93 protein-coding genes and 3 tRNA genes are annotated in these 115,343 nt (G+C 54.9%); 25 read left to right on the top strand and 71 right to left on the bottom strand.

What is annotated here, in order from left to right; all coding sequences use genetic code 11:
• The first annotated feature begins 260 nt into the window (after positions 1-260).
• A complete protein-coding gene (gene ettA, locus FGI04_RS00480) occupies positions 261-1,925 on the top strand; it encodes an energy-dependent translational throttle protein EttA (RefSeq protein WP_168366512.1) in 1,665 nt (554 codons plus the stop codon).
• Between the two features lie 128 nt (positions 1,926-2,053).
• On the opposite strand, the gene FGI04_RS00475 is transcribed toward ettA, so the two are convergent.
• Complete coding sequence (locus FGI04_RS00475; RefSeq protein WP_407337242.1) at positions 2,054-3,760, bottom strand: methyl-accepting chemotaxis protein; 1,707 nt, start codon at positions 3,758-3,760, stop codon at positions 2,054-2,056.
• A gap of 457 nt (positions 3,761-4,217) precedes the next feature.
• Positions 4,218-5,114 (bottom strand): LysR family transcriptional regulator, encoded by an 897-nt coding sequence (locus tag FGI04_RS00470; protein ID WP_407321856.1) that lies wholly within the window; start codon positions 5,112-5,114, stop codon positions 4,218-4,220.
• A gap of 110 nt (positions 5,115-5,224) precedes the next feature.
• Between FGI04_RS00470 and FGI04_RS00465 the strand changes: the two genes are divergently transcribed.
• The gene (locus FGI04_RS00465; RefSeq protein ID WP_407321857.1) at positions 5,225-6,226 is read left to right on the top strand and encodes a zinc-binding alcohol dehydrogenase family protein; all 1,002 of its coding nucleotides are present in this window, start codon (positions 5,225-5,227) and stop codon (positions 6,224-6,226) included.
• Between the two features lie 106 nt (positions 6,227-6,332).
• Here the strand turns inward: FGI04_RS00465 and serA are convergent, their stop codons facing one another.
• Together serA and rpiA are read right to left on the bottom strand one after the other, a co-directional pair.
• Positions 6,333-7,565, bottom strand: a complete 1,233-nt coding sequence (gene serA / locus FGI04_RS00460) for a phosphoglycerate dehydrogenase (RefSeq protein WP_019843328.1) — start codon at positions 7,563-7,565, stop codon at positions 6,333-6,335.
• Between the two features lie 380 nt (positions 7,566-7,945).
• Positions 7,946-8,608, bottom strand: a complete 663-nt coding sequence (rpiA, locus tag FGI04_RS00455) for a ribose-5-phosphate isomerase RpiA (RefSeq protein WP_407337240.1) — start codon at positions 8,606-8,608, stop codon at positions 7,946-7,948.
• Between the two features lie 196 nt (positions 8,609-8,804).
• Between rpiA and FGI04_RS00450 the strand changes: the two genes are divergently transcribed.
• On the top strand, positions 8,805-9,698 hold the full coding sequence (locus FGI04_RS00450; protein ID WP_016940682.1) for a LysR family transcriptional regulator ArgP: 894 nt from the start codon (positions 8,805-8,807) through the stop codon (positions 9,696-9,698).
• A 31-nt stretch (positions 9,699-9,729) separates the two neighbouring features.
• Here FGI04_RS00450 and FGI04_RS00445 read toward each other — a convergent pair whose 3' ends face one another.
• The 9 genes from FGI04_RS00445 to speA form a co-directional block, all read right to left on the bottom strand.
• The gene (locus tag FGI04_RS00445) at positions 9,730-10,452 is read right to left on the bottom strand and encodes an oxidative stress defense protein (protein ID WP_407274090.1); all 723 of its coding nucleotides are present in this window, start codon (positions 10,450-10,452) and stop codon (positions 9,730-9,732) included.
• 148 nt (positions 10,453-10,600) lie between these two features.
• Positions 10,601-11,440 (bottom strand): IclR family transcriptional regulator, encoded by an 840-nt coding sequence (locus FGI04_RS00440; RefSeq protein ID WP_342698554.1) that lies wholly within the window; start codon positions 11,438-11,440, stop codon positions 10,601-10,603.
• Positions 11,441-11,571: 131 nt separating this feature from the next.
• Positions 11,572-12,453 (bottom strand): small-conductance mechanosensitive channel MscS, encoded by an 882-nt coding sequence (mscS, locus tag FGI04_RS00435; RefSeq protein WP_407274091.1) that lies wholly within the window; start codon positions 12,451-12,453, stop codon positions 11,572-11,574.
• Between the two features lie 128 nt (positions 12,454-12,581).
• On the bottom strand, positions 12,582-13,658 hold the full coding sequence (gene fbaA, locus FGI04_RS00430; RefSeq protein WP_168366518.1) for a class II fructose-bisphosphate aldolase: 1,077 nt from the start codon (positions 13,656-13,658) through the stop codon (positions 12,582-12,584).
• Between the two features lie 189 nt (positions 13,659-13,847).
• Positions 13,848-15,011 carry a phosphoglycerate kinase gene (pgk, locus tag FGI04_RS00425; protein WP_342698552.1) on the bottom strand — a complete coding sequence of 388 codons (1,164 nt, stop codon included), beginning with the start codon at positions 15,009-15,011 and terminating at the stop codon, positions 13,848-13,850.
• A gap of 67 nt (positions 15,012-15,078) precedes the next feature.
• The gene (gene epd, locus FGI04_RS00420; protein WP_342698551.1) at positions 15,079-16,095 is read right to left on the bottom strand and encodes an erythrose-4-phosphate dehydrogenase; all 1,017 of its coding nucleotides are present in this window, start codon (positions 16,093-16,095) and stop codon (positions 15,079-15,081) included.
• Between the two features lie 399 nt (positions 16,096-16,494).
• Complete coding sequence (gene tkt / locus FGI04_RS00415) at positions 16,495-18,489, bottom strand: transketolase (protein ID WP_038905730.1); 1,995 nt, start codon at positions 18,487-18,489, stop codon at positions 16,495-16,497.
• Between the two features lie 397 nt (positions 18,490-18,886).
• On the bottom strand, positions 18,887-20,080 hold the full coding sequence (gene tsgA, locus FGI04_RS00410) for an MFS transporter TsgA (protein ID WP_342698549.1): 1,194 nt from the start codon (positions 20,078-20,080) through the stop codon (positions 18,887-18,889).
• A 303-nt stretch (positions 20,081-20,383) separates the two neighbouring features.
• On the bottom strand, positions 20,384-22,360 hold the full coding sequence (speA, locus tag FGI04_RS00405; RefSeq protein WP_016940691.1) for a biosynthetic arginine decarboxylase: 1,977 nt from the start codon (positions 22,358-22,360) through the stop codon (positions 20,384-20,386).
• A 904-nt stretch (positions 22,361-23,264) separates the two neighbouring features.
• On the opposite strand from speA, the gene metK reads away from it, so the two are divergent.
• From metK to ruvX, 7 genes are all read left to right on the top strand, one after another.
• Positions 23,265-24,419 (top strand): methionine adenosyltransferase, encoded by a 1,155-nt coding sequence (metK, locus tag FGI04_RS00400; protein ID WP_342698548.1) that lies wholly within the window; start codon positions 23,265-23,267, stop codon positions 24,417-24,419.
• A gap of 124 nt (positions 24,420-24,543) precedes the next feature.
• The gene (locus FGI04_RS00395) at positions 24,544-25,056 is read left to right on the top strand and encodes a SprT family zinc-dependent metalloprotease (protein ID WP_407321859.1); all 513 of its coding nucleotides are present in this window, start codon (positions 24,544-24,546) and stop codon (positions 25,054-25,056) included.
• 100 nt (positions 25,057-25,156) lie between these two features.
• On the top strand, positions 25,157-25,855 hold the full coding sequence (gene endA / locus FGI04_RS00390; RefSeq protein ID WP_342698546.1) for a deoxyribonuclease I: 699 nt from the start codon (positions 25,157-25,159) through the stop codon (positions 25,853-25,855).
• A 128-nt stretch (positions 25,856-25,983) separates the two neighbouring features.
• Positions 25,984-26,718, top strand: a complete 735-nt coding sequence (gene rsmE / locus FGI04_RS00385) for a 16S rRNA (uracil(1498)-N(3))-methyltransferase (RefSeq protein ID WP_342698545.1) — start codon at positions 25,984-25,986, stop codon at positions 26,716-26,718.
• 12 nt (positions 26,719-26,730) lie between these two features.
• Positions 26,731-27,684, top strand: a complete 954-nt coding sequence (gene gshB, locus FGI04_RS00380) for a glutathione synthase (RefSeq protein WP_342698544.1) — start codon at positions 26,731-26,733, stop codon at positions 27,682-27,684.
• A gap of 106 nt (positions 27,685-27,790) precedes the next feature.
• Positions 27,791-28,354 carry a YqgE/AlgH family protein gene (locus tag FGI04_RS00375; RefSeq protein ID WP_407337238.1) on the top strand — a complete coding sequence of 188 codons (564 nt, stop codon included), beginning with the start codon at positions 27,791-27,793 and terminating at the stop codon, positions 28,352-28,354.
• Positions 28,354-28,785, top strand: coding sequence for a Holliday junction resolvase RuvX (gene ruvX / locus FGI04_RS00370; protein WP_019843314.1), 432 nt, complete (start codon positions 28,354-28,356; stop codon positions 28,783-28,785). The genes FGI04_RS00375 and ruvX overlap by 1 nt, the downstream gene beginning before the upstream one ends.
• 387 nt (positions 28,786-29,172) lie before the next feature.
• On the opposite strand, the gene fbp is transcribed toward ruvX, so the two are convergent.
• A complete protein-coding gene (gene fbp / locus FGI04_RS00365) occupies positions 29,173-30,177 on the bottom strand; it encodes a class 1 fructose-bisphosphatase (protein WP_342698543.1) in 1,005 nt (334 codons plus the stop codon).
• Positions 30,178-30,347: 170 nt separating this feature from the next.
• Here fbp and mpl point away from each other — a divergent pair, with 170 nt between their 5' ends.
• Entirely contained in the window at positions 30,348-31,730 is a 1,383-nt protein-coding gene (gene mpl / locus FGI04_RS00360; protein ID WP_038909079.1) for a UDP-N-acetylmuramate:L-alanyl-gamma-D-glutamyl-meso-diaminopimelate ligase, read from the top strand.
• Between the two features lie 146 nt (positions 31,731-31,876).
• On the opposite strand, the gene FGI04_RS00355 is transcribed toward mpl, so the two are convergent.
• The 12 genes from FGI04_RS00355 to FGI04_RS00300 form a co-directional block, all read right to left on the bottom strand.
• The gene (locus FGI04_RS00355; protein WP_342698542.1) at positions 31,877-33,175 is read right to left on the bottom strand and encodes an adenylosuccinate synthase; all 1,299 of its coding nucleotides are present in this window, start codon (positions 33,173-33,175) and stop codon (positions 31,877-31,879) included.
• 99 nt (positions 33,176-33,274) lie between these two features.
• The gene (locus FGI04_RS00350; protein ID WP_012886267.1) at positions 33,275-33,475 is read right to left on the bottom strand and encodes a DUF2065 domain-containing protein; all 201 of its coding nucleotides are present in this window, start codon (positions 33,473-33,475) and stop codon (positions 33,275-33,277) included.
• Positions 33,476-33,537: 62 nt separating this feature from the next.
• Positions 33,538-34,533, bottom strand: coding sequence for a protease modulator HflC (gene hflC, locus FGI04_RS00345; RefSeq protein WP_012886268.1), 996 nt, complete (start codon positions 34,531-34,533; stop codon positions 33,538-33,540).
• A 2-nt stretch (positions 34,534-34,535) separates the two neighbouring features.
• Entirely contained in the window at positions 34,536-35,795 is a 1,260-nt protein-coding gene (gene hflK / locus FGI04_RS00340; protein ID WP_407337237.1) for an FtsH protease activity modulator HflK, read from the bottom strand.
• Between the two features lie 51 nt (positions 35,796-35,846).
• On the bottom strand, positions 35,847-37,148 hold the full coding sequence (hflX, locus tag FGI04_RS00335; protein ID WP_038909082.1) for a ribosome rescue GTPase HflX: 1,302 nt from the start codon (positions 37,146-37,148) through the stop codon (positions 35,847-35,849).
• 89 nt (positions 37,149-37,237) lie between these two features.
• Complete coding sequence (hfq, locus tag FGI04_RS00330) at positions 37,238-37,537, bottom strand: RNA chaperone Hfq (RefSeq protein WP_012886271.1); 300 nt, start codon at positions 37,535-37,537, stop codon at positions 37,238-37,240.
• A 143-nt stretch (positions 37,538-37,680) separates the two neighbouring features.
• The gene (gene miaA, locus FGI04_RS00325; protein WP_407337236.1) at positions 37,681-38,622 is read right to left on the bottom strand and encodes a tRNA (adenosine(37)-N6)-dimethylallyltransferase MiaA; all 942 of its coding nucleotides are present in this window, start codon (positions 38,620-38,622) and stop codon (positions 37,681-37,683) included.
• Positions 38,615-40,552: a DNA mismatch repair endonuclease MutL gene (gene mutL / locus FGI04_RS00320; protein WP_407337234.1), complete on the bottom strand. Its 1,938-nt coding sequence runs from the start codon at positions 40,550-40,552 to the stop codon at positions 38,615-38,617. Before mutL ends, miaA begins: the two co-directional genes overlap by 8 nt.
• A 23-nt stretch (positions 40,553-40,575) precedes the next feature.
• The gene (amiB, locus tag FGI04_RS00315; RefSeq protein WP_407321863.1) at positions 40,576-42,255 is read right to left on the bottom strand and encodes an N-acetylmuramoyl-L-alanine amidase AmiB; all 1,680 of its coding nucleotides are present in this window, start codon (positions 42,253-42,255) and stop codon (positions 40,576-40,578) included.
• Positions 42,252-42,734 carry a tRNA (adenosine(37)-N6)-threonylcarbamoyltransferase complex ATPase subunit type 1 TsaE gene (gene tsaE, locus FGI04_RS00310; protein WP_342698538.1) on the bottom strand — a complete coding sequence of 161 codons (483 nt, stop codon included), beginning with the start codon at positions 42,732-42,734 and terminating at the stop codon, positions 42,252-42,254. The genes amiB and tsaE overlap by 4 nt, the downstream gene beginning before the upstream one ends.
• Complete coding sequence (gene nnr / locus FGI04_RS00305; protein ID WP_407321864.1) at positions 42,731-44,272, bottom strand: bifunctional ADP-dependent NAD(P)H-hydrate dehydratase/NAD(P)H-hydrate epimerase; 1,542 nt, start codon at positions 44,270-44,272, stop codon at positions 42,731-42,733. The genes tsaE and nnr overlap by 4 nt, the downstream gene beginning before the upstream one ends.
• A gap of 108 nt (positions 44,273-44,380) precedes the next feature.
• Complete coding sequence (locus tag FGI04_RS00300) at positions 44,381-45,253, bottom strand: hypothetical protein (RefSeq protein ID WP_342698536.1); 873 nt, start codon at positions 45,251-45,253, stop codon at positions 44,381-44,383.
• 173 nt (positions 45,254-45,426) lie between these two features.
• Between FGI04_RS00300 and queG the strand changes: the two genes are divergently transcribed.
• On the top strand, positions 45,427-46,566 hold the full coding sequence (queG, locus tag FGI04_RS00295; RefSeq protein WP_342698535.1) for a tRNA epoxyqueuosine(34) reductase QueG: 1,140 nt from the start codon (positions 45,427-45,429) through the stop codon (positions 46,564-46,566).
• 279 nt (positions 46,567-46,845) lie between these two features.
• On the opposite strand, the gene FGI04_RS00290 is transcribed toward queG, so the two are convergent.
• From FGI04_RS00290 to FGI04_RS00280, 3 genes are all read right to left on the bottom strand, one after another.
• Positions 46,846-46,921, bottom strand: a tRNA-Gly gene (locus tag FGI04_RS00290).
• 215 nt (positions 46,922-47,136) lie between these two features.
• A complete protein-coding gene (locus FGI04_RS00285) occupies positions 47,137-48,063 on the bottom strand; it encodes a D-2-hydroxyacid dehydrogenase (protein ID WP_407337233.1) in 927 nt (308 codons plus the stop codon).
• 138 nt (positions 48,064-48,201) lie between these two features.
• Positions 48,202-48,277, bottom strand: a tRNA-Gly gene (locus FGI04_RS00280).
• 569 nt (positions 48,278-48,846) lie between these two features.
• Between FGI04_RS00280 and FGI04_RS00275 the strand changes: the two genes are divergently transcribed.
• Positions 48,847-49,524 carry a hypothetical protein gene (locus FGI04_RS00275; protein WP_407337232.1) on the top strand — a complete coding sequence of 226 codons (678 nt, stop codon included), beginning with the start codon at positions 48,847-48,849 and terminating at the stop codon, positions 49,522-49,524.
• Here the strand turns inward: FGI04_RS00275 and FGI04_RS00270 are convergent.
• Complete coding sequence (locus tag FGI04_RS00270; RefSeq protein ID WP_342698532.1) at positions 49,514-50,506, bottom strand: LLM class flavin-dependent oxidoreductase; 993 nt, start codon at positions 50,504-50,506, stop codon at positions 49,514-49,516. The genes FGI04_RS00275 and FGI04_RS00270 overlap by 11 nt on opposite strands.
• Before the next feature lie 447 nt (positions 50,507-50,953).
• On the opposite strand from FGI04_RS00270, the gene FGI04_RS00265 reads away from it, so the two are divergent.
• The 6 genes from FGI04_RS00265 to FGI04_RS00240 are packed head-to-tail and all read left to right on the top strand — an operon-like array spanning position 50,954 to position 56,577.
• Positions 50,954-52,330, top strand: coding sequence for an LLM class flavin-dependent oxidoreductase (locus FGI04_RS00265; protein WP_407337231.1), 1,377 nt, complete (start codon positions 50,954-50,956; stop codon positions 52,328-52,330).
• Positions 52,327-53,247 carry a transporter substrate-binding domain-containing protein gene (locus FGI04_RS00260; RefSeq protein ID WP_407337230.1) on the top strand — a complete coding sequence of 307 codons (921 nt, stop codon included), beginning with the start codon at positions 52,327-52,329 and terminating at the stop codon, positions 53,245-53,247. The genes FGI04_RS00265 and FGI04_RS00260 overlap by 4 nt, the downstream gene beginning before the upstream one ends.
• 47 nt (positions 53,248-53,294) lie before the next feature.
• The gene (locus FGI04_RS00255; protein WP_342698529.1) at positions 53,295-54,242 is read left to right on the top strand and encodes an ABC transporter substrate-binding protein; all 948 of its coding nucleotides are present in this window, start codon (positions 53,295-53,297) and stop codon (positions 54,240-54,242) included.
• Positions 54,243-54,271: 29 nt separating this feature from the next.
• Positions 54,272-54,802: a GNAT family N-acetyltransferase gene (locus FGI04_RS00250; RefSeq protein ID WP_342698528.1), complete on the top strand. Its 531-nt coding sequence runs from the start codon at positions 54,272-54,274 to the stop codon at positions 54,800-54,802.
• Positions 54,803-54,815: 13 nt separating this feature from the next.
• A complete protein-coding gene (locus FGI04_RS00245) occupies positions 54,816-55,766 on the top strand; it encodes an amino acid ABC transporter permease (RefSeq protein WP_407337229.1) in 951 nt (316 codons plus the stop codon).
• Positions 55,759-56,577, top strand: coding sequence for an amino acid ABC transporter ATP-binding protein (locus FGI04_RS00240; protein WP_407321868.1), 819 nt, complete (start codon positions 55,759-55,761; stop codon positions 56,575-56,577). Before FGI04_RS00245 ends, FGI04_RS00240 begins: the two co-directional genes overlap by 8 nt.
• A 42-nt stretch (positions 56,578-56,619) precedes the next feature.
• Here FGI04_RS00240 and FGI04_RS00235 read toward each other — a convergent pair whose 3' ends face one another.
• The 6 genes from FGI04_RS00235 to FGI04_RS00210 all read right to left on the bottom strand — a co-directional run bounded on the left by FGI04_RS00235 (position 56,620) and on the right by FGI04_RS00210 (position 63,395).
• A complete protein-coding gene (locus FGI04_RS00235) occupies positions 56,620-57,630 on the bottom strand; it encodes an alpha/beta hydrolase (protein WP_407321869.1) in 1,011 nt (336 codons plus the stop codon).
• A 72-nt stretch (positions 57,631-57,702) separates the two neighbouring features.
• On the bottom strand, positions 57,703-58,128 hold the full coding sequence (locus tag FGI04_RS00230; protein WP_026357729.1) for an organic hydroperoxide resistance protein: 426 nt from the start codon (positions 58,126-58,128) through the stop codon (positions 57,703-57,705).
• Positions 58,129-58,249: 121 nt separating this feature from the next.
• On the bottom strand, positions 58,250-58,720 hold the full coding sequence (locus FGI04_RS00225) for a MarR family winged helix-turn-helix transcriptional regulator (RefSeq protein WP_342698525.1): 471 nt from the start codon (positions 58,718-58,720) through the stop codon (positions 58,250-58,252).
• Positions 58,721-58,879: 159 nt separating this feature from the next.
• A complete protein-coding gene (abgT, locus tag FGI04_RS00220; protein WP_407337228.1) occupies positions 58,880-60,406 on the bottom strand; it encodes a p-aminobenzoyl-glutamate transporter in 1,527 nt (508 codons plus the stop codon).
• Between the two features lie 209 nt (positions 60,407-60,615).
• A complete protein-coding gene (locus FGI04_RS00215; protein WP_407337227.1) occupies positions 60,616-62,067 on the bottom strand; it encodes a M20 family metallopeptidase in 1,452 nt (483 codons plus the stop codon).
• On the bottom strand, positions 62,064-63,395 hold the full coding sequence (locus FGI04_RS00210; RefSeq protein ID WP_407337226.1) for a M20 family metallo-hydrolase: 1,332 nt from the start codon (positions 63,393-63,395) through the stop codon (positions 62,064-62,066). The genes FGI04_RS00215 and FGI04_RS00210 overlap by 4 nt, the downstream gene beginning before the upstream one ends.
• 160 nt (positions 63,396-63,555) lie before the next feature.
• Here FGI04_RS00210 and FGI04_RS00205 point away from each other — a divergent pair, with 160 nt between their 5' ends.
• The gene (locus FGI04_RS00205; protein WP_407337225.1) at positions 63,556-64,452 is read left to right on the top strand and encodes a LysR family transcriptional regulator; all 897 of its coding nucleotides are present in this window, start codon (positions 63,556-63,558) and stop codon (positions 64,450-64,452) included.
• 144 nt (positions 64,453-64,596) lie between these two features.
• Here FGI04_RS00205 and FGI04_RS00200 read toward each other — a convergent pair whose 3' ends face one another.
• From FGI04_RS00200 to nifL, 5 genes are all read right to left on the bottom strand, one after another.
• Positions 64,597-66,267, bottom strand: coding sequence for a methyl-accepting chemotaxis protein (locus FGI04_RS00200; RefSeq protein ID WP_342698520.1), 1,671 nt, complete (start codon positions 66,265-66,267; stop codon positions 64,597-64,599).
• A 445-nt stretch (positions 66,268-66,712) separates the two neighbouring features.
• A complete protein-coding gene (locus FGI04_RS00195) occupies positions 66,713-67,234 on the bottom strand; it encodes a nitrogen fixation protein NifQ (protein ID WP_407337224.1) in 522 nt (173 codons plus the stop codon).
• Positions 67,234-68,631, bottom strand: coding sequence for a nitrogenase cofactor biosynthesis protein NifB (nifB, locus tag FGI04_RS00190; protein WP_342698518.1), 1,398 nt, complete (start codon positions 68,629-68,631; stop codon positions 67,234-67,236). Before nifB ends, FGI04_RS00195 begins: the two co-directional genes overlap by 1 nt.
• A 175-nt stretch (positions 68,632-68,806) precedes the next feature.
• Positions 68,807-70,378 carry a nif-specific transcriptional activator NifA gene (nifA, locus tag FGI04_RS00185; RefSeq protein WP_342698517.1) on the bottom strand — a complete coding sequence of 524 codons (1,572 nt, stop codon included), beginning with the start codon at positions 70,376-70,378 and terminating at the stop codon, positions 68,807-68,809.
• A complete protein-coding gene (gene nifL, locus FGI04_RS00180; RefSeq protein ID WP_342698516.1) occupies positions 70,375-71,904 on the bottom strand; it encodes a nitrogen fixation negative regulator NifL in 1,530 nt (509 codons plus the stop codon). The genes nifA and nifL overlap by 4 nt, the downstream gene beginning before the upstream one ends.
• 442 nt (positions 71,905-72,346) lie before the next feature.
• On the opposite strand from nifL, the gene FGI04_RS00175 reads away from it, so the two are divergent.
• Positions 72,347-72,877 carry a flavodoxin gene (locus tag FGI04_RS00175; RefSeq protein WP_342698515.1) on the top strand — a complete coding sequence of 177 codons (531 nt, stop codon included), beginning with the start codon at positions 72,347-72,349 and terminating at the stop codon, positions 72,875-72,877.
• A gap of 212 nt (positions 72,878-73,089) precedes the next feature.
• Here FGI04_RS00175 and nifM read toward each other — a convergent pair whose 3' ends face one another.
• From nifM to FGI04_RS00100, 15 genes are all read right to left on the bottom strand, one after another.
• Positions 73,090-73,875 carry a nitrogen fixation protein NifM gene (gene nifM / locus FGI04_RS00170; protein ID WP_342698514.1) on the bottom strand — a complete coding sequence of 262 codons (786 nt, stop codon included), beginning with the start codon at positions 73,873-73,875 and terminating at the stop codon, positions 73,090-73,092.
• Positions 73,876-73,889: 14 nt separating this feature from the next.
• Positions 73,890-74,333, bottom strand: a complete 444-nt coding sequence (locus FGI04_RS00165; protein WP_342698513.1) for a nitrogen fixation protein NifZ — start codon at positions 74,331-74,333, stop codon at positions 73,890-73,892.
• On the bottom strand, positions 74,317-74,592 hold the full coding sequence (locus FGI04_RS00160; RefSeq protein WP_342698512.1) for a nitrogenase-stabilizing/protective protein NifW: 276 nt from the start codon (positions 74,590-74,592) through the stop codon (positions 74,317-74,319). The genes FGI04_RS00165 and FGI04_RS00160 overlap by 17 nt, the downstream gene beginning before the upstream one ends.
• Before the next feature lie 4 nt (positions 74,593-74,596).
• Positions 74,597-75,745 carry a homocitrate synthase gene (gene nifV, locus FGI04_RS00155; protein WP_407337223.1) on the bottom strand — a complete coding sequence of 383 codons (1,149 nt, stop codon included), beginning with the start codon at positions 75,743-75,745 and terminating at the stop codon, positions 74,597-74,599.
• Between the two features lie 11 nt (positions 75,746-75,756).
• The gene (nifS, locus tag FGI04_RS00150; protein ID WP_342698510.1) at positions 75,757-77,001 is read right to left on the bottom strand and encodes a cysteine desulfurase NifS; all 1,245 of its coding nucleotides are present in this window, start codon (positions 76,999-77,001) and stop codon (positions 75,757-75,759) included.
• A 36-nt stretch (positions 77,002-77,037) separates the two neighbouring features.
• The gene (gene nifU, locus FGI04_RS00145) at positions 77,038-77,865 is read right to left on the bottom strand and encodes a Fe-S cluster assembly protein NifU (protein ID WP_407274113.1); all 828 of its coding nucleotides are present in this window, start codon (positions 77,863-77,865) and stop codon (positions 77,038-77,040) included.
• Between the two features lie 214 nt (positions 77,866-78,079).
• On the bottom strand, positions 78,080-78,547 hold the full coding sequence (locus tag FGI04_RS00140) for a NifB/NifX family molybdenum-iron cluster-binding protein (protein ID WP_342698508.1): 468 nt from the start codon (positions 78,545-78,547) through the stop codon (positions 78,080-78,082).
• Complete coding sequence (gene nifN, locus FGI04_RS00135) at positions 78,534-79,919, bottom strand: nitrogenase iron-molybdenum cofactor biosynthesis protein NifN (RefSeq protein WP_407337222.1); 1,386 nt, start codon at positions 79,917-79,919, stop codon at positions 78,534-78,536. The genes FGI04_RS00140 and nifN overlap by 14 nt, the downstream gene beginning before the upstream one ends.
• 10 nt (positions 79,920-79,929) lie before the next feature.
• On the bottom strand, positions 79,930-81,303 hold the full coding sequence (nifE, locus tag FGI04_RS00130) for a nitrogenase iron-molybdenum cofactor biosynthesis protein NifE (protein ID WP_342698506.1): 1,374 nt from the start codon (positions 81,301-81,303) through the stop codon (positions 79,930-79,932).
• Positions 81,304-81,685: 382 nt separating this feature from the next.
• Entirely contained in the window at positions 81,686-82,348 is a 663-nt protein-coding gene (locus tag FGI04_RS00125; RefSeq protein ID WP_407321877.1) for a NifB/NifX family molybdenum-iron cluster-binding protein, read from the bottom strand.
• A gap of 12 nt (positions 82,349-82,360) precedes the next feature.
• Positions 82,361-82,579: a putative nitrogen fixation protein NifT gene (nifT, locus tag FGI04_RS00120; protein WP_342698503.1), complete on the bottom strand. Its 219-nt coding sequence runs from the start codon at positions 82,577-82,579 to the stop codon at positions 82,361-82,363.
• Positions 82,580-82,679: 100 nt separating this feature from the next.
• Complete coding sequence (gene nifK / locus FGI04_RS00115) at positions 82,680-84,248, bottom strand: nitrogenase molybdenum-iron protein subunit beta (protein WP_407337221.1); 1,569 nt, start codon at positions 84,246-84,248, stop codon at positions 82,680-82,682.
• Positions 84,249-84,332: 84 nt separating this feature from the next.
• A complete protein-coding gene (nifD, locus tag FGI04_RS00110) occupies positions 84,333-85,781 on the bottom strand; it encodes a nitrogenase molybdenum-iron protein alpha chain (protein ID WP_407274899.1) in 1,449 nt (482 codons plus the stop codon).
• Positions 85,782-85,840: 59 nt separating this feature from the next.
• Complete coding sequence (gene nifH / locus FGI04_RS00105) at positions 85,841-86,722, bottom strand: nitrogenase iron protein (protein ID WP_171851490.1); 882 nt, start codon at positions 86,720-86,722, stop codon at positions 85,841-85,843.
• A gap of 629 nt (positions 86,723-87,351) precedes the next feature.
• A complete protein-coding gene (locus tag FGI04_RS00100) occupies positions 87,352-88,098 on the bottom strand; it encodes a hypothetical protein (protein ID WP_342698500.1) in 747 nt (248 codons plus the stop codon).
• A gap of 702 nt (positions 88,099-88,800) precedes the next feature.
• Between FGI04_RS00100 and nifJ the strand changes: the two genes are divergently transcribed.
• Positions 88,801-92,310: a pyruvate:ferredoxin (flavodoxin) oxidoreductase gene (nifJ, locus tag FGI04_RS00095; RefSeq protein ID WP_342698499.1), complete on the top strand. Its 3,510-nt coding sequence runs from the start codon at positions 88,801-88,803 to the stop codon at positions 92,308-92,310.
• 42 nt (positions 92,311-92,352) lie between these two features.
• On the opposite strand, the gene FGI04_RS00090 is transcribed toward nifJ, so the two are convergent.
• Positions 92,353-92,577 carry a hypothetical protein gene (locus tag FGI04_RS00090; RefSeq protein ID WP_407337220.1) on the bottom strand — a complete coding sequence of 75 codons (225 nt, stop codon included), beginning with the start codon at positions 92,575-92,577 and terminating at the stop codon, positions 92,353-92,355.
• Between the two features lie 252 nt (positions 92,578-92,829).
• On the opposite strand from FGI04_RS00090, the gene FGI04_RS00085 reads away from it, so the two are divergent.
• Together FGI04_RS00085 and FGI04_RS00080 are read left to right on the top strand one after the other, a co-directional pair.
• Positions 92,830-94,422, top strand: coding sequence for a methyl-accepting chemotaxis protein (locus FGI04_RS00085; protein ID WP_407337219.1), 1,593 nt, complete (start codon positions 92,830-92,832; stop codon positions 94,420-94,422).
• 236 nt (positions 94,423-94,658) lie between these two features.
• On the top strand, positions 94,659-95,045 hold the full coding sequence (locus FGI04_RS00080) for a hypothetical protein (protein ID WP_407274697.1): 387 nt from the start codon (positions 94,659-94,661) through the stop codon (positions 95,043-95,045).
• Between the two features lie 141 nt (positions 95,046-95,186).
• Here the strand turns inward: FGI04_RS00080 and FGI04_RS00075 are convergent, their stop codons facing one another.
• The 7 genes from FGI04_RS00075 to FGI04_RS00045 all read right to left on the bottom strand — a co-directional run bounded on the left by FGI04_RS00075 (position 95,187) and on the right by FGI04_RS00045 (position 108,972).
• Complete coding sequence (locus tag FGI04_RS00075; protein WP_342698496.1) at positions 95,187-96,695, bottom strand: TolC family protein; 1,509 nt, start codon at positions 96,693-96,695, stop codon at positions 95,187-95,189.
• 56 nt (positions 96,696-96,751) lie between these two features.
• Complete coding sequence (locus FGI04_RS00070) at positions 96,752-102,445, bottom strand: DUF4347 domain-containing protein (RefSeq protein ID WP_434964876.1); 5,694 nt, start codon at positions 102,443-102,445, stop codon at positions 96,752-96,754.
• Between the two features lie 102 nt (positions 102,446-102,547).
• Positions 102,548-103,435 carry a phage tail protein gene (locus tag FGI04_RS00065; RefSeq protein WP_342698494.1) on the bottom strand — a complete coding sequence of 296 codons (888 nt, stop codon included), beginning with the start codon at positions 103,433-103,435 and terminating at the stop codon, positions 102,548-102,550.
• A 350-nt stretch (positions 103,436-103,785) separates the two neighbouring features.
• Positions 103,786-105,909, bottom strand: a complete 2,124-nt coding sequence (locus FGI04_RS00060) for a site-2 protease family protein (RefSeq protein ID WP_407337217.1) — start codon at positions 105,907-105,909, stop codon at positions 103,786-103,788.
• A complete protein-coding gene (locus FGI04_RS00055; protein ID WP_407340020.1) occupies positions 105,906-107,225 on the bottom strand; it encodes an efflux RND transporter periplasmic adaptor subunit in 1,320 nt (439 codons plus the stop codon). Before FGI04_RS00055 ends, FGI04_RS00060 begins: the two co-directional genes overlap by 4 nt.
• Positions 107,222-108,025, bottom strand: coding sequence for an efflux RND transporter periplasmic adaptor subunit (locus FGI04_RS00050; RefSeq protein WP_342698491.1), 804 nt, complete (start codon positions 108,023-108,025; stop codon positions 107,222-107,224). Before FGI04_RS00050 ends, FGI04_RS00055 begins: the two co-directional genes overlap by 4 nt.
• A gap of 338 nt (positions 108,026-108,363) precedes the next feature.
• Positions 108,364-108,972 carry a LysE family translocator gene (locus FGI04_RS00045; protein WP_407337216.1) on the bottom strand — a complete coding sequence of 203 codons (609 nt, stop codon included), beginning with the start codon at positions 108,970-108,972 and terminating at the stop codon, positions 108,364-108,366.
• Positions 108,973-109,126: 154 nt separating this feature from the next.
• On the opposite strand from FGI04_RS00045, the gene FGI04_RS00040 reads away from it, so the two are divergent.
• Positions 109,127-109,699 carry a helix-turn-helix domain-containing protein gene (locus FGI04_RS00040; protein WP_407274124.1) on the top strand — a complete coding sequence of 191 codons (573 nt, stop codon included), beginning with the start codon at positions 109,127-109,129 and terminating at the stop codon, positions 109,697-109,699.
• Positions 109,700-109,749: 50 nt separating this feature from the next.
• On the opposite strand, the gene FGI04_RS00035 is transcribed toward FGI04_RS00040, so the two are convergent.
• From FGI04_RS00035 to FGI04_RS00005, 7 genes are all read right to left on the bottom strand, one after another.
• Positions 109,750-110,463, bottom strand: a complete 714-nt coding sequence (locus tag FGI04_RS00035; RefSeq protein ID WP_407337215.1) for a thioesterase II family protein — start codon at positions 110,461-110,463, stop codon at positions 109,750-109,752.
• The gene (locus FGI04_RS00030; protein WP_407274126.1) at positions 110,456-111,376 is read right to left on the bottom strand and encodes a DMT family transporter; all 921 of its coding nucleotides are present in this window, start codon (positions 111,374-111,376) and stop codon (positions 110,456-110,458) included. The genes FGI04_RS00035 and FGI04_RS00030 overlap by 8 nt, the downstream gene beginning before the upstream one ends.
• The gene (locus FGI04_RS00025) at positions 111,369-112,049 is read right to left on the bottom strand and encodes an alanyl-tRNA editing protein (protein WP_342698486.1); all 681 of its coding nucleotides are present in this window, start codon (positions 112,047-112,049) and stop codon (positions 111,369-111,371) included. The genes FGI04_RS00030 and FGI04_RS00025 overlap by 8 nt, the downstream gene beginning before the upstream one ends.
• A 13-nt stretch (positions 112,050-112,062) precedes the next feature.
• Positions 112,063-113,010, bottom strand: coding sequence for a chlorinating enzyme (locus tag FGI04_RS00020; RefSeq protein WP_342698485.1), 948 nt, complete (start codon positions 113,008-113,010; stop codon positions 112,063-112,065).
• A gap of 23 nt (positions 113,011-113,033) precedes the next feature.
• Positions 113,034-113,285 carry an acyl carrier protein gene (locus FGI04_RS00015; protein WP_407337214.1) on the bottom strand — a complete coding sequence of 84 codons (252 nt, stop codon included), beginning with the start codon at positions 113,283-113,285 and terminating at the stop codon, positions 113,034-113,036.
• A 3-nt stretch (positions 113,286-113,288) separates the two neighbouring features.
• Positions 113,289-114,824, bottom strand: coding sequence for an amino acid adenylation domain-containing protein (locus tag FGI04_RS00010; protein ID WP_407337213.1), 1,536 nt, complete (start codon positions 114,822-114,824; stop codon positions 113,289-113,291).
• A gap of 338 nt (positions 114,825-115,162) precedes the next feature.
• Positions 115,163-115,238 (bottom strand) — tRNA-Gly (locus tag FGI04_RS00005).
• Between the last annotated feature and the right edge of the window lie 105 nt (positions 115,239-115,343).

The following is a 115,343-nucleotide window of genomic DNA, read 5'->3' as shown; positions in this document are numbered from 1 at the left end:
TTTTCCCCGTTGTATCAATAGCGCTCGCAGTTTTAGCGGATATCTGTGTCGATTACACCATCACGGATGGAAGCCGCCTCGCAGAGTCGGCAACACGATGACAGGATGGCTGGGATCATGAGGCGAAAACAGCTAAACTCCGTCAACAGTAAATTCCTTTTGCCGGTGGAGCACTTGTGCGCTTCCGGTATCATGCCCCTACAGGCGCCATGCTTTTAATGGCATAACGCTAAACTGGACAGAAAGAGGCTCAGAGCAACGTGGCTCAATACGTTTACACTATGCACCGCGTCGGTAAGGTTGTTCCGCCGAAGCGACATATCCTGAAAAATATCTCCCTTAGTTTCTTCCCCGGCGCCAAAATCGGCGTTCTGGGTCTAAACGGTGCGGGTAAATCCACTCTGCTGCGCATCATGGCAGGGATTGATAAAGACATCGAAGGCGAAGCACGCCCGCAACCGGGAATTAAGATCGGTTATTTGCCTCAGGAACCCCAACTGAATCTGGAACATACCGTTCGTGAAGCCATTGAAGAGGCGGTCAGCGAAGTGAAACACGCGCTGACCCGCCTGGACGAGGTTTACGCCGCCTATGCCGACCCGGAAGCTGACTTCGATAAACTGGCGAAAGAACAAGGTGAACTGGAAGCGATTATTCAGGCGCACGATGGTCATAATCTTGATAATCAGCTAGAGCGAGCCGCTGATGCGCTGCGTCTGCCGCCGTGGGATGCAAAAATCGCCAATTTGTCCGGTGGTGAACGCCGTCGTGTCGCTATCTGTCGCTTGCTGTTGGAAAAACCCGACATGCTACTGCTCGACGAACCGACTAACCATCTGGACGCCGAGTCCGTGGCCTGGCTGGAACGCTTCCTGCATGACTATGAAGGCACCGTCGTCGCCATCACCCACGACCGTTACTTCCTTGATAACGTCGCGGGCTGGATTCTGGAACTGGACCGTGGTGAAGGGATCCCATGGGAAGGCAACTATTCTTCCTGGCTGGAACAAAAAGATCAGCGTCTGGCACAAGAAGCGGCAACCGAAGCTGCACGGCGCAAATCCATTGAGAAAGAACTGGAGTGGGTACGTCAAAATCCGAAAGGTCGTCAGGCCAAAGGCAAAGCGCGTCTGGCCCGCTTCGATGAACTTAACAGCGTGGAATACCAGAAGCGTAATGAAACCAGCGAACTGTTTATTCCGCCTGGCCCTCGTCTTGGCGACAAGGTGCTGGATGTTCAGAACCTTACCAAGTCCTATGGCGACCGGGTGTTGATCGACAACTTGTCGTTCTCCATTCCTAAAGGCGCCATCGTTGGGATTATCGGCCCTAACGGTGCCGGTAAATCAACGCTGTTCCGCATGTTGTCCGCTCAGGAACAACCGGACTCCGGCACGATCTCACTGGGTGAAACCGTTCAACTGGCATCAGTCGATCAGTTCCGTGACAAAATGGACGGCAGTAAGACCGTATGGGAAGAAGTCTCCGGTGGTCAGGATATTATGCGCATCGGTAATTTCGAAATCCCAAGCCGTGCCTACGTCGGTCGCTTCAACTTTAAAGGCGTCGATCAGGGTAAACGGATCGGAGAGCTCTCCGGTGGTGAACGCGGCCGTGTACATCTGGCCAAACTGCTGCAGGTTGGCGGCAATATGCTGCTACTTGACGAACCAACCAACGACCTGGATATCGAAACGCTGCGAGCGCTGGAAAACGCCCTGCTGGAGTTCCCAGGTTGCGCCATGGTCATCTCCCATGACCGCTGGTTCCTGGACCGTATCGCCACCCACATCATCGACTATCAGGATGAAGGTAAGGTGGAATTCTTTGAAGGTAACTTCACGGAATACGAAGAATACAAAAAACGCACGCTGGGTGCAGAAGCGCTGGAACCACATCGCATCAAGTATAAGAAAATGGCGTAACATTACGCCCTTTCTATTCTGTCACAGCCAGTTCCTGTGACAATAAAGCCCGCCGACTGGCGGGCTTTTCATTTGAATACATTAGCTTAGTCATCCTGTGTGGCAAATTAAGCCACATAGGATAACCGTCAGAACATTTCCCAATTCTGATCGCTACGGCTACTTTTGCCCGCACCAATAGCGGCCACGGCGGGAACAGCCTGTAAAGTCGGGCGGGGTGGTAACGACGCACGAGCAGGCTCGCTGTCCCGACGATGACTCACCTTGAAGACCGCTACCGCCTGGGTCAACCGCTCAGCCTGCGATTCCAGTGAAGATGCAGCGGCGGAAGCCTCCTGCACCAGTGCAGCGTTTTGCTGTGTTGTGCCTTCCATTTCCAGCACAGCCTGATTCACCTGACCAATGCCACGGCTTTGCTCATCAGATGCAGAGGCAATTTCACCCATGATATCCGTCACGCTGACAACCGCTTTTACGATCTCATCCATCGTATCACCCGCTTTTGCCACCAGAACGGAGCCAGCATCCACCAGCTTGCCGGATTCACCAATCAGTGATTCAATTTCTTTCGCTGCCTGCGCGCTGCGTTGCGCCAGGTTGCGCACCTCACCAGCCACCACCGCAAATCCCCGCCCCTGTTCACCAGCACGGGCAGCTTCTACCGCCGCATTCAGCGCCAGAATATTGGTCTGGAAAGCGATGCTATTAATAACACTGGTGATCTCCGATATTTTTCTCGAACTGGAGGAAATATCGCCCATGGTTCTCACCACGTCCTGAACAATAGAGCCACCTTGTTCCGCCTTGCTGGAGGCATTACGTGCCAGTTGGCTGGCATGGTTGGCATTATCGGAGTTCTGCTTCACGGTGGAAGTCAGCTCTTCCATGCTGGCTGCCGTCTGCTCCAGCGCCGCCGCCTGCTGCTCTGTACGGGAAGAAAGGTCGACGTTACCCGCGCTGATTTCCGACGCCCCCTGATAGATAGAATCGGCACCTTCGCGAACGACCGTCACGGTATTGGTCAAAGACTCCTGCATGTGCTGCAGGTTTTGCCCCAGAATACCGATTTCGTTGCGTCCCAGATTTTCAGCCGGTTGGGTCAGATCACCCTGAGCAATTTTCTGGATACGGGCAATCAGCACGTTAACCGGTACCAAAATCGCCCGACGGATGACCAGATACGTCAGCGCGGCCAGCAAAATCGCCAAAATAAACGACGCCCCCATCAGGATATTCCCCAGACGGGCGTTAGCAGAGGCCTGCGCATTAATACTGTTTGCATGATCGGTCAGGTACTTCACTTCCTTTCGCACCTGAAGGGCATAATTCGTATCCAACTGGCGAGCCAGTGTCGTTTCCAGTTCAATGGTATTTTCGAATTCACCGTTACGCACAAACTCCACCATCGGCAACATTATCTTGTCACGATAGGCGGTATAGTTGGCGCTCAACTCAGAATCCAGGGCTGTCTCTTGCGCGGATTTGTCAGTTCGCGCCATATACTCATCAAAACGCTTCTGTGAGCTTTTGATGCGTTCCAGACCCTCGGTAAAGGCCTGTTTGTAAGCCTCAGTATCACCGATACGCGACGATGCCACGGCCTGAACCAGCAACTGACGGGAAACACGCAGTTGGTCCATACTGCTGCTGACCCCAGCCCGGATATCGGAAACCAGATTAGCCCGCTCCAGAGAGGCATTACTCTGTTTGAGAAAATAACTGGCAGTACCAATTGAGAGAGCAAACAGAACCAGAATAATGGTTAACAGGGTAATAAACAGCGTCACAAGACGAATGTTATTTATCGAAGAAATATTTCCTTTTTGTTCTGCCATTCCGATTTCTCACTTTCACTACAAGATGCTGAACACTTCCACTATCTCAACAGCAGAAGCACGTATAGCTTTGCGCCATTTAGTACTCCCTGGCATACACCGGCTGCTGCCACATCAGCGTCCGGTAAGGCAACAAACGTCACACCAAAGCGCAAAACAAAACGACATTTTATTTTAATTGTATTGTTGTTTCTCTAAAAAAGAAAAACCGTGACGACTGTAGCATGCTCTGTTGATAAGTGGTAAATAGAAACGCTCAGGTTCCTTTTTTATGATGAAGTCATCATATATCAGGCGGAGATATCAACCGAAAACTAGCCTTTGCAGGGGAAAATTCAAAAGATGGCAAAGGAAGGTTGTAGCCCGTACGCTGATAGTCTGCCGATAACTGACGGGCAGAAGAAAGCCGTTGCTGGGTACGTTGCCCCTACTGTATTTCCTGGCAAAACGGCACGGTTTACCGTGAAGAATAATCGCACAACGCGTCAAAGCTCAGTGCAAAATCAATAAAGCTATTCAGAGCGGGAGAATTCAACCTGCGCCCAGGATAAATCAAATAGAGATCGTTAGTATCAGCCTGCCATTCCGACAAAAGACAAACCAACTCACCGCTATCTATCTGCTCACGGCACAAAAATGCCGGTAACAACGTAATACCGCCACCCGCCAGTACACAAGCACGCGCATACAGCAGATTGTCGGTAATGTGAGATTGCGGCAACCGCCAGAGAAAATACTCTGCTTCCCGGCGAAATCCCCATTCCGGCCAGGCACGGTGCGCAATACACCGGTGCGCTTGCAGTTCACGCGGGTGCGTAATCGGCGGAAATGCCGCCAGATAGGCGTCAGAAGCCACCAGATAATGCGGCACTTGTCCCAAAGAACGACCAATCAGGGAAGAATCCTGCGGTTTACCGGTACGCAATGCGGCATCGAACCCTTCTTCCACCAGATCAATGACCCGATCAGCCACCACAATCTCCAGCGACACCGCCGGAAAGCGGGACTGAAACTCGGCGGTCAAACGTGCCAACAACGTCGCCCCTAATCCGGCTGGGCTGGTTATTCGCAAGCGCCCACTGGGTTTATCCCGTAAGTGTTGCATCGCCATCTCAGCACGCTCGCTGGCCTGGCGCATTTCCTGGCAATGCACCAGATAGCGTTCCCCCGCAAAGGTGAGGTTCAGCTTGCGAGTCGTTCGATTGAACAACCGTAACCCCAACGATTGCTCTAATTGACTGACTCGTAAACTGAGACTCGACTTGGCCATCCCAGCCTGCCTGGCCGCTTCGGTAAAACTGCCGCATTCAGCCACCAGGGCGAACAGCGCCATATCCTGCAATTGTCTGAACATGATTGTTCTTCTCAGTCGAACACGTCGTTAGTGATTGTCCATCTTATCAGTACTATCGACGGGTTCTACACTGTCGTTACATCCAACACGCAACGATGGAAACATTGATCATGACAGTAAAAGCAATCGCCGTTGACCCCAGCTCTCCTGATAATTTCGTAGAAATCACGACCGAATTACCACAGCCCGGTGAGTATGACCTGTTGGTAGCCGTAAAAGCGGTGTCGGTTAATCCGGTGGATACCAAAGTACACGCAGGATTACGTCGAAACGGTCTGCAACATCCGCGCATTCTGGGGTGGGATGCCAGTGGCGTCGTGATAAAAACCGGCTCAGGTGTCAGCAACTTCAACGTCGGAGATGAAGTCTGGTACGCCGGTGATATTACGCGCCCAGGCAGCAACAGCACCCATCAGTTAGTCGATGCCCGCATCGCCGCGCACAAACCCGCCTCACTGAATTGGGCTGAAGCGGCCGCCTTGCCGTTGACAGCACTGACCGCCTGGGAAGGGCTATTTGAACATCTGAATATTCAGCATGCGGCTAAAGGCAAAACGCTGCTGATCATCGGCGGCGCTGGCGGCGTCGGTTCACTGGCAATTTCACTGGCGGCACAACGCAGCGAGGTGACCGTCATCGCGACGGCGTCTCGTCCCGACTCAGCACAATGGTGCCGCGACCGTGGCGCACATCTGGTGGTGGATTATCGCCATCTGGCTGATGACCTGAAAAAGCAGAATATTGAGCACGTAGATTACATTTTCTGCCTGAATGACACTGACGGTCATTGGGATGCCATCAGTCAGTTAATCGCCCCGATGGGACATATCTGTACCATCGTGGAAAATACCCGTCCTTTAGATCAAAACGCACTGAAGTTAAAAAGCGCGGCGCTGCACTGGGAGTTCATGTTTACCCGCAGCATGTTTACCACACCGGACATAGCTCGTCAGGGAGAAATTCTGCATGAGGTGGCGCAACTGGTGGATAACGGTCTCTTGCAGGGCACCCTTAGCCAGACCCTGAACGGATTAACACCAGAAACACTCAAGCAGGCCCACGAAACCCTACTGAACGGCCATATGCGCGGTAAGCTCGTCATCACACTGTGAGTGCAAATCACCAGTGACAGCGTCAGCATAAAAAAGCCAGCCCGCCGGGCTGGCTTTTTCATCCACGCAATATGCCGTCGGCTACCACCGACTTGCTACTCGCTACTTAGTACAGCAAGCGGGCACGAATAGTGCCGGGGATAGATTTCATCAGTTGCAGCGCGGTATCAGCACCGTCCGTTTCCACATCGATAACCACATAACCGATGGTCGGGCTGGTCTGCAGATACTGTGCGGCAATGTTAATGCCCTGCTCAGCAAAGATGTTGTTAATCTGCGTCATGATACCCGGACGGTTTTCATGGATGTGCAGCAGACGGCTGGCACGATCGCTGTGCGTCGGCAACGATACTTCCGGGAAGTTGACAGCAGACAAGGTAGAACCGTTATCAGAGTATTTCACCAGTTTCCCGGCAACCTCGATACCAATATTCTCCTGCGCTTCTTCCGTCGAACCACCAATATGCGGTGTCAGGATCACGTTATCGAATTCGCACAGCGGCGACAGGAACGGGTCACTGTTGGTTGCCGGTTCCTGCGGGAACACGTCGATAGCCGCACCAGAAAGGTGCTTATTGGCAAGAGCGTCGCTCAATGCCGGAATATCGACCACGGTACCGCGTGATGCGTTGATCAAAATCGAACCTGGCTTCATCAATGCTAGTTCGTTGGCGCCGATCATATTCTGGGTACTGTCGGTTTCCGGCACATGCAGACTGACCACATCACTCATATTCAGCAGTTCAGACAAATGGCGAACCTGCTGGGCATTCCCCAACGGCAATTTGCTTTCGATATCGTAGAAATAGACATGCATCCCCAGGCTTTCAGCCAGGATCCCAAGTTGGGTACCGATGTGACCATAACCAATGATACCGAGCTTCTTACCGCGAGCCTCAAAGCAGCCAACCGCCTGTTTGTGCCAGATACCACGATGCGCTTTAGCGTTAGCAGTCGGAATGCCGCGCAACAACAGCAGCAGTTCACCGATAACCATTTCGGCTACGGAGCGAGTATTGGAAAAAGGTGCGTTGAAGACCGGGATGCCACGTTTGGTTGCAGCCGACAGCTCAACCTGATTCGTGCCGATACAAAAACAACCCACAGCCACCAGTTTTTCAGCGGCTGCGAAAATGTCTTCCGTCAGATGCGTACGCGATCGAATCCCCACAAAGTGCGCGTCACGAATCGACGCTTTCAGCGCTTCCGGGTCAAGCGCCCCTTTATGGTATTCAATATTGGTGTAACCTGCTGCACGCAGATTCTCCAGCGCATTCGGGTGTACCCCCTCCAGCAGCAGGAACTTAATCTTATCTTTTTCCAGTGATACCTTTGCCATTTCCCGACCTTATTTTCAGACTTCAGATATGACGGTTTGCAAACCGGTCTGTGCAAACATAACAAAAAATACGCAGGCGGCAATACAAACGATTGCCTTCGCGTTTTTTCTTACCCCCACCCGTCGGTGATTTCATGGCAAAAAATACTGCCAACCCCCAGCAAGACCAGACAGGGATGATGCGAAATAAGAAAAACTGATATTAAGTACCAAAAATGAGCCGTTAGAGAAAGTCGGATTTTTTAGGTAAAAAAATCCGGCCGCCGTTAACGTGGCCGGACCTCTGCGAGAGATAACAACAATGGCACTCTTTCATGGCACACTTTCAGTGGAATTGCTTCGACACTGTTGTGGCCAGAATAGGTTGCGTCAGGAATGACTTATTTCAGGCGAACGGTTTTCACCCCATCGGCGGTCCCCACCAGCGCGACATCCGCACCGCGGTTAGCAAACAACCCCGCCGTTACCACGCCAGCCAGACTATTGATGCGATTTTCCATCGCCACCGCATCCGACAGATCCATATTGTGCACATCCAGAATAATGTTGCCGTTGTCAGTGATAACCCCATCACGATACACCGGCTGACCACCCAGTTTGACCAGTTCACGGGCCACATAAGCGCGCGCCATCGGGATAACTTCCACCGGCAACGGGAAACGCCCCAGCACATCAACCTGTTTGGACGCATCGACGATACACACGAACTGACGCGCGATCGCCGCCACGATTTTTTCCCGAGTCAATGCGGCACCGCCGCCTTTGATCATCTGCATGTGTGGATTGATTTCATCAGCGCCGTCGACGTAGACATCAAGCACGTCCACATCATTACAGTCAAAAACCGGAATCCCCAGACTTTTGAGCTTGGCGGTAGAAGCGTCAGAGCTTGAAACCGCACCTTCAATTTGATGCTTGATAGACCCCAGTGCGTCAATAAAGTGAGCGGCGGTAGAGCCGGTTCCCACGCCAACGATAGTACCGGGGCGAACATAGTCGAGTGCGGCCCAACCAACGGCTTTTTTCAGTTCATCCTGCGTCATGATGTGCTTATGCCTGTAGCTACGAAAACGTGTGCGTATTATAGGGCATGCCATAGTCAAAAGGAGAGCCCTGCCTGTCAGGTACGGTAATATTTCAGTCTCACGGCGGCAGGCCGGGCGATTTTTTTCGGCGATACCTCACAAAAATGTGGCATATTGCCAAATATAGTTTTTACGCAAAGGAATCTTCACCTTCATGAAACGCCCGGACTATCGCACGCTTCAGGCGCTGGACGCCGTGATCCGTGAGCGTGGCTTTGAGCGCGCCGCACAAAAACTCTGTATTACGCAGTCCGCCGTCTCGCAACGCATCAAACAGTTGGAGAACCTGTTCGGCCAGCCACTACTGGTAAGAACGATTCCGCCGCGTCCGACCGAACAAGGGCAGAAGTTGCTGGCCTTGCTGCATCAGGTGGAATTACTGGAAGAAGAGTGGCTGGGCAATGAAAACAGCAATGAAACCCCACTCTTGCTGTCTCTGGCGGTCAACGCCGACAGTCTGGCGACCTGGCTGTTACCCGCCCTGCAACCTGTACTGGTGGACTCCCCCATCAGGTTGAATTTGCAGGTGGAAGATGAAACCCGAACCCAGGAGCGCCTGCGCCGGGGTGAAGTGGTGGGGGCCGTGAGTATTCAGCCACAGCCGCTGCCAAGCTGTCTGGTGGATAAACTGGGCGCGCTGGATTATCTGTTCGTCGCCTCGCCAGGCTTCGCCAATCGCTACTTTCCTAACGGGGTAACGCGTTCTGCACTGCTGCGTGCGCCAGTGGTGGCGTTTGACCATTTGGATGATATGCATCAGGCATTTTTGCAGCAAAATTTCGACCTGCCGCCGGGTAGCGTACCCTGCCACATCGTTAACTCATCTGAAGCTTTCGTGCAGCTCGCCCGCCAGGGCACCACCTGCTGTATGATCCCCCATTTGCAGATCGAACGCGAACTGGCGAATGGCGAGCTTATCGACCTGACACCGGGGCTATGCCAGCGCCGTATGCTGTACTGGCATCGTTTCGCGCCGGAAAGCAGAATGATGCGGCAGGTGACCGACGCCCTGCTCACGCACGGACGTCAGGTGCTGCGTCAATCCTGATTCGTCAGGCTGACTCGCTTACGCGGCGCCCTCAGGGCGCTCGCTGTAATTCAAACACCACATCCACCTGATCATCAAAGTGGATAGTCTGCTGTTCGTAGGTTTGCGACACCTCGCTTTGCGCCGCCATATTGGTGGTTTTGAACATACGCGCGGCCGGTATCGGCTGGTAGTTGGCAACATGGTAACGAATACTGTAAACCGGCCCCAGCGTAGCGTTAAACCCAGAGGCCAACGACTGCGCCTGTAATGTCGCCTGCTCTATCGCTTTTTTACGCGCCTGTTCACGGTAGGTATCGGGGTTAGACACCCCCAGCTCCACCGCCCGGATCTCGTTAAGACCCGATTTGAGCGCACCATCCAGCAGTTCATTGAGCTTATCCAACTGACGCAACGTCACTTCCACCTGCCGCACCGCACGGTACCCTTTCAGGACCGAGCCGCCGTTCTTCAGGTAATCGTACTCCGGTTGGGTGCGCAAATTGGCCGCGTTGATATCTTTCTTGTCGATACCGTTTTTATCGAGAAAAGCAAAGTATTGCGCGACACGATCATCCACCTGCTTTTTGGCGTCGGCCACGTCTTTGGAGGACACGCTAACTTCTATCGCCAGCCGGGCGATATCCGGCGTTGCATCCACACTCGCCGTACCGGAAGTCACAATGTGTGGCCCGCTGGGCAACTCATTACCGGCCTGTGCCGTCAGTGACGACAAACCGAGTAGCATAGTCAAAACCAGAACGTTCAGCTTCACAGTATCTCCTTTGCGCGTGAGTGAATGACGAAGCCTACCCGGGGCAGGCTTTATTCACTATAGGCGAATGTCTGAATAGGTGAATGTCTGGATAGATGAATGCTCGAATACCGGCTAAGCATCGAGGAACCCAATGCCAGACGCCTGCTCACGCCGCAGGCGGTGTAAATCCTAACTCAAGGGAAATATTGCGGGCGGTTTCCCGTAAGGGGTCAACCAGCGTATCAATCCCCATCTGTTGCAAACGCGCCATCGACAGCGAAATGGAAACGGCATAGGCCACCCGATGCTGAATATCAAACACCGGCGCAGAAATACAGGAAACCCCCAATTCATTCTCTTCCCGGTCCATCGCCAACCCCTGGCGGCGAATTTCCGCGAGTTCCTGTTGCATGACGGGAAGCTCAACGATGGTGTTATCAGTCAGAGGATAAATACTGTTCTGATGGGTCCGCCAGTATTCTGCTGGGTAATCCTCCGCGCCGTAGGCCATGAAAATCTTCCCCATCGCCGAACTGTGCAAAGGCATATGCTGGCCGATGTAAGCGCGGGTACGCATCATGCCTGTAGTCGGTTCCAGCTTATAAATCAGAATCGCGTGGTCATCTTCACGCGTTGAGAAGTTAACGGTCTCACCTACCGTCAGGTTCAACGCCTCAAGGTGCGGTGCCGCTACGTGCAACACATTTAACGACGAGAGCGCCTTCTGGCCGATAGCAATAAACTTGGTGGTCAGTCGATAACTGCCTGGCTGACGTGCAGGCACCACGTAACCACACCCGGCCAGACCTTGCAACAAGCGATGGACGGTGCTTTTATTCATGCCGGACAACTCAGCAATCCGCGCCAACGGGCACCCGTTGGGATAGTCGCTAAGTATTTCGATCAACTGTAAACCGCGAAACAGGCTTTGACTTCCCAGCGGCTTTTCCGCCTTCCCCTCGTCATCAATGCTATGTTCATTTATCACGTCTGATCTTCCTCTCATTACGCCCGCCAGGACATCCACCTCTGCCGGGACAAAGACCATCATGAAACAGCATGTTATGCGATGCAATAGAGGAAATAGCTCACTCTCCGCTACAGACAACAACCGCAGGCATAAATTCGCATGAAAAACTACAGTGTCGGCGCGCCCTGCGACCCCGTCTGGGCTGACGGCGTAGGGTGCAGATGCACATCCATCTGTGGATACGGAATACCGATACGGTGCTCATCCAACGCCCGTTTGAAGTTCTCCAGCAGATCCCAATACACTGCCGCCGCATCGCCATTACTGGTCCACACCCGCACCACAAAGTTAAGCGAAGACGGCCCCAGCTCATTGAGCCGAATAGTGACACCATTGTCATGCAGGATACGGTTATCCGCCGCGACGATAGCGCCCAGCACGTTTTTCACCACATCGATATCCGCGTCATAGGCCACACCAACAATAATTTCAGTACGACGATTCGGCTCACGGGAACTGTTGATAATATTCCCAGCGATAACTTTGCCATTTGGCACCACGATGACTTTGCCATCGGCTGTCAGCAGCGTGGTGGAAAAAATTTGCACCTGAGTCACCGTGCCCGCAATACCGCCAAAATCCACCGACTCCCCGGTGCGAAACGGCCGGAACATCACCAGCAGTACCCCAGCAGCAAAATTCGACAGCGAACCTTGTAAAGCCAGACCAACTGCCAGACCGGCGGCACCCAACACCGCAATGACCGATGTGGTTTGCACCCCCACCCGACTTAGCGCCGCTATCAGTGTGAAAGCGATAATGCCGTAGCGCACCAGTGCAGACAAAAAATCCGCCACCGTGACGTCAATACCACGAGTGACCATCAGCCGGTTTAGCGTGTTCGACATCATGCGGGCAATCAGCATCCCAACACACAGAATCACCAGGGAGGCGACGATGTTCACCGCATACTGCAACAGAATGTGTTGATTATTCACCAGCCAGCTCTGCAGGCGCCCCATGCTTTCAGCTACGTTGAGTTCTTCCATTTTTTCGCTCCTGTTAGCATCATTTGCATTATCGGTATGCAGATAAAATTAAGGCTCCCGCAGGAGCCTTAGTCAAATTATTACGTCGATAATTACAACCGGTTCAATCATAACAACCGGTTTGATAATTACAGCACGTCAACCGCGTTCAGTTCTTTAAACGCTTGTTCCAGACGCGCCACCATGCTCACCTGACCGGCACGCAGCCAGACACGCGGGTCATAGTATTTCTTGTTCGGCTTGTCGTCACCTTCCGGGTTACCCAGTTGGCCCTGCAGATAGCCTTCGTTTTTCTTGTAGTAATTCAGGATGCCTTCCCAAGTCGCCCACTGGGTGTCGGTATCGATATTCATCTTCACCACACCGTAGCTGACTGCTTCGGCGATTTCTGCTGCGGAAGAACCGGAACCGCCGTGGAACACGAAGTCCAGGCTGTTGTGCGGCAGGTTGAATTTCTTGGAGACATATTCCTGAGAGTTACGCAGGATTTTCGGCGTCAGTTGCACGTTACCCGGCTTATACACGCCGTGTACGTTACCGAAGGAGGCCGCGATGGTGAAACGAGGGCTGATAGCGTTCAGTTTTTCGTAGGCATACGCCACATCTTCCGGCTGGGTATACAGCGCAGAGTTGTCCAGATGGCTATTGTCCACACCGTCTTCTTCACCACCGGTGCAGCCCAGTTCGATTTCAAGCGTCATGTCCAGTTTGGCCATACGCGCCAGATACTTGCTGCAAATCTCGATGTTTTCTTCCAGCGATTCTTCCGACAGGTCGATCATGTGGGAAGAGAACAGCGGTTTACCGGTCGCGGCGTAGTGTTTCTCACCCGCATCCAGCAGACCGTCAAGCCATGGCAGCAGTTTCTTCGCGCAATGGTCGGTGTGCAAAATCACCGGAATACCATAGTGCTCTGCCATCTGGTGTACATGATGAGCACCAGAAATCGCACCCAGAATTGCCGCCTGCTGACCTTCAGCTTTCAGGCCTTTACCGGCAGTAAATGCAGCACCGCCGTTGGAGAACTGAACGATTACCGGCGCGCGCACTTTGGCTGCGGCTTCAAGAACGGCGTTAATGGAGTCGGTACCGACACAGTTAACCGCCGGCAGTGCAAAGTTATTTTCTTTGGCAATGGCGAATACTTTCTGAACGTCATCACCAGTGATGACACCAGGTTTTACGAAATCAAAGATTTTAGACATGTCACGTGTCCTGTTTCGTTGGCCGTGGAGGGTTAGAGATTTGTCTGTTACTGCATTATCGTCGGCAATACCGTGACTGCCGACATGACTACCATTTATTGCTGCTGGTATTGCTACCGGTAGCCCGGCTGTCACCGGGTTACCAGGAGGCGAGATATTCTCCCACCTCAAATGACTGACGAAAAACGCTTACTGACGAGCGCGTTCTTCCAGCATCACCACTGCAGGCAGTTTTTTGCCTTCCACAAACTCCAGGAAAGCGCCGCCGCCGGTAGAAATATAGGAGATCTTGTCGGCAATGCCGAACAGATCGATTGCCGCCAGCGTATCACCGCCGCCTGCGATAGAGAAGGCATCGCTGTTGGCGATAGCATTCGCCACAATCTCCGTCCCTTTACGGAAGTTCGGGAATTCGAATACACCAACCGGGCCGTTCCACAGAATCGTCTTGGCGTTTTTCAGGATGTCAGCCAGACGTTCAGCAGAAACGTCGCCCAGGTCCAGAATCTGTTCATCATCTTTAATGGCAGTCACGGATTTCAACGTCGCGCTGGCAGTTTCGGAGAATTCTGTTGCAACACGTACATCGCTCGGTACCGGAATATCGCAGGTTTCCAGCAGTTTCTTCGCTTCTGGAATCAGTTCCGCTTCGTACAGCGATTTACCGACGTTATGGCCTTGAGCGGCAACGAAGGTATTGGCGATACCGCCACCGACGATCAGTTGGTCAGCAATTTTAGACAGTGAATCCAGCACGGTCAGCTTGGTAGACACTTTGGAACCACCGACGATAGCCACCATCGGACGAGCCGGGTTACTCAATGCTTTACCCAGTGCTTCCAGTTCATCAGACAGCAGCGGGCCGGCACAGGCGATCGGGGCGAATTTGCCGACACCGTGGGTTGAAGCCTGCGCACGGTGTGCAGTACCGAACGCATCCATCACAAACACATCGCACAGTGCGGCGTATTTTTTGGACAGCACTTCGTCGTCTTTCTTCTCGCCCTTGTTGAAGCGGACGTTTTCCAGTACAACCAGCTCACCTTCGGCCACATCAACGCCGTCCAGGTAATCTTTCGCCAGACGCACCGGCGCAGACAGATGGTCTTTCAGGTAGTTCACTACCGGCAGCAGGGAGAATTCTTCGTTGTACTCGCCTTCGGTCGGGCGGCCCAGATGGGATGTCACCATCACGCGGGCACCTTGCTTCAGGGCGATTTCAATGGTCGGCAGGGATGCGCGGATGCGGGCGTCAGACGTCACTTTGCCATCTTTAACCGGCACGTTCAGATCCGCACGGATCAGCACGCGTTTGCCAGCCAAATCCAGGTCGGTCATCTTAATTACAGCCATGGTGAATCCTCTTGTTGATTCTCTTTAAAGTTGCTTGAGTGAGGTGTCGGTTTCCCGGCACCGCCTATCAGAAACCGCAGGCCGCCATCGCCCATGTTGTATCCAACATCCGATTGGCAAAGCCCCATTCGTTATCGCACCAGACCAGCGTCTTGATCAGATGCCCTCCGCTGACCCGGGTTTGCGTCCCATCCACTATCGCGCTATGCGGGTCGTGGTTGAAGTCCACTGAGACCAACGGCAAATCGGTATAATCAACTATACCACGAAATGTATTCTGCGCTGACTGGCGAAACAGCGTATTGATTTCACTTACGTTTACCGCGTTTTTCACGCTGACGCTAAGATCAATGGCCGTGACATTAATCGTCGGCACCCGCACTGAAATCGCCTCAAAGCGATCTTCGAATTTCGGAAAGAAACGGGTAATACCCACCGCCAGTTTGGTATCCACCGGGATGATCGACTGACTGGCGGCACGGGTACGCCGCAGGTCATGGTGATACGCATCGATCACCGGCTGGTCGTTCATCGACGCATGGATCGTCGTCACGGTACCGCTCTCGATGCCATACGCATCGTCCAGCAGTTTAATAATCGGAATAATACAGTTGGTGGTGCAGGAGGCGTTGGATACCAGACGGTGAGCCGAGTGTAGATCCTGATGATTAACGCCATACACAATGGTGGCATCAAGATCTGGTGCTCCGGGATGGGAAAACAGCACTTTTTTCGCACCTGCCGCCAGATGGGCTTCACCATCGGCGCGGCTACCGTACACACCGCTGCAATCCAGCACGATATCGACACCCAGCTCGCCCCACGGCAAAGAGCGGAGATCCGACTCATGCAACAGGCGAATAGTGTCATCCCCTACCGATAAGCGAGCGCACTCCTGACGGACATCCCACGAAAAACGGCCATGACTGCTATCGTACTTGAGCAGATGGGCAATCCCTTCGGCATTGGCCAGCTCATTGATCGCTACCACCGTAATTTCGGCTCTCCGACCGGATTCATACAACGCACGCAGAACACTGCGACCTATACGACCAAAGCCATTTATCGCAATACGGATTGTCATGAAATTCCCTGTGTAGTGATAAAAGCATTGCGCCTTATAGGATAATCAGTACGTCGTCAGAAATATACCCGTCATACTTCAAGTTGCGGGTGCGTTGGCTGCGCTACTCGAATTATTGGGGTATAAACCGCTTGTTGCACAGGTCCTGTCACCACGTAAAGCCCGCTGTATAACTTTGTTGCCAAACGCTGTCACACCAACAACTGAAACGCTTCAGCTAGCATAAACGAATTGCCTGACAAAAGAAATATGGCGGCAGGGAGGATGCCAGAAGAGTGATCCGCGTCAAATAATTACCGCACAGTTTGTTCAACTCAGATGTTAACCCCAGACTAGCGGGATCAAAAAAGGCCGGGAAACCATCCCGGCCTTACAAGAATCACTAACTGCAGAACAGCGTTATTTCAGCAGCGCTTTCGCCTTCGCCACCACGTTATCGGTAGTGAAGCCAAATACGTCGAACAGTTTTTCTGCCGGTGCGGATTCGCCAAAGCTTTCCATACCAACAATTGCGCCATTGAGGCCAACATACTTGTACCAGTAGTCAGCAATACCCGCTTCGATCGCCACACGGGCGCTCACGGCAGACGGCAGCACCGCTTCACGATAGGCCGCATCCTGTTTGTCGAATGCATCGGTAGACGGCATGGACACCACGCGCGCTTTAACGCCTTCTTCGCTCAGTTTCTGCCAGGCAGCAACCGCCAGTTCGACTTCAGAACCGGTAGCGATAAGAATCAGCTGCGGCTGGCCGCCGCTGTCTTTCAGCACGTAAGCGCCTTTAGCGACATCAGCCAACTGCTGAGCGGTACGTTCCTGCTGCGCCAGATTCTGACGAGACAGAATCAACGCTGTCGGGCCGTCTTTACGCTCAATGGCGTATTTCCAGGCTACCGCAGTTTCAACCTGATCCGCCGGGCGCCAGGTACTCATGTTTGGCGTAACACGCAGGCTGGCCAGTTGTTCTACCGGCTGATGGGTCGGGCCATCTTCACCCAGACCGATGGAGTCATGGGTGTAGACATAGATGCTGCGCACTTTCATCAGTGCTGCCATACGCACCGCATTACGGGCGTATTCCACGAACATCAGGAACGTCGCGGTGTACGGTACAAAACCGCCGTGCAGCGAAATACCGTTGGCAATGGCAGTCATGCCAAATTCGCGCACCCCATAGTGGATGTAGTTACCAGCCGGGTCTTCATTCAGCGCTTTAGAACCAGACCAAATCGTCAGGTTGCTCGGCGCTAGGTCGGCAGAACCGCCCAGAAATTCCGGCAGCAGCTTGCCATAGGCTTCCAGCGCATTCTGCGAGGCTTTACGGCTGGCGATCTTGGCCGGGTTAGCCTGCAGTTGTTCGACCACTTTAGTCGACTCGGCCTGCCAGTTAGCCGGCAGTTCGCCGTTCACGCGACGAGTGAATTCAGCAGCCAGTTCCGGATAGGCGCTGGCATAGGCATTGAACGCCTGTTGCCAGGCCGCTTCTTTGCTTTCACCAGCTTTGCGAGCATCCCAGGCGGCATAGATATCAGCCGGGATTTCAAACGGACCGTATTTCCAGCCCAATTGCTCGCGGGTCGCAGCCACTTCGGCATCACCCAACGGTGCGCCGTGGGAATCATGGGTACCGGCTTTGTTCGGAGAACCGAAACCAATCACGGTTTTGCACAGCAGCAGCGACGGTTTGTCAGTGACGCTCTGCGCTTCTTTGATAGCGCGTTGGATGGCATCAGCATCATGACCATCAATGCCACGAATCACGTGCCAGCCATAGGATTCAAAGCGGGCAGCGGTATCATCCGTGAACCAGCCTTCAATGTGGCCATCGATGGAAATACCGTTGTCATCGTAGAACGCAACCAGTTTACCCAGCTTCAGGGTACCCGCCAGTGAACAGACCTCATGTGAGATCCCTTCCATCATGCAACCATCACCCAGGAAGACATAGGTGTGGTGGTCAACGATGTCATGTCCCGGACGGTTAAACTGTGCAGCCAGCGTACGTTCGGCAATCGCCATACCGACCGCGTTAGCGATACCCTGCCCCAACGGCCCAGTGGTGGTTTCCACGCCCGGTGTATAACCCACTTCCGGGTGACCCGGCGTTCTGGAATGCAACTGACGGAAGTTTTTCAGTTCTTCAATCGGCAAATCATAACCCGTCAGATGCAACAGGCTGTAGATCAGCATGGAGGCATGACCGTTGGACAGCACGAAGCGATCGCGGTTAGCCCAGTGCGGGTTGGCCGGGTTATGGTTCAGATGGTCACGCCACAGGACTTCAGCGATATCAGCCATACCCATTGGTGCGCCAGGATGACCAGATTTGGCCTTCTGCACGCCATCCATACTCAACGCACGGATAGCATTGGCAAGTTCTTTACGAGAGGACATGCTTTACTCCAGATCGGATTGAACAGTTGCCTGTCGAACATAACACATATGAATCAATGTGTTATCTCAAAAAGGCAAAGAAAAGATATTCACAAATGTACATGAAAACCCAGCCGATTGCACATGGAACAGCAAGCGGAAAAAACGCACGAATCTGCTGACATGCAGACCGTATAGCAGGCTTTCCTTTTCATCAGGGCGGTTTTATCTGCCTTAGCTCACACGATGTAGCAGCTTTACCTGTTTACGCCCGCCCGTTTTCGCCACCATAACACCACCGAGATGTCATCTGCACGGCCTTCTTTGAAGAGGCGCCGATAAAAAAGGCATCCAGTCAGGATGCCTTTGTAATGTGGCTCATTAGCGAAAAATATCCGCGACGGTAAGTCAGTGCCGATTAATGCGCAGCAGCCTCATGCCCATGCAAACGGTGACGGGTCACCATCCCTAACAGGAAGCACATGACGAATACCACAAAATAGAGCCCGTTCGCGGTCACCAGCGCAGCATGTACGCCGAAGTGCTGCACGATCGGCCCAGTGACGATAAAGGTCAGCATCGTCCCCACCGTTCCGCAGGTCAGAATGAAGTTTACCAGCTTCGGCGACGGCACCTTGGTCTGCTGGGAGCCCAGAGTAATCAGCGTGGTATAGATAGCGCTGGAAATGAAGCCCAGACCAAAAATGAAGTATTTCAGCAAATGAGGCTGTTCGCTGCTGACAAACAGGTACATCGCCCCGGTAGCCAGCACAGCCAGAACAGTTACTACGCGCTGCAAGTCGAAGAACTTAAGCACAAAGCTGAACACCCACATACCAATCATGTACGACGTCCAGAAGCTACTGACCAGTTCCCCGGCATCGCCAATGCTCATACCAAAGGATTTGGTCACGTATTCAGGCACCCACTGAATAAATGCCAGTTGTCCCAGGATATAGCACAGCGCCGCAATAGACAGGAATACCACGCCCATGCCCCATTTTTCCGCCTCGACAGGCGCGCTCTGGGTGTTGGCTTTTTCCGTGCCGATAGCGGGAAAATCAGACAGCAGTGTCAGAACCAGAATCGCCACGTACAACAGACCGATACAAGCGTAAATCCAGTACCAGCCGAAATGACGGGACAACAACGCCGCCGCCACAATCGGGAAAATCATACCGGCCATACTGAAAAAGGAATCGGTAAACAACAAGCGTGCACCACGCTGACGCCCGGAGTAGAGCTGGGTAATCAGAAAGGTGCCGATCGACATGGTGATGCCGCTAACCACGCCCAGCGTAAACATACAGGCAGAAAATACCGCCAGCGATTTACCCACAAACAACCCGGCGACCGACAGGACAATCAGTATAAAACCGAAGACCAGCTGTTTCTTCAGCGGGAAAATATCCATCAGCCAGACATTCAGAAAAATGGACAGCAAAATACCGGCATTCAGAAACGTAAAGGTATTACTCATATTAGCTATCGGGACATTGAAGTACTGGGCGATATCGCCCATGACCATGCCAGTGACGATAACCAGCGCACCGGTCAGCGCATAAGAAAAGCAGCTGGTAAAAAATAACCGCTGACGATTGAGATCAGACATATATCCTTCCTGTCATCAAATAGGAAAAGCGCAGGCGATACCCGATGCTGGTATCGACGTTGCGCCACAACGTTGTCATCAAAGTGTTGGTAGGCCGCACACACAAAACGGCATGCTAACCGGAAAGCGTCAATCCGCCTTACTACACGCAGTACTACACAAAACCAGACGTGCTGTTTAATAAAAAACTGACGTACTGTGTAATAAACACAGACATACCGTACAGCACTCAGTATGGCTGTCACGCCCGAAAAAGAAAAAGGTTGAGTGCCTTATCAGCACTCAACCTTTTCTGACGAGAGATTACTCGTCTTCCAGATAAGTATAACCGTATAACCCGGTTTCAAACTCATCAAGGAACTGTGCCTGCAGTTCCGGCGCCAGATTGGCTCCCTTCACCTGATCGCGAAAGCGAGACATCAACACATCCGGGTCAAGCTGCACATATTCCAGCATATCGGCCACGGTGTTACCTTCATCCGACTCTTCCAGCTCAACCGTCCCATCCTGGAATACAAACACATCCACTGTCGACGTATCACCAAACAGGTTGTGCATATTGCCGAGGATTTCCTGATACGCCCCCACCATGAAAAACCCCAGCAACGGTGGGTTTTCCGGGTCGTAAGGCGGCATCGGCATCGTTGTAGCAACGCCATCGCCATCCACATAGTGATCGATAGTACCGTCAGAATCGCAGGTGATATCCAGCAGTACCGCACGACGCTGCGGTGGCTTGTCCAACCCTTCGAGCGGTAACACCGGGAATAACTGATCGATCCCCCAGGCATCTGGCATCGACTGGAACAGCGAGAAGTTGACATACAGCTTATCCGCCATGCGCTCCTGCAGTTCATCAATAATCGGCCGGTGCGCGCGGTTACTCGGATCAAGCTGCTGCTGAAGGCGCTGGCAGATATTCAGATAGAGCTGTTCCGCCTGTGCGCGCTGGGTCAAATCCAGCATACCGTGGGTATACTGGGTGTGGACATCATTCAGGTCCATCTGGCTGTCGTGCAGCCATTCACGCAGCGAACGGCGGTTGCCCGGCTCCTGAATTTCCTGCCAGGTGCTCCACAGGCTTTCCAGCGCACGCGGTGCGTCTTCATCCGGTGCCGTCGGCTCGCTGAATTCGTTACGCTCTACCCCGATGATATTGGATACCAGCACGGTGTGATGCGCGGTCACCGCACGCCCGGACTCGGTTATCACCATCGGATGCGGCAAGCCATATTCATTACAGGCGTCGCCAATCCCCCAGATAACGTTGTTAGCGTATTCGTTCAGGCCGTAATTGACCGAACAGTCAGACTGCGAACGGGTGCCTTCGTAATCAACGCCCAATCCACCACCTACGTCAAAACACTGAATGTTAACGCCCAGTTTATGCAGTTCAACGTAAAAACGCGCTGATTCACGCACGCCGGTGGCGATATCACGAATGTTCGCCAGCTGTGAACCCAGGTGGAAATGCAGCAGTTGCAGGCTATCGAGACGGTTGGCGTTGCGCAGCAGTTCCACCAGTTGCAGTACCTGTGTCGCAGCCAGGCCGAACTTGGACTTTTCACCACCGCTCGACTGCCATTTGCCGGAACCCTGCGATGCCAGACGCGCACGCACCCCCAAACGCGGTACCACGTTCAGACGCTCGGCCTCTTCCAGCACCAGCTTGATTTCCGACATCTTTTCAATGACCAGATAGACCTTGTGACCCAGCTTTTCGCCGATCAAGGCCAGTCGGATATATTCACGGTCTTTATAACCGTTACAGACGATAACGGTGCGAGTCATACCCGCATGGCCCAATACCGCCATCAATTCCGCTTTGGAGCCCGCTTCCAACCCCAACGGCTCACCAGAATTGATCAGGGATTCAATGACGCGGCGATGCTGGTTAACTTTGATGGGATAAACCAGAAAATAGCCGCCTTCATAACCGAAAGACTCACGCGCGCGTTTGAACGCGGCATTAATTGAACGCAAGCGGTGTTGCAAAATCTGCGGGAAACAGAACAGCGCGGGCAGACGCTGATTATCCTGCTGACGGGTTTTCACCAGTTTGGCCAGGTCGACACGCGCCTCTGGCACGTCCGGATCCGGGCACACACTGATGTGACCCAGCTCGTTAACGTCGTAGTAATTATTACCCCACCAGGCAATATTATAGGTTCTCAGCATCTCGCTGGCGTCGCGGTCATTCATGGCTACCTCCTGCATGGAGCGCAGATGATCGTGTTTACCCGCCGCTGACGAGTACGGTTGAATCATATCGTCAGACATGGCGATCCCCTTCTTCCACTTCTAGATGAATAATCACATTTTTTCCCGCAACAAATACCGGCGGCATAGCAAAAGCGTGCGTCGCTGGCAGTGAAAAAACCGACGGGCAGTAGTATGCCGTCGTTTTATGTCTCTTATTAGTGTAAAACACGATGTCAGACTCCGAGATTCGGGTCGGTGAAAACCAGGGAAAACACCGCCAGGAAGAACGCACATGCATTCACTGGCGCGGAGAAAAAAGCAGGTTAGCCAGCTCGGGAGTCCTGCGTTGCGCTGCGGGACAGGCAACTTCGGGCAAATGGCGGAAAGGATTGAGTCAGTGACGCAACGGCGTCAGAAGAAAAGCGCGGCAGGCGCAACTCACTCAATAAACAACGGATCATTAATCCTATCACCTCCACGCTCGCCGCAGATGATGCGGTCAGGCTATCACGACAACCATCAGGAAAACGGTCAAACAGTATCGGCACGCCTCTTGTCGCAGCACTCGCTGGTCACTCAGAACTGGTCACTCAGAACAAGCGTCGCGCCACATTTTGAGGCCCCCGAATGACGGACAACAAAACCGCCCGCCGTTTATACCTATCCGTCCCCGGAAAAGCAAAATGAAAATGGTAAAAAAACCTATCATTGGCAAAAACGGCCGATGAACATATTCAATCCATCGACGCGGTATAAAAACTGCTGGCATGGGGCTATCGTGTGGCCTAGAATAGCCATCCAGATGTTAATCCATCTATACCGATTAACTGATACCCTAAATAATTCGGGGTGCAGGACAAAACGCGTTGGCCCTTCAGGACGAGGTTCATTAAGGGCCGAGCAAGTAAGAAAGCCCCCTGCGGCTTGAAATATGCCGGGTCTATATTGATTAACGGCTTTAGCTTATAAGGTAAAGAAACTCATGGCTAAACACCTTTTTACGTCCGAGTCGGTCTCCGAAGGACATCCTGATAAAATCGCTGACCAGATTTCCGACGCCGTCCTTGACGCGATTCTGGAGCAGGACCCCAAAGCGCGGGTTGCCTGCGAAACTTACGTAAAAACCGGTATGGTGTTAGTTGGTGGTGAAATCACTACCAGCGCCTGGGTGGATATCGAAGAAATCACACGTCGCACCGTCCGCGAAATTGGCTACGTCAACTCAGAAATGGGTTTTGACGCCAACTCTTGCGCAGTACTGAGCGCCATCGGCAAACAATCTCCGGACATCAATCAGGGTGTTGACCGTAAAGACCCGCTGGAGCAAGGCGCGGGTGACCAGGGCCTGATGTTCGGCTACGCCACCAACGAAACCGATGTGCTGATGCCGGCACCGATCACCTATGCACACCGTCTGGTGCAACGTCAGTCTGAAGTGCGCAAAAACGGCACCCTGCCGTGGCTGCGTCCCGATGCCAAGAGCCAGGTGACCTTTGCTTACGACAACGGCAAAATCGTCGGTATCGACGCCGTTGTATTGTCTACCCAGCATTCAGAATCCATCGGACAGAAAGACCTGCAAGAAGCGGTGATGGAAGAGATCATCAAGCCGGTTCTGCCGTCTGAATGGCTCTCTGCCAATACCAAATACTTCATCAACCCGACTGGCCGTTTTGTTATCGGTGGCCCGATGGGTGACTGCGGTCTGACCGGTCGTAAAATCATTGTTGATACTTACGGCGGTGCCGCACGTCACGGTGGTGGTGCATTCTCCGGTAAGGATCCGTCCAAAGTGGACCGTTCCGCTGCCTACGCCGCCCGTTATGTCGCGAAAAACATCGTGGCCGCCGGTCTGGCAGATCGTTGTGAGATCCAGGTGTCTTACGCTATCGGCGTTGCAGAACCGACCTCCATCATGGTCGAAACCTTCGGTACGGAGAAAGTCTCCAGCGATCGCCTGGTTGATTTGGTTCGTCAGTTCTTCGACCTGCGCCCTTACGGTTTGATTCAGATGCTGGATCTGCTGCATCCGATCTACCAGAAGACCGCAGCTTACGGTCACTTTGGCCGTGCAGAATTCCCGTGGGAAAAAACCGACGTGGCAGAAAAACTGCGCGATGCCGCAGGTCTGAAATAATCCACTTTTCTGACATGCTAACGGCGAAGCAGAGCTTCGCCGTTTTTTATTGCCGAAACCTGTGGGCATGATGGTGTCTACAGCCATGATTGCATCCGGCTCGCCCAGCCCGTAAGCTGCCAGCATGAACACACCACGTCTTCCTATCGCCCTGCAACAAGCGGTCATGCGTTGTCTGCGAGAAAAACTTCAGCAGGCCAATACCGTATTAGGCAGCAATTATCCTGAACCAGTCATCAACTACCAGCAACGCGGTTCCACGGCGGGCAGCGCCTGGCTCAAAGAGTGGGAAATCCGCCTCAACCCGGTGTTATTACTGGAAAACCAGCAGTCGTTCATTGACGAAGTCGTGCCGCACGAACTGGCGCACCTGCTGGTCTACGCCCGTTTTGGTAAAACTGCGCCACATGGTCAGCAATGGCGCTGGATGATGGAAAGCGTGTTGAACGTCCCCGCCCGTCGTACCCATCAGTTTGCGACAGCATCAGTCCAGGGGAAAACCTTCCCTTATGAATGCGCCTGCCGCCGCCATGAGCTCACTGTGCGTCGGCATAACCGGGTGATAAAGGGCGAATCAGAATACCGTTGTCGCTCTTGCGGCGAACGGTTACGTGCTCTTGCAACAAAACCTGTTTAAACAAAAATACCTGACATTTAACACTGTATTTTTTGGGTTTGCCTGTACGGTCTTCCTCAGGTACGCTGCCCGTTTTTAACCCTGCAGGTGACGTTGGAATATGCTTCGCAATGTTGTCATTTTCGTGGTGTTGGGCGCAGGCCTGACAACGCTAGCCGTAGCCGGTCAGAACATCAATAATTTCACGCAAGCCAAAGCCGCCGCCGTGAAAATCCATCAGGATGCCCCCGGTACCTTCTACTGCGGCTGTACCATCAACTGGCAGGGTAAAAAAGGGACGCCGGACCTGGCCTCCTGCGGCTATCAGGTTCGCAAAGACGCCAACCGCGCCCATCGTATTGAGTGGGAACACGTCGTGCCTGCATGGCAATTTGGTCATCAGCGCCAGTGCTGGCAAGACGGCGGCCGCAAGAACTGCACCAAAGACGATATTTACCGTCAGATGGAAACCGATCTGCACAACCTGCAACCGTCAATTGGTGAAGTGAACGGCGATCGCGGCAACTTCATGTACAGCCAGTGGAATGGTGGCGAGCGTCAGTATGGCCAGTGCGAGATGAAGATTGATTTTAAAAACCAACTGGCGGAACCGCCCGAACGAGCACGCGGTGCTATCGCCCGCACCTATTTCTATATGCGCGATCGCTACCATCTGAACCTGTCCCGCCAGCAGACCCAACTGTTTGATGTCTGGAGCAAACAATACCCGGTCACCGCGTGGGAATGTACCCGTGAAAAACGCATCGCAGCAATACAAGGCAACCCTAACCCCTATGTGCAAGAGGCTTGCCAGCCCTGATGCCGCTCCCTACTATAACGGCTTGTCTCTTATAATACGCGCCGCCGTCGCCACCGTTGCTATAACGGTGGCCGGGCTCTGTCAGGCTTTGCCCCTTCGATTAACTACCACCTAAGGCCAGATTATTCATGCGAATACCGCGCATTTTTCATCCCGATACGCTTGCCCCACAAGGGGGAGAAACCGATCTGAGCGAAGACGCCGCCAACCATGTGGGCCGAGTCCTTCGCATGAGCGCCGGGCAGGCGCTGCAACTGTTTGACGGCAGTAATCAGGTTTTCGAGGCCGAGATTGTGCAGGCCGGGAAAAAAAACGTGCGGGTCCGTTATGCCGCCGCTCAAACGGAAGACCGGGAATCGCCCTTGCACCTGCATCTGGGCCAGGTGATGTCGCGTGGCGAAAAAATGGAATTCACTATCCAAAAATCCATCGAACTGGGTGTTAATATCATCACTCCGCTGCTATCCGAACGTTGCGGCGTCAAGCTGGATGGTGAACGGCTGGAGAAGAAAATCGCGCAGTGGCAAAAAATCGCCATTGCAGCCTGCGAACAGTGTGGCAGAAACCGGGTGCCGGATATTCGCCCAGTCCAGACGTTGGAAAGCTGGTGCGCGGAATCGGACAATGGGTTAAAACTGAACCTGCATCCGCGGGCATCGCAACACATCAATACATTGCCGTTGCCGGTATCGCGCATCCGGTTGTTGATTGGCCCGGAAGGCGGATTATCAGCAGACGAAATCGCCATGACAGCAACCCAGGGATTTACTGATATCCTGCTGGGGCCTCGCGTTCTGCGTACAGAAACCACCGCGCTCACCGCAATCACCGCGCTTCAGGTGCGATTCGGCGATTTGGGGTAAAAGGAGAGAATAATGAGAAAACTCGGTATCGTGATGGACCCGATTTCGTCCATCAATATCAAGAAAGACACCAGCTTTGCGATGTTGCAGGAAGCCCAGCGTCGTGGCTGGGAACTGCACTATATGGAGATGGGCGACCTCTACCTGCACGCAGGTGAAGCCCGGGCAACCACCCGCACGCTGAGCGTTCAATACGATTACAACCATTGGTATGACTTCGGTGCCATGCAGGACATCGCCTTGCATGAATTAGATGTAGTGTTGATGCGCAAAGACCCGCCGTTCGACACCGAATTCATCTACGCTACCTATATTCTGGAGCGAGCGGAAGAGAAAGGGACGCTCATCGTTAACAAACCGCAAAGCCTGCGCGATTGTAACGAGAAACTGTTCACTGCCTGGTTCCCGCAGTTAACGCCAGATACGCTGGTCACTCGCAATGCCGATCGGCTGCGTGCGTTCCATCAGCACCACAGCGACGTCATCTTAAAACCACTCGATGGCATGGGCGGCGCGTCAATTTTCCGTCTGAAGCCAGAGGATGCTAACGTATCAGTCATTATCGAAACGCTGACCGAACACGGTAGTCGTTACTGCATGGCGCAAAACTACCTGCCTGCCATTAAAGACGGCGATAAACGCGTACTGGTGGTCGATGGCGAACCGGTGCCTTACTGCCTGGCACGCATTCCGAAAAGCGGTGAAACCCGTGGGAATCTGGCAGCCGGTGGTCGGGGCGAAGCCCGCCCGCTCAGCGAAAGCGACTGGCAGATAGCCCGTACCGTCGCACCGGTACTGAAACAGAAAGGCTTGATCTTCGTCGGGCTGGATATCATTGGCGATCGCCTGACCGAAATTAACGTCACCAGCCCAACCTGTGTGCGTGAAATCGAAGCCGCCTATCCGGATGTTTCTATTACCGGCATGCTGATGGACGCGATTGACCGCAGGCTGACTCAGCGTTAACGATACACGGACCGTATCCCGGTCGGTGATGTAGAGCCCTACCCGGTTCGCTGCCCGGCGGCGAACCGGAAACATTCACTCCGACAGAGAAGCGATAATAAAGACGATGAATTTACAGCACCATTTTCTGATTGCGATGCCCTCTCTGCAGGACTCGGTGTTCAGGCGGACGGTGATTTATATCTGCGAACACAATGAAGACGGCGCCATGGGTCTTATCATCAACAAACCAATGGAACAGTTCACCGTCGAGAATATCCTCAAAAAGCTGAAGATTACGCCTGATCGTCGGGATACGACCATCCGTCTCAACAAGCCGGTGTTTTCCGGTGGCCCACTGGCGGACGATCGCGGCTTTATCCTGCATACCCCTTGTGAGGGTTTTGCCTCCAGCATCAGTATTTCCGACGAAACCATGATCACCACGTCAAAAGATGTGCTGGAAACGTTGGGGACGCCAGAGCAACCGCGCAATACATTGGTTGCGTTGGGTTATTCCGCCTGGGAAGGGGGGCAATTAGAGAGCGAGCTGTTGGAAAACGCCTGGCTGACCGTGCCGGCGGACCACCATCTGTTATTCCATACACCGATTGCTGAGCGCTGGCGCGCGGCGGCCAAAAAACTGGGTGTGGACATTCATAATATAGCGGCCGAAGCGGGGCACGCCTGATGGGAAACCGAACATTACTGGCCTTCGACTTTGGCACCCGCAGTATTGGCGTTGCTATCGGTCAGGAAATCACGGGGACGGCCCGCCCGTTGACGTCGCTGAAAGCGCAGGATGGCATACCCGACTGGCAGAAAGTAGAGAAACTGCTCAACGAGTGGCAGCCCGCGTTAGTCATCGTCGGCCTTCCGCTGAATATGGATGGTACCGAACAACCGCTGACCGCACGGGCTCGTAAATTTGCCCAGCGCCTGCATGGCCGTTTCGGCGTCACCGTTGAGTTGCATGATGAGCGGCTCAGTACCGTGGAAGCACGCGCAGATCTGTTCGAACGTGGTGGATTCCGGGCTCTGGATAAAGGCAGCGTCGACGCGGCCTCTGCGGTGATTATTCTGGAAAGTTGGTTCGAACAGCAATTTACCCAACCGCAGTAAACCGGCCCCGGCAGGCCATGTCGTCCTCACCTATCAAGACTTTTCCTACTTACTATATATCCCCAAAATAATTCGAGTTGCAGGACAACACGCTCGCGTGTTGAACAACGCGATGCGTTGGCCCTTTAGGGCAAGGCTCGTTAGAGCCTTGTAACGCGGCAAGAGAGTAAATCCCGATGAGCTTACTCAGGTAAGTGATTCGGGTGAACGACAAATCGGCATACGCCGATTTGAACGCTGCTTGCAGCGGCCCGAAGGGTGAGGCCCATTGATGGGCCGAGTAACGCAGCCAACACACCTGCAACTTGAAGTATGAAGGGTATAAACAATTCAGGCCCGCCAAAGCGAGCCTGAGTGAAATATGTCGGGCACAACAACTGACGGGGATTACTCGTCCGGGTAGTCGCGCAGGAACCCTTCCAGGTCTTCCACCATTGAGGTGTTGCCGACAAAGAACGGCGCACGCTGATGCAATTTCTGCGGGACAAGATCCAGAATGCGGTTTTTACCATCACTGGCTTTACCACCCGCCTGCTCGGCCAAAAACGCCATCGGATTACATTCGTACAGCAAGCGCAGTTTCCCTTCCGGATAGCTGGCAGTACTTGGATAGAGGTAAATGCCGCCCTTCAACAAGTTACGGTGGAAATCCGCCACCAGTGAACCGATATAACGGGTGGTATACGGGCGCTGTGTCGCTTCATCCTGTTCCTGACAGTACTTGATGTACTTCTTCACGCCCAGCGGGAATTTGATGTAGTTCCCTTCGTTGATGGAATACATATTGCCTTTCTCCGGGAAACGCACGCGTTCGTGAGACAGGCAGAACACCCCCAGCGATGGGTCATACGTGAAGGCATGCACGCCATGCCCGGTGGTGTACACCAGCATGGTAGAAGACCCGTAAACGATATAACCCGCGGCAACCTGCTTGTGACCAGGCTGGAGGAAATCCTCCTCGCGCACCGGCATTCCCAGCGGAGTGATACGGCGATAAATCGAAAAAATGGTACCGACAGAGACATTCACGTCAATATTGGAAGAACCGTCCAGCGGGTCCATCAATACCACGTATTTGGCATTTTCAGCACGCTCACCGTCGAAGATAACGATTTCGTCTTCTTCTTCGGAAGCAATCCCTGCCACCTCGCCACGGGCTTTTAGCGCCGCTTTCAGCTTTTCATTGGCGTACAGATCGAGTTTCATCTGCACTTCGCCCTGAACGTTGGACACGCCGCTGGTGCCCAGAATATCCACCAGACCGGCTTTGTTAATGTCACGGTGAATAATCTTCGCACCCAGTTTGATGGCAGAAAGCAGAGCCGTCAGCTCACCAGTGGCGTGAGAGAAATCGTGCTGTTTTTCGACGATAAATTCGCCTAACGTTTTCATAACACTATTCCAGAATCTACGAATGAAAAGCGGTTTTATTTTTGTACCGCCAGCGTTTGCGTCTGCAGTGTAGCCCAAAGAGAAAGCGAGTACCTAGCAAATCCATTTCTTATGACGTATTCCAGGCGTTAGAATGGACGGCAGACTCTCTGAATATAGATGGAAAATGTATGCGTATTCATATTTTAGGAATCTGTGGCACCTTCATGGGAGGACTGGCGTTGCTGGCCCGATCACAAGGACATCAGGTAACCGGTTCGGATGCTAACGTCTACCCGCCAATGAGTACCTTACTGGAAGAGCAAGGGATTACCCTTATCCAGGGTTACGACCCCGCACAGTTGGATCCGGCACCGGATCTGGTCATCATTGGCAATGCCATGACCCGTGGCAACCCCTGCGTTGAGGCGGTACTGGAACAAAATATCCCGTATATGTCCGGCCCGCAATGGCTTCATGACCATGTTCTGCGCGAGCGCTGGGTCATCGCTGTTGCCGGGACCCACGGCAAAACCACCACTGCCGGTATGGTGACCTGGATTCTGGAGGATTGTGGCTATCAGCCGGGGTTCGTCATCGGCGGCGTACCGGGCAACTTCACCGTTTCCGCCCGTCTGGGCGACAGCCCATTCTTCGTGGTGGAAGCCGACGAATACGACTGCGCCTTCTTCGACAAGCGTTCCAAGTTCGTTCACTACAGCCCGCGGACACTCATTCTGAATAATCTGGAATTTGACCACGCTGATATCTTTGACGACCTCAAAGCCATTCAGAAGCAGTTCCACCATCTGGTACGTCTGGTGCCGGGTAAAGGTCGTATCATCGTTCCATCGCACGACCTGCACCTGAAGCAGGTGATGAGCATGGGATGCTGGAGCGAACAGGAACTGGTGGGTGAAGAAGGGATCTGGAAGGCGAAAAAAGTTACCACCGACGCCAGCGTGTTTCAGGTATACCTCGACGATCAACTGGTTGGGGAAGTCACCTGGAATCTGGTGGGTGAACACAACATGCATAACGGCCTGATGGCTATCGCGGCAGCGCGCCATGTCGGTGTCACACCAGCGGAAGCCTGCCGGGCGCTGGGCGGTTTCATTAATGCCCGCCGTCGTCTGGAACTGCGCGGTACCGCGCACGGCGTGTCCGTGTATGACGATTTTGCTCACCATCCGACAGCCATTCTGGCAACACTGGCCGCGTTGCGCAGCAAAGTGGGTGGGACCGCACGCATTCTCGCCGTGCTGGAACCCCGCTCTAACACCATGAAGATGGGCCATTGCAAAAACGAGTTAGCTCCTTCTCTGGGGCGTGCTGATGGTGTATTCCTGTTCCAGCCCCAGCATATCCCCTGGCAGGTCTCTGAAGTGGCTGATGCCTGTGTTCAGCCCGCCTACTGGAGTGCCGATATCGATACGTTGGTGGAGATGGTCTGCAAAGTCGCTCAGCCGGGCGATCATATTCTGGTGATGAGCAACGGTGGTTTCGGCAATATTCACAACAAACTACTGGATGCCCTGAATACCAAAGCTCAGGCGACGCACAACGAAGATTGACTGAGACTACCACGATACGATACCTGTCGCCGACAACCCGCTTGTCGGCGAGCAGACAAGAGTGGAAAGGTAAAGGCAGATATTAAAAGGCAAAAAGCAAAAAGGACGGGCTAAGCCCGTCCTTTTTCATGCAGCAACCACTGAAATTATGCGTCGAAAGGATCGCGCAGAATCATGGTTTCTTCGCGGTCTGGGCCCGTGGAAATGATATCCACCGGTACACCCGTTACTTCTTCGATGCGCTTAATGTAGTTCAGCGCTGCCTGCGGCAATTTGCTGCGCTCTTTCACGCCAAAGGTGCTTTCAGACCAACCCGGTAATGATTCATAAATCGGCTCGATACCTTCCCAGCCGTCTGCAGCCAACGGAGTGACATCCACGTTGCTGCCATCAGGCATACGGTAACCGACGCAGATTTTCACTTCACTCAGACCATCCAGCACATCCAGTTTGGTCAGGCAGAAACCAGACAGGGAGTTAATCTGCACCGCACGGCGTACAGCCACCGCATCCAGCCAGCCAGTACGACGGCGACGACCGGTAGTTGCACCGAACTCATTACCTTTCTGCGACAGGTGTTCGCCAACATCATCGAACAGCTCCGTCGGGAACGGACCTGCGCCAACACGTGTGGAGTAGGCTTTAACGATACCCAAGACATAATCCACGTAACGCGGCCCCAGACCAGAACCGGTCGCTACACCACCTGCGGTGGTATTAGAGGAAGTCACATACGGATAGGTACCGTGGTCGATATCCAGCAACGTCCCCTGCGCCCCTTCGAACATGACGAAATCGCCACGCTGATGCGCTTTGAACAACAAATCGGATACGTCTACGACCATGCCAGTCAGAATGTCAGCGACTGCCAACACATCATCCAGCGTTTTCTGGAAATCCACCGGATCGGCTTTGTAGTAATGCACCAACTGGAAGTTATGGTATTCCATAATTTCTTTCAGTTTGATGGCAAAACTTTCCCGATCGAACAGATCGCCGACGCGCAAACCACGACGTGCGACCTTATCTTCATACGCCGGACCGATACCACGGCCAGTCGTACCGATAGCTTTCGCGCCACGCGCTTTTTCGCGGGCATTATCCAGCGCAACATGGTACGGCAGAATCAGCGGGCAGGCTTCGGAAAGCAACAGACGTTCACGCACAGGCACGCCACGTGCTTCGAGTGCGGTCATTTCCTTCAGAAGCGCATCCGGTGCCAACACAACACCGTTACCGATGATGCTGACGACATTCTCACGCAGAATACCGGAGGGAATTAAATGGAGAACGGTTTTTTCACCGTTGATAACCAGCGTGTGACCAGCATTGTGACCACCCTGGTAGCGCACAACATATTTGGCCCGTTCAGTCAGCAGGTCTACGACCTTGCCTTTACCTTCGTCACCCCATTGGGTGCCCAGTACGACAACGTTCTTACCCATCTCAAGAATCACCAGATTGGTTAAAAAAGGATTCTAGCATCTCATCTTTCGGCTTTCAGTAGTTTTAGCACACGATTGCGCACATTTTTAGTGGAAATTTCAGCCGCCAGTTCGACTACGCAACATGTAGTAGATCACACACCCAGCAACCACAATACCACCGCCAAACCGGCGCAAAATATTATCGGGTAGCTGCGCCATCGTCAGGATCATCCGACGCCAGATACGGGGAAACAGCAAAGGCCCTAACCCTTCCATAATCAGCACTAACCCCAGCGCCAGCCAGATGCTCACATTCATAAAAAACTCCAGACAGAAAAAAGCCCGTAAACACGGGCTTGATAACGTAGCGACAGACAACCTTAACGCGCTGGGAGGCTCTTTTCAGGCGATTTCATATAGCGGAAGAAATCGCTGTCAGGGCTCAACACCAGCACATCCTGATTGGAACTGTTGAAGCTATGCTCATAAGCTCGCAGACTACGAATAAAGCCATAGAATTCCGGGTCCTGACTGAATGCAGCCGCAAACAGTTTTGCCGCCTCGGCGTCGCCCTCACCACGCATGATGCGCCCCTGGCGTTCCGCTTCTGCCAGAGTACGGGTCACTTCATAATCAGCTGCCGCCTTGATCTTCTCTGCCTGCTCCTGGCCTTGAGAACGATGACGACGGGCAACCGCTTCACGCTCAGCACGCATACGCTGGTAGATAGCATCCGAGACTTCGGTCGGCAGGTTGATCTGCTTGATACGCACATCAATCACTTCAATCCCGAGTGCTGCCATACTATTCGGGTTAACACGCGGCATGTCGCCAGTGGTTTCGCGAGCGACACGCGCAGCAGCAGAAGCAATCGCGTTATCCGCTTCGGTGGTTTCACCCGTACCATTATTCAACGCTTCGCGCACATCAGACATCAGCTGACCGCGGGAATCGGTGACGATACCTTTAACATCCAGACGACCGATTTCAGAACGCAGACGGTCACTGAATTTGCGCTTGAGCAACACTTCTGCCTGAGAAACATCGCCACCGCCGGTAGCCAGATAGTAACGACTGAAATCGCTGATACGCCATTTGATATACGAGTCGACGATCAGGTCTTTCTGTTCTTTGGTAATGAAACGATCTGCCTGGTTTTCCATCGTCTGGATGCGGGCATCCAGCATTTTTACCGACTCCAGGAAGGGGATCTTCACATGCAGACCGGGCAGATACACTTGCGGCTTATTTTCACTATCGCGCAATACTTTACCAAAGCGCATGACGATGCCGCGCTGGCCTTCCTGCACCACAAACAGCGAGGCATAGACTACCACCAGTAACAGGGCAAGAATAAAGAGGACTGACTTACGCATAATTATTCTCTCCCTACGCGAATGATCTCGTCACGCTGCGCGTTAGCGCGGCGCTGATCCATAATATTACCGTTGTTGGAAGAACGCGGCGCATAGCTGGCACCGCTACCGCCAGATGTCGACGGCAGGCGCAACGGCGCGGGATTCGCTGCATTGCCGTTAGCAGGTGCGGTTGCCGGGAAACTCCCTTGACCTCGCATCAATTGATCGAGCGGCAACACCATCAGGTTGTTGCTCTTGTCACTCACCAGCACCTTGTTGGTGTGGCTCAGCACACGTTCCATGGTTTCAATATAGAGACGCTCACGGGTAATTTCTGGGGCGGCCTTATATTCCGGCAACAGGCGTGAGAAACGAGAGACCTCACCTTGTGCTTCCAGTACGGTACGGTCTTTATAGGCGCGGGATTCTTCCAGAATACGCTGTGCCTGACCATTGGCACGCGGCTGGACTTCATTAGCGTAGGCTTCCGCTTCACGGATGTACTGCTGCTCGTTTTCACGGGCGGCAATCGCATCGTCAAATGCGGCTTTGACTTCTTCAGGCGGACGGGCAGTCTGGAAGTTCACATCCAGCAAGGTAATGCCCATATCATACGGACGCACGGTCTCTTCCAGCACTCGCTGGGTATCCGTACGCACAATGGTACGCCCTTCAGTCAGGATTTTATCCATCGTGTACTTGCCAATAACGCCACGCAGTGCGCTATCGGTGGCCTGACGCAAGCTGTCGTCAGCATTGGTGACGCTAAACAGGTATTTTTCCGGCTCAGTGACGCGGTACTGGACGTTCATTTCCACCCGCACCACATTTTCGTCGGATGTCAGCATAACGCCGGATGTCGCCAATTCGCGGACAGACTCCACGTTGACGGCACGGACTGCATCAACAAAGGTCGGTTTCCAGTTAAGACCCGGCCCCACCAGATGGCTGAATTTACCAAAGCGGGTGACCACACCGCGCTCGGCTTCTTTGATGGTATAGAAACCGCTGACACCCCATACCACCACCACGGCCGCCACGACCAGGCCCAGAATACGGCCGCTGTTTGTGCTGCCGCCCTGAGAACCAGAGCCGGAACCTGATGATTTACCGCCCAGATCGCCGAGTTTTTTGCTCAACTTACGGAATATATCATCGAGGTCAGGCGGCCCCTGATCCCGTCCACCTTTATTGTTTCCGCCAGAGTTGCCGCTATTGTTATTGCTGCTCCCCCACGGGTCGCGGTCCTGTCCGTTGTTACCGGGCTGATTCCACGCCATGTTTAGCTCCATTCATTATGATAGGTATTTTTTGGGGTCAATGTCCCAGAGTTACGAGACTGTCTGTGTCGATGAGACAATATAATCTTGCAATTTCTGCTCCTGTTTACACAGGCGCCGCCAGTCGATAATGGGCATTCTGACCACCAACCCTACGCTGCCGTCTTCCTCAATCCACTCTTTTTCTATTGCCTGAAGCTGATAAAAACGACTTCTCAGGCGACCAGCCTCCGCCGGAAGATGCAACGAATAATGTGCAATCTCCCCGGACAGTCGTTCGGTCAACGCCTGAAATAATAATGGGATTCCTTCCCCGGTTTGAGCAGAAAGCCATACCCTGACTGGGCGGTTTTCCTCATCGCGGTCGATACGCGGTGCAATATTCTCCAGCCGGTCAATTTTGTTCATGACTAGCAAAAAAGGAATATCATCCGCTTCTATCTCGGCTAACACCTCGTTGACGGCATCGATATTTTCATCGACACGGGCATCAGAGGCATCAACCACGTGCAGTAATAAGGTGGCTTCCCGGGTTTCCTGCAATGTCGCCTTGAATGCCGCCACCAGGTCGTGCGGCAAATCACGGATAAACCCGACCGTATCTGCCAGCACAGTATCACCGACATCATCGACCTCAATACGGCGCAATGTCGGATCCAGTGTGGCAAACAACTGGTCTGCGGCATAGACATCCGCAGCAGTCATACGATTGAACAGGGTTGATTTACCTGCGTTGGTGTATCCCACCAACGAAACGGTCGGCACTTCAGCACGCGTACGTGCCCGCCGCCCCTGCTCGCGCTGTTTTTCCACCCGCTCAAGACGAGACAAAATCTGACTGATGCGGTTGCGTAACAAACGACGGTCGGTTTCTAACTGGGTTTCACCCGGCCCACGCAGACCGATGCCGCCTTTCTGGCGCTCAAGGTGCGTCCAGCCACGAACCAGACGCGTTGCCAGATGGCGTAATTGCGCCAGCTCAACCTGTAATTTCCCTTCATGGGTACGGGCGCGTTGGGCAAAGATATCCAGAATCAACCCGGTGCGATCAATCACCCGGCACTCGCACAGCCGCTCCAGATTACGCTCTTGCGCTGGCGTCAATGCATGATTAAACAACACGACAAAGGCACCGGTCGCTTTAACCGCCTGCGCGATTTCCTCCGCCTTGCCTTCGCCGACAAAATATTTGGAGTGCGGCGCTTTACGGCTGCCGGTAATCACCTGCAACGCGTCTATTCCGGCTGAAGACACCAGAGACTCGAACTCCAGCAGGTCCTCAGTATCTTTCTCTTGCGAAAAATAAATATGAACTAGTATGGCCTGTTCACCGGCTTCATAACGGTCAAACAACCGGACACCCTCTCAGAAAAAAGCGACCACGGCAGTGAAAGCCGCTGAAATCAGCACTTTTCCCGCCGTGGTAAACTGGTAAGGACGCGTTATTCAGCGTCATCACTTTCCTGTTGCGGCTGCTGCTGCGCCGCCTGATTGTTGGCATGGTAGTTATTTGAGCCTGGATTATTACTGTGATGCGATACCGGGCGAGAAGGAACTACCGTTGAAATGGCATGTTTGTACACCATCTGACTAACCGTGTTTTTCAGCAGAATCACAAACTGATCGAAAGACTCAATCTGGCCTTGCAGTTTGATGCCGTTAACCAAATAAATCGAAACCGGAACACGTTCACGACGCAAAGCGTTCAAGAACGGATCTTGCAAAGATTGCCCCTTAGCCATTCTATATTTTCCTTATTTGCTTGTTGTTTGTAACAAAGAACCCTGCGGCCCTAAAATAACGTTATAAAAATTTGTGCCGAGAATCAGTCAATTGTAGACACAGGCAATTGTACACAATCGTCTAATGTACACAATCGTCTAACCTATGCACTAACAACCTGAATCACCGTGCGTAACGCTTCTGCGGGCTGCTCGCTGTCAAGCCAGCGCACCCCTTCCCAGCCACGCAACCAGGTCATCTGGCGTTTTGCCAGTTGCCGGGTAGCGCAGATGCCACGATACACCATCTCATCGTAATCGATCTCGCCCGACAAATATGACCACATCTGGCGGTATCCGACACAACGAATTGACGGCAACGCAGGATTCAAGTCTGGTCGGGCAAACAATGCCCGGGCCTCTGTTTCAAAACCTGATTCCAACATCTGCCGAAAACGTAACGCTATCCGTTCATGCAACAACTCACGTGTCGCCGGAGCAATCGCAAACTGATGAACACGATAGGGCAACGCTTCACCGGATGTCTTTGTCAACTCAGTTAAAGTGTTACCTGAAACGAAAAAAACTTCCAGTGCCCGAGACAGTCTCTGCGGATCATTTGGATGAATCCGAGCCGCCGCCACCGGATCGATGGCACTGAGCTGACGATGTAACGCTTCCCACCCCTCGGTACGCGCACGTTCTTCAATCTCTTGCCGTATGCTGGCATCTGCCGATGGTAACGGCGACAATCCTTCCAGCAGCGCTTTGAAATACAGCATGGTGCCGCCTACCAGCAACGGAATACGCCCGGCGGCGGTTACCTCCGCCATCGCCTGCAACGCATCACGTCGAAAATCGGCGGCTGAATAGGCCTGCGCCGGATCCAGAATATCCAGCAAACGGTGTGGGGCCAGCGCCAGCTCTTCCTGGCTGGGCTTTGCTGTGCCGATATCCATACCACGATAAATCAGCGCCGAATCCACGCTAATCAACTCAACGGGAAGGTGCTCGCGCAGTGCCATCGCCAGCGCGGTTTTCCCGGAAGCCGTCGGCCCCATAATAAAAATGGCTGGCGGGTATTGCGCCGTATCAAACTCATTCATGCTTCAACGCCTTGATGGCAGATTCAATATCCATCACATATAACAATTCTGACGGCGGCGTTTTCACTTGCACAGGGCACAGACGCTCGACATCGGACAGCAACTGTACGGCCTGTGGCAACGTCCAGCTTTCACGCTCGCTGCTGAGCTGCCCTGCCATCCACGCCGCTACTGCATCAGGCGTCACGTCATGAGAATCAGCGAGATAGCCTAGCAGGTCAGAAATCAAGTTTTGTAAATTTTGTTGTCTCAATGGTAAAGGTACCGCCCGCAGCGTAGCGCGCGGCGGCGATACTTCAACCTCTATGCCCATCAGGGCCAGCAACGACTGTTGCTGCTGGACAACCGCCAGTTCGGATGCATTTAGCGTCAGTCGCTGTGGAATTAATAATGGCTGAGGGCGCAATCCCTCGCCATTATCCGGCGGTGTCAATTGCGCCTGACGCAGATAACGCTCCGCGACGACGAGCGACAAGAGCGCCAGCCCCTGACGGTACTCCACCAATGCATAAGCTGGAGGATAGACAGTCAACACACGTCCTAACCCCAGCGAGTGGCTCGCCAGCGGCAGGTCATCGGCCACTGCCGTTTTCTCCGCCACTTCACGCGGCATCGCCACTGGCTCCCGCGCTGGCGGTGCCTCACGAGCAACCGTCTGCGGGCGTGACGATTCGTTATGCAACAAGCGCTGGTACAGCTCGCCCTGTTTCTTGTCGTAACCCGCCGTCTGGATTCTGGCTGGCTGCGACTCACGCGCTTGACGCCCCACCTCACCGGATTCACGAGCGGTAAAGGCAGAGGAGCGCGGCTCCGACGTCAGTGTCGGCGCTGCCGGTCGGGCAAAATGGTTTTCCCCGGCGGCAGTACGGTTTTCCGGCTGCCACACCGTTGACGCCGTCTGCGTATCACCCACCCCGTGCAGGCCCGGTGACGCTGCCTGCTGCAATACTGTCATCACCGCCTGATAGATAAAGTCATGCACCAGCCGGGCCTGATGAAAGCGTACTTCATGCTTCGCCGGATGCACATTCACATCCACCTGATGGGGGTCAACCTCCAGATACAGGACGTAAGCCGGCTGCTGTTCATCACGTAACTGATCCTGATACGCCTGACGAATCGCATGATTAATCAAACGATCGCGCATCATGCGCTGATTGACGTAGCAGTACTGCATTTCAGGTAACTGACGTGAGCCAGCCGGATCAGCCACCCAGCCATGAATATTCAGATCGCCATGCTGCCAGGAAACCGCTAACGCATGCTGTAAAAATGCCGCGCCACAAATACTACCCAGCCGCCGTTCACGCTGTGCCGACTCCGATACGGCGCGATATTGCCGAATCAACTTACCATTATGGTGCAACGTTATTGCCACATCGAAGCGCGCCAGCGCAATGCGCCGCACCACCTCATCGATGTGCATGAACTCTGTCTTTTCGGTACGCAGAAACTTACGTCTGGCCGGGGTATTGTAGAACAGGTCCAGCACTTCCAGCGTTGTCCCCACCGGGTGCGCCGCTGGCTTGACGGTCACCGCCATCTCGCGCCCTTCGGCATAGGCTTGCCACGCTTCTGTCTGCGCGTCGGTGCGGGAAGTCAACGTCAGGCGTGAAACCGAACTGATACTGGCCAGTGCTTCACCGCGAAATCCCAAGCTGACAATCGCCTCTAAATCATCAAGTGTAGCGATCTTACTGGTGGCATGACGCGCTAACGCCAGCGCCAGATCCGCCTTACTGATACCGCAGCCGTTATCCCGAATACGAATCAGCTTCGCACCGCCGCGTTCGATTTCGATATCGATTCGCGTCGCACCGGCATCCAGACTGTTTTCCACCAGTTCTTTGACGACAGAAGCGGGTCGCTCCACTACCTCGCCAGCGGCGATCTGGTTCGCCAACTGGGGGGGCAGTACCTGAATCGACATGGATTCTCCTCGTTTCCCCTGAATCAGGCAGAGGGGATGATCAGCGTTTGCCCCAACTGCACCGTTCCGGAAGACATGTTGTTCGTCTGCTGAATAGCTTTCATACTGACGCCATAATGTGCCGCGATATCACTCAGCGTATCGCCCCGCACCACCTTGTGCTTTATCACAGTTGCGGTTTTCTTCACACGTGGCGCTGATGAAGCCACAACAGGCTTGCTCGTCGCCGCAGACGCGGTTCTGGTCGCCGATGAGGCGCTGGACGGTATCTTCAGCCGTTGCCCTACCCAGACTACGTCTTTTTTCAGGCGGTTAATGTCCCGAATAGCGTCCATACTAACGCCATAATGTGCGGCGATCCCCGATAAGGTTTCTCCTGTCGCCACCGTATGGCGTACCGTTGCCCCGGTCGCTGTCTGAACAGGCTCAGCGGCTTGTGTTTTTTTCACCGTCTGCGGGACGAGCGGACGGTTTTCCTGCTTTGGGACGTTTTGTAACGGATGAGTCTGGAAATAGCTACGCAACCCAAGATAGATAGCGTTAGCGATTTTTTCCTGATACTCGTTGCTGCCTAGCAGCCGTTCCTCGCTCGGATTAGAAATAAACCCAGTTTCCACCAGTAATGATGGAATATCCGGTGAACGCAGGACACCCAGACTGGCGTGCTCCGGTCGACGCTTATGCAAGTGACCGACCCGCTGCAATTCATGCAGTACTTTTACCGCCACATCGTAACCCACCCGCTGAGAATGCCCGAACTGCAAATCCAGCACCGCCTGGCTCAGGTAAGGGTCTGCAGCGCTGTTAGCCAGCAAATCGCCCGCACCGCCTAATAACTCAGACTGCTTTTCATGCTGTTCCAGCCAGTTCGCCATTTCACTGTTGGCGCGCCGGTTAGACAACACCCAAACGGATGCGCCGGTCGCGCCACGGTTGGGCGCGGCATCAGCGTGAATCGAAACCAGCAGGTTAGCCCCTTGCTTGCGCGCCACGTCAGAGCGCCCCATGACCGAGATAAAGTAGTCGCCATCGCGGGTCAACACCGGTTTGAACTCCGGGTCAGCGCTCATAATGGCGCGTAACTTACGGGCTATTGAGATAGTGACGTTTTTTTCATGTAATCCGCCCGGTCCGGTCGCCCCTGGGTCCTGACCACCGTGGCCTGCGTCAATCGCAACAATAATTTTCTCGCCATTTCCTACCCTTCCCGATACGCGAGTCGGGGTGGCGGCAACCGACGGCGCCTGGGACATCAGCGGGTTGCGTCCAACAACCGGCGTTGATGGTTGCACCGACGGCGTTACCGTCTTGCGGGTCACCGTTTTACGTTCGCCAGTCAGCGTAAAGACGGCACCATTGCCCTCCTTTGCCGCCTTAACCTGTACCTTCTGGGTCAGGTCCAGCACCAAACGCAGACTTTTCGGGTCTTTGGCGTTACTGGAACGAATACGCGCTATCAGATTTTGGCCGTTAAATGTCAGTGGCAACCCTTTCATCACCCCTGACTGACTAATATCGATAACCACCCGGTTCGGGTTATCCAGCGAGAAATACTCGTATACCGGCTGACCACTGAAACTCAGGGTCACGACTGCCTCGCTGGCGGCATTATTTACCCGAATATCAGTCAGGCTGCTTGCCCACAGCGGCCAGGATAACATCAGCAATAGCCCTGATAGAGCCTTCATCAACCGCACCGTCATGGCGTTTCCTGCTCCGACTGCGCAGCCAGTATCGCCACAATCCGTTCACCCTCGGGGGTTCCCGCGTTGATCTCTGCCTGACGCCCTTCACCCTGATAATCCAGCAGCAACTCAACATCCGCCTGCGGCAGAATACCCGCGCCTTGCTGTGGCCACTCAATCAGACAGAGTGCGTCCTGCGACAAATAATCACGGATACCCATGAACTCCAGTTCTTCCGGGTCGGCCAGTCGATAAAGGTCGAAGTGATATACCGGGCGCGGCAACAGCGCATAAGGCTCCACCAGCGTATAGGTCGGGCTTTTCACATTGCCCTGATGACCCAACGCCTGCAGGAACCCACGACTCAGTGTGGTTTTCCCTGCCCCCAGGTCACCCAGTAGATAAATAATGGTAGCGCGCTCGCAGGCTTTGGCTAACGCCGCCCCCAGCGCAATCGTGGCTGCCTCATCCGGCAAAGGTAACAAAAGCGTCTTCATTCTGTGTTTTCTAAGGATATCCGCTCAGGATTTACATACTGCGGCAATACCGCCATCAAATCGGTTGCCAACATCCCGCGTGTGCCCTGACGCTGCGCCAGCCAATCTGCTGCCGCGCCGTGGGCCACACAGCCCGCGCAAATGGCATCGTACAACGACAGCCCTTGCGCCAGCATCGCCCCAATCATCCCCGCCAGCACATCGCCCATGCCACCGGTCGCCATGCCGGGATTCCCGACATCAGCGATAGCAACATCGCCCTGCTCACTGGCCAGCACCGTACCAGCACCTTTCAGCACCACCACGCCGCCATAACGTTTCACCAAACGTTGTGCGGCAAGTAAGCGGTCACTTTCGATATCGGCAATCCGGCAGTTCAACAGACGGGCCGCCTCGCCGGGGTGAGGCGTCAAAACGCGATTCTGACGTTTATGCGGACTGATTGCCAGCAGGTTGAGTGCATCAGCATCCCATAACATGGATTTGTTACAATTTTCCACGATTCGCAGTGCGTTTTTTCCCCACTCACGCTGCCCTAACCCTGGCCCGACAACCACCACATCTGCCCACTCAATGCCTGCCTTGACCGAATCTGTCGTCAGTTCCTGTACCATCAATTCCGGGCGGGCCACCAGCAAAGCAGCCAGATAGTTTTTATGAGTAAGTACTCGCACCAATCCCGCACCACTGCGTAGCGCGGCTTCTCCGGCCATAAAAACCGCACCACCGGTACCCTCATCGCCGCCGATGATCAATAAGCGGCCATTTTCCCCTTTGTGCGCGCCCGGACGCCTCGGCTTTAGCCATTGCGTGAGCGAGTCTGCCGTCAAACGCCTCATTGGCGCTGTCTGTTCAGCCAGCCAATCGCCTAACCCCAAATCATGGTGATGAAGTTGCCCGACGACATCCCTCGCCTGACCGGTTAGTAAGCCGGGTTTCAGCGCAATAAAGGTTACCGTATGCGCAGCATGAATCACCGCGCCAGAATAAGCGCCGGTATGTGCGTTCAACCCGGAAGGAATATCCAGCGCAATAATCGGTGCCGGATGGCGATTAGCCTGAACAATCAAGCCGTCATAGGGTGCACGGGGAGCTGACACCAGACCGGTTCCCAACAGACCATCGACAATCAAATCCACATCATCAGGCCACGGTGCTTCGCTATGCTGTTCACTGCCACCGGCATCATGCCACGCCTGGCGCGCCAGATGCGCCTCCGACGGTAGAGGCCGATCACCGCTTACCGCCACTACCGTTACCGTTATGCCTGCAGCGCGTGCCAGCGTGGCCACCACATACCCATCGCCACCATTGTTGCCATGCCCGCACAGAATCAACCAGTGCCGGGCGGCAGGATAATGTTGCCGGGCAATGTGAAAAGCCGCCGCCCCGGCACGTTGCATGAGCGTATACAATGAAACGCCGACTGACTGCGCCGCATGTGACTCCTCGCGGCGCACCCAGTCAGGTAAAAAAACAGTATGAGGCAGGTCGGGTAATGATCCGCCGGGCTGATACACGCGTTGGTTCTGATGCATGTCATCCCTCCGTCGGTAGCAGAATTGTGGGCCTCAACTTAGCAAGGTCTGCCGGGAAGCGCCATATGCAGGGAGACCGAAAACGATAACAGCCGGGCTTAATTTAATTCAGCGCGACGCCCCTTCCAGCACATCGACAAACTGTTTTAATGCCTGAATATGCGTCTGCACGGTGTGTTCGTCGCTACTCATCCGTAACGTTTCACGGACATCATTTATCCAGGCGGCTGACGAAGACACATCTGCCTGAGCAAAACGCGTCGTTACCGGCTCGCCGGCAATCGACTGGAACACGCGCTCAGCGTTGGTCTGATATTCACTGATCCAGTCAGGGTGCTGGGGGAATTGCTTGACGAAATCGAGGTAAGGCGTGGACCAGTCCCCCCCACTTTCCAGTGCACTCATATAAGCCTGATAACGGTCAGGATCTTTTTCCTTCATGAGCGCGGAAACATCCACCTTGTATTCATTCGTACCGGGAACCCGCTCCGGCAGGGTAAGGTAAGAAACAGAACCATCGTTACCCACCTGGCGTGTTTTCACCACAGAGGCCAGCAGATTGATACTTTCCATAAATGTGGCCTTCTTATCGTCGCTTAAATACTGCTCGGCAAAGTAGCTGGCCTGCGATAAACCCAGTTCCAGCGCCAGTTGACGTTGCTCGTCGTTCGATTCAGCCGCATTCACTATCTTGTCGTCAATCAAACGATATATCGCCTGCGAAACCTGCTCCGGCTGATCAGCCAGCGCCGCGGACAATCCATTCTCAATCTGAGAAGAAAAATAGTACCGCGCGGGTGAGTCTACAACATCGCCCTGTGCCAGTTGCCGTCCCTCGTCGCTGATATAAACGTATTCAACAGACGCGTTTTCCGTGGACGCCGCATACTGCAAAGTCGCTTCCTGTGGTTGAGCAGGATTAATACGCACATTCAAATTCTGATTCACCAGCCGATAAGCCGAAAGCGTTAGTGTCTCCATGTCGTTCCTCCCAGAGTCATAAGAATAATTGCTAGTTTGCTCAGGTTATCGACACATCATGCAAAAGTATTAATAAATATTTCCATTTATTACACGAGAGTCTCTGCTCACCACCAACGACGTGAGGAGAATGTGATAAAATAGGTTCCCGGTTTTTTCCCCAATGGTTACGCATGACATACCCCTACGACCTTAACGAACTCGCACAGCGCATTAAACTCTGGGGGCAGGAGTTGGGTTTCCAGCATGTAGGGATTTGCGATACCGATTTGTCTTATGAAGAACCCCGGCTTCAGGCGTGGCTCGATAAGCAGTATCACGGTGAAATGGAATGGATGGCGCGTCATGGCATGATGCGAGCCCGTCCACATGAGCTACTACCCGGTACGTTACGTGTCATCAGCGTGCGTATGAATTACCTGCCGGCCAAAGCAGCGTTTGCCAGCACATTGAAAAATCCGCACCTTGGTTATGTCAGCCGTTACGCGCTGGGGCGTGATTATCATAAGTTATTGCGCCAACGGTTAAAAAAGCTGGGCGATCAGATTCAGGCGCATTGCGGCGAATTACAGTTTCGTCCGTTTGTCGATTCAGCACCGATCATGGAACGACCGCTGGCTGCTAAAGCCGGGCTTGGTTGGGTTGGCAAGCACTCACTGATATTGAACCGGGACGCGGGCTCGTGGTTCTTTCTGGGGGAGTTGCTGATTGACCTGCCTTTACCGGTAGATCAGCCGGTTGAAGAACAATGCGGCAAATGCGTCGCGTGCATGACGACATGCCCGACTGGTGCCATTGTCGAGCCTTATACCGTTGATGCCCGGCGCTGCATTTCCTACCTGACGATTGAACTGGAAGGCGCTATTCCTGAGCCTCTGCGACCTTTAATGGGAAATCGGATCTATGGCTGTGACGATTGTCAGTTGATTTGCCCCTGGAACCGCTTCTCGCAACTTACCGATGAACCCGATTTCAGCCCACGAGCCGCGTTGCACGCACCGGAGTTACTGGAATTGTTTGGCTGGGATGAGGCCCGCTTCCTGCGAGTGACTGAAGGCTCAGCCATTCGACGCATCGGCCATGAACGTTGGCTACGCAATATCGCGGTCGCACTCGGCAACGCGCCTTATGAAGATAGCATTGTTCTGGCGCTGCAAAACCGACTGGGAGAAAGCGCCTTGCTGGACGAACACATTCACTGGGCCATCAACCAACAGCTGATTCGGCGTGAGCAACACGCCCTTGACGTTCAGATGCCACAAAAGAGGCGGCTCGTTCGTGCGATAGAGAAAGGATTGCCACGCGATGCGTGATATTTCTCATTGCAATGGTTGATGATACTGAACCTTTCGTCTGTGGATAATTTTAAAAAAACGTTGTCAATCAAGCATCACAAAAAGTACAAGTGATCTGGATAGCGTTTTTTATCATAAATTTTTCTTTTTATTTCAACGAATTGAAATAACTTCTTTTTTATGATGCTTTGTTTGGGACACGCACGGCCCATTTTCAGACTGTGGATAAGTCTGTTCAGAAAAGTATGAATGTATGCAGAAAACGATATAAACAAGAAGAAACTGAGGAACGAAAACTGGAGCGGGAAACGAGACTCGAACTCGCGACCCCGACCTTGGCAAGGTCGTGCTCTACCAACTGAGCTATTCCCGCACACACGACGCTTAAGTATTGACGTTTTTTCGACAAACGCAAACTGGCGTAGACATATTTTGCACCGCTTTTATGACACTACAATTAACTTATTGATTTAATTGCGTTTTAAAAGCTGTATCGCAAAGAGGGCAGCATTATGAACCAATCCGCCGCGTCTGACAAGAGGGGAAGAAATAATTTTATTAATCCCCTTTGAAACCAACAGATTATCGTCAGTAAGGCTGCGAGAAATCCACTTCGCCCGCCATCGACGCCCCCTGCCGAAAGCGCTGCAGATTATCTAAAAACAACTGCCCCAACCGGGCAGGTACCAGCGGGCCAGCAACATGCGTGGTTAGCGTGAGATTCGGCGTCTGCCAAAACGGGTGCGTCTGTGGCAATGGTTCCTGCCTGAATACATCCAGCACGGCTCCAGCGATGCGTTGTTGACGTAGCGCCGAACACAAATCCGCATCCACTACGGCGGTGCCACGCCCCACATTGATGAATAATGCGGAAGGCTTCATCGCGGCAAACACCCCGGAATGGTAGATATCTGTCGTCGCAGGCGTATCTGGTAGGATGTTGATGACGTAATCGGCTGAGGTCACCGCCTGTTCAAGCGAGGACAGCGCATCCACACGTTCAAACATCGGCATCTCGCGTGGTGAATGCGCAATACCATACAACACCACACCAAAAGGCTGCAGAAAAGTCGCCACTTCCCGACCGATATCCCCCGCGCCGACAATCAGCACCCGACGTCCGAATAGTGACCCCGGCAAAATCTTCTTCCATTCACCGTCGCGCTGGCTCTGATAGCGTTGCGACAAATGCAGCTCATGCTGTAGCAGATACGCGATGACATATTCGGCGATCGGCTGACCAAACACGCCGACCGCTCGACTTAACCGATAATCACGCGGTAACCCGGCGGCCAGCAACGGCTGGTAACCCGCCCAGGTTGATTGCAGCCAGCGGGGTTTCACGCCCCGCGACAACAGGCGGGCGGCTTTATCCGGCTCGCCGACCCAAATATCGCACGCCGCGGCCTGAGCAGGCTCGCCGGAACCGATAACCAACGTCAGTTCAGGCGCTTTACCATACAGAACGTCTCGCAGCTCATCTGCGCGGGAATCCAACAGCAAAATGGATGTCATCGTTGTCACCAGTGCACAATCATGACGTCGATGATATAGGAAATCACCATCGCGCCAAATAGCAGTGACTTATGGGTCGATGAGTCAGGAATGGAATATCGAGAAAACAGTGTATTGATTGAGACAGAAAAGAAATTTTGGAGCGGGAAACGAGACTCGAACTCGCGACCCCGACCTTGGCAAGGTCGTGCTCTACCAACTGAGCTATTCCCGCTTAGGAGGATTATTCAAAGCGCCTTGAAGCACCTAATTCTTTGTAATCTACTGATTATAAAGGCTTTAACACTTTAAGGCGTTTGGAATGGCGCTGATTATGGACCGGTTATCACACGCTGGCAAGCCTTTTTTCACGCCCCTGCTTTGTTTGCTTATAATATCGCCAACCGCACATCTCATGCCATCATACGGGCGCTCAAACTAACAGGGAACGATGAACAACGAGCATATATTACGTTAATGAAATAAATTGGTGGCTTTAGATATAAAATCTGATTGAGTGTGCTCTCTCATTCTGGCAAATTAAGTCGACACGGAATAAAAACGTCCACGGCTGGTACATCACACTAAAAATAATAATGCCAGTTTCAAATAGCGTTATACCCAAATATTCAGTCTGCAAAGCCAGGTGCAATGTGTTTGTACCGTGCAATGGGAGCCTGATATCTGGCGGGTATATTACTCGACAACACCACAACCACTATTTCATTTTCATTCTTTTTACGCAGGCTTTTAAAAAGCCGTTTTAAAAAGTAGGTTGCTGGCTCATTTCTGGAGAGAACGCTTATGCCAGATATTAATATATTTTTATCTTCTTTGCTCGAACGGCAATTACATGACGCTGCCGAGCGTTCCCGTATCCGGGAAGCCGCCATGAGCCGACAGCAATTACATCAAAAAGCCCGCGCACTGCTCGATCAGCTCACTGGCATCGAAGACGATGAACGCGCTCAGCGCGACCGATCAACGTTACCAGCAGGCGATATTCGTGAACGTCTGGCTCGTGCCCGTCAGGCTAGTGCCTTTGTCAACGGCACAGAAACAAACCCATTCAGCGGGCTGACTTACCATCAATTATCGTTGATTGTCTACGATGACAGCGGCGAGTTTACTTTGAATGAACGCCGGGCGGCCTGGAGCGAAGCCTACATGCAAGATCAAGCCTGGCGTCAGCATATTGTCACGCAGGCTTGCCTCAACTATTGCCATCCACACTGGCAAATACAGTTTTTCACCGCTGTACTGAAAAATTACCGTTCATTGCCCGCGATTGAAAAAGCCCAATATCCACATCACTACGAACGGCAATTGCAATGCCATATTCTGCCCAGTGGCGACAGAGCACACCCGTTGGATTTTTCAGCCTTGTTTGATTACCCCAGCCTGTTGGAAATGTTGCTTGCCATCAGGCTGGGCGCTGCCAGACGCGAAATCCTCTCCCCCACAGAGAACCCTATCCCTTGATCCCGGCAGCCAGCGCACGTATCGACGTCAAACGTGCAACTGGGTCGTTAACTGGCGTATGGATAATGAACTCGTTGACGCCTAAACGCTGATGGTAATGCTGCAACTGGCGATGGACCTCCTGCGAGGTACCATACAAAATGTTCTGCGCCTGTTTTTCGATACGGAACTGTGTACTGCCAGCCTGTTGCACCAGCAGGTCAGCCTGCTCCTGAGTCAGCACATTGAGCGGTGCACGGTCGTCAATATAGACCTTGTAGTTATATCGCTCGCCCGCCAGCATTTTCGCCTCATCATGACTTTCCGCTACGATAACCGACAGCGATAACAGTGCCTGTGCATGTTCGGGCTGGTACTCGCGCCAGGTGAGGAACGCCTCCGTCAGCAGGCTTTCACTGGGCTGAATGAACCCGGCAAAGACAAAATTCCAGCCCAACGAGGCCGCCAGACGCGCACTTGCCGGACTGGCTCCCAGCAAAAAACGTGATGGTGACGCCGGTGGCAGCGGCGTGGCGAACAACCCGGAATTCGATTGTGCCGACGTCGGCTCCAGTAATGTATGCAGTTGCCGCAGTTTATCGTCAAATGTCACCTGCCGGGCTGGGTCAATCTCCTGTTGCAGCGCACGAGTGGCAAGCGGGAATCCACCTGGTGCCTTACCAACGCCCAGGTCGACGCGGTCTGGTGCCAGCGATGACAGCACATGGAAATTCTCTGCCACTTTATAAGGGCTGTAATGCTGCAACATCACCCCGCCAGAACCAATGCGGATGTGGCGGGTATGCGCCAGCAACCAGGCAATCAGCACTTCCGGCGATGAGCCTGCCAGTGAATCAGAATTGTGGTGTTCTGATACCCAGAAGCGAGAGTACCCCAATGTATCGGCGAGGCTGGCCAACGCTGTCGTCTGTGCCAATGCGTCAGCAGCGGTCATCCCTTGTGCAATCGGACTTTGATCTAATAAACCAATACGATAGCTCATGTATTTCCTTTTTCTGATCTGGCCTGAATTTTTTGCATATTTTCATAGCCAGAAAAAATTCATAAATAACAAAACAGCGTTTAAATAGTACAAATTCTCACTATCAGTAAATGAGAATCACAATAATCAGCATAATGAACTATCTATTTTTACAGGGATACTATTTCCACATGACTACTTTTTCATCGTGAAACTCTTCGAGAAGCATTCTTATTTTTCCGTGGTACTTATTTCATTTCCTGAATAAATAAATCACAAAACCCCCTGAGATATTTTTTTGCTTTGGCATAGTCAATTTTGTTGTTTTACATCTCGAATCCTCTCATCAATAGTATTTTTCAGACGTTCCTGACCCTCTATTCCCTTTTAACCACGCGTTTTCCTGTGTTTTATCCCAGCCAGGAAACGGGGGGCTTTTAACCAACATTTACCGTAGGGAGCATGCCGATGAGTAAAAAAACGATTTCTGAACACCCTTCAAGCCCTGCACGGCGTCAGTTGCGACTGGGGGTCATATTGCAGGGCGCAGCCGGCAATATGTCAGCCTGGCGACACAACAACGTGGTACCGGATGCCAGCATCAATTTTGGTTTCGTGCTAGACACGGTGAAAAAAGCAGAGCAAGGGAAATTCGACTTCGCTTTTGTGGCGGATGGTTTATATATCAACGAAAAATCTATCCCCCATTTTCTTAACCGCTTTGAACCGCTGACACTGCTCTCAGCGCTGGCCGCCTCCACCCGTCACATCGGTTTGGTCGGTACGCTGTCCACCTCTTACAGTGAGCCGTTCACCACCGCACGGCAGTTCGCCAGCCTCGATCACCTGAGCCATGGCCGTGCAGGCTGGAACGTAGTGACCTCGCCACTGGAAGGGTCAGCGAAGAATTTTTCCCGTGCCACACACCCAGAACACGCCCTGCGCTACCGCATAGCCGATGAGTTTTTGCAGGTGGTGAAAGGGTTATGGGATTCCTGGGAAGACGATGCGTTTATCCGCGACAAAGCCAGCGGCCGCTTCTTCGACCCGGAGAAACTGCATACGCTGAACCATCAGGGCGAATTTTTCTCGGTCGCCGGGCCACTGAATATCGGACGCACACCACAGGGTCGTCCAATTATCTTCCAGGCCGGTGCGTCGGATGACGGCAAGAAACTGGCTGCCAGCCACGCCGATGCCATTTTCACCCACCAGCACACACTGGCGGAGGCGCAGGCGTTTTACCGCGACGTCAAGCAACAGTTGGTGGAACAAGGGCGACAAGAAGACCAATTGCACATCTTTCAGGGTGTTAGCGTACTGGTGGGCGACAGCGCGGAAGATGTGGAGCGCCAATATCAAACCACCGCCGCACTGGTCACCATCGAAGACGCGCTCAATTACCTCGGCCGTTACTTTGAACACTACGACTTCTCACAACACCCGTTGGATGCCCCCTTCCCGGATATCGGCGCGCTCGGCCAAAACAGTTTTCGCAGCACCACCGACGAAATCAAACGCAATGCCCGCGAACGCGGATTAACCCTACGCCAGGTGGCTCTAGAGGCCACGACACCCCGCCCACTCTTTAGCGGTACGCCGCAACAGGTGGCCGATGGGTTGCAGTCGTGGTTCGAACAGTACGCCGCCGATGGCTTCATCATCCAGAGCGCCACGCCGGACAACTTCACTCGATTTGTCGATCAAGTGGTGCCATTGCTGCAACAGCGCGGCTTATTCCGCCAGGAGTACCCCGGCTACACGCTGCGGGAAAGTCTGGCGCTGGAGTTTCCTGCTAACCGTTACACCGCCGCCCGTCACCTCACTGAGGAAACGACACCATGAACGCACGCGACTACGCCACACTGCTGCTGACCACACTACTGCTCAGCGCTGGTGGGCATGCCGAATCAGTGAGCGTCGGTCGTATCGACCTGAAAGCCAACCAATTACCGGTACATGCACCCGCTAACCCACAGGCGATCGCTGAAATCCCTGCCGGGTTTACCTTTGCCGAACCCGGCACACTTACCGTGGCGATCGCCAGTCACAGTTCCCCACCGCTGGCACTGCTGGCGGACGACAACAAAACACCTATCGGCAGCGACCCGGACATCGCCCGTTTACTTGCCGACGCACTGGGGTTAAAGCTCAAACTGGTACCTACCGCCTGGGAAGACTGGCCGCTGGGCATCGCTTCTGGTCGCTATGACGCCGCCATCCTCAATATCGCGGTCACCAAAGCACGTAAGGAGAAATTCGATTTCGCCACCTATCGGGTCGATACGCTGGGTTTTTACGTCAAATCCACCAGCCGTATTCAGGCAATTCGGGGAGCGGCAGATGTCGCAGGACTCAAGGTGATCGTCGGTTCTGGCACCAATCAGGAAAACATCCTGCTGGGCTGGGATCGCCAGAATCGTGCTCAGGGCTTAGCGCCGGTACAGCCGATTTACGTTACCGACGACGCGGCGGCCAACCTGAGCATCCAGTCCGGCCGGGTGGACGCCTTTTTCGGCCCGCACTCCATCGGGGCGTACAAGGCGGCACTGACAGGGCAGACGCGGATGGTGGGTATTGGTCCTACCGTGGCACCGGTTGCCGTGACCACCCGCAAGGGTAACGGACTGGCACAACCGATTAGCACCGCGCTCAACGGCGCCATCGCTGGCGGGCAATACGCGCAGGTGCTGGATCGCTGGGGTGAGAATGACGAAAAAGTCACACGCTCCGACGTCAATCCACGCGGATTGGACGAATAACTCAACCCGTCCTTCCCGCTGATAAATTTATCTTCAAGGAATACGCTATGCAGACTCTCGCCGTTCGTCCATTTTATCACCTGGCCGCTACGCTATTTGGCGGCTGGTTATTACTCGGCAGCGCACAAGCTGCCAGCATTGACCTTAATGCTAACCAACAGCCGATCCATGCGCCCAAAAACCCGCAAGCCATCGCGCAGATCCCGGCGGGATTCCGGTTTGTCGAGCCAGGTAAACTGACCGTCGCCGTCGCAGCATTAGGCTCCTCGCCGCCGCTGGCCTTTCTGGCCGACGACAACAAAAGCCTCATCGGCAGCGAACCGGACATCGCCCGGCTGGTAGCCGATAGCCTCGGGCTGGAATTGAATCTGGTATCAACCTCATGGGAAGACTGGCCGCTGGGCGTATCCTCCGGTAAGTACGATGTCGCCATCACCAACGTGACCGTCACCAAAGCGCGTAAAGAACGCTTTGACTTTGCCACCTACCGTGCCGATACACTGGGCTTCTACGTGAAATCCAGCAGCAAGATAACCGCTATCCACAATGCCAAAGATATTGCCGGGCTGCGGATTATCGTCGGTTCCGGCACCAATCAGGAAGCCATCCTGCTTGACTGGGACAAGCAAAACCGGGCAGTCGGCTTGCCGCCATTTCAGCCGGTCTATGTCACCGATGCTGCCGCAGCAAACCTGAGTATTCAGTCTGGTCGCGCCGACGCCACATTCGGCCCGAATGTCACCGGTGCCTATAAAGCGGCGCTGAATGGGCAGACTCGCCTGGTGGGGACCGTCAACGGCGGTTGGCCTCAGGTGGCACACATCGCGGTCACCACCCGTAAAGGTAACGGACTGGTGGTCGCACTCAATACCGCGCTCAACGGCGTGATTCAGAGCGGCGAATACGACCAGGTACTGAACCGCTGGGGAGAAGGTGTGGAGCGAATCAACCACTCAGAGATCAACCCGCTGGGTCTGGGCGACACGCCATTGTAATCCGTATCCAGTTGCACAGGGAGAACGCTATGTCTGAGGAACATTTCATTGTCACCTACCCGGAAGACGAACGCATTGCGCCGGTACTGGACGGTTTATTTGCCGAATACCGTCAGCGCTACGGCGACTACTTCGCCCATCATGATCCGGAACCACAGGGGCTATATCTACCGCCGGACGGTATTTTTATCGTGTTGATGCGCGATGAACGCCCCATCGCCACTGGCGCGTTCAAACGCTACGACGCCACCACCGCCGAGCTTAAACGCATCTGGACTGACAGAACCCTGCGACGTCAGGGACTCGCCAAACGGGTGCTGATCGAGCTGGAGCGACATGCCCGTCGGCTGGGCTATCGGGATCTGTTTTTGACAACCGGTTTTCGCCAGCCGGAAGCAGTAGGGTTGTACCTGAGCGAAGGTTATCAACCACAGTTCGATACTCAACTCGACCCGGAATATTACAGCCTGCCGCCGCACGATGGCCGGTTGCCGTTTCGTAAACCGCTGTATGGGCCATTGTCTGAACGGGTGGCTCAACAGGAACGGGCTATCGGGTAATAAGGACACACTGATGACACACTCAATCCCCCCCGCACTGCATCCGACTGATGCCCCTGCGACAACCTTGCGCGTGGTACCGGCGCGTTACCCACTACGTATCGCTGGCACTGTGTTTTCGCTATTTATTTTCGCCGGTATTGCTGAATCGGTGGCGCTCAACAGCCGCTGGGAATGGTCCGTGTTCGCCAGCTATTTTTTTAATCCCGTCATTCTGGAAGGGCTAGGGCGTACCCTGCTGCTGACGCTGCTTGGCACCCTGTTCAGCGTGATCGTCGGTACCGGTCTGGCGTTGGCACGGCTGTCATCGTCCAGCTTACTCAGTACGCTGTCCTGGCTGTATATCTGGTTATTTCGATCACTGCCGCTGATTCTGGTACTGATAATCCTCTACAACTTCTCGTACTTGTACGACACATTGGCATTGGGTATCCCTTTCACGGCAGTCGAGTTTTTCCGCTACCCCACCATTGATGTACTCAGCCCCTTCGCTGTCGCGGTGCTGGGACTCACACTGGTGCAATCGGCCTACACCGCCGAAATTATCCGTGGCGGTATCCTTGGCGTTGACGCCGGGCAATTCGAAGCCGCCGCCGCGCTCGGCTTACCGGGTTATCGCCGTACCTGGCGAATTATTCTGCCGCAGGCGTTGCGTTCCATTCTGCCTACCGGCTTCAACGAAATCATTAGCCTGGCCAAGGGCACCTCGGTGGTGTACGTGCTGGCACTGCCGGAACTGTTTTACACCGTGCAGGTGATTTACAACCGCACTCAGCAAGTCATTCCACTGTTGATGGTCGCTACCGTCTGGTATCTGGTGATCACCAGCGTACTGTCGGTACTGCAATATTTTGTAGAACGCTACGTCGCCCGCGGGGCAGTACGGGAAATACCGACACATCCGTTACAGCGTCTTTTCCGGCACCTGACCGCACTGATATTCAGAGGGAAATACCATGTCTGAAGCTATTGATCTTTATTCAATCCCACATACCGTATCAGGCACTGTAGCCGAAAAAGGTCGGATCGATATTCAGGGGGTAGGCAAATGGTTCGGTGCACATCGGGCGCTGGATAATATTAACCTGACGCTGCCGCCCGGATCAGTAACGGTGATAATCGGGCCATCAGGCTCCGGCAAATCCACGCTGCTGCGAACCATCAACCACCTTGAGCGGGTGGACGAAGGCACCATCCGTATCGACGGCGACTACATTGGCTATCGCCGTGAAGGCGACACACTGTACGAGCTAAAAGAACGGGAGATTCTGCGCCAACGCATCGGCGTTGGCTATGTATTCCAGAGCTTCAACCTGTTTCCACACCTGACGGTGCTGGAGAACATTATTGAAGCGCCACGAGTGCACCGGCTGTACCACCGCGCCCAGGCACAGAGCGTGGCGCTGACGCTGCTGGACCGGGTCGGGTTACGCCACAAAGCGAATGCTTATCCGCGCCACCTGTCCGGCGGGCAGCAACAACGTATCGCTATTGCCCGTGCGTTGGCGCTCAACCCCAAGGTGATGCTGTTTGACGAACCCACCTCGGCGTTAGACCCGGAACTGGTGGGCGAAGTACTGGACGTCATCAAGGATCTGGCACGATCGGGCGTCACTATGGTGATCGTTACCCATGAGATTGGCTTTGCGCGCGAAGTGGCAGATCGGGTGGTGTTCATGGTGGATGGCAGAATCGTGGAAAGCGGCGATGCGTATCAGGTACTGAATCATCCTGCCCATCCACGCACCGCCAGTTTTTTGAATAAGGTGCTCTAAGCGATGTTTTCATTCCCCGACACCGTGCGGGGAATGAAAGTGTTACTTCAATCGTTCACGCAGTTCAGTTGACGCCTGCAACAGCGCGGCGCGAGTGGCCGGTACATTGCTTAACGCATTGAGCAGACCGAAGTCGTGGATCATGCCGTTGTAGCGCGTGACGGTGACATCTACCCCGGCCTCATCCAGCTTACGACCATAGGCTTCGCCTTCATCACGTAGTACATCCAGCTCAGCGGTTTGAATCAACGCCGGTGGTAACCCTTTCAATTGTTCACGGGTGGCCCGCAAAGGAGAAGCCAAAATATCTCGACGTTGCGCACTGTCCGTGGTGTAAGCATCCCAGAACCATTTCATCATGTTGCGGCTCAGGAAGTACCCCTTCTGAAACTGCTGGTAAGAGGCAGTATTAAAATCGGCATCAGTCACTGGCCAGAACATCACCTGATAGCGAATGTGCGGCGTCCCCGCCTGTTTAGCCTGTTGCGCTACCGCTGCCACCATATTGCCGCCCACACTGTTACCCGCCAGTGCCAGCCGTGAACCATCTACGCCGATCTCGTTACCGTGTTCCGCTACCCAACGGGTCGCCGCATACGCCTGGTGAATCGCCACTGGATAATGCGCTTCCGGCGACGGCGAATAATTGACAAAGACTGCCGCCGCACCGGACTGTACGACCAGATCGCGCACGAAGCGTTCGTGCGTTGGGTAATCTCCCAGAATCCAGCCACCGCCATGGAAGAACATGAACACCGGCAGAACCCCGGTGCTACCAACCGGTTTAACGATGGTCAACGGGATGTTCTGCCCATCAACGGTAATGGTTTTCTGAGTGACGTCAGCCGCAGGCAGGCTCGCCCCCGCTTGTGCAGCAACCAGCACGTTGCGCGCATCTGCTGGTGACAGCTGTTCGAGCGGCTTCCCGCCACCCGCATTCAGTTTATCCAGAAACGCCTGCACATGACGTTCAGCATACGGTGCCTTGTTGTCCACCGCTGCGGCATTCCCCGCTACAGCAACCAGTAAGGCTGCGACAAGACTTTTTCTCATGATGGATTACCCTGGTGTTAAGTGAAAACATTTACTTTTTAATGAGTTATTTTTTTCTTATTTCTATCTGACTCAAATCACTGTCAGTTTCACATCAATGTTGCCACGCGTTGCGTTAGAGTACGGGCAGACGATGTGTGCTTTCTGTACCAGGTCTTCCGCTACCGCACGGTCTACACCCGGCAGGGTGATTTTCAGTTCAACTTCAATGCCAAAGCCGTTCGGGATGGCACCGATACCCACGCTGCCATTAATGGTCGTTCCCGCCGGAATCGAGACTTTGTCACGTGCGCCGACGAACTTCAGTGCCCCCAGGAAACAGGCGGAGTAACCAGCAGCAAACAGTTGTTCCGGGTTGGTACCTTCACCACCTGCACCACCCAGCTCACGCGGCGTGGTCAATTTGACATCCAACTGCTGGTCAGAAGAAACCGCACGACCATCACGACCGCCGGTCGCCTGCGCATGTGCAACGTAGAGAACTTTTTCAATAGACATCATGTGACTCCTTTGAGTGGATTATATTAGCGATTTAAATCGTTAGATATTAAATCGTACACTACTTAATTGGTGATAAAAAAACGCGTCCAATCAGCACGCGTTACATCATATCGACTCATCAAATATGTCTGATGAGGCTGGCTCGCAGCGTTTCCAAATCGTGCTTGATAGCACGCAACTGCTCGATATTGCATTCTGACGCGCAGAACACCCCTTCTGGTACGGCCTTCGCTTTGGTCTGCAAAACACGCCCGTCGTCGGTGAGCTCAATCAGCACCTGACGTTCGTCTTCCGTGCCACGACGGCGCGTAACCAACCCTGCGGTTTGCAGGCGCTTAAGCAGCGGCGTCAGCGTAGCAGAATCCAGAAACAGACGCTCACCCAGTTCAGAAACCGTTACCCCATCGCGTTCCCACAACACCAGCATCACCAGATACTGTGGGTAGGTGAGGTTAAGCTCGGTCAGCAAACGGCGATATAACTTGTTCATCGCCAGATTCGCCGAGTAGAGCGCGAAACAGAGCTGGCCGTCCAGCCGGAAGGCGTCATCACTCAGCATCGGTTTGGTATCGCTATCGTTTCTGTTCATGGTTGCCACTCTATATCGCTCAAAATTAAATAGCAAGCGATTTAGATTAAAAATTGACGACGATGGAAAAGAAAAAATTAACCTATTGATAATAAAAAGAACCGATAGAGGCTCCACCGGTTCATGCTCAAAACCACTCAGCCTTAATACCGCCACCCGTCATGCCAGGTGTGGGTAAACCCCCGGCCCGATGGGTAGCCCCAGCAGATACCACACCACCAGCAATATCAGCCAGACAGTAAAAAACATCAGCGGATAAGGCAATATCAACGAGTAATAAGTACCCAGTTGTGCCTGTTTGTGATAACGCTGCAAAAAGCCAAGAAATAATGGAACGAACGGTGACACCGGTGCCAGTGGGATCACCGATGAATCCGCTACCCGGAACACAATCTGGGCAAAGGCTGGATGAAAACCGAGCAGCATAAACATCGGCACAAAAATCGGTGCCAGAATCGACCAGATAGCAGAACCACTGGCAATAAACATACACAGGAACGCCGATAGAAAAATCAACCCGACAAATGCGGGAATCCCGGTCATCCCCAACGACTCCAGCAAGTCAGTCAGCCCGATGGCGATAAACTTCCCCATGTTGCTCCAGTTGAAGAACGCCACGAACTGCGACAGTGGAAATACCATGACGATAAAACCGGCCATGCCCTTCATCGGGTCAATCATCAGCTTCGGCAGATCGTTTTGGGAGGTGATCTGGCCGGTAACGACACCATAAGGAATGGATACCACAAAGAAAAACGCGATGATCAGCGGCACGATGCCCTGAATGAACGGCGATGGCATCACCGTGTGTTTGACCAGATCACGCAGCGGGCCCCACTCTGGCACCACCAACAGCGCAACAATAGCGATGAAGACCAGTGCCGCAAGGCCGCTGGCACGCAGACCGCGATTCTGTTCCGGCGTCAATCGGGACAGGTTTTCGTTACGTTCCCCTTGGTAAGGGGGCAGACGCGGCTCGATAAATTTATCTGTCAACAATGCACCGGCGATGGTCAGCACAACCACGGATGCCGCCATGAAAAACCAGTTATCAATCACGCTGACATGCACCGCCGGATTAATCACCTTGGCTGATTCGGTGCTTAACCCTGACAACAGCACATCGGTGGTGACGATCAGTAAATTAGCGGTAAAACCGCAACCGACCCCAGCGATGGCTGCCAGCAGCCCCGCCACTGGGTGACGCCCCACCGCCAGAAAAATCAACGCCCCCAGTGGCGGCATCACCACCAACGCCGCATCCGACGATATATGACTAAAAAAAGCGATAAACAGCACCATATAACTGGCGTAGCGGGCGCTGACATGCGAGGCCATTTTGTACATCAATGTTTGTAGCAGGCCAACGCGCTCCGCCAACCCGGCTCCCAGCACCAACGCCAGAATGGAGCCCAACGGAGTAAATGCACTAAAATTCTTGATAACGTTGGGCAAAATCCATTGCATCCCTTCCACGCTGAGCAGGTTTTTCACCCGTACCACGTCGCCATTGGTGGGATTCGTTGCTGTAATTCCGCACCAGGAAAACAGTGCGCTGGCCACCATCAATAAGACGATGAGGTATACAAACAATAAAAATGGATTAGGGATCTTATTCCCCACACGCTCTACCCACAGGAAGAGCCCGCCCTGCTGCGGCTGGCCACGTTCCGTTGTCACACTCATGCTGTTTCCCCTCTGTGCTGAATTCTTATGTGATCGTGTTGTTGTGATTAATATTGTTGTGATTGATATCGTTGTGATTTGTACTGTTGTAACGGGTGCTACCGTTTTACCGTCGGCCGGGCGACTCGATTTATCTAGCCAGGCCCGCCGTTGCGGGAACGACGCAACACGCAGCGGCCTGTTGTCAAAACGGCAATAAAACTTTTAGATCAATGAGATAACGGTGATGGCTGGATACCTGCCGGAATCGGGCAACGGTACGGTGTTTCCTGTCGCTGCTGTCGCCACTCCTGCTGACAGGCTTGCAGCAACGTGCTGTCGGTAAATAACGCCAGCGCGGTGGCTGACATCACTTTTGCCGCCAGCAGCATGCCTTTATGTGCCAGCGAAGTGCGCCCTTGCGCTACCGCCTGCCAGGTATGTAGCGGTGTGCCCAGCGCGTAGCAGGGGCTGAAACACTGGGCGGTCGGCACCAGCCAACTGACATCGCCGACGTCGGTAGACCCTGAAAGCAAGGTTTCGGTCGGTGCATAAGGCGCCACCTGGGTGGTCAGCGCACATCCTTTAAGCGAGCGGCTAAACGCCTGACCATCCACGCCGCCGGTGCGGGCAATAGTCGTCAGGTTACTGGCGATATCCTCGCTACTCAGTGTCCGCACGATGTCAGCAGCATATGCCTGCTCCTGCTCGCTATACGCCGGTATGCCAAATGCCTGCACAAAACCGTACATCGCCTGTTCCAGTGTCCGATTGGGGACATAGTTGGAACAGGCTTTGTCGAAACGCACCGTCAGGGTGGTATCCGTCATCAGCGCCGCCCCCCGGGCGATATTCACCACACGCTCATAAATGGCCTGCGCCTGATCGATTTGTGGCGCACGCACCAGATACAGCACCTCGGCGTCCGCCTGCACGACATTGGGAGAATGGCCACCGGTGTCAGTCACGGCGTAGTGCAAACGCGCTTCGGGAATGATGTGTTCGCGCAGAAAGTTAGCGCCGGTATTCATTAGCGTTACCGCATCCAGCGCACTGCGCCCCAGATGAGGTGCCGCTGCCGCATGCGCCGCCACCCCCTTAAAGCGAAAGGCGGCCTGAATATTAGCCAGCGTCGGCGTGCAGAACATGCCGCTGAAGGTCTCCGGATGCCAGGTCAATGCGGCGTCGACATCATCGAATACGCCTTCACGCGCCATGAAGGTTTTCCCGGAACCGCCCTCTTCCCCCGGACAACCGTAAAAACGAATGGTACCGGCCTGTGGATGCTGCTCCAGCCAGGCTTTCACGGCCAGTACACCGCCAAGACCGGCCGTACCGAGCAGGTTATGCCCGCATCCGTGACCATTTCCGCCCGCCTCTAGTGGCGACGGCACAGCACACCCCGCCTGCTGACTCAACCCGGCCAGCGCGTCAAACTCGCCCAGCAACGCCACCACTGGCTGACCGCTGCCGAAACTGGCGACAAATGCCGTATCGATACCGGCAATACCGCGCTGTAGGCAAAAACCTTCTGCCTCCAGCACACCGGCCAGCCGCTCGGCCGAGTAATGCTCAGTAAACCGGGTTTCCGGATGATCCCAGATATCATCCGCAAGAGCGGCCAACTGATGTGCGCGGGCAGCCAGCGCATCGTTAACAAATCCGACGATCGTTCGGGTCATGGTGCTTCCCCAAACTCGCCGATATTGAGCGCCAGCAGCGCCAGCGTTTTCACCGCCACCGTCATGACGCTTTCGTCAAAATCGAACTTTTCGTTGTGATGTCCGGCGCTAAGTGTCGTGCCAAATATCGCGTAAGAAGCCAAACCGCCATGCGCTTTCACGCGCTCCATGAGATACGTAGCATCTTCAGAACCGGCCGCGCCGTCTTTGCGGTCAATAATGTGGGTCAGTTCTCCCACCCGTTCTGCCTGACGATGTATAAACGCCACCCATTCCGGGCTGGGCTGACTGCATTGTGCGGCCCCCATCAGCGCAACCTCCACCTCGACGCCGTGCATCACCGCCGCCCCGTTGATCACCTTCAGTGCCTGCTGATAGATAAACTCGTTGACCTCGTTGGTCGCTCCGCGGGTTTCCACTTTCATCATGGCGTGTGATGCCACGACGTTGCGCCCGGTACCTGCCTGTAAAACGCCGACGTTAATGCGTGAACTACCGCCACTGTGACGAGGAATGGCGTGCAGCCCCAACGTAGCCTGCGCCGCCGCCAGCAAGGCGTTGCGTCCTTCTTCTGGTCGGCCACCCGCGTGAGAAGCCACGCCGCGATAGGTCACATCCAGCTTGGTGGTCGCCATAAACGTGTCGTTACCACACACCAGGTGGCCGTTGGGAATACCGGTGCCGATATGAATGGCGGTAAAATAATCCACGTCATCCACCACGCCAGCTTCCGCCATCGATTTACCACCACGGGTGCCTTCTTCTGCTGGCTGGAACACCACTTTGATGGTGCCGCACAACTGATCCCGCATCGCCATCAATACCTGCGCTAACCCCAGGCCGATGGTGGTATGGCCGTCATGGCCGCAGGCGTGCATCATGCCCGCATTGCAGGAGGCGAACGCCTCACGGAAGGGACGATGGTCGTCTGCCAGTTGTTCGTTCAGATCGAGCGCATCCATATCAACGCGATAACCGATAACCGGACCGGGGCGTCCGGTATCCAGCGTCGCCACAATGCCAGTGAAGCCGCCAGAAAAATAGGGTAGCCATTGCGGTAATGCCCCCTGCGCCAGCGCACGCTGCTCCTGCGCCTGCAATACCTCGTCCGGCGGCAACCCCATGCGGGCATCGGCGCTGATGACATCACGCCCAAGTTTCAACGCATACCCCATCTGGTGCAGCGCATCGGCAACCCGTGTCGCTGTACGAAACTCCAGCCAGCCGGACTCCGCATATTTATGCAAATCGCGGCGGGTTTCACGCAGCCACGGAATAAAGTGTTCCACACGTTGTGACAAATCGGAATAAAGAACGTCTGAGTGCATAAGCCTGTTTTCTCTGATGGTGTACTGAAAGACAACGCCTGTGCCACGGGTTGTCACGTAACTGAAAAAAATGTACACAAACCCACCAGAGTGAATAAGATGTCAGGATGTTTGTCGTGATAAACCACAGTTATCACCACAATGGCGATCAGGAAACGAGATGACCCAAAACGTAAAGCTGCATCAGTTGCAATCCTTCGTCGAAGTGGCGCGCCACGGCAGCATTCGGGCCGCCTCGCGCCAGCTCAATCTGTCTCAACCGGCGTTGACCAAATCCATTCAGGAGCTGGAAGCCTGCCTCGGCGCACGTCTGTTTCTGCGCCATCGTCAAGGTATGGTGCTGACAGATTGCGGCGAAGCCTATTTCCGCCACGCCAGTCTGGTCATGGAAGAGTTGCGCGTCGCGCGTGAAGACATCCAGCAACGGCTCGGACAAGCCAGTGGACGGGTGAATATCGGGGTGGGCGCCAGCATCGCCCATACGGTAATGCCGGAGGTTGTCAGCCGTTTTCACCGACTGTACCCGCAGGTCAAACTACGGGTCACCGAAGGACAACTGGTGGCGATGATACACGAGTTGCGGCAGGGAGAATTGGACTTCACCGTGAATACCTATTCCGGCTCGTCCTATGATAACGAACTGTTATATGAAAAACTGATGGAAAAGGAATATTGCGTGGTAGTTCGGCGCGACCACCCGACCCAACAGGCTCGCTCGCTGGAGGATCTGCTGGATTACGAGTGGACGATGCCCACCCCGCGCGGCAGTTATTACAAGCAGTTGTTTGATCTGTTTGCGACACTCCCTGTGACGCCCCGAATCAGTGTGACCTGCGAAACCCTGATGTCCAGCGTCAGTCTGGTGGCCAAAACCGACTTTATCAGCATTCTGTCGCGTGACATTATCCGCGATCCGATTCTTGGCGAACGACTGCGGGTGCTGGAGCTGGAGCAGCCACTGCCCAAGGCCACCTTCTACCTGATCCAACGTAAAGACACCATGCTCTCGCCGATGGGCACCCAACTCGCCAAACTCTTTCGGCTGTATTGCCAGTAATGTGGATGGATTGCCCCACCAGCCGCTGGATGCCAACAGAGGTTGGTTCTGGCCGAATACGACTCACTGAAATAAAAAAGCGCGGCAACCTGCTCGTTACCGCGCCTGTCAGCGCGAGTTATTCACTAGCCTGAACCTGCAGGGTCAGAATGAGGTCCAATCGTCGTTGGCTTTTTTCTGCCGTGAGGCGGGGTTCGGGTTCGCCAGTGCCGTCATCTTCCCGGCAGGCTTTGATTCCCGACGAGCCGTCAATACATCTGCCACGCCCGGCAGTTTAAACACCGAGACAATTTCATTCAGCTGATGCGCCTGCTCTTCCAGTGACGAGGACGTCGCCGAAGACTGTTCAACCAGCGCCGCATTCTGCTGCGTTACGCTATCCATTTGCGTGATGGCGGTGCCCACCTGGGAAATCCCTTTGCTCTGCTCGCTGGAGGCTGACGCGATTTCACCCATAATATCCGTCACGTTGGTGACCGACTTCAGAATATCGTCCATCGATTTGCTAGCCAGCGACACCTGCTCGTAACCGTTTTTGACATTATCGACCGACTCGTCAATCAGGGTTTTGATTTCTTTCGCCGCCTGCGCACTGCGCTGGGCCAGATTTCTGACCTCACTCGCCACCACCGCGAATCCCCGCCCGGCTTCACCAGCTCGCGCCGCTTCCACCGCCGCATTCAGCGCCAGAATGTTGGTCTGGAAGGCAATACCGTCGATCACATTGATAATATCGGCGATTTTCTGCGAGCTATGGGTAATACTTTGCATACTGTGACTGACCGACTGCACCACCTCGCCACCATTGTTGGCAGCGGTTGACGCCTCTCTGGCAAGCAGACTGGCCTGTTGAGCGTTATCGGCGTTCTGTTTCACCACAGCGCTCAGTTGCTCCATGCTGGCGGCTGTTTCACTCAGCGCCGCCGCCTGTTCTTCAGTCCGTGAGGACAGGTCGCTGTTACCGGCGGCGATTTCGCTACTGCCGTGATAAATTTCGCTGGCGCTACGGCGAATATCCGCCACCGTTTTTATCCAGTTCTGCTGCATGGTATTGACGAACGGGATGAGTTGTCCCACTTCGTTACGCCCCATGTCGTCAATCGTGGTATCGAGTTGCCCATTCGACAAGATTTGCAAATGCGCTTTCACTTGCTCCAGCGGGCGTCCCATCTGAATGGCAAGATAACGATCGGTAAATACCACCACGCCTAACCCAATAATCATGGCGGCGATCAGCGTCACTTTGCTCCAGTACACCCAGGCGGCAATGCGCGCCTGCGCTTCGGTTTTCAGATTTTTAATAATCTGGTTGTAGTGGCTGATGGCAGTGGTGAATTTTATCCGCAACGGATTGTATTTCTCCGTAACGAGTTTCACATACGCATCATGATTACCTTGTCTGGCGGCGTCCAACATCGGCACAATCGCTTCGCTAAACAGCTGATAGGAACTATTGTAAATATCATCAATAGATGTGCTGCTGATATTGGCATGATCCGTCACCTTGAACTGCGCCAGACCATTTTTCAGGAATTCCACATCCGCGGCGGCGTCATTCAGTAAGTTTCGTCCATGATCGCTGCTATTTTCTGCCGCTATCGCTTCATCCATCGATAATTTAACGTTGTAGTAACGATCACTGGCACCATTGATAATATCGCCATTAGCTTGCTGTACATTCGTCAGGCTAATCTCATCCGTCAGGTTATTTAACGAATAGAGGGAGAAAATTCCCACCCCACCCCACAACAAGGTAAATATGGCCAGAATGGCCAGCATCATAATTTTAATCCTGATGTTACGAATTAGACTCATTTAACACCTCTAAAATGAAAAATACATCGCTTGTTTTTATAGATTTCTATTGAATAACCATTTTTTTAACAGTCCTTGTTTCGAATAGATATTATTCCTCAAATAATTCGAACTACCGAATAATACGTTTCCGACACATACGTGTTACCTCTTCAGGATGAAATCAATGAAATAAGCCAGAAAGGCAGCTAACTCACCGTCAGCATGAAGTGTATCAGGCATACTATACCCTAAATAATTCGAGTTACAGGACGCATTAACCCGTCAGGACAAGACTCATAATGAATCTTGTAAAGCGGCAAGAGAGTGACAAATTCGTCGGGAACGATTTGACCAGCCAACGGCTGGCCTCAGGTAAGGGATTCGGGTGAACGACAAACTGACGGTATCGTTTTTCGCACGACAATCGTCCACAGCCATCACCCATTTGTGCGGGATAATTAGACTAATGCGCCCCTTCCGGCGCAAAGCACAGCGACCATTCGCAACAGTCGTCGCAACTGGGGGAGCGGCACACCAGTTCACCGTCCTGCTGCAGGCAGCGCTGGCGGTAGAAGAACTTTTTCCAGCGCATGTTTTGATGATTCAGCGCTACCAACTTGGGGAAACAATCCTCCATGAGCAACCGCAATTCGGTGCGGGAATCCAGCCCCAGATCCTGCCACAGATGGTTGAAACCCAACGAGGCGCTGGCGATAAGCTGATGCATCGGCGCGCCGTCCGCCACCTGATAGCCGTACAGCCAGTCGGCCAGTTGCGCCCGTTCTTCCCGCCGATGTTGTTGCAGTTCACTCATTAGCGACTGGCGCTGATCTCGCGTAGCGTTCGTTCCCGGCGCGGGTTGGTTCAGCCGTTGCCGCAAAGCCAGCCAGGCCGTCTCATCCAACCCCATTTGCCGCGGGAAACAAGCCGTACCGACGTCATGTAGCGTCAGCAGCCGTCGCAGCCAGTACTCCGCCCCGGTCATCAGGCCGCCCCCTGTGTGCGTTCTCCAGCCGGCCGCGCCTGCCGGCGTTGCTGCCACCAGCGGCCCAGCACCTCGGCGATATTCTGCCAGGCCCCTTCCACACAGGGTTGGATCCCCTGCTGCTCCAGCTTCTGCCATGGCGCGTAGCCGATGCGGGCGCAAAACACCGCTTCTACATCCGCCAACAACGCCAGCATCGCCGTCATGCGCTCCTCGCTGTCGGCAGGTTCGCAGTCATCAGCGCCGCGACAGTATTTAGGTGCAAAACGTTCGTTGACCAGCACCACGCCCGCCGCTGACAGGCTGTAAATTTGAAAGCGATCAGCATGGCCGAAATGGCAGTCGATCACTTCGCCGCCGGATGACGCCACCGCCACCAGACAAGCGCCCGGCTCTTCGGACTCGCCGCGGGACGCGATGCTGGCGTGCACCTGCGCGCGCTGGTGCAACAGCGGCAGGTAGGGCTGCGACTCGGCGGGCAACGACGATAACCGGAACTGCTGGCTGCGGTCTTCCCCCAGCATACCGATGGCGTCTGCCCGACACTGCTGACAATGTGCCATTTGCGGCATCGCCGCGCCGCACGTCGCTCGCACCGCCGCCAGTGCCTCAGCATCCGGCTCCGGCTGGCCGCCGAGACCGAACACCGTGCCGTGTTCCGGCCGGGCGATCAACGGCATGATGTTGTGCAAAAATGCGCCCCAGCGCCGCACCTGCTGGCTAACCTCGAACAAATGCCGATCGTTGATGCCGGGGATCAGCACCGAGTTGATCTTCACCAGCACGCCGTTTTCCGTCAGCCGCCGGATCCCCTCCTGTTGGCGTTCCAGCAGGATCGCGCCCGCCTCGCGCCCGGTATAACGATCGCCATCCAGCCACAGCCAGGCATAGATACGCGCTGCAATATCCGCATCGATCGTGTTGACCGTTACCGTGACATGATCGACGCCAACATCCAGCAGCCGGTCCACCGCCTCCGGCAACATCAGGCCGTTGGTGGACAGGCATAGCTTGAGGTCCGGCAACTGCTCGCGCAGCAGCGTCAGGGTACGAAAGGTGCGGGCGATATTCGCCAGCGGGTCACCCGGCCCGGCAATGCCAACAACCGACAACTGCGGGATGGCCGCCGCCACCTGATGCGCTTTCGCCACCGCTTGTTCCGGCGTCAACAGTTCGGACACCACGCCGGGGCGAGATTCGTTACTGCAGTCGTATTTGCGATTGCAGTAGTTGCACTGCAGATTACAGGCGGGTGCCACCGCCAGATGCATACGGGCGTAGTGGTGATGCCCGCTCACCGAGTAGCAGGGGTGATGCGCCACTTTGCTGGCTTGCAGCGGAGTAAAACGGTCGGTCTGGTCGGAACGGCAACCGGATGCGGAAGGGCAGGATGTCATGGTCATGGCCTATTGAAGAAAGGAATCATACCCGGAGCGTGCAAGAGCCATACCGTACGATGAAAAAATTTATTACTTTAAAAACAATATGATAAAAATGAAAACGCCTGGCAATTTTGTCGGGATTGTGGCATTCGGCCAACAATGTGCCACATGCCACAATCCCGATGGCCGCTTACAAACGGTGCATATTGATGTCCATAATCTGGATGCGATAGGCCACCTGCCGCGGCGTCATCCCCAGCAACCGCGCCGCCTTGGCCTGTACCCAGCCGGTTTTCTCCAGCGCGGCGATCAAGCGTTGGCGTTCATCCAGATTCTGATCGCGCCAACCCTCTTCAGCAGCGGCCGGCGACATCGGCTTGTTCACCATCGGTACTGCGTCGTGGTGGTTAAACAGGATCACGTCACGGTCGATCAACCCGGTATCGGTCATCACCGCCGCCCGTTCCAGACAGTTTTCCAGTTCGCGTACGTTACCCGGCCAGTTGTACCCCATCAGCAGGCGGATGGCGCCGTCGCTGATGCGTAGCGTCCGCCCCTGATGCGCGGCGATCTTCTTCACCAGAAACTGCGCCAGTTCGACGATGTCTTCCTGCCGCTCGCGCAGCGGCGGCAGCGACACCGGCATTACGTTCAGCCGGTAATAGAGATCTTCACGGAAATGGCCGGCGCGCACCTCTTCCTCCAGATGACGGTTGGTAGCAGCGATAATCCGCACATTAACGCGCAGGGTTTCGTCGCCGCCTACCCGCTCCATCTCCCCTTCCTGTAGGATGCGCAGCAATTTGGCCTGAAACGAGGCGCTGCTTTCACCGACCTCATCCAGAAACAGCGTGCCGCCGTCCGCCAGTTCAAAGCGCCCTTTACGCTGACGCACCGCACCGGTGAAAGCGCCTTTTTCATGGCCGAACAGCTCGCTTTCCAGCAGGTTGTCCGGCAACGCAGCACAGTTGAATTTCACGAACGGCGCCGCCGCTCGCGGTGAATTGTAGTGAATGGCGTTCGCCACCAGCTCTTTACCGGTGCCACTCTCGCCGCGCACCAGCACCGTGGTGTCCCAGCGCGATACCTGACGGATAATCTCCAACGTCTGGCGCATCGCCGCACTGGTTCCCACCATGTTGTCAAAACCGAACGGCCGGGACGTATTGCAGGCAGCCGGGCGATTCACTGCCGACGGCGGCTCGCCGTCACGCTGGGGCGCACGCATCAACCGTACCGTCTGCACTACCAGGCTGGCGACCGTTTCCAGAAAACGGGTACAGGCCGGCAGACGCTCCTCATAACGCGCCATCGGCTGCGCCGCCAGCACGCCGATCGGCTGTTGTTCAATGCCCAACAGCGGCACGCCGATAAATGGCAGCTCGTAGTCGTACAGGTTAAGCCGGTCGAGAAAACGCTGGTCATCCGCCACGCGCGGCAATACCAACGGCTGACGCTGAGCCATCACCGCGCCCACTAGTCCCTCACCCGGCCGGTAACACACCTGGCTGCTGCTGGAGGCAACCCGTTGATCCTCGCAGTGCAGCGCCTCTACCCTCAGCGCGCCACGTTGCGGGTCATACAGGCAGATCATGCTGTGCTGCATAAAGGCGTCATCATGCAGCACCCGCAGCACCGCCTGCAGCGCTTGCCCCACCTCGGTCGCCCGGCTCAATGCCGCACTGATGCGTTGCACCGCCGTAAACTGTTGAGACAAATCAAAACGCCATACCACGTGTCCCGTATTGGGTGCCTGGGTCATTTTGAGCCTCCTGTGAGTGAAGTAGAGTGTCCTGTGAGTGAAGTAGAAAAACCGGTGAGTGAGGCTGATAGCGGGAAGCGCAGGGTCAGACAGGTGCCGCCGCCTGGGCGGGAAGTCAGGTCTATCGTGCCCCGATGATGCGCTACCAGCGTTTGAATCAGGCGCAGTTCCATGCCTTTGCCCGGCGAGGTGAGTGCAGTCTGGGGGGTGACGTAACGCACCTGTTCCAGCGGCACGTTATCCTCCAGATACAACACCAGCCAGTCGCCGTCCTGCCGGGCGAACAAATGTACTGCAAGTGCGAAGGGGCGGATTTCTCCCGCCAGCGCCAGCGTACGGTCCAGCCACAGACTGAGGCAGGCCAGAATCTGGGTGCGCTGGCCAAATCCGGCCAGTTGCGGCGTTTCCAGTTCACAGCTCAGTTGGTCGCCGCCGGTAAAGCGAGTGTGATACAGCGCGGCCAGATCGTCGGCCAGCGTACCGAGCGGCCAGTCCGCCGCCGGTTCGAAATCCAGCGACGGGCGACAGGCTTGCAGCCGCGCCACCGCCTCTTCGCCTTCGCGCCAGGCGGATTCCAGCGCCACGTTGTTGCGGTCTTCGCCGTTAAGCCGACGGGCGGCTGCCAGCATATTGAGTGGGCAATTGAGCTGAATCAGCGCCACATCCAGCGATTCGCGGATCGCCGCCAGCAGCTTGCCGTTGGTCATCTGCTGTTTGAGGCGGTCGAGCCGCCCTTGCTGATGTTGCTGCTGCTGTTCGGTACAGTCGCTGATGACGATCAGCGTACGCGGCAGCGCGGTATCGGTGAAATAGCGGCTGGCTTCTTCATTGACGCCAGGCAGTGCCCAGCAGCCGAGCGTCAGCCAGCGCACTGTGCCGCGGATGGTGACCGGCAGCGCCGTGCCTTGCAGCAGTGCCGACTTATTGGCCGGATAATCCAGCACCGCCAGCAGCTCACGGCCGCCACAATCGGCGCACAGCGTCTTGTAGGCCAGATTATCCATGATCACCCGGCCTTGCTCGTCTACCACCACCACCGCCGCCGGAATATTATTCAGCACCGCGGTGATGAGCGTCATGTGGTTGCGTAGCCGTTGCTCCAGCGCATAGCCGGCGCTGATGTCCTTGTGCATACCGAGATAGTGCTCAACCTCACCGCGGGAATTGAAAATCGGCGTGATATCGATTTCGGCCAGATACAGGCTGCCGTCACAGCGGCGGTTGATCAATTGACCGCGCCAGGCTCGCCCTTGCAATAGCGTTTGCCACAGCGCCTGATACACCTCGGCCGGGGTTTGCTGGCTGGCGAGAATACGGTGATTCTGTCCGAGCAATTGCGGCAGGCTGTAACCGGTCAGGCGGCAAAACGCCGGGTTGGTGTACACGATGTGGGCCTGCGGGTCGGTCAGGGAGATTGCCACCGACGACTGTTCCACCACAGTCGAAAATAACGACGGATGCTGCCGGGACAAGTGGCTGGCGATTTCGCCCAGCGGAAAAGATTCCGCCATCAAATGCATAGACATAGGGGTGCTCCCTTACGGTTTGGTGGCGAAGATGTCGGCTTTTCGACAATTTGTCGCAGGCTGCAATACCCCGCCAAACGGGCGACTAACGCAGAATAACCATGCAAACACTGCACCTTTTATTGATTAAGCCGACTAAACATTGATCCTGATCCCTGTTTTGCCGCCAAAAACCACCAAACCCCGTTACCGTGTACCTTTATCAAGGTAAAAACCCACGCTAGCAGTACAAAAAAAGCACAAAAAAAGTGCAATCGTGCGCCATCAATGTGCAGAAAAATCCATGTGGCGCGTCAGCCAAAACTGGCACGGGATTCGCAAAACCGTATATGTAACCACAGGGTTCGTAGCATGAATGAACGGCCTGACATCACCGTCCGGGAGGGCTGCTTCATTTCATCGCCCTGCATTTTCTTTTCATCACGTAATCAGGAGCACCGCTATGGCGAACATTGGCATTTTCTTTGGCACCGATACCGGCAAAACCCGCAAAATCGCCAAACTGATTCATCAGAAACTGGGCGAGGCGGCAGACGCGCCGGTCAACATTAACCGCACCTCACTGGAGACTTTTCTGTCCTATCCGGTACTGCTGCTGGGCACCCCGACGCTGGGCGACGGGCAGTTGCCCGGCATCGAAGCCGGTTGCGAGGCACCGTCCTGGCTGGAATTCGCCGATGAACTGGCGGGTGCCGACCTGAAAGGGAAAATCGTCGCGCTGTTCGGGCTGGGGGATCAGCAAGGCTACCCGGACAACTTCGCCAGCGGCCTGAAACTGCTCTACGACGTCATGACCGATCTGGGCGCACGCGTAGTGGGCGACTGGCCGAGCGACGGCTACGAGTTCAACGCCTCCGCCGCATTGCAGGAAAACCGGTTTGTCGGCCTGGTGCTGGATCAGGACAACCAGCACGACCAGACGGAGCAGCGCCTCGACAACTGGCTGGCGCAGATCAAGTCGGCCATTCTGTAAAAACTACCCCTATCCGGCTGCGCCTCCCGAACGGTAGGCGCAGCCACTGGGATAACTTTCTGGCGTTTCCGCCCAGGTGAGGCAGGATGTCTCTCATTTCATCCTTGGGAACTGACTCAAGTCAGTGACTGGGGTGACACCGCTGTCAGGATAGTGGGCTCCTCCATCAAAAACACTCATAACAAGATGGAAGGGATATCGGAAGCGACTCTCTACAACGTCTGTAACCACTGGCGCTGACGCTGACGCCGGCGTTGCGACCGCAGATAATTACCCGCTTTAACCAGCGCCTCCGCTTCCGGCAACGGTGCCGCCGGGCGAATCGCCTCACAGCGCAGCAGATGCAAGCCCAGTTCGGTCTCCACCGGTGCGCTTAACTCTCCTGCCGCCAACGCAAACAGACTATCCTCCAGCGCCGAAAACAACAGGCCGCGGCTGACCCACCCCAGCAGGCCGCCGTCCAGCGCAGTCGGGCAGTGAGAATGGCGCTGCGCCAGCGACGCGAAGCCGTCCGGATCGGCACGCAACTGACGCAGCACCCCGGCCATCTGGTGATCAACCGCCAGGCGGTTATCATCGACGGTCAGCAACAGATGGCGGGTCAAGCGCTGTTCCGGTCGGCAGAACCGGTCTGCGTGCTGTCGATACCAACCCCGAATTTCAGCCGGTTGCGGTTCATCAGCCTGTTCGCCGACGCTCGCCAGTTGCAGTTCCATTAACGCGTGATGCCATACAATAGCCTGCTGTTCGTCGGCGGAAAAACCGGCACAGGTCAGTTCCTCCGCCAGTTGTTGCGCCACCTGCTGCAACTGCGCGCTGGTCGCCGTCAGCGACTGTTGACCAGCCGCCGCCGTCACCGCCTGTTCCAGCGCCAGCTGACGCTGCAACTGATGCTCAAAGTGCGGTCGATCCGGCGCGGGTAGCTGCTCCGGCAAACAATGCCAGTGGGCCTTCGCCAGCCGCAAACGGCTAAAACGCTGCCAGGCCGGCGGCGCCATGCTGTCTCGCCCGGTCATTCCTCCACCTCCAGGTTGTATAGCGCCGATACCGGCACTTGAAACTGCCGCTCGCCGAACAGCACGATGCAACTGTCGCCCCGCTCTCCCTGTGCCGTCGCCAGCACTTCGCCCTGCTGACCCATCGTCACCACGATATCGCCTTTGATCGCCAGCGGTTGCGCGCAGCACACCCGATCGCCGTACTGGAAATCTCCCGCCAACCAGGGGCGATCGGCGTCGATTAACTCTGACTCACGGCAACCAACGATCCGATCCCGATCGAGAAAATGCACCTGGTAGACTATCTGATCCTGCAAAAATACCCCCCACTCGCGTACATATCCGATGCTGCCGCGACGCACCAGCAACTCACCGCGCGCCCGTCCGACGAAAGTGCCGTCGTTACGCAGTGCGCGCACCACCCTCACGGCATCACCGCACTCAAATTTCGGCGTCATCGCGACGTCTCCCCACCGATTGCTGATAACTCTCCGCCAGCAGCCGTCGCGCCAATTGCCAGTCGGCGTTTTGCACATCATCCAGATCCAGCGCATTACGCAGCGGCACCGCCGCCATCAGCCGACGGCGAAACTCGCGCAGCACCGGCACCTGACACCGGTTTAGCTGGTCGATGTCGTACGGCACCTCGAAAAAGGCAAAAAAAGCGTCGGCACCCTGCAACGCCTGTACTCCCGGCAAACGGTAGAACCATTCCATCGCCTCACCCTCCCAGACAGCGCAACGCCAAACTGTCGCCAAACAGATCCTGATAAATCGCTCGCAGTTCGTTATCCCGTGGGTTGCGCTTTTCGTTTTCCGCAAACATGTGCACTACATCGAGCAACGCGTCGACCTGCTGCGTATCAAGCCCGTATCCCAGGCGGGCGAACACGCCGCCCACCGCCTGACGGCCGGAATGCTTGCCCAGCACCAGCTGGAACTCCCGCCCCATCAGGTGTGGATCGATACCCTGATAGCTTTCCCGGTCATGCAATAGCGCCGCCACATGTACCCCGGACTCATGGGTGAACACCTGCTCCCCCACCAGCGGTTGTTGCTTATCGATCGGGCGCTGCGCTGCGTTAGCCACCTGTTGACACAACGCAGGCAAGCGCTCGAAACGAATGCCGCTTGCGCGCCCGAGGCAGCGCTGCAATCCGAGCGCCACCGACTCCAGCGCCGCGTTACCCGCTCGTTCGCCCAATCCCAGCACGGTGGTGTTGACGTGAGTCGCCCCCGCGCGCACCGCCGCCAGCGTGTTGGCGGTCGCCAGTCCCAAATCGTTATGGGCATGCATCTCGATCTCACCGGGCCAGCACTGGCGCAACGCCTGAATCCGCTCGTAGGTGGTGAACGGGTCCAACACCCCCAGCGTATCGGCGAAGCGCAGCCGTTGTGCGCCCGCAGCCTGCGCCGTCTGCGCCAGCTGACGCAGCGTGTCATCGCCGGCGCGCGAGGCATCTTCACAACCGACGCTCACCCGCAGCCCGCACTGACGCGCCAGTACAATCAACGCCGATAACCGGGACAGCAGCGAGAAAAGCGGCTGACGCAATTTCTGTTGCCGCAGCCGGTCGGACGACGGTACCGAAATATCGACCCAGTCCATACCCAGATCGGCGCTCTGACGGATTTCATTTTCATTCATCCGGCACCAGGCCATCATCACGATGCCCGGCAGCCGCCGTCTCACCAGCGCCATGCGCGAACGCTCTTCCGCCCCCATCGCGGGAGTGCCGATCTCCAGCGCCGGCACACCCGCCTCCGCCAGCGACTCGGCAATCGCCAGCTTTTCGCAGGCACGAAACGCCACCCCCGGGCTCTGCTCGCCATCGCGCAGGGTCGTGTCGTTGATGATCACCTGTTCCATCACCGTCCCCCTTAGCCGTAGGTCGGCGCGAATGTCGTCCCGGTCAACGCCGCCGGTTTGTCCTGCTGCCAGTAAGGCGACAGTGTTCTCAGCCGGGCGATAATCGGCGGCAGTTGCTCAATCACATAGTCGATCTCTTTTTCGCGGGTATAGCGCGACAGCGAGAAACGGATACTGCCGTGGGCGGCGGTGTAGGGAATGTCCATCGCCCGCATCACGTGCGACGGCTCCAGCGAGCCGGACGTGCAGGCGCTGCCACTGGAGGCGGCGATGCCGACATGGTTCATCAGCAGCAGAATCGCTTCCCCTTCGATAAATTCGAACGCCATATTGAGGGTGTTGGGGGTGCGCGGTTGCCCGCCGCCCATCACCATTACGCTGGGAATGCGCCGCACCAGTTCGCTCTGCAAGGTATCGCGCAGCGGTGCCACCGCCGCCGTCATCATCGGCAAGTGCACTTCCGCCAGTTCGCAGGCGCTGCCCATGCCGACAATCCCGGCGATATTTTCCGTGCCGGCGCGCCGGCCGCGCTCCTGGTGCCCGCCACGCAGCAGTGGACGAAAACGCGTGTTACGGCGCAGATACAGGCAACCCACGCCTTTAGGGCCGTGGATCTTGTGCGCCGAGCAGGAGAGCATGTCAATATCGGTGGCGGACAGTACCATCGGGATTTTGCCCACCGCCTGTACCGCGTCGCAGTGAAACAACACGCCGTGTTCATGCGCCAACGCCGCCATCTCCGGCACCGGGAATACCACCCCGGTTTCATTGTTGGCCCACATCACGCTGACCAGCGCGACGCGATCGCTCAGCAAGCGGCGGTATTCCGCCAGATCCAGCTCGCCCTGCGGCGACACCGCCAGCCGGTGAATGGTGTAGCCCTGCCGCGCCAGATGCTCGCACACCTCCAGCGTGGCCGGGTGCTCCACCGCGGTGGTGATGATTTCACGCCGTTCCGGCGCCAGATTCACCGCGGAGTAAATGGCGGTGGACGTCGCTTCGGTGGCGCAGGAGGTAAACAGGATCTCGCTGTCATAACGCGCCCCCAGCAAGCTGGCTACCTGCTGGCGCGCCCGTTCCAGCGCACCGCGGCACGGCGTACCGAAATCGTGGATCGACGACGGGTTGCCGTAATGTTCGGTCAGAAACGGCAACATCGCTTCCAGCACCATCGGGTCAAGCCGGGTGGTGGCGTTGTTATCCAGATAGATTTTCTTGTCTGGACCGTTTTTTTTGTCCGGATACACGTTATTCATGGTTTTTTCCTCATGCCTGTCATGCCTGACGGCCATTTACGCCGCCACCACGTCCATATACTGCCCGGTGCGCTCCACCAGCTTCTGTTGCAGCCAGGCCAGCGTCATATCGGTCATCATGCAACCGCTGCAACTGCCGGACAGGCTCACCGTGACCTGACGCTCGCTGACATTCACCAGCGACATATCGCCGCCGTCGGCCTGAATGTGCGGTCGGAGTTCCGCCACCGCCTCCGCCACCTGTTGCCAGCGCGCATCCTTCACCACGATTGCCGTCGCAGCCGGCACCGTCTGGTGCTCGCTCAGGATCTGCGCCAGCGCCAGTTCGATCTTTTCATGACAGGCGCTGCAACCGCCGCCTGCTTTGGTGTAATGGATCACCTCCTGCAACGTCGTCAGGCCATTCGCCACCACCGCGCGGCGGATCTGCCCTTCATCCACCGCAAAACATTTACAGATCAGCGCGCCTTCCTCGTGATCGTCCTCCAGTGTTTCGCCACGGTAGTTGGCGATCGCCACCCGCAACGCTTCCTGCCCCATCACCGAACAATGCATTTTTTCCGGCGGCAGACCGTCGAGATAATCGGCAATCTGCTGGTTGGTTACCTGTTCCGCTTCCCGCAGGGTGCGACCGATAATTAGCTCCGTCAGCGCCGAAGACGACGCGATGGCGCTACCGCAGCCGAAAGTCTGAAACCCGGCATCGAGGATGGTTTCGCTGTCCGGATCGACGCGTAACATCAGCCGCAGGGCATCGCCACAACTGAGCGAACCGACATCGCCCACGGCGTTGGCTTCCGCCACCACCCGGGCGTTGCGGGGATTAAAAAAATGGTCTTTCACTTTCTCGGAATAGTTCCACATCTGCTCTGCTCCCTACTGAATGGGTGAAAACGCCGGGCACCCAGCCGCCCGTCACTCACGCGCGTTGCATATCTGAGTAAGCAGAGTCAGAGCAAATGTGATGCCAGTCACATAAATAAATGCAGATCAACAAGATAGCCGTGATGACCAATAAAAAAACCGCAACGAATGTCGCGGTTTATGTCGGTTTTGTCAGAGAGGTGACATGACTGCCTCACAACACATCATCCTCCTCGCTCCACTCCTGTTCGGCGATCAGTCGATCGAAACGGTCAGGGTCGCGCTGGCGGCGGGCAACGCGCTGCTCGTCGTCGTGCCAGCACTGTTGGATCTGTTGTAGCAGTTGGGCGATCGGCGTATCGGCCGGTACCCGCACCGCCCGCACGCCCACCTGCAGCAACTGGCGGAACACAGTGTCGCCAATCGCCACGCAATACAGCGTGACGCAATCCTCCAGCGCGTCGATACGGCAGGTGAGTTTGTCTTCCTGATGACCGTAGCACACGTTGAAATCCGCCACTTTCAGCAACGTGACCTGATCTTCCTTTACGCCGTAAACCACCAGCCGGGGCGTGGCGCCAAAGTGTTGATCGACATGGTGATAGTCAGAACTGGCGAACGCCACCTTCATGGACCACACGCCGGTACTGATGGCGCTAAGATGCCGGTTAACAGGCTGCATGATCCGCCTCCTGACGTCGCGGCGGCGCAAACTGCTGCTTGAGCGGCGAGTGATACACCGGCTGGTGATGATGGCGCGCCAGCATCAGGTTCGCCAGTTCAAACAGGGTGTCGCGCATACCGGCGTAACCCTGACGTGGGCGGCGGAATTCGCCGATCTTATCGAAGACAGGAAATCCGGCGCGGATCAGCGGGATGCCGAACTGTTCCGCCAGATCGGCGGCATGGGAATTGGACACCAGCATGTCGGCCGGGTTGTCGCACAGTTGATCCTGTAAATCTTCCAGATCGCCGATCAGCACCTGCTCCACTGGCAACGCCGCCAGGCTCGGCTGGTTAACCGGTGCCACCACCGGCCCCGGCGTTATCCCCTGGCTGAGCGCGAAGTCGCACCAGCCCGCCAGCAGATCGCCTTCCGCCGCCAGCGCCATGCGCTGCCCTTGCAGCCACATATGACAGTCGATCATCGCGTCCTGCAACTGGCCACGCTGGCGATCAATCCACGCCGGTACGTCGCGTCCGGCCAGTTGTTGCAGATGCTGAATGAAGCAGTCCATGTTCTCCAGCGTCATTAGATGCGGCAGGCTGAGCGACTGGCCGCGGCTACGCATCGCCAGCAGACTGGCGGCGCGGCTCAGCGACACGCCAATAGCGACGGTGCTCAGGCTTTGCCCCATCTGCTCGATGCCGCGTAACGGCGTACCGCCCTGCGTTACCGCCTGAAAATCGCCACAGGCGAGATGCCCATCCAGCGATTGAGAGAGATCCGGCAGGATCACCGGTTGCAGCCCAAACGCTTCGACGTAACTGCGGATCAGTTCGACATCGCCGGGATTGAGCAGATGACTCAACAGCAGATTGACGCGCCGGTTGCGCGTCCCCACCGGCGGTTTATCCGGCACCCACTGCTGGATAACGCTTTCTACCACCGCACTGAAGCCATTCTCCAGCGATCCGTAAAAATCCGGCGTATTGACCGTCAGGATCGCCACCGACTTAAAGCGCGGATAGTCGTCGCGGAATTGCCGCACCGCCCGCGCCATATCGCTACCTTGCGCTTCGGACAATCCGGTACTGACCAGTATGATCGCCTTTGGCGTATTGCGCTGGCACAACGTGGCAAGCGCGGTGAAGATGTTGTCGTCCGCTCCCATGATGGTGGTGGTCGGGTCCATCGCAGTGGACTGCAACGGAATCGGCTCATGAAAATGCTGGATGAAAAATACCTTGGCGAAAGCGCTACAGCCCTGCGCGCCATGTACCAGCGGAATGCTGTGCTCGATACCCTGAGCGGCCAGAATCGCTCCCAGTGGCTGCCCGCTTTTAATCGGGCTGGTCGCCAGCGGTTTTTTATTACGAATCACCTGTGCCATCGATTGCTCCTTAGTGCCACGGGGCCCGTTGATGAGTTTGCCGCCAGATGGGGCTGTCCAGCGTCAGGCACAGTTGCTGCGCCAGCGTCACCAGCCCACGATACCCAGCGAACGCGTGCTCGCGCTCCTGATTGATGTCCAGAAACGGCAGCCGCGCCTTGTACGCGGTGTACATGTTGCGCCCGCCGGCGATCATCATGTCCGCACCGTAGCGGTAGACCACATCCAGCAGTGTGCGGGCGTTGCCCTCTTCCAGCATCAGCGCATCGTCGCCCATCAGTTCGCGGATACGCTGCTTGTCCTCTTCGGTGGATTTGCGGGTGCCGGTGGCGACCACCGTGATGCCCAGATCCTGCAACGCCGACACCACCGACCAGGACTTGACACCACCGGTATACAGCAACACCTTGCGTCCCTGTAAACGTTCGCGGTACGGCACCAGCGCCTGCGCGGTGGCGGCCTCTTCGCGAGCGATCAGCGCATCGGTGCGGGTCATCAGGTCGGTATCGCCGGTCATCGCCGCCAGTTGCCGTAGCGCATCGGACATCGCCCGCACGCCGTAAAAGCTGCCTTCAAACCACGGAATGGCGTAGCGCTGCTCCAGTTGCCGGGCGACGTTGATCAGCGCCCGCGAACACACCAGCATATTCACCTCAGCCCGGTGCAACGTCTGGATTTCGGCGAAACGGGCATCACCGGACAAACTACCCAGCACCCGAATGCCCAGTTCATCCAGCAGCGGCAGCACATTCCAGAACTCGCCGGCGATATTGAATTCGCCAATCAGGCCGATATCGTGCCGGTGTCCAGGGGCGAATGGCGTGTCCTGCGGCCAGGGGGCCGGCTCCCGTTGGCCGATCACCTGTTTCACCATCACCTCGCCCGCCAGCCGGTTGCCGAAATTCTTGCTGCCGTAAAACCCGGCGGCATCGATGGCGACCACCGGCACGCCCACCGCTGTCGATGCGGCGCGGCACACCGCCTCGATGTCGTCGCCTTCCATCGCCGGCACGCAGGTGTTGTAGATAAATACCGCCGCCGGGTGATAACGGCTGACGATATGCCGCACCGCGTGAAATAGCCGCCGTTCGCCGCGCCCCATGATCACGTCCTGCTCGTTGAGATCGGTGGTGAAGCCGAGCCGGTTGAGCGTCGGACCGGAACTCTGGCTACCGCGGTTATCCCAGGAACTGCCGGTGCAGCCAATCGGCCCGTGTACCAGATGGGCAACATCCGCCAGCGGCAGCAGCGTGATCTGCGCGCCGTCAAACGCACAGCCGCCCGCGGTGGCGCCGGGTTTGGGTGCGCTGCACCCCGACTTTTGCTTGTGGTTGTGTTCACAGGCTGGCTCGTCGAACAATGCCAGAATCTCACTTCCCTTCATCTCACCCTCGCCACGTTTGTTGATATCACCCGAGTACTGCAAAACGCAGGCCAGCGCTGATATTTTGATTTATAAGGAAAAAGTGATGTGAGGTTTACGACAAAGCAGACAATTGGCGCAGATGACCGGTAACGCGGGGCACGCATCATTGCGGGGCACGCCACGCCAATGCGGCTTCGTCGCCAACGTCAACGGCAAACCGGCCGCGTTTAATCTCGGGTAACGTGGTTTCCCATCCCCGCCGGTCTTGCCGATGAGTCAGACATTCACGAGATGGTAGCGGGCGGCGGCACACAATGCGGAGCGACAAACGTCCTATGCAAGACAGCGAGCGTCAAACGCCGGAAGCAAACATACCAACGTACGGTATGTTTGCCGGGCATCAAAATACCCTATCTTCCAATGGGTTGCCTTTCTCCAGCCGTTTGGCGAGCCACGGCGGCAGCGTGCTGGCCAGCAGGGTTTGCAGCGCGTCGCGCTGGGATTGAATCAGGATACCGGGCACAACCTTTACCGGGTGGATGTTATGGCGGATGATGCGTGCCGCCGCCGGGCCGCCAATCGCCTCGCAAAACAACAGGTGACAGTCGTTCAGCAGCGCTGAACGTACCTCATTACCTTCCTGCTCGCCCCCGGCGGGCTGATAGCGGCGAAGGTCATGCAGCCAGGAACCGTCCTGATCGAACGCATAGATGAAAAACAGCCGACACTGACCGAAGTGGCCGTTAATGGTCAGCCCGTCCTGCGATGCGAACGCCGCCAGCAGTTGCGGCTTGCGGCGGGCTGGCGCCGCAACCGCCAGGTGCGCCGGCAGCACGCCGCGCAGGCAATCCATCACCGTGCGCCAGCGTGCCGGAGTCATGGCGTCGGCATCGACCGGGAAGCGTGCCGCCAGTTCCGCCTGCGTCAGCGACGCCAGCCGGTCGGCATCCAGCGCCGTCTCATCGCCATCGCCAAGCCAGCCTAACAGCCGGGGCGGCGGCAGTTCCGGCAGGCACTGGATCAGCGCGAACAGACGCCAGAACAACACATCATCATCAGACATGCTCCTTTCTCCTTATCCAAGCTCGGCACGGCTGGCGCGCAAGCTAACCGGGAACACGGGTTTCGTGTCCTGAGGATTAACGTAATAGGCTTTACCGCCTTCCAGCTCGACGCGTCCGCCCCAATAATCGTGCCGATCAAACTCCATGCCCGTTACTTTGGCTTCCAGGTCCAGCTTGGCGATGTAGCAATACAGTTGCGCGTTGCGCTCACGAAAAATCACCACTGGCATCGGTTTCTCCTTCAAGGAACAGGACCGCCCGGACAACGCCGGGCGCCTGATTGTGGCAAAAGGCCGCACTACCTCCCCGCCGCGGGGAAGCGCCGCCACATCAACGGATCAGATCGAAGTTGTAGTCGGTCTGGCCGAGCTTCATGGTGTCGTGATCCAGTTTCTCCAGCACCGCATTCACCAGCGTGGTAAGGATCGACATCGCGCCTTCGTAACCCCAGGTGGTCTGGCGGTGCAGGTGGTGACGATCGAACAACGGGAAGCCGAGCCGGATCAGCGGCACTTCAAACTGCTCGCCCTTCGCCAACGTGTCGCGTTGGATGAACTTGCCGTAGGAGTTGCCGATCATGAAATCCGGTTTGTTGGTGAACATCAGCGAGCGGAAGTGCCACAGATCGCAGTTGATGTACACCTCGCTGTCCTGGCCGTAGGGCGACACTTCCAGTAATTTCTTCATCGCCTTTTGCCAGCGCTTGCTGCCGTTGTGACACAGGATCACCGTCGGTTCACAGCCCAGTTCCAGCAGAAACTGGGTTAGCCCCATAACAAAATCCGGATCGCCGTACAGGCCGAAGCGTTTGCCGTGCAACCAGGTGTGGGAGTCGAGCATCATATCCACCAGCCGGCCGCGCTCCAGTGTTAGCGCCTCGCCAATTGGTTTGCCGGTCAGTTCGCTGACCGTCATCAGCAATTTGTCGGTGGCCGCCAGACCGATCGGCACCGGCACGTCGGTGGCGGGCTGGCTCCATTCCTCCTGCACCATCTTCCTGGTTTTCACCAGATGCCACGGCTGCAACAACAGCGTATCAATGGCGTTCGGCGCTTCGCGCATCTCCTGCTGGCTGGTGCCGCCGGCGTACATGCGGTAGTGGCCGTCGGCCGGGGTATCCAGCACCTCGGACGGATCCGACAGCAGGCTTGCCGGCACATCCATCTGCGCCATCATCCGTTTGATCACCCGGTAGTTGCCGAGGTAGGTTTCAAACCCGGTAACCAGATTCAGCCGCGGCTGGCTGCCGGGTTGGTAGTTTTTCCCTTCACCGGTGGTAAAGGTGCGGGCAAAGCCTTCGAACATGTTGTCCCAGCCGGTGATATGGCTGCCGATAAAACTCGGGGTGTGGGCGTAAGGGACAGGCATGTCTGCCGCGACAAACCCGTCTTTCTTGGCGTTGGCGATGAAAGCCTGCAAGTCATCGCCAATCACCTCCGCCATACAGGTGGTGGAGACGGCGATCACCTCCGGCTGATAGAGCGCGCTGGCGTTTTGCAAGCCGCTGTTCATATTGTTATTGCCGCCGAATACCGCGGCGTCTTCGGTCATCGAGTCGGAAACGCAGGCGATCGGCTCTTTAAAGTGACGATTAAAATAGGTACGGAAATAGGCGACACACCCTTGTGAACCGTGTACGTAAGGCAAGGTATTGGCAAACCCGAGCGCGCACAGCACCGCGCCCAGCGGCTGGCAGGCTTTCGCCGGGTCGATGGTAAGCGCTTCGCGCTGGAAATTCAGCTCCTGATACTCTTGGGTGGTGGTCCACTCGAACACGTCGCGTACGCGCTGTTCGTCGTGGGCTTCTTCCATACCGCGCTTGTTGCGAAACAGCGTCTGGTACTCTTCCTGCTCGAACAACGGGTAGCAGGAATGGGTTTTTTCGGCAGTTTGACTCATGGTGTTCTCCTCCCGCGCCACTAATCGGTGAACTGACGGGATATCAGGCTGGTTTTGTCAACAATCATCGCTAAATCACCCTCATCAGGCGGACTTCAGCCACGGGGCGGTTAACTCGTTCCAACTGGGGTTATTGAGCGTCATGTCCATGTCGCGGGCGAAGATGGCGAAGCCGTCATAGCCGTGGTACGGACCGGAGTAGTCCCAGGAGTGCATCTGGCGGAACGGCACCCCCATTTTCTGAAAGATGTACTTTTCCTTGATGCCGGAGCCGATCAGGTCCGGTTTCAGCGCCTTGACGAAAGCTTCCAGCTCGTAACTGCTGGCATCGTCAAACATCAGCGTGCCTTCCTTCAGCTCCGGCAACGTGCGGTCATAATCGTCGTTGTGACCAAATTCGTAGCCGGTACCGATGATCTCCATACCGAGGTCTTCATACGCGCCGATGATGTGGCGCGGCCGCAGCCCGCCGAGATACAGCATGACCTTGCGCCCCTCAAGCCGAGGGCGGTATTTGGCGATCACCGCGTCGGTCTGGGCCTGATAACGAGCGATCACCGCTTCGGCATTTTGCTGGATGGTGTCATCGAACTGCGCAGCGATTTTACGCAGCGACTCAGCTATCTTGGTCGGCCCAAAGAAGTTGTACTCCATCCACGGAATGCCGTGTTTTTCCTCCATGTGACGCGAGATGTAGTTCATCGACCGGTAGCAATGCACCAGATTCAGCTTCACATGCGGAGTGTTTTCCATCTCCACCAGCGTGCCGTCGCCGGACCACTGCGCCACCACCCGCAGCCCCATCTCTTCGAGCAGAATGCGCGAGGCCCAGGCGTCGCCGCCGATGTTGTAGTCGCCGATGATCGCCACGTCGTACGGCGTGGATTCGAACGGTTTACCGTCGCGGTTATCCAGCACCCAGTCGCGGATCACGTCGTTGGCGATGTGGTGCCCTAGCGACTGCGACACGCCGCGAAATCCTTCGCAGCGTACCGGCACCACCGGTTTGCCGATGGCTTTGCGGCTGGCGTTGGCGACGGCTTCGATATCGTCGCCGATCAACCCGACCGGGCACTCCGACTGAATGGAAATACCCTTGGTCAGCGGGAACAGTTGCTCCAGTTCCTCGATCAGTTTGGTGAGCTTTTTATCACCGCCGAACACGATGTCTTTTTCCTGAAAATCGGAGGTGAAATTCAGGGTGCCGAAACTGTTCACCCCGCTGACGCCGGTGTAATAGTTGCGGCGTCCGGCGCGGGAATACTGCCCGCAGCCGATCGGCCCGTGAGAAATGTGGGCCATGTCCTTAATCGGGCCGAACACCACACCTTTGGAGCCGGCATAGGCACAACCGCGAACGGTCATCACCCCCGGCAGGGATTTGCGGTTGGACACGATGCATTTGCCCACACTTTCCATCGCCGGGTCAGTCACCATCATGTGTTTTTTGCGATCTTTGCGCGCTTTTTCAGGGAAAACCTCCAAAACTTCCTGGATGATCGCCTGATTACGTTCACTGGTTGCGTTTGTCATTCCGTCTTTCCTTCATGCTTCGCCAGGCGCCCGTCTCACGGCCGCCGGCGCGGGGGTCATCAGGCGGCATTCTCTTCGGCGGCGGTCTTGCCGATGATGCTGGTGTCTTCTTCTTCCATGATACCGAACTCCATCAATAGCGATTCCAGTTCGTCCATCGTTACCGGCGTCGGTACCACCATTTTGGTGTTGTTGACGATCTTGCCCGCCAGCGTGCGGTACTCATCGGCCTGATGGCATTTAGGGTCGTATTCGATCACCGTCATACGGCGAATTTCGGCGCGCTGCACGATGTTGTCGCGCGGCACGAAGTGAATCATCTGGGTGCCAAGTTTTTCCGCCAGCGCGATGATCAACTCATCTTCCCGATCGGTCTGACGAGAATTGCAGATCAACCCGCCTAGGCGCACCTTGCCGGATTTGGCGTACTTCACGATGCCTTTGGAAATGTTGTTGGCGGCGTACATCGCCATCATCTCACCGGAGCAAACGATGTAGATTTCCTGCGCCTTGTTTTCACGGATAGGCATGGCGAAGCCGCCGCACACCACATCGCCCAGCACGTCGTAAAACACGAAGTCGATGTCCTCTTCATACGCGCCCTCTTCTTCGAGGAAGTTGATGGCGGTGATGACGCCGCGACCGGCGCAGCCGACGCCCGGCTCCGGACCGCCGGATTCAGCACAGCGCACGCCGCCGTAGCCGATTTGCAGCACGTCCTCCAGTTCCAGGTCTTCCACCGAGCCGACTTCCGCCGCCATTTCCATAATGGTGTTCTGGGCCTTGGCGTGCAGGATCAGACGGGTGGAATCCGCCTTCGGGTCGCAGCCGACGATCATCACTTTCTTCCCCATCTCCGCCAGCGCGGCGACCAGATTCTGGGTGGTGGTGGATTTACCGATACCGCCCTTGCCATAGATGGCGCATTGACGCATTGCCATGATTGCTTCTCCTGTTCGGGTTGAATGCTTGTTGCACACAACTCAAGGAGTGCAGGGAACGTACCAGCCGGGCCAACTCAGTCAACACATTGATTTATATTTATTTTTAAAAATCGTCGATTGCTGTTCCGGCACAGGGACGAGACAATCGACAGACCAATTGTTGGAAAAGGGACAATCGGGATACCGTCTGAATACCGTGTGCGACAAACCACGACGCCAGCCGGCGGTATGGAACCGGAATAGGGTATACTTTCTTAAACGCCGCGATGATCGATAGGATAAAAAAATAAGATGAATTAAAAGAAGATGAATTAAAAGAAGAATAAAAAAACAACCACGCTGGTTATCCAAACGTGGTTATTATTGAAGAATACATTCACACATATTTAGCTATACCTGTCATACTTCAAGTTGCAGATGTGTTGACTTTATTACTCGGCCCATCCCTGGGTCTCGCCCTACGGGCCGCAGCGAACTGCGTTCAAATCTGCTCCCGGCAGATTTGTCGCTCACCCCGGTCACTTACTTGTGTAAGCTCCCGGGGATTCGCTGCATCGCCGCCTTCCTGCAACTCAAATTATTTTGGGTATATAATTCTGACTTATTTTTTTCAGAATAAATAATCGTCATGAAATTTTCTGAATGGAAATAGAGCCATCTTGGGTGGTATTAGCCGCGGATATCGGCGAATAAACCAGTTGGCTCGATACACCGTAAAAACTCTTGGTATAAGAATTTCCCGGATTTACCAAAATATCAAAATCCGTGCTGGCAATACCGCTGCCGGAGGTGGCAATCACTTTGGTTTTTAATAAATCCTTGATTTCACTCGGCGTATTAACCGCAATGACATCAACATGACTGCCGGAGAAATACAACCCTACCTGCCCGGTATTGCCGGATTGAACGGTCAGTGCATACCAGGCCAGCGGCGGAGTGGCATAAGAGCGGGAATAACCGTTGAAATGCACGCTGCGCCCATCCAGCGGGATTTCCTGATTCTGGATTTTACCCAGCGGAAAATAGAGACTGACCGCATAGACATCAATGGACGCCCCCTGTTGTTCCGTTTTCGGTACGGAAACCGTGATCTCACTGGCATGGGTCACACCGGGATTGATGAGGTAAGCCAGCCCGAGAGAAAAACCCTGAGCCTGTACGGAATCAATCTGATAATTGGTCGGCGCCTGATTGTTATAGGCCACATTAAAACTGGTTGTATTCCCCGTATTGTTATACGCCACAATGGCAACCGGCTGATTAGGTAAATTGGTAAATGTCACCGCATCTCCCGTACCTAATGTGGTACGGCTGCCATCACTAATACTTGATTTCAACTGCACCGCATTCAGGGTTTCGACTGCAATAGCCATATTCAGTTCCTCTTGATAAATAATATTTCAGGATTAAAGCGATGAAATTACCGCCCGCCTAATAACTGTAGGCAGAGGTAATTCCATGCTCAAGAAAACAGAATATGATATTTTTGCCATTACTAATCCATTAATGCCAATTGGATTAATTAACTCACCCCATTTTTCATTCCTATTGATATACCCGTCATACTTCAAGTTGCAGGTTCGTTGGCTTTATTACTCGGCCCCTCCTTGAGCAGGGCCGCAGCACGTTGCGTTGTTCAACACGCGAGCGTATTGTCCTGCAACTCGAATTATTTGGGGTATATACAGGATATTTTAAAAAACATTTACGCATATTATTCAGAATAAAATAATTCCGAAGCGTAATTATTATTATCAGACCATAGGGTCGATCGCGACGATGCCTTCATATGCCCTCTCCCATCTGACGCACGGCAAGCAGTAGCCCGAGCATGGAACAGATACAACACTTTGTTGGCAGGCCGACAGGATGTCGCAGTTCGTGTCTTGTTCCGCCCAATCACACCAGCGCAATGCCGCCTCAGCCGCCACGGCGGCTATCGCAACCCGTTCAATCTTCGGGCTTTCCTGTATCCGGCGCTAACTGGCATACGCCGTGCTAGGTCAGTTCATGACGGCGCGCCGGTCGGCAACGCATGGCTGGCGGCCTTCACCACCACAGAGAGGAACCCGTACATGGCAAGAAAGATGAAAACAATGGATGGCAACGCGGCGGCAGCGTATATCTCGTACGCTTTTACCGAGGTGGCGGCCATCTATCCCATCACCCCTTCCACGCCGATGGCTGAAAACGTGGATGAATGGGCGGCGCAGGGAAAAAAGAACCTGTTCGGCCAGCCGGTCAGAATGGTGGAAATGCAGTCAGAAGCGGGAGCGGCAGCGGCGGTGCACGGTTCGCTACAGGCCGGCGCGCTCACCACCACCTATACCGCATCGCAGGGATTACTGTTGATGATCCCCAACCTCTACAAAATCGCCGGGGAGCTATTGCCGGCGGTGTTTCATGTCAGCGCCCGCGCGCTGGCCACCAGCTCGCTTAATATCTTCGGCGATCATCAGGACGTGATGGCGGTGCGGCAAACCGGGTGCGCCATGCTGGCGGAGAGCAGCGTGCAACAGGTGATGGACTTGTCCGCCGTGGCGCATCTGGTGGCAATTAAAGGCCGGGTGCCGTTCATCAACTTTTTCGACGGTTTTCGCACCTCCCACGAAATCCAGAAGATCGAACTGCTGGAATACGACGAACTGGCTACGCTGCTGGACCAGGAGGCGGTGGACCGTTTTCGCCGCCACGCCCTGCATCCGGACCATCCGGTGGCGCGCGGCACCGCGCAAAACCCAGATATCTACTTTCAGGAGCGGGAATCGGTTAACCGTTTCTATCAGGCGCTGCCGGAACTGGTGGAAGAGACAATGGCGCACATCAGCCGACTCACCGGCCGCGAATACCATCTGTTTAACTATTACGGCGCGCCGGATGCCGAGCGCCTGATTATCGCGATGGGCTCGGTATGCGAAACCATCGCGGAAACCGTCGATTACCTCAACCAGCGCGGGGAAAAGGTCGGGCTGCTGACCGTGCACCTGTACCGCCCGTTCTCGCTGACGCACTTTTTTGCCGCCATTCCGCCCACAGTACAGCGCATCGCCGTGCTGGACCGTACCAAGGAACCGGGCGCGCAGGCTGAACCGCTGTATCTGGATGTCAAAAACGCCTTCTATAACCATGACGCCCGGCCGTTGATCGTCGGCGGCCGTTATGCGCTGGGTGGCAAGGATATCGCCCCGACGCATATCGCCGCGGTGTTTGCCAACCTGCTGCATGCGATGCCGCAAGACGGCTTTACCGTCGGCATCGTGGACGATATTACCCACAGCTCGCTGCCGTTGCCAGTCGACGACATCGACACCGCGCCAGAAGGCACCACCGCCTGCAAGTTCTGGGGATTGGGCTCCGACGGCACGGTGGGCGCCAACAAAAGCGCCATCAAGATCATCGGCGACCAGACACCGATGTACGCGCAAGCTTATTTCTCCTACGACTCGAAAAAATCTGGCGGCATTACCGTCTCGCACCTGCGTTTCGGCACCCGGCCGATTACCTCGCCGTACCTGATTCGCAATGCCGATTTTATTGCCTGCTCGCAGCAATCCTACGTGGAGAAATACGACCTGCTGGCGGGGCTTAAACCCGGCGGCACTTTCCTGCTTAACTGCACCTGGAGCCAGGCAGCGCTGGAAAACACGTTGCCGGCGGCGATGAAACGCTATCTGGCGCAAAACCAGATCCGCTTCTACGTGGTTAACGCGGTGGATATCGCCCAACAGCTTGGGCTTGGCGGCCGTTTCAACATGATCATGCAAGCGGCGTTCTTCAAGCTGACCGGGATCATTCCCGTCGAAACCGCCGCCGACTATCTGAAAAGCGCCGTCGCCCTGTCCTACGGTAAGAAAGGCCAGAGCGTGGTGGCGATGAATCAGGCCGCCATCGATCAGGGCATGTTAGCGCCGGTTCAGGTCACAATCCCGGCGCACTGGGCCGACCTGCCGGAACCGGCAGCCGCCGCCGCCGCGCTGCCCGACTTTATCCGCCGCATTCTGACGCCGATGAACCGGCAGGAAGGCGATAGCTTACCGGTCAGCGCCTTTGCCGGCATGGAAGACGGCACCTTTCCGCTCGGCACCTCGGCGTTTGAGAAACGCGGCATCGCCATCAGCGTTCCCGCCTGGCAGCCGGAGGGCTGCACCCAGTGCAACCAGTGCGCGTTCATCTGCCCGCACGCCGCCATCCGTCCAGCGTTGTTGACCGATGAGGAGCGCGCGCAGGCACCTGATGCTCTGCTCAGCAAACCGGCCACCGGCGCCAAAACGCTGCACTACCATCTGGCGGTGTCGCCGCTGGATTGCTCCGGCTGCGGTAACTGCGTGGACATCTGCCCGTCGCGCGGTAAATCGCTGACCATGCAGCCGCTGACGTCGCAGCACCCCAAAATCGCGCTGTGGGAACAGGTGCTCGGCCTACCTCCCAAGCCCAACCCGTTCAATAAAACCACCGTCAAGGGCAGCCAGTTCGAAACGCCGCTGCTAGAATTCTCGGGCGCCTGCGCCGGGTGCGGCGAAACCCCATACGCCCGGCTGGTAACCCAGTTGTTTGGCGACCGCATGTTGATCGCCAACGCCACCGGCTGTTCCTCCATCTGGGGAGCCAGCGCGCCGTCCATCCCCTATACCGCCAACCGCCGCGGACACGGCCCCGCCTGGGCCAATTCGCTGTTTGAGGACAATGCCGAATTCGGGCTGGGGATGTTGCTTGGCGGCAACGCCATCCGCGAACAGCTAGCCGGCGACGCCGCTACAGCGTTAATGCAGCCGCTCAGCCCGGCACTGACCGACGCACTCAATCTGTGGCTGGAACTGAAAGACCGCGGCGACGGCACCCGCGAGCGGGCCGACCAGGTCATCACCCTGCTTGAACGTGAAAAAGGCAACGACCCGTTGCTCAATCGCCTCTATCAGAACCGGGATTACCTCGCCAAACGGTCGCAATGGATTTTCGGCGGCGACGGCTGGGCTTACGACATCGGCTTCGGCGGGCTGGACCACGTGTTGGCTTCTGGTGAGGACATTAACGTGCTGGTGTTCGACACCGAAGTGTATTCCAACACCGGAGGTCAGTCGTCCAAATCCACCCCGGCGGCGGCAATGGCGAAATTCGCCGCTGAAGGCAAGCGCACGCGCAAGAAAGACCTCGGCCTGATGGCGATGAGCTACGGCTACGTGTATGTGGCGCAGGTGGCGATGGGCGCGGACAAAGCGCAAACGCTGCGCGCCATCGCCGAAGCGGAAGCCCACCCCGGCCCATCGCTGATCATCGCCTATGCCGCCTGCATCAACCACGGCCTGAAAGCCGGCATGGGGTGCAGCCAGCGGGAAACCCAAAAGGCGGTGGAATCGGGATACTGGAATCTGTACCGCTTCAACCCGCAACTACAGGCGGCAGGTAAAAACCCGTTCACGCTGGACTCCGACGAACCGGAAGCCGACTTCCAGGATTTCCTGATGGGCGAAGTCCGCTACAGCGCGCTGCAACGCCAGTACCCGGAGCTGGCAAGTCAGCTGTTCGCCAAAACCGAGCAGGACGCCAGAGCGCGCTTCGAGCACTATAAACGTCTGGCGGAAGGGTAACTACGCCACAGCCACCGGGAACGAGCAGTAACCAGGAGCCGGTTAAACAGGGATGGTTTTCCCGGTGACGGATGGTAGTGCGCCTCCGGCGGTAATAGTGCGCCTCCGACGGTGATAGTGCGCCTCCGGCAACGTAGAAACGATTGCTTTCATCCGCCAGCAAAACACCACCTTTCGGCGGCGATTTTCCGCATCATGCCGCCATGCCTCTGCACAACCGAATGTTGGGCCGGTAGCAATACGGCGGACAGAATGGAAAATCGACATGCGGTTTACGCCAAAGCAGACAAGAGTCGGAAACTCTCCGCACAGGGGGACGATCGTCCAATTGCGGAACACTGTCTGACCTGCATCAACAACCCTTTGTTATAAAAGCATTAACCTGTTCACCCTATCGGGCAGGTACGCCGCGTCTGATGAAAATACAGTCACTGCCTTACCGATATTGGTTTCATATCTGCAAGACAGCAGGCACGATAACGGCGAGCAGAGAAAACCAACACTTCAAAGGAGATGGGGATGTTAGAAAAAATCAAAATAAGAAATGGGCTTTACTGCGTACTCGCTGTATTCGCACTATTGCTACTGTCTATTTGTACTTTTAGCTTGTATTCCTCCATACAAAGCAACAAGTCTATCCGCAACGTCAACGGTATTGAGGGCGAGCAGCTCGTTCCCCTTTATTCCGCCTATTCAGAAATGCTCAATGCCAGATTGGCGGGTTTCAACATCGCGCTGGCGATTGAAGACAAAAAAGATGACGCAACGATTCGGACCGGTCTGGAACGACTGAACAGTTATATCGCCTCCGCCAACAGCATCATGGCGGAACTGCGTCGTATCCCGGCACAAACGCCGCAAGGCCAGGCGCTTCGCAATGATCTTGATAACACCTTCAATGATTATATGAACAACGCCGTCGCCCCCATGCTCACGGTACTGCGAGAACGAAATATCGATAGCTTCTACAGTACACTGGCACCCAGCGCACTGGAAAAAGGTGCCGTGTTCCGTCAGAAGCTGTCGCAGTTTGTGACGTTAGCCCAAAAGGTGGGTAACGAAGAAATTGCGCAGGCAGACAACTTCTATCAACGCACATTAACTATCCTTATTGCTACGCTGATAGTCGCGCTGCTCTTAAGTCTGATCACCCTGAAGTTCATCCGTAACGTGGTGTTGCACCCGATGCAGAAGGTCAGAACCTATTTCGGCATGATGGAGCGCGGTGTACTGACACTGGATATTCCGCCACAGCACAATACCGAGATGGGTAGCCTGATGCTGTCACTGAAAGACATGCAGCAGGCATTTCGCAAAATCGTGTTGGATGTCAGAGAGTCGGCCAGCTCTGTCGCCGCAGGTGCAGAACAGATTTCCGCCGCCAACCGGGATTTCGCCGCCCGAACTGAAGCGCAGGCATCCTCCGTTGAGCAAACGGCTGCCAGCATGGAACAAATCACCGCGTCCGTGCAGGAAAATACCGCCAACACCAGTAAAGCCATGGCGCTGACCAATTCTGTCGCGGCACTGGCGGAAAAGAACGCCAGCAACTTTAGCCAGATGATCGAACGGATTCAGTATATTTCCGATAGCTCGAACAAAATCAACGATATCATCAGCATCATGGATGGCATCGCCTTCCAGACTAACATTCTGGCGCTAAACGCGGCGGTGGAAGCCGTCCGTGCTGGTGAAGCAGGTAAAGGCTTCGCGGTGGTCGCCTCAGAAGTGCGCAGTCTGGCACAGCGAAGCGCCGGTTCTGCACGAGAAATCAAAGAGTTGATCGAAAAAACCGCGGATGAGATCGCTCAGGGAGAAAAAGTGGCGTCACTCTCCACACAGGATATGGCGCGACTGATGGATGAAATTAAACGTGTAAACGAATTTATGTCGGATATCTCTATCGCTTCGTCAGAGCAGGCCAAAGGTATCGAACAGGTTAACGCCGCTATCACGCAGCTTGAGCAAGCCTCCCAGCAAAACGCGGCGCTGGTTGAAGAATCCGCCTCCGCCAGCTCTTCGCTACACGAACAGGCCAGACATCTGGACGACACCATGACCTTTTTCAACCTGGACGATAACAGCCCGATGGCGCTCGCCGCGCCACGTTAAGGCGTTCTGCCCCCCTTCAACGCAACGCCTTTCCCAGCCCGCCGCCGACGGCGGGCGGATTCTCTGCCACACGATGCAACCGGAAACGGATGCTCACCGCAATCAGCGCGCTTGTTACACCCGACCAGCGATCTTTTACATCCCGCAGCAATACTATGAGGGTACCCCGCAACCCTATGCGACACCGTCCCGCGTTATTGATGCAAACGGGCTGACCTGTCTTAGGAGATATTATGATGCTACCCAACCCCGTTCTCGCTGTCTTTTTGCCAACTCGTGCGTGGTTATTCTGCCTGTGTTTGTCCGGTGTGGTGCTGCTGGCAGGGTGTTCCCACACCACCGCGGAACCCGATACCTCATCATCACCTTATCGCTCAGTGCCTTACGGTAAGTGCGATAACGTCGGGACTTATAATCTGTATTTCAACCGATTCGACGAAACCGCGCAGCAACTTGCCCACGCCACCGGTTGCGTTGTGATTACCGACACCAGCAAAACCGGCGCAATACGGCCTCATCCGGTAGTCGGCACCCTGACTATCCGTCAGGCGGTGCAGATGGCGATTACAGGGACAACACTTCGGATAACACATCAGGACGGGGATAGCATCACGGTAGAGTGATCTTAAGCCGAAGAGCACGGTCAGGCTCTGGGCATAGCAACCGTCGGCATTTAGCAGGCTGATATGTTTGGTGTCTGGTGCCTGCATCACAGGCACCAGAGTTATCATCAGATCATCCGCATGATGCTTGCATAGGATGGATTAGAATGACTGTAATGCGCCTATCTTACCCTGCTGCCAGTTGGTCTCAGACTGGCGTAACGCCTGACTGATATCCGCCAGCCGGTCGGACGGCAACGTTTTCGGCAACAAATCCAACCCAACGGTTGAGAGGATTTGGCCATAGCTGTTACGCAATTCTGCATAAGCCAGATCCTGACGCAAGTTGGCGTTCAGGGCATTGAGTTCCCCCTGGATCAGTTGCAGTTCACCGATACTGTTCGCCTTGTAACGGTTTCTGAGTTGCTCGGCAATCTGACCATCGAGATCGCGCAGTTCAACACTGGTTTTATACTGACGCACCGCTTCATTGAAGTTAGCCCGGGCGATGTACAATTGCGCCATGATAGCCAGCGACATGGCCTGACGCTGCACCTCCGACACGCTTTCATTCGCCTGTGCCGTTTTATACGCCGCAGGCCCTGACAGCAGATTAAACAGGTTCCAGGTCACCTTCACGCCCACATCCGCCCAACTCTGGTTCACCATAAAAGAGTTGCTGTCGTAGTGACCACCGGCGCTCACCTCCAACCCCGGCAGCATGCGCAGCAACGACTTGCGGGTTTCAGCGGCGTGAATGCGCACCTGATAATCCTGCTCTTTCAGTTCCGGGCGGCTCAGCAGCGCCGTCTGCTCCAGGGTAGTAAAATCGACATTCAGTTGCGGCACCGGCATCTCGCGATTATCCGGCAGTGCCAGCGTATACGGGGTATCCAGCGGCAGGTTCATCAATGTCGCCAGTTCGGTCTTCGCCAATGACAACGCCCGGCGTTGCTCTTCCAGTTGGCGCACAGCATCAATCAACGCACGGCGATAACTGAGCGCTTCAACCGGATCGCCCACTTGCTGCGTACTCATGTGTTCGCTGGCTTCACGCGCCTGATTCACTCTATCGATCAGGCTGTCGATGCGGCCAAGCAGCCGCTCAGCGGCTACCGCACGCCAGTACGCGGAACGCACATCCTGAATGATAGTGTGGACGACCTTGCGTTTGCGTTCATCGGCAATCCAGCGTTGGTCGGCTCTCTGCTTGGCGTTGACATAACTGACGCCGAAATCAAGCACGTTCCAGACCATCGTCAGGTCGGCTACATCACGGTTTTGGTCAAGCGAGGTGGAAGGCTCCAGTGATTGCCGCCCGGTTTGAATACTACGGCTACTGGATGCACTGGTGTTGCTGCGCCCGACATACCCTGCCGACATCGCCATCTGCGGCAACATGTCATAGCGGGCCAGCTCCAGTTGCTGTTGCGATAACGCCTGCTCCATCACTTTTAGCCGGGCTTCCAGGTTATATTTAAGCGCTCTGGCCATCGCATCGTACAGCGTAATCGGTGCCGTTACCGGCTCCTGTTTGCTGAACATCGCGACCTTGTCCTGCCGAATACGCTGCTCGCTTTGCTCCTTCGAAATAGGCTGGCTGGTGACGGCACAGCCGCTCATTGCCACCACGATGAGGCTAAGACTGAAAAGTTTCCGACCCTTTACCACGATTCCACTCCTGACCCTTGTTGTTATTGTCATAAAACCTTACCCCGAGGCCACCGTTACCCTTGTTGTTGTTCGTAGGTGATCTGGCCGATATCAAGCAATGCCTGCTCAATCGCCGCCAGCCGCTGCTGCGTATCATCCCCAATGTGCTGTAACTGCCGTTCCAGACCGGGGGCAAACTGCAGCGCCACACCGCCCCCCGGCGTTGTCACCCGACCGGTATTGGTGCTACTGGTATTGATGTCACGCCAGCTACCACCAGAGAACACCGCCATCGGCGACAGAGAAGGCAGACTGATGCCAGAGAATACGCCTGCCAGCGAAGAACTCCCCCCCAGCGCGCCGCCGGTATTGAAGCTGGGGAATGACCCCAGCGAACTTTCAAACAGACTGGCACTGCCAGAAACGGTGCCCTGAACAAACGCACTGGCTATCTGGCTGGTCGGTACGTTACTGACTTGTGGCGCGCGTTGGGCAGCCTGAAAGATGGTTGACGCAGCGGTAGCATTATCCGCCGTGTTGGTCGCATTCAGCGCACCGAGCGATGTTGGGGTGAACAACGCCCCCAGTGTGATCGGTGCCGCTGGTGCCACCGTCACCGCTGGTACCGGCGTCACGACAAGTTGCGCGGTCGTACCGCCATTGACCCTGAATTCCGGATCGCCGTTATCCACACTGCTACCGCTGACGACCAGCCCGAAAGTGGTGCTGACCGACGCGTTGCTGCCATCGGTTGCCGTCACCCGAATGGTCAGATTACCCACATCGCCATCGCCCGGTGTACCGGAGAAGGTACGGGTGGCCGGGTTAAAGCTCAACCAGCCCGGCAGTGCCGAGCCATCTGCCTGCGTCGCACTCAGCGTCAGCGTGTCGCCGGTATCCGGGTCGGTAAAGGTCCCGGCCGGAACAGTGAAGTTGAAACCACTGTTTTGTGCCGCCGTCTGGCTCCCCAACGCACCAGAGACGACCGGCGCATCATTCACGTTAGTGACGACCAGCCCGAAGGTGGTGCTGACCGACGCATTGCTGCCATCGGTTGCCGTCACCCGAATGGTCAGATTGCCCACGTCGCCATTACCTGGCGTACCGGAGAAGGTACGGGTAGCCGGGTTAAAGCTCAACCAGCCCGGCAGCGCCGAGCCATCTGCCCGTGTTGCGCTCAGCGTCAGCGTGTCGCCGGTATCCGGGTCGGTAAAGGTCCCGGCCGGAACAGTGAAGTTGAAGCTGCCATTTTGTGCGATGGACTGATCGCTCACCGGGGTGGACACCACCGGCGGGAGATTACTGTTATTGACCGTCAACCCAAAGGTGGTGCTGACCGAGGCATTACTGCTGTCCGTCGCGGTTATCCGAATCGTCAGGTTGCCGACATCACTGTGGCCTGGGGTGCCGGAGAAGGTCCGGGTGGATGGGTTAAAGCTCAGCCAGGTCGGCAGTGCCGAGCCATCTGACTGTGTCGCAGTCAGCGTCAACGTATCACCGCTATCCACATCGACAAAGGTACCGCCAGGCACGGTGAAGCTGAACGCCGTATCTTTGGTGGCACTTTGGGTACTGACCGTGCTTCCCACGGTCGGGGCATCATTCACGCTGGTTACCAGCAGCGATGCCTGCGCACTATTGGTGGAGAACGCACTGCTGCCGCCAGTGGTCGAGGTGTCCGCCAGGCCTTTGCTGCTACCTGCCGTCGCCGTACCACTGGTGTGATCCCACGCCCTGAAGCTCAGGGTGGCGGTTTCACCATTGGCACTGTCCGGCACATAACGCAGTTGTGCTGTCGACCCGAGCAACAGTGCTGATGAACCGGATACCGTGCCGATATTGAACCAGTTAGCCCCGCTATCGGTGGAATACTGCCAGCCACCATTCCCTGCCGTCGCCGTAATCGCAATGCCGCTGGACGCCCCACTGTCGACATCCCCATAGCCCGCACCGCTGAGCAACGACGACACCGTGGTGGCAGAGGATGTGACGTCTTCCGTTGTGGAAGTCAGGGTGACCGTCGCACCGCTGGATAACGTTGGCGCATCGTTAACCGGCGTTACGTTAAGGGTCATCGTTCCCATATTAGCGGACAACGCCGTGCCATCGCTGACCTTCCAGGTAAAGGAGGCATAACCCGCCCCGTTGGCATTCGCGGTCGGGCGGAAGGTCAGTTTGCCGATATCAGCCGCGCTGACCACCGACCCATTGCCCAATAAGGTATCGCCGCCGCCACGTACACCGTCGTTATTCGCATCAATGAACAACTCACCGGCACCCGGTGCGGTGACAATGGTAATGGATTGCAGGGTGTCGCCACTGTCCACGTCGCTGAAACCAAAATCCGCGGCGCTAAAGGTCTGGGCACTATCCTCATTGAAGGTTTTACTGACTGACGTATTGCTGATGACCGGCGCATCGTTAACCGGCGTGACGTTAAGTGTCATCGTCCCGGTATTGCTGGACAACGCTGTGCCATCGCTAACCTTCCAGGTAAAGGAGGCATAACCCGCACCGTTAGCATTCGCTGTCGGACGGAAGGTCAGTTTGCCAATGTTGGCCGCACTGACCACCGCACCATTGCCAAGCAACGTATCACCGCTATCGCGAACACCGTCACTGTTGGCGTCAATAAACAGCTCACCGGCGGTCGGTGCCGTGACGATGGTAATGGATTGCAGGGTGTCGCCGCTGTCCACATCGCTAAAACCAAAATCGGCGGCGCTAAAGGTCTGGGCGCTATCCTCATTGAAAGTTTTGCTGACCGACGTATTGCTGATGACCGGAGCGTCGTTGACCGGCGTGATACTCAGCACCGCCTGATTAGTACCCGTGCTATTGAGCGAACCGTCATTAAAGGTCCAGTTAAGCGTCACACTCGCTGGTGGATCGTCAGAACTGTTGGTATAGGTCAGTGATTGCAGCACTGCATTCACTATCGCCGACGTTGCATTGCTATTGAACGTCAGCGTCAGCGTGCCGGAGGAGTTCGCCGTGACACTGCCCACCGCCGTACCGTTATAGGTGAAGTTTTGCCCTTGAGTCAGCGCACCTAACAGCCCGCTATTGCCGAAGATATCGTTACTGCTGGCCCCACCATTGCGGGCGATCGTGAGCGATGCGCCGTTATAGTTGCCCAGTCCACTGTTAAGCGCATTCAGTTCGGTATCAGCGACCGTGACATCGTTGTCTATCACTACCGCGCTGCCATTTTCGGTATAGGTGGCTCCGCCGTTCAGGTTGCTGAAGACAGGGGCGGTGTTGGTGGTTGACGTTATCGACGAACTATTGACTGCCGTCAGGCTACCTGACGTGGCGCGCAGCGCCAGCGTATTGGTACTGCCGCTGTTGGTGTACTGGATGATAAGACCGGTGTAGGTGGCAATACCGCCGGACGGCGTTAGCGTCACCGTAGTGCTGCTGGCGTCCTGATCACCGGAGGTGACCGACAAGCTGTTGACGGTGCCATCGACGACGCTGTCGTTAGGGTCAGTCACCGAGAGCACGATATTGGTGGTGTAATCCTGATCCACCATGCCATTCGCATCGACCGCCTGTACTACCGGTACAGTGGTAAAACTGGCGCTTTGTCCGTTCTGAATCGTCGTGGGGACGGGCTGGGTGGAAAAAACCAGTCGCGTCGCCACCACATCTGGATTGATCGATGCAGATGTAGCGCTGACCAGGCTACCAGACGCCGCCGTCATCACGAAGTTAGCATCACCATCACTGGCCGAGGTGTACTTCACGCCGCTAAAGGTGGCAATACCGTTTGAAGCGGTCACCTGGGTAGTGCCCGTCAGTGAGCCGCTGCCATTTTCGCTTAATGTCACCGAACCGTTGAAATCGGTATCGATATTGCCGCGATCGTCAACGGCAATCACCACCGGCTGGGTGGTGAAGTTAATGCCACTGACCACTGAGGTGGACGGCGATTGGCTATAAATCAGTTTGGTTGCGGCCACATCAATGCTGGCACCGCTGCCGTTGGTCACGTTAGCCTGACTACCGGCGAACGTTGAACCACCGGAGACCGTGGTGAAATTGCTGGCATTCACCGACAACACCACCGTGTGGTGATCGGTGATGTCGTTACTGCTGGTATTGTCGTTGTAATACGCTTTGATGGTGTAAGTTTCATTGCTGCTATTCGCAACCGACAGGCTTAAGCTGGAAAACGTGATTCTGCCCGTGCTGCTGTCATACGTGCCGACGACGTTGGTGGCATCCGGGCCACTGAGCAGGAAAGTCATCTTGCTCAATTCTGATGATGTCGCCGTACCACTGACGTTAGCGTAGAACTGGCTGACATTGGTGGCCGAACCATCAGACGTACCGAGGTCGGTAATGGTAAAGTCCAGCAGCGAGGTGGCACTGGCCGCTGACGTCGCGGTAGTGGAAAATGTCGTTGCCTCGCCAGACGGCCCAGCGGTTACGGTCGATGTCGCATCTACCGAAGACGCGGCCCGAATATTGTTTAACACCAGGTTATCCAGGTAGTACTCGTTGGTACCCGAGGTAGTAATGGTAATTGAGGACACGCCGACAAAATTGCTGTTAAAGCCGCTGACCGTGGTATAAGACACCGCCCCGGGAAATGTCAGCACCCCGCTCTTATTGTCCCCACTGGTCGATTTACTGGATGAAACCGTGTAGTTCATGTTCCCGACGCCATCGGCATTCAACATATCCAGTGAAGACAAGTCAAAAATATAGCCGGGAATGCTGATGGTGAAAGTCAGCGAATTTGACGAGCTGGAACCATCCGTTTGCACGTCGTATATCATGGTATTGCCATCGCTGTTTAACCCAGCCAGCACGTTACCGACAAAATCGAAATGCAGGGTGTGCGACCCTTCCTGCCAGGTCTGGTTATTACCGCTACCGCCGCTGGAGCCAGCTTCAAAAGTAAAGGTATCCAGCACGCGGGTATATTCGCTCTGCGTAGCCGCCGTTATCGCGATGTCGGTCGTGATCTGACCGACTTGTGATTCCAGTACCCAGTCGCCTTTTAACGCGGTCGACCCGGTCAGGTCAGTGGACGCAGCCACATCAGCCCCGGTGAGCGCTGCCAGGTCGCTAATAAAAGTCTGCCCTTGTGTTCCTTGCGCCACATTACAGCCATAAAGCAGAATATCGCCGGAGTCGCTCAACGCCTGGCCGATGGTCGTCAGGTCGGCGCGTCTGCTGGCAAGCATACTGTCGGTCAACGTGACGCTCCCCAGCGTCAGGCTGCCTTCGCCACCATTGCTGATGATATGGATGGCTTCATAACCGGTATGCGTTTGCGCCCATTGCGCTATCTGGCTTAATCCATCCTTGCCGGCATCCAGCAGCACCACCTCAACCCCGTCTTTCACACCGCTGGCCAACTGCTGGTAATCCGCCACCGAGGTGTCAATAAACACCACTTCTTTATGCGTGGCACTGCCGGCAGCAGCCGCAACGTGGCTGTCTGCTACGGTCGTCGAATCCTGGGTATCCGTATTGTGGCTGGTGGTATCAGCATTGCTCGTCGCATCGGTACTGTGGCTGGTCGTATCGGTGGTACTTTGGCCAGACTGGCCGCTGTCCGTATGCGAAGCGGTATCCGACGAGGCTGTCTGTGTCGCCGTATTTTGAGTGACGGCGGTCTCAACCGTGGCGGCGACCGCACCATCAAACAACATACGCGCTTCCAACATGACGCCCAAAGGTGCCTGTTCATGACATGCAGCACCTTGCAGAACCTGACGACTTTTTTTGCCCAGCCAATGACGCCACAACATAAGGATACCTTTCAGGAGTAGATTTATTTACAACACAGACCAGCCTGCACGTCGTCCAGACTGGCCTGTTTTTTCAGACTATTGTCTTGTAAACGCTAATCACTAAGGCCTGTCGGGGTACAAACCTTCGGCCATAATGCACACCGTCAGTCCTTGCGAAGGGGACTGGGTTGCCACTCGAACGACCGGTTGTGCCGACGTCCCCGCCGTACCAACCGCAACCGAACCGCCTGTCACTGTCGGTACGGTGACCGTGAACGAGGGAATTGTTGGCGTCCCGGTGACCGTCCCATTGGAAATCGACGAAGCAATAGTGCCGCTGACCGGGCCAGTTAACGTCTGGCTAGGCCCTATCGTTGTATCGGCAGTCGCGGTAGGATTATAAATATTCGGTGCACCAAGCGCGGGTTTAGCCAATATCGCGCCATTGGTGGGTAACGGCGCGCTACCGGCGACAGCAGACCCACCTGCAATCTTCAGCAAGCCGGAAGTCGCTGCTGTCAGATTCATCGTATTCGTGATGGTCTGGCCGCTTACCGTTAACCCGGTTCCGGTTTTTTCCGGCACGGTGACCACAGTACTCCCGGTCGTTGGGCTAAACGTTGCTGCATGGTTATGCAAAGGCAGCGGCACCGCAAAATCGACTGTTGGCGCACCGATTTTCTGCCCGAGGTTCACTGTCGCTAACCCCAATCCAGAACCGGTCCCGACAACAGAACGGCCTCGCAAATCGGGTAACCCGAAGGTGGTTGAACCATCGCCGCCAAACTTGAAACCCAGCAGAGAGTACAACGCCTGATTACCATTGATAGGGACAGTCTGGCCGTTAGCCGGAAGCCAACCGCGAGGACAAAAAGACATGGCAAAAGAACACACGGTGCCAATGTAGGATTCGCTGTTACAGGCCGCTGCACTTTGGGGTAAAAGAATACTGACAGCGATAGCGGTAGTGATGGCTGATTTAACAAATAAACGCTGAATATGCCTCATACACATCCCTCCTGGAGGAATAGCTGATTTATTAAGATCAAATGTTATTAATAACCAACCGTATAATTTGTTATAAAATCAAATAGTAAGATAACGATGGGGCCATAAAACTTGCATGACTCATCAGGAATATAGCTCAGCCAGAAAAAAATTCCCTACAGAAAACAACATTAACTTACAGGTATAATTCAAATGAAATAAATAGAAAAATGATAAAATTTTAATTTGTATTAATTTTCAATCAGATAGGTCATTCTTCCATCAATGACTTCTGTGGCAAATAACCCTGAGTTATTTATGGTTATCGTGAATGCGATAACTATTCCGTAAAATACCCTAGCTTACTCTTGTCAAAATCCGCTTTCCCGGATACCCAACGCGGCAATCCGACGCCATACCGCGCCAAGAATAGATTCCGTTTCCCCTTCCAGCATCACGCTGCCCCGTAACGGCTGTTGCGGTGACGAGAACTGCCCCTCCTGCACAGCGAAACGTACTCGGTACTGCGCCTGCACAGGTTGAGGATTGTGGTCGCGGTCACGACGTACAGCGATCGGGCCGTGGCGATCGGACGCCAGCATCTCTTGCTGTAACCAGGCGGTACCGGTGGGCGCAATGTCTGCCAGTTGTACGACCAGGCGGGGATACGCGGGGTCATCAGCGATAAAATAGCCTTGCATCCCCACTTTCGCGCGTTTTAGCGTATCGTCGGGTAAATACCCCTGCACTTTTCCGGCACCCTGCCCGACCACACGCAGCAATGGCATATCCGACGTCAGCCAACGGCCTTCGGTCATATCTCGCGCCACATCTCTCACCTGGCCTGCCTGCGGCGCGGTGAGAGACAAACGCTGGCGTTGCGCATCCAGCCCCCGATAACGGGCCAATGATTCCGCCAGTTGGCGGTCAAGCACCTGGGTTTCGCTAGCAGTTTCCTGACGTCCAGCTCCCCGCTGCCGCTGCTGTTGCAAAATGGCAATTTGCTGGCGTTCGATATTGATGCGGTAGTCCAAATCAGACGAGGTGAGATCCAGCAGTCTCTCACCGGCTTGCACCTGCTGGCCGTCAGTGACGTACAGCGCTTTGACCTGCGCAGGAATAGGGGCATACAGCGCGCTGACGTTTTCTGCTTCCAGCACAGCAGGAATACGGATACTGCCGCGCCAGGGGAACAGCAGCAGCACCAATACCGCCGCCACAATCAACCCTGAACGCAACAGGTTAACGGGATGAGCACTCTTACGCATGGACCACCAGATACGGGCCTCCTTCACCACCGGAAGCGCGATAAACCAGCCAATTTCTACCGACATCAACACAATACCAACCACCTTAATGAAAAAGTGGTACACCATCAGCGCGATGCCGAAAAACAGGAAAAAGCGCCATACCCACGAGGCATAACCCCATATCAACAGCTTGCGCCGCATCGACGGCGACCAGGTATGCGGTGCCGGATGACCATAACCAAACAACACTTCGCGCAGTCGCCACCGGCACAGGGCATAGGCGCGTTCCTGCAGGTTTTCCACCCGCCAGAAATCGCTCAGCAAAAAGTACCCGTCAAAACGCATCAGAGGGTTGAGGTTAACCACCAGCGTCGTTATCCAGGTGGCGCTGGAGAGCATGAAGGCGGCAGTACGCATCGGGCCATCCGGTAACAGCGCCCAGGCCAATAACGCAACGCAGGCCAGCATCAGTTCCGCCAGAATACCGCCAGCGCTGATCAATAACCGGGCACGCTGCTCTTTCAGTTTCCAGGCATCGCTGACATCGGTATAAAACAACGGGAACAGCACGATAAACGCCACCCCCATGGTCTGCACCCGGCAACCGGCACGCTTAGCCATGAAAGCATGCCCCAGTTCGTGGATAAACTTGGCGAAGACCAGTGCGACACCAAAGGCCGCGGCCCCTTGCAGGCTGAACAAGTGAGGAAACGAGTGGGTATAACGCACCCAGTCACGACTCACCAGAAAGCCCCCCAGCAGCAGTATTAACGGTAACACCACCCGCAGAAATAGCAGGCCGTAACGTTGCAGCCAGGGCCAGCAACGGTTGAGCACCGGATCCGGCCGCCATAACGGAATGCGAAAAAACAAATACTGGTGTAGCAGGGTTTTCCACAGGCTGACACGCAATGCCGCTGCTTTAATGGCATACCCTTGTCGTTGTACCGGGTCGCTGGCGGCAATCAAATCGTAGTTACGCAGAAACCGTACCAACTGCTCCAGCTCGCGGCCCTGCAACGGCAAGCCCGGCTCACGGTTAGCCGCCTCCAACACCCATTGCGGATGACGCAACGACCAGTGCCGTAACAGACGTATTGCCGAAGGCGTCAGTGTGAAATAACGTCCGGTAACCGGGTCGGCCAGCACCCATTGTGGTGCGCCATCGAGACCGGTCGCCGACTCCACCAATTGCAAATCTGTTCTCAGTGCGGGCAAAAAGTGCCCCGTTCCGCCACTGGTCATAATCCAACCGACTGACGTAAAACGGCGAGTGGTCGTCGGAACAGATACACCGCCAGCGGTACATATTCACCAGAAATTTTCGCCGTACCACGCAGCCCAATACGCGGCGGCTCACCGGTAAAACGCGCATCCAGCCGGTAAGCCAGGTTACCCGACGGGGTCGGCTCCGATTCATACGCGATACGATCCAGCAGCGCGCCATGCGGTGTTAGTGGATCGCTATCAAGAAACAACGTGATCGGCGCATCCGGTTCCAGCCGGATCGCATCGCCGACATCCAGCTCAATACGCAGGGAGACGGAAGCCGGGTCGGCCAAATCCATCAGCCGTTCACCGGTACGAACCGGTTTACCGGTCCAGCGTTCGGCATCGGCAAATACCGCAATACCGTCCCGCTCCGCCCGAATCTCGGTACGGCTCAGCAAGGCGTTGGCATAATCGCGCTCGGCACGCTTTTGTGCCACCTGCGCGGCAAGGAAATCCAGTCTGGCCTTGGAATCTGCATCCTGAAAAGCGCGTTGCGAGCTGGCACGATACTCCGCTTCCGCCACGTTCAACGACCTTTCAGCCACATCCGCCTGCGCTTTCAGTGTGGTATCGTCAATGCGCACCAGCACATCGCCTTTTCGCACACTCTGGTTCGGTTGAACGGCGAACGCCTGAATCACCCCATCCAGCGGCGCGGCGACCACACGCCCGTTAAGCGGGATCACTTCGGCCGGTGCCAGTACCGACTGGCGCACCGGAATAAACAGGCACCCAACCACAACCACAAGCGGGACAGCCAGTTTCCAGCGCCAGCGCGTGCGCCGCCAGACCGGTTGCGGCTCCAGTGCCAGCCAGGCGTGGCTGAACGCATGGGCCAGTTGTTCCGACAGCAATTGCTCAGCTGGCTGCCAGGGCTGCTCACGGGCATACCAGATGCCGCCAAACAAACGCCCTTGCCTATCTTTCAGCGGTGTCCACAGCACTTCGGGTGCCGATAACGCCAGCCAGTCATTACGGCTTTGATCATTTAACGCTGTCGCCTCCACCACTGCACACTGCTCGTATTGCGGCTCTTGCAGCAGTTGCCGACAAGCGCGCTCAACAAACGCCACAAAAGGCGCATGGGGCGCAGGCTGGGTCACCCCAGTCACCGCCCGCACCGTGCCATTGATAACCAACGCGGCGTGACGAAAACCAAACAACGTCTGGCTATCATTGACGATGCAGTATGCCAGCGCGTCAACCGAGTCAGCCGAACGCGCCTGACGTTCGATATCGAGGAAACGGGCGAAGATACGTTCGCCGGACACAGGGGGCGTAGTACTCACGGTTTCTCCGGGAAATGTGCCGTGCCGCTCATGCCAGCCATCAGCGCGGCGTCTTTGGTTTCAATCACTCCTGTCAGGCTAAGTGTCTGGCTACTTTCATCAATGCGTGCGCCTAGTCGGGCAACACGGGCTTGTAACGGTGTGCCGGTTTCATCCGGCGTAAACGTGAAGACCAGACCAGACTTGAGCATGGGCAACCAACGGGATGGCACTAGCAGGTTAATTTCCAGATGGCGATTGTTGACGATATCCAGCACCGGCGCCCCCGGTGCCACGCTTTCATACGCCTGAGCACGACGTCTGACTACCTGCCCGTCAAACGGCGCCAGAATGCGGCAACGGTTGACCTGAATCTGGTAGACCTGGCTTTCTGCCTGCGCCTGCGCCAGACGTGCGGCAGATAAAGCCACAGCGTGCCGGCCCACCGATTTGAGCTCCGCCAGTTGCTGGTTCTGGCTCAGTTCGGCTTCCGCCGCCCGCATCGCCGCCTGCGATGCCGATAATTGCGCCTGATAGATGGCACAATCAAAACGCGCCAGCAAGTCGCCTTTTTTAAACGACTCCCCTTCTCTGAACGGCATCTCCACAATGCGTCCGGCCAGGTCGCTGGAAATGGTCGCTTGATCCACCGCTACCAATATCCCACGCGCCTGGTTGTCCGATGATGCCGCCATCTGAGCAGGATGAGCCGGATTAATCAATAGCGGGTCGTCAGCCTGCGCCTGCACATGATAAGCCAAAGCACAAACCGCCATCAGCCCCAGAGCCCGACGGAAAACGGAGTGATTGAAATTGTTCACACTAACCTGCCTTGATTCCGCGAAGGTGTGTGCAAATCAGAGGGTATAAAGACCAACCATCTGAATTTCCACCGATTAACTATGCTTATTTTTGCGAGTACTATTTTTGCAAGCACTCTTTTTGCGAGTAATACTAGCCCAGCAATGACGGAAAGGCGATGGAAGCGCAGTCCCCAATGACGGAATTTGTGGCAGCCGTCAGTGATAGCAGCGATCAGAAATAACCAAGAGCAATGGCTGCAATGTCCAACGATTGCGAATCAACCGGTTCCTGGTTCTAAAGATGAAGCCGGGCAAGGCTGAACTACCGCGCCCAGCCAAACCTATAATGCCGTTTACTACAACAGCATTGATGCAGATTGGTAAAACATCGATGCAGCGAAAAGCGAGATAATGAGCGATGCGCCACGATAGAACAACGTGGGTTTTACCCTGCGTCGACGAGATGTATCGCCAAGGCTTATCAGCGTTCCTGCATAAAGCCACATAAAAGAAACAGGAAATAAGGCCAACAATAACCCCCCCATGGCATGAAGATAACTATCCAGATAGATGAATGCAGAGGGTGGAATAACGGAGTCGGCGAATAAAAATGCCTTGGGGTTGAGTAACGTCGTGATAAATACGGTACCAGATGTTATCGAACCATTGATTTGATGAAAAGAAAATCGCCACACTTTTATCGCCAGATACACAACATAACAAGCAGAAAATAGTTTAATCACCCCCAGCATCAAACCATCATGCGGTGCTAAATAGCTAAAAAATAGCCCCCATGCCGTCACCGCCAATAAATACCCCATCCACTCGGACAGAATCAGTTTAGTACTTCTAATGAAACCGTGAGTATAACTTGAGCAAAGAAGCAGTGTATTCGTTGGACCAGGAATAATCAGGAACAACACGATATACACGATCATTTTCAAGTATTCATAGTCATGAGTCATACTGATATTTCCTCAAGGAAGAATAATTAGCACTGGCCTGGCTCTGTTCTGAGAGCGGCATCGCAATATAACCCTCTACCTCAATAAAACCGCCACCTTCGTATCGGGATCTGTTAGACTGGATTTACTGTCTGTTAACGTATTTGGTTTGTTGATGAACACCTCCCAACCCCGCCATGAAGCAGAAACAACGTCCATTAACATTGGAAACAAAATCAAACAATTAAGAATGACCAGAAATATCTCGCTTAATGATCTTTCCCGGTTATCAGGCGTGTCGAAAGCGGCGTTATCCAAACTAGAATCGGGTAGCTCAAACCCACGCGTTGATACGCTGGATGCCATCGCCAGCGCATTACGCGTTCCGTTGAGCGATCTGCTCGCGGTTAACACCAGCACGTATCCCTACATGGAAAAAAACACCCCCATGTCGGGAGAGTATTCTCAAAAAATGAAATTCCGCATCGGATTAGGGAATATTTCAGAAATATGGCACTTGCAAATGAATCCTGGCGTTATTATCAATAGTCCTCCGCATGCAGCCGGAACCCATGAGCATATTCTGGTGCATTCTGGTTCACTCACACTCAAACTCGCCGATGACGAAAGCATCGTACTTAAAACCGGTGATTTTTATTGCTTCTCTGGTAGTATCTTTCATTCATATATCTGTACTGACCATGCCGTCAGTGCGACAGTTGTGATGTCCAATTCTATTCAGGTTTAATCGAGCGGGGCACAGAAGCTTCGCCATAAAACAGCACATCCATTCATGAATTATTTTTCCATATCGACATCTGAAATAAATCGAGAAATAATATCGCCGGTATCCGACCCGGATTGAATAAAATGTCCACCCGGCACACTCTCCATACGGTATATACCGCTGGTACATTCGCACCAGCGGGCAGGAGCATCGGACAGATACGGATCGTCCTCTCCATAGATCAATAACACCGGCACGCCATTCAGCGGCTCCGTGTCTTCGGCACGAATAGAATTGGCAACAGCCAAATCGGCGGCCAGAACCTGAATAAACTGTTGGCGTAGCACATCATCCTGCGTTAACCAATCAGGAAGCTCTCCGAGTCGGGTTGCAAAATGCCATATCGCTTGTTGCGACTCAGGGTTAAGTTCCTGCCACGGAAAGCGTCTGCGGCAATGGATAGGATCGTTAGACATCACCACCAGTACGATGTCTCTTCCTGGAGTCATACGCTGACAATGCCCGGCAAGCAGATAAGCCATATAAGCCCCCAGACTGTGCCCAACCAGAATAAGCCGGCCCTGCTCAGGGATACGTGCAGCAAAGTCATCTACGATGGCGCTCACATCATGCATCAATGCTTCCTGGCGACGACGACCACGCCCCGGCATTTCCATCAGCATGGTAGAAAAGGCAGAGGAAAAGCGCTGGGCAATCGCCTGCATTGATGAAGCGTTACCACCGGCATGATGAAACAACACCATGTGAGACGGGGTCTCATTCATAACGTTTCCCCTCAAGCATACGCCCAGCCAATGCCGCTAAGACAATGATCGCTCCGCCGATGCCCTGCCAAATGCCAATCACCTCGCCCATGAGAGTGACGGCAAAACCGGCAGCAAAAGCGGGCTCCATCGATAAAATAAGTCCAACCCGTGTCGGACTGGTCAGTTTTGCCGCATAAAGTTGCATCAGAAAGGCAAATGCCGTTGCCAATAAACTTAAAAAGAGAATATATCCCCAAACATTAAGGGGAATAGCCGGAATAACCTGCATGGATTCCGGGTCGGAAACGCAAACAAATAGCAGACCCAACACCGCAACCGTCAACAATTCGACCAGCGTGATATTGATGAGCGAATAGGATTTACCCGCCGTCTGTCGGCCAAACATGAAAATTTGAAATCCACGAATTAATGCCGCCAGCAGCACCAGCCAATCACCAAGATTAAAACCTATTGGCCCGGTACCGGAGAAACTGATCAAGCCTCCCCCTGCCAGTGACAGGACACAGGTCGCATAGATGAGCTTGCTCTGCCGCCGGTTGCCCAGAACACGTTCATAAAACGGCACCAACACCACGGATAGCGCGATAAGAAAGCCGGCATTCGCTGCTGTTGTATATTTCACTCCCAAGGTTTCGAGCGTCAAAATGGCATAGAGCAACGCACCGAAAATCACCCCATTCAGCACTTCGCCACGTGTAAAATCACTCAGACGAATACGGGTGCCTAAGAACATAAAGGGAACAGCCAATGCAAAACGCAACATCAGAAACAGAGGAACCGCCACGCCGGCATGGATGATCATCTGCATCAATGAATAACTCGCCCCCCATGACAGGGCGACGGCCAGTAATCCTAAATCCACCAGATACAATCGTGAACGAGAAAGGTGCAGCGTCGTCTCATTAGACATTAATCATTCCTCTGTCCGAATGTTCTGCGTCATAGCTAATTCGTAGTTGATCTTTCTTAAACTTAGCTGACTTTATTGAAAAATTAACAATTTGACTGATGTCATCCACGTGTGTCCCCGCACAGGGCATCGCTTCTGTATCGGGTATCAGAGAGTAGCGGTTCTCTCCTTCCTGCCATGTTTTGACCTCTCCCCCCGCGAGCAAACGTAAACTGATGCCCGCAGCTATGTCCTGGAGCGGCAAACGATCCACCAATACCACGCTGGAACCCATCGGAGAAAAGACAACTCGAGATTCTCCCGGGAAATGATGCCCTGACGTCGCCCGCCATCCATACCGGCGCATTTCCCAATTCAGCAAATGTCCGGCAGTATGCAATGCGGCATGTCGCATGCGTTCCGGTGCCGACAACCGACACTGCAACCGCGTTTCCGCGTCGAACTCGAGTGAAGATTGGGGGTAGACGACCACCAGACCAGACTCATCTTTACGGATGTTAACGGGAATATCATTAATCCACCCGGTATCGGCGGGTTGCCCCCCGCCTTGTGGGTGAAAGATGTTCTCCCGCAGAGCCAGCCATGACCCATACGAGTCAGTACCGGTAGCGATGACATCACTGGTAGCAGAAAAACAATAGGTGTCATCAAGATAGCGTTGAATTTGCATCATTTCAGGCTCCTGTTTACCGGCTTTCCGCTAGGGGTATGAAAGGTTGACCAAGCAGGTTGTTCGACGCAATACGGTTTCTCACGTTGAGGCTCTGACCGGAAACAATCACGCACCCAAACTTATCAAGCGGAATACGACCACCGTATTCCTCCACAACGTCGGTATCAGGGTAGATATCGACAACACTTGGCGCATAGCGCGTAGCGAATCCCATGCGAAAATCTTTTTTAGACGAGTTGGGATAAGAGGCATGCATCAGCGTGGACCAAAAGATCACACATTGACCGGCCTTCATGACTAATGGAAATGCTTTGCTTTCGTCTGGTTTCCAGTCCGACTCTATCTGTAGTTCGCGGTAGTCATACCCGAAGAATCCCCGCTTTTTCCCCTCTTTCGCCCGGTTGTTAATAATCTCAGTCTGATATGCCATCGCTTTCGTTTCGTCGTAGTTCATCTTGTGGTGCGTGCCGGGCATAATTTCAAGACAGCCATTTTCAATGGTGGCATCGGTAAATGCCGTCCAGACGGTCAGCGTCCCTTTGCCAAAGCGATCTTCTGTTTCACCTGGCCATAGAATCTGAGGCTTACCGCTGGCGTTTGCGAAGGTGTCGGCCTGATGCCAGTCGGTCCCCTCATCACCTGGATATTTTGGGAAAAACTCTGTACGCCAGCACAACACATCCTGACCCAGAATATCGGCAACCGGTGCAACAATACGTGGATTAGTGATGTGTTTACTCAGCAAATCGATATCCAGGTGACGGTCATAATTAGAAATGTTAGTGGCCGCGCTGTAGGAATCCGCCGGGTAAGCGGCATTACTTCGATCCGGCAATTGTCGACGTACTTTATTCCAGATATCGTGCATTTCATCTGGTGAATAAATCGTTAATGGACCAATATAACCATTGCGATGAAAGCTATCTAATTGTTCTTCCGTCAGGTGCAGTGTCTTACTCATTTTACACATCCTCTTTTAGAGAGTTATTTCGCTGAGAAGAAAACATTCTTTAATGTTGTGTTGTATAACCGCTCCATAGATAGCGTCAGTCCAAATTCCTTTTTTACCTTTTCATTTAATGAAATGGCTATCATCGAATGACCGCCTGCATCAAGAAAATTATCATCAGGTTTAACTGGTTGTTCTAAAATATCCCCCAACCACAGTAAATATTGCTCCAGTGCCTTTTCTTTATGGATATTTTCTTTCAGATTTAAAGTATCATTGACAGTCATGGTTTACTCCATTGAATGCAGAATTAACTTCTTATCAATCTTTCCATTTACCGTTTTTGGCATGACATCGATTCGCCTATAGCGCAGAGGACGCATATATACTGGTAAAGCGAGCCGCGCCTGAGACTTCAACTTCTCTTTTATCTCCTCTTCATCCTGAGCCGATGAAGACGTGAAGAAACCGATCAGGTGATGACCATGTATATCAGTCTTTGCCGCCAACACAGAGATATCGTCAATTTCCTCCAGTTGTGCCAGGACGGATTCGATCTCACCCGTTTCGATTCTGAACCCATTAATTTTCACCTGTTCATCACATCGCCCGAGATAGATGAGCTCTCCTTTGGGGTTGTGTTTTACTACGTCACCGGAACAGTAATATCTTTGGGATACGCCCTCTGTTTCCAGCCATATAAATTTATTGCCATTATCGTTTTCTGTATTCAGATAACCGTTCGTCACCTGTGGACCGGATAAAAGAAGCTCTCCTCCATTCTCAATCGAGAGCTCATTACCGAGTGGGCGAATCATGTAATGAAAATGAGGTAAAACCCAGCCAATATTTGATTCCGGATTCATCAGGTCCGCCTCATTGACAATATGCCAGCTGGTATGAACCGTCGTCTCCGTAATACCATACATATTAACCAACATGGGTGAACGTAATCCGAAGTGTTTGCTCCAAACTTTCAATGTCTGAAAATTTAATCGCTCACCACCAAAAATGATACAACGTAGCGATAATTCTTCTGGTTGAAATTGACAAAGCTTTTCCGCATTCACCGAGAATGCTGTGGGGGTCTGATTAAGTAGGGTAATATTTTCTTCTTTAATGAGTTCGGCAAGAGTATGTGGAACTATTTTTATTTCTTCAGCGGGTATCACCAACTTCCCACCATACCCCAATACAGACCATATTTCCCATACTGAAAAGTCAAACGCGTAAGAGTGGTAGAGCAGCGTTGCATCTCGATTACCGAAATGAAACACGCTCTCAGTAGCGCAAAATAAAGCCGCCAGATTGCCATGGGTAATCGGCACCCCCTTAGGTTTTCCTGTCGTACCCGAGGTGTAGATAATATAAGCCGTATTATCAAGCCGGGAGTGATCACCAAAATCGGTTGAGGCCACCGCCGATGTCAGCGTCTGTATCGATACGTGATCGACGCAATAAAGAGAAGGCATGTCGCTATCGGAAATCGTCAAAACTGGTTTAGCGTCATCCACAATCAACCGATTTCTTTCCAAAGGTGCCTTTTTATCCAGAGGGACATAAGCCGCACCAGCATATTGCACGGCAAGCAACACAGCGATCAGATCTGCAGAAGGCGTCAGTTCCACCGCAACACGATGGCCCGGCTCAACCCCCAGGTATCGTAATGCAGCAGCGATAGAGCGAACTCGCTCCTTCAAAACACGATAGGTCGCGCTGGTTTCACAATCTTTGACTGCAATACGCTCCGGGTACCTGTCCGCTACGTCTAAAAAGCATTCCAGCAACGTTTTTGACGGTATGGATGAGAGGGTATCAGCGTTCACATCATCCTCCATTCTGTACAAAATAATTCACAACCGTTCTCTTAAAGACTATATACAGACATTAAAACGAACAAGTGTTTTATATATTCTTATTTGGAATTAATTAATTTTTTTTATGATTTACAATCATATCTCAGATTTACTGCAGTCTGGTCTGTCGTCAGGGCATTTCGGGAAGGGGTTGACGCCCTAATGGCGTGGGAAAAATAGAATGAGGCCACATGAGAAAGTGAGCAAAAACCAGCCGATGCTGTTCGTTATAGCGAATAGCAGATACAAAAAAACCACCTTTCGGTGGTTTTCTGCATCATGCAGACATTTATCTGCACAACTGAATTTGGAGCGGGAAACGAGACTCGAACTCGCGACCCCGACCTTGGCAAGGTCGTGCTCTACCAACTGAGCTATTCCCGCAGAGGTGTGGCGTAACGCTGCATAATTTGCTGTCGTTATGGGGTGCGCATTATACGAGAAACTTTCTCTCCCGCAACCCCCTTGACAAAAAATAGCGGTCAAGTG

The organism is Dickeya ananatis, assembly GCF_019464615.1.
GTDB lineage: Bacteria > Pseudomonadota > Gammaproteobacteria > Enterobacterales > Enterobacteriaceae > Dickeya > Dickeya oryzae.
The sequence above is the reverse complement of the archived record's forward strand: the minus strand, read 5'-3'. Positions and strand labels throughout refer to the sequence as shown.

What these genes read in the sequence shown, in the direction of transcription:
- tkt (WP_038905730.1), bottom strand. Translation starts at nt 18,489, where the DNA reads ATGTCCTCTCGTAAAGAACTTGCCAATGCTATCCGTGCGTTGAGTATG.
- FGI04_RS00035 (WP_407337215.1), bottom strand. Translation starts at nt 110,463, where the DNA reads ATGAATGAGACCCCGTCTCACATGGTGTTGTTTCATCATGCCGGTGGT.
- rsmE (WP_342698545.1), top strand. Translation starts at nt 25,984, where the DNA reads ATGCGAATACCGCGCATTTTTCATCCCGATACGCTTGCCCCACAAGGG.
- FGI04_RS00015 (WP_407337214.1), bottom strand. Translation starts at nt 113,285, where the DNA reads ATGACTGTCAATGATACTTTAAATCTGAAAGAAAATATCCATAAAGAA.
- metK (WP_342698548.1), top strand. Translation starts at nt 23,265, where the DNA reads ATGGCTAAACACCTTTTTACGTCCGAGTCGGTCTCCGAAGGACATCCT.
- FGI04_RS00225 (WP_342698525.1), bottom strand. Translation starts at nt 58,720, where the DNA reads ATGAACAGAAACGATAGCGATACCAAACCGATGCTGAGTGATGACGCC.
- nifS (WP_342698510.1), bottom strand. Translation starts at nt 77,001, where the DNA reads ATGAATAACGTGTATCCGGACAAAAAAAACGGTCCAGACAAGAAAATC.
- FGI04_RS00235 (WP_407321869.1), bottom strand. Translation starts at nt 57,630, where the DNA reads ATGAGAAAAAGTCTTGTCGCAGCCTTACTGGTTGCTGTAGCGGGGAAT.
- FGI04_RS00265 (WP_407337231.1), top strand. Translation starts at nt 50,954, where the DNA reads ATGAGTAAAAAAACGATTTCTGAACACCCTTCAAGCCCTGCACGGCGT.
- nnr (WP_407321864.1), bottom strand. Translation starts at nt 44,272, where the DNA reads ATGCATCAGAACCAACGCGTGTATCAGCCCGGCGGATCATTACCCGAC.
- FGI04_RS00125 (WP_407321877.1), bottom strand. Translation starts at nt 82,348, where the DNA reads ATGTCTGATGATGATGTGTTGTTCTGGCGTCTGTTCGCGCTGATCCAG.
- FGI04_RS00080 (WP_407274697.1), top strand. Translation starts at nt 94,659, where the DNA reads ATGCTACCCAACCCCGTTCTCGCTGTCTTTTTGCCAACTCGTGCGTGG.
- FGI04_RS00085 (WP_407337219.1), top strand. Translation starts at nt 92,830, where the DNA reads ATGTTAGAAAAAATCAAAATAAGAAATGGGCTTTACTGCGTACTCGCT.
- nifL (WP_342698516.1), bottom strand. Translation starts at nt 71,904, where the DNA reads ATGTCTATGCATTTGATGGCGGAATCTTTTCCGCTGGGCGAAATCGCC.
- mutL (WP_407337234.1), bottom strand. Translation starts at nt 40,552, where the DNA reads ATGTCGATTCAGGTACTGCCCCCCCAGTTGGCGAACCAGATCGCCGCT.
- FGI04_RS00245 (WP_407337229.1), top strand. Translation starts at nt 54,816, where the DNA reads ATGACACACTCAATCCCCCCCGCACTGCATCCGACTGATGCCCCTGCG.
- FGI04_RS00045 (WP_407337216.1), bottom strand. Translation starts at nt 108,972, where the DNA reads ATGACTCATGACTATGAATACTTGAAAATGATCGTGTATATCGTGTTG.
- FGI04_RS00205 (WP_407337225.1), top strand. Translation starts at nt 63,556, where the DNA reads ATGACCCAAAACGTAAAGCTGCATCAGTTGCAATCCTTCGTCGAAGTG.
- FGI04_RS00275 (WP_407337232.1), top strand. Translation starts at nt 48,847, where the DNA reads ATGCCAGATATTAATATATTTTTATCTTCTTTGCTCGAACGGCAATTA.
- nifB (WP_342698518.1), bottom strand. Translation starts at nt 68,631, where the DNA reads ATGACATCCTGCCCTTCCGCATCCGGTTGCCGTTCCGACCAGACCGAC.
- FGI04_RS00285 (WP_407337233.1), bottom strand. Translation starts at nt 48,063, where the DNA reads ATGACATCCATTTTGCTGTTGGATTCCCGCGCAGATGAGCTGCGAGAC.
- ruvX (WP_019843314.1), top strand. Translation starts at nt 28,354, where the DNA reads ATGGGAAACCGAACATTACTGGCCTTCGACTTTGGCACCCGCAGTATT.
- FGI04_RS00200 (WP_342698520.1), bottom strand. Translation starts at nt 66,267, where the DNA reads ATGAGTCTAATTCGTAACATCAGGATTAAAATTATGATGCTGGCCATT.
- tsaE (WP_342698538.1), bottom strand. Translation starts at nt 42,734, where the DNA reads ATGAAGACGCTTTTGTTACCTTTGCCGGATGAGGCAGCCACGATTGCG.
- nifK (WP_407337221.1), bottom strand. Translation starts at nt 84,248, where the DNA reads ATGAGTCAAACTGCCGAAAAAACCCATTCCTGCTACCCGTTGTTCGAG.
- tsgA (WP_342698549.1), bottom strand. Translation starts at nt 20,080, where the DNA reads ATGTCTGATCTCAATCGTCAGCGGTTATTTTTTACCAGCTGCTTTTCT.
- pgk (WP_342698552.1), bottom strand. Translation starts at nt 15,011, where the DNA reads ATGGCTGTAATTAAGATGACCGACCTGGATTTGGCTGGCAAACGCGTG.
- FGI04_RS00175 (WP_342698515.1), top strand. Translation starts at nt 72,347, where the DNA reads ATGGCGAACATTGGCATTTTCTTTGGCACCGATACCGGCAAAACCCGC.
- queG (WP_342698535.1), top strand. Translation starts at nt 45,427, where the DNA reads ATGACATACCCCTACGACCTTAACGAACTCGCACAGCGCATTAAACTC.
- FGI04_RS00195 (WP_407337224.1), bottom strand. Translation starts at nt 67,234, where the DNA reads ATGACCGGGGCGGAGTACTGGCTGCGACGGCTGCTGACGCTACATGAC.
- FGI04_RS00070 (WP_434964876.1), bottom strand. Translation starts at nt 102,445, where the DNA reads ATGTTGTGGCGTCATTGGCTGGGCAAAAAAAGTCGTCAGGTTCTGCAA.
- FGI04_RS00350 (WP_012886267.1), bottom strand. Translation starts at nt 33,475, where the DNA reads ATGAATGTGAGCATCTGGCTGGCGCTGGGGTTAGTGCTGATTATGGAA.
- FGI04_RS00250 (WP_342698528.1), top strand. Translation starts at nt 54,272, where the DNA reads ATGTCTGAGGAACATTTCATTGTCACCTACCCGGAAGACGAACGCATT.
- hflC (WP_012886268.1), bottom strand. Translation starts at nt 34,533, where the DNA reads ATGCGTAAGTCAGTCCTCTTTATTCTTGCCCTGTTACTGGTGGTAGTC.
- FGI04_RS00025 (WP_342698486.1), bottom strand. Translation starts at nt 112,049, where the DNA reads ATGATGCAAATTCAACGCTATCTTGATGACACCTATTGTTTTTCTGCT.
- hfq (WP_012886271.1), bottom strand. Translation starts at nt 37,537, where the DNA reads ATGGCTAAGGGGCAATCTTTGCAAGATCCGTTCTTGAACGCTTTGCGT.
- FGI04_RS00160 (WP_342698512.1), bottom strand. Translation starts at nt 74,592, where the DNA reads ATGGAATGGTTCTACCGTTTGCCGGGAGTACAGGCGTTGCAGGGTGCC.
- FGI04_RS00165 (WP_342698513.1), bottom strand. Translation starts at nt 74,333, where the DNA reads ATGACGCCGAAATTTGAGTGCGGTGATGCCGTGAGGGTGGTGCGCGCA.
- mpl (WP_038909079.1), top strand. Translation starts at nt 30,348, where the DNA reads ATGCGTATTCATATTTTAGGAATCTGTGGCACCTTCATGGGAGGACTG.
- gshB (WP_342698544.1), top strand. Translation starts at nt 26,731, where the DNA reads ATGAGAAAACTCGGTATCGTGATGGACCCGATTTCGTCCATCAATATC.
- FGI04_RS00090 (WP_407337220.1), bottom strand. Translation starts at nt 92,577, where the DNA reads ATGTCGATTTTCCATTCTGTCCGCCGTATTGCTACCGGCCCAACATTC.
- FGI04_RS00255 (WP_342698529.1), top strand. Translation starts at nt 53,295, where the DNA reads ATGCAGACTCTCGCCGTTCGTCCATTTTATCACCTGGCCGCTACGCTA.
- FGI04_RS00100 (WP_342698500.1), bottom strand. Translation starts at nt 88,098, where the DNA reads ATGGCTATTGCAGTCGAAACCCTGAATGCGGTGCAGTTGAAATCAAGT.
- nifM (WP_342698514.1), bottom strand. Translation starts at nt 73,875, where the DNA reads ATGGCGCCGCCGGCCTGGCAGCGTTTTAGCCGTTTGCGGCTGGCGAAG.
- nifE (WP_342698506.1), bottom strand. Translation starts at nt 81,303, where the DNA reads ATGAAGGGAAGTGAGATTCTGGCATTGTTCGACGAGCCAGCCTGTGAA.
- FGI04_RS00465 (WP_407321857.1), top strand. Translation starts at nt 5,225, where the DNA reads ATGACAGTAAAAGCAATCGCCGTTGACCCCAGCTCTCCTGATAATTTC.
- FGI04_RS00440 (WP_342698554.1), bottom strand. Translation starts at nt 11,440, where the DNA reads ATGAGAGGAAGATCAGACGTGATAAATGAACATAGCATTGATGACGAG.
- FGI04_RS00240 (WP_407321868.1), top strand. Translation starts at nt 55,759, where the DNA reads ATGTCTGAAGCTATTGATCTTTATTCAATCCCACATACCGTATCAGGC.
- FGI04_RS00020 (WP_342698485.1), bottom strand. Translation starts at nt 113,010, where the DNA reads ATGAGTAAGACACTGCACCTGACGGAAGAACAATTAGATAGCTTTCAT.
- FGI04_RS00270 (WP_342698532.1), bottom strand. Translation starts at nt 50,506, where the DNA reads ATGAGCTATCGTATTGGTTTATTAGATCAAAGTCCGATTGCACAAGGG.
- speA (WP_016940691.1), bottom strand. Translation starts at nt 22,360, where the DNA reads ATGTCTGACGATATGATTCAACCGTACTCGTCAGCGGCGGGTAAACAC.
- abgT (WP_407337228.1), bottom strand. Translation starts at nt 60,406, where the DNA reads ATGAGTGTGACAACGGAACGTGGCCAGCCGCAGCAGGGCGGGCTCTTC.
- FGI04_RS00060 (WP_407337217.1), bottom strand. Translation starts at nt 105,909, where the DNA reads ATGACCAGTGGCGGAACGGGGCACTTTTTGCCCGCACTGAGAACAGAT.
- nifH (WP_171851490.1), bottom strand. Translation starts at nt 86,722, where the DNA reads ATGGCAATGCGTCAATGCGCCATCTATGGCAAGGGCGGTATCGGTAAA.
- FGI04_RS00395 (WP_407321859.1), top strand. Translation starts at nt 24,544, where the DNA reads ATGAACACACCACGTCTTCCTATCGCCCTGCAACAAGCGGTCATGCGT.
- nifT (WP_342698503.1), bottom strand. Translation starts at nt 82,579, where the DNA reads ATGCCAGTGGTGATTTTTCGTGAGCGCAACGCGCAACTGTATTGCTAC.
- rpiA (WP_407337240.1), bottom strand. Translation starts at nt 8,608, where the DNA reads ATGACGCAGGATGAACTGAAAAAAGCCGTTGGTTGGGCCGCACTCGAC.
- FGI04_RS00375 (WP_407337238.1), top strand. Translation starts at nt 27,791, where the DNA reads ATGAATTTACAGCACCATTTTCTGATTGCGATGCCCTCTCTGCAGGAC.
- FGI04_RS00300 (WP_342698536.1), bottom strand. Translation starts at nt 45,253, where the DNA reads ATGGAGACACTAACGCTTTCGGCTTATCGGCTGGTGAATCAGAATTTG.
- FGI04_RS00040 (WP_407274124.1), top strand. Translation starts at nt 109,127, where the DNA reads ATGAACACCTCCCAACCCCGCCATGAAGCAGAAACAACGTCCATTAAC.
- FGI04_RS00210 (WP_407337226.1), bottom strand. Translation starts at nt 63,395, where the DNA reads ATGCACTCAGACGTTCTTTATTCCGATTTGTCACAACGTGTGGAACAC.
- FGI04_RS00260 (WP_407337230.1), top strand. Translation starts at nt 52,327, where the DNA reads ATGAACGCACGCGACTACGCCACACTGCTGCTGACCACACTACTGCTC.
- FGI04_RS00030 (WP_407274126.1), bottom strand. Translation starts at nt 111,376, where the DNA reads ATGTCTAATGAGACGACGCTGCACCTTTCTCGTTCACGATTGTATCTG.
- miaA (WP_407337236.1), bottom strand. Translation starts at nt 38,622, where the DNA reads ATGAATGAGTTTGATACGGCGCAATACCCGCCAGCCATTTTTATTATG.
- endA (WP_342698546.1), top strand. Translation starts at nt 25,157, where the DNA reads ATGCTTCGCAATGTTGTCATTTTCGTGGTGTTGGGCGCAGGCCTGACA.
- hflK (WP_407337237.1), bottom strand. Translation starts at nt 35,795, where the DNA reads ATGGCGTGGAATCAGCCCGGTAACAACGGACAGGACCGCGACCCGTGG.
- FGI04_RS00355 (WP_342698542.1), bottom strand. Translation starts at nt 33,175, where the DNA reads ATGGGTAAGAACGTTGTCGTACTGGGCACCCAATGGGGTGACGAAGGT.
- FGI04_RS00065 (WP_342698494.1), bottom strand. Translation starts at nt 103,435, where the DNA reads ATGAGGCATATTCAGCGTTTATTTGTTAAATCAGCCATCACTACCGCT.
- nifA (WP_342698517.1), bottom strand. Translation starts at nt 70,378, where the DNA reads ATGACCCAGGCACCCAATACGGGACACGTGGTATGGCGTTTTGATTTG.
- nifJ (WP_342698499.1), top strand. Translation starts at nt 88,801, where the DNA reads ATGGCAAGAAAGATGAAAACAATGGATGGCAACGCGGCGGCAGCGTAT.
- nifU (WP_407274113.1), bottom strand. Translation starts at nt 77,865, where the DNA reads ATGTGGAACTATTCCGAGAAAGTGAAAGACCATTTTTTTAATCCCCGC.
- fbp (WP_342698543.1), bottom strand. Translation starts at nt 30,177, where the DNA reads ATGAAAACGTTAGGCGAATTTATCGTCGAAAAACAGCACGATTTCTCT.
- nifD (WP_407274899.1), bottom strand. Translation starts at nt 85,781, where the DNA reads ATGACAAACGCAACCAGTGAACGTAATCAGGCGATCATCCAGGAAGTT.
- epd (WP_342698551.1), bottom strand. Translation starts at nt 16,095, where the DNA reads ATGACAATCCGTATTGCGATAAATGGCTTTGGTCGTATAGGTCGCAGT.
- FGI04_RS00450 (WP_016940682.1), top strand. Translation starts at nt 8,805, where the DNA reads ATGAAACGCCCGGACTATCGCACGCTTCAGGCGCTGGACGCCGTGATC.
- FGI04_RS00470 (WP_407321856.1), bottom strand. Translation starts at nt 5,114, where the DNA reads ATGTTCAGACAATTGCAGGATATGGCGCTGTTCGCCCTGGTGGCTGAA.
- amiB (WP_407321863.1), bottom strand. Translation starts at nt 42,255, where the DNA reads ATGACGGTGCGGTTGATGAAGGCTCTATCAGGGCTATTGCTGATGTTA.
- FGI04_RS00230 (WP_026357729.1), bottom strand. Translation starts at nt 58,128, where the DNA reads ATGTCTATTGAAAAAGTTCTCTACGTTGCACATGCGCAGGCGACCGGC.
- mscS (WP_407274091.1), bottom strand. Translation starts at nt 12,453, where the DNA reads ATGGAAGAACTCAACGTAGCTGAAAGCATGGGGCGCCTGCAGAGCTGG.
- FGI04_RS00475 (WP_407337242.1), bottom strand. Translation starts at nt 3,760, where the DNA reads ATGGCAGAACAAAAAGGAAATATTTCTTCGATAAATAACATTCGTCTT.
- nifV (WP_407337223.1), bottom strand. Translation starts at nt 75,745, where the DNA reads ATGGAACAGGTGATCATCAACGACACGACCCTGCGCGATGGCGAGCAG.
- FGI04_RS00140 (WP_342698508.1), bottom strand. Translation starts at nt 78,547, where the DNA reads ATGCAGCCTGTTAACCGGCATCTTAGCGCCATCAGTACCGGCGTGTGG.
- fbaA (WP_168366518.1), bottom strand. Translation starts at nt 13,658, where the DNA reads ATGTCTAAAATCTTTGATTTCGTAAAACCTGGTGTCATCACTGGTGAT.
- FGI04_RS00215 (WP_407337227.1), bottom strand. Translation starts at nt 62,067, where the DNA reads ATGACCCGAACGATCGTCGGATTTGTTAACGATGCGCTGGCTGCCCGC.
- nifN (WP_407337222.1), bottom strand. Translation starts at nt 79,919, where the DNA reads ATGGCACAGGTGATTCGTAATAAAAAACCGCTGGCGACCAGCCCGATT.
- serA (WP_019843328.1), bottom strand. Translation starts at nt 7,565, where the DNA reads ATGGCAAAGGTATCACTGGAAAAAGATAAGATTAAGTTCCTGCTGCTG.